The organism is Veillonella sp. 27098_8_77 (genome assembly GCF_041431535.1).
GTDB lineage: Bacteria > Bacillota > Negativicutes > Veillonellales > Veillonellaceae > Veillonella.
Genome location: NZ_JAPVXW010000007.1, coordinates 1 through 113,134, shown reverse-complemented (window position 1 = coordinate 113,134; position 113,134 = coordinate 1). Strand labels below are relative to the sequence as shown.

Annotated in this window: 106 protein-coding genes, 8 tRNA genes, 1 pseudogene and 1 riboswitch; of the genes and pseudogenes, 95 read left to right on the top strand and 20 right to left on the bottom strand. The window is 40.1% G+C overall.

The window, feature by feature from the left end:
• Positions 1-7: 7 nt before the first annotated feature.
• Positions 8-898, bottom strand: coding sequence for a PocR ligand-binding domain-containing protein (locus tag O3617_RS05960; RefSeq protein ID WP_038124001.1), 891 nt, complete (start codon positions 896-898; stop codon positions 8-10).
• Positions 899-1,294: 396 nt separating this feature from the next.
• On the opposite strand from O3617_RS05960, the gene pduB (O3617_RS05955) reads away from it, so the two are divergent.
• The 22 genes from pduB (O3617_RS05955) to O3617_RS05850 all read left to right on the top strand — a co-directional run bounded on the left by pduB (O3617_RS05955) (position 1,295) and on the right by O3617_RS05850 (position 22,559).
• A complete protein-coding gene (gene pduB, locus O3617_RS05955; RefSeq protein ID WP_304412470.1) occupies positions 1,295-2,035 on the top strand; it encodes a propanediol utilization microcompartment protein PduB in 741 nt (246 codons plus the stop codon).
• Positions 2,036-2,056: 21 nt separating this feature from the next.
• Entirely contained in the window at positions 2,057-3,718 is a 1,662-nt protein-coding gene (locus O3617_RS05950) for a propanediol/glycerol family dehydratase large subunit (protein WP_038124006.1), read from the top strand.
• A 9-nt stretch (positions 3,719-3,727) separates the two neighbouring features.
• Entirely contained in the window at positions 3,728-4,426 is a 699-nt protein-coding gene (locus tag O3617_RS05945) for a propanediol/glycerol family dehydratase medium subunit (RefSeq protein WP_156919363.1), read from the top strand.
• 11 nt (positions 4,427-4,437) lie between these two features.
• Positions 4,438-4,959, top strand: coding sequence for a diol dehydratase small subunit (locus O3617_RS05940; protein WP_038124012.1), 522 nt, complete (start codon positions 4,438-4,440; stop codon positions 4,957-4,959).
• 18 nt (positions 4,960-4,977) lie between these two features.
• Complete coding sequence (locus tag O3617_RS05935) at positions 4,978-6,804, top strand: diol dehydratase reactivase subunit alpha (RefSeq protein ID WP_038124014.1); 1,827 nt, start codon at positions 4,978-4,980, stop codon at positions 6,802-6,804.
• A complete protein-coding gene (locus O3617_RS05930) occupies positions 6,801-7,175 on the top strand; it encodes a glycerol dehydratase reactivase beta/small subunit family protein (protein ID WP_051411676.1) in 375 nt (124 codons plus the stop codon). The genes O3617_RS05935 and O3617_RS05930 overlap by 4 nt, the downstream gene beginning before the upstream one ends.
• Positions 7,176-7,202: 27 nt before the next feature.
• Positions 7,203-8,255, top strand: coding sequence for a cob(I)yrinic acid a,c-diamide adenosyltransferase (locus O3617_RS05925; protein ID WP_038124020.1), 1,053 nt, complete (start codon positions 7,203-7,205; stop codon positions 8,253-8,255).
• Positions 8,256-8,268: 13 nt separating this feature from the next.
• Positions 8,269-8,991, top strand: a complete 723-nt coding sequence (locus O3617_RS05920; protein WP_038124023.1) for an MIP/aquaporin family protein — start codon at positions 8,269-8,271, stop codon at positions 8,989-8,991.
• Positions 8,992-9,076: 85 nt separating this feature from the next.
• On the top strand, positions 9,077-9,439 hold the full coding sequence (gene eutS / locus O3617_RS05915; RefSeq protein ID WP_038117203.1) for an ethanolamine utilization microcompartment protein EutS: 363 nt from the start codon (positions 9,077-9,079) through the stop codon (positions 9,437-9,439).
• A gap of 13 nt (positions 9,440-9,452) precedes the next feature.
• Positions 9,453-9,893: a EutP/PduV family microcompartment system protein gene (locus O3617_RS05910; RefSeq protein ID WP_038124027.1), complete on the top strand. Its 441-nt coding sequence runs from the start codon at positions 9,453-9,455 to the stop codon at positions 9,891-9,893.
• An 18-nt stretch (positions 9,894-9,911) separates the two neighbouring features.
• Positions 9,912-10,919 (top strand): nicotinate-nucleotide--dimethylbenzimidazole phosphoribosyltransferase, encoded by a 1,008-nt coding sequence (locus tag O3617_RS05905; protein WP_038124030.1) that lies wholly within the window; start codon positions 9,912-9,914, stop codon positions 10,917-10,919.
• Between the two features lie 45 nt (positions 10,920-10,964).
• Complete coding sequence (gene pduA, locus O3617_RS05900; RefSeq protein WP_005385289.1) at positions 10,965-11,246, top strand: propanediol utilization microcompartment protein PduA; 282 nt, start codon at positions 10,965-10,967, stop codon at positions 11,244-11,246.
• A gap of 2 nt (positions 11,247-11,248) precedes the next feature.
• Positions 11,249-12,100, top strand: a complete 852-nt coding sequence (pduB, locus tag O3617_RS05895; protein ID WP_071991548.1) for a propanediol utilization microcompartment protein PduB — start codon at positions 11,249-11,251, stop codon at positions 12,098-12,100.
• Between the two features lie 113 nt (positions 12,101-12,213).
• Positions 12,214-12,720: a BMC domain-containing protein gene (locus tag O3617_RS05890; RefSeq protein WP_051411677.1), complete on the top strand. Its 507-nt coding sequence runs from the start codon at positions 12,214-12,216 to the stop codon at positions 12,718-12,720.
• Between the two features lie 26 nt (positions 12,721-12,746).
• Positions 12,747-13,022, top strand: coding sequence for a propanediol utilization microcompartment protein PduA (gene pduA / locus O3617_RS05885; RefSeq protein WP_005385294.1), 276 nt, complete (start codon positions 12,747-12,749; stop codon positions 13,020-13,022).
• A gap of 6 nt (positions 13,023-13,028) precedes the next feature.
• On the top strand, positions 13,029-13,649 hold the full coding sequence (gene pduL / locus O3617_RS05880; protein ID WP_371449137.1) for a phosphate propanoyltransferase: 621 nt from the start codon (positions 13,029-13,031) through the stop codon (positions 13,647-13,649).
• A gap of 10 nt (positions 13,650-13,659) precedes the next feature.
• The gene (eutJ, locus tag O3617_RS05875) at positions 13,660-14,499 is read left to right on the top strand and encodes an ethanolamine utilization protein EutJ (protein ID WP_371449136.1); all 840 of its coding nucleotides are present in this window, start codon (positions 13,660-13,662) and stop codon (positions 14,497-14,499) included.
• A gap of 1 nt (position 14,500) precedes the next feature.
• Entirely contained in the window at positions 14,501-14,992 is a 492-nt protein-coding gene (gene pduM, locus O3617_RS05870) for a PduM family microcompartment protein (protein ID WP_371449135.1), read from the top strand.
• Entirely contained in the window at positions 14,979-15,245 is a 267-nt protein-coding gene (locus O3617_RS05865) for a EutN/CcmL family microcompartment protein (RefSeq protein ID WP_024066335.1), read from the top strand. Before pduM ends, O3617_RS05865 begins: the two co-directional genes overlap by 14 nt.
• Positions 15,246-15,373: 128 nt before the next feature.
• Positions 15,374-16,807, top strand: coding sequence for an aldehyde dehydrogenase family protein (locus tag O3617_RS05860; RefSeq protein ID WP_371449134.1), 1,434 nt, complete (start codon positions 15,374-15,376; stop codon positions 16,805-16,807).
• 11 nt (positions 16,808-16,818) lie between these two features.
• Positions 16,819-17,937 (top strand): 1-propanol dehydrogenase PduQ, encoded by a 1,119-nt coding sequence (locus O3617_RS05855; protein WP_371449133.1) that lies wholly within the window; start codon positions 16,819-16,821, stop codon positions 17,935-17,937.
• A gap of 365 nt (positions 17,938-18,302) precedes the next feature.
• On the top strand, positions 18,303-22,559 hold the full coding sequence (locus O3617_RS05850; RefSeq protein ID WP_371449132.1) for an acyl-CoA dehydratase activase-related protein: 4,257 nt from the start codon (positions 18,303-18,305) through the stop codon (positions 22,557-22,559).
• A gap of 124 nt (positions 22,560-22,683) precedes the next feature.
• On the opposite strand, the gene O3617_RS05845 is transcribed toward O3617_RS05850, so the two are convergent.
• The 3 genes from O3617_RS05845 to O3617_RS05835 all read right to left on the bottom strand — a co-directional run bounded on the left by O3617_RS05845 (position 22,684) and on the right by O3617_RS05835 (position 27,153).
• Entirely contained in the window at positions 22,684-23,865 is a 1,182-nt protein-coding gene (locus tag O3617_RS05845; RefSeq protein ID WP_371449131.1) for a multidrug effflux MFS transporter, read from the bottom strand.
• A 212-nt stretch (positions 23,866-24,077) separates the two neighbouring features.
• Complete coding sequence (locus O3617_RS05840; protein ID WP_371449130.1) at positions 24,078-25,715, bottom strand: L-lactate permease; 1,638 nt, start codon at positions 25,713-25,715, stop codon at positions 24,078-24,080.
• 298 nt (positions 25,716-26,013) lie between these two features.
• Complete coding sequence (locus O3617_RS05835; protein WP_371449129.1) at positions 26,014-27,153, bottom strand: Ldh family oxidoreductase; 1,140 nt, start codon at positions 27,151-27,153, stop codon at positions 26,014-26,016.
• 606 nt (positions 27,154-27,759) lie between these two features.
• Here O3617_RS05835 and O3617_RS05830 point away from each other — a divergent pair.
• The 13 genes from O3617_RS05830 to cysK all read left to right on the top strand — a co-directional run bounded on the left by O3617_RS05830 (position 27,760) and on the right by cysK (position 40,271).
• Positions 27,760-29,796, top strand: coding sequence for a molybdopterin-dependent oxidoreductase (locus O3617_RS05830; protein ID WP_371449128.1), 2,037 nt, complete (start codon positions 27,760-27,762; stop codon positions 29,794-29,796).
• Positions 29,797-29,895: 99 nt separating this feature from the next.
• Positions 29,896-31,230 carry a branched-chain amino acid transport system II carrier protein gene (gene brnQ, locus O3617_RS05825; RefSeq protein WP_371449127.1) on the top strand — a complete coding sequence of 445 codons (1,335 nt, stop codon included), beginning with the start codon at positions 29,896-29,898 and terminating at the stop codon, positions 31,228-31,230.
• Positions 31,231-31,416: 186 nt separating this feature from the next.
• Positions 31,417-31,656, top strand: a complete 240-nt coding sequence (locus tag O3617_RS05820; protein ID WP_371449126.1) for a DUF1653 domain-containing protein — start codon at positions 31,417-31,419, stop codon at positions 31,654-31,656.
• Between the two features lie 67 nt (positions 31,657-31,723).
• On the top strand, positions 31,724-32,500 hold the full coding sequence (locus tag O3617_RS05815; protein WP_371449125.1) for an HAD-IIB family hydrolase: 777 nt from the start codon (positions 31,724-31,726) through the stop codon (positions 32,498-32,500).
• Between the two features lie 156 nt (positions 32,501-32,656).
• Positions 32,657-33,295 (top strand): peptidylprolyl isomerase, encoded by a 639-nt coding sequence (locus O3617_RS05810; protein ID WP_371449124.1) that lies wholly within the window; start codon positions 32,657-32,659, stop codon positions 33,293-33,295.
• A 1-nt stretch (position 33,296) separates the two neighbouring features.
• On the top strand, positions 33,297-33,593 hold the full coding sequence (locus O3617_RS05805) for a GIY-YIG nuclease family protein (RefSeq protein ID WP_371449123.1): 297 nt from the start codon (positions 33,297-33,299) through the stop codon (positions 33,591-33,593).
• 76 nt (positions 33,594-33,669) lie between these two features.
• A complete protein-coding gene (locus tag O3617_RS05800) occupies positions 33,670-34,128 on the top strand; it encodes a DUF1934 domain-containing protein (protein ID WP_371449122.1) in 459 nt (152 codons plus the stop codon).
• Complete coding sequence (argS, locus tag O3617_RS05795; protein ID WP_371449121.1) at positions 34,094-35,827, top strand: arginine--tRNA ligase; 1,734 nt, start codon at positions 34,094-34,096, stop codon at positions 35,825-35,827. The genes O3617_RS05800 and argS overlap by 35 nt, the downstream gene beginning before the upstream one ends.
• A gap of 15 nt (positions 35,828-35,842) precedes the next feature.
• Entirely contained in the window at positions 35,843-37,453 is a 1,611-nt protein-coding gene (locus O3617_RS05790) for a CTP synthase (RefSeq protein WP_275249410.1), read from the top strand.
• 9 nt (positions 37,454-37,462) lie between these two features.
• Positions 37,463-37,675 (top strand): hypothetical protein, encoded by a 213-nt coding sequence (locus O3617_RS05785; protein WP_371449120.1) that lies wholly within the window; start codon positions 37,463-37,465, stop codon positions 37,673-37,675.
• A 184-nt stretch (positions 37,676-37,859) separates the two neighbouring features.
• Positions 37,860-38,423 (top strand): alkyl hydroperoxide reductase subunit C, encoded by a 564-nt coding sequence (gene ahpC / locus O3617_RS05780; RefSeq protein WP_005384032.1) that lies wholly within the window; start codon positions 37,860-37,862, stop codon positions 38,421-38,423.
• A gap of 393 nt (positions 38,424-38,816) precedes the next feature.
• A complete protein-coding gene (locus O3617_RS05775) occupies positions 38,817-39,266 on the top strand; it encodes an Rrf2 family transcriptional regulator (RefSeq protein ID WP_371449119.1) in 450 nt (149 codons plus the stop codon).
• 69 nt (positions 39,267-39,335) lie between these two features.
• Entirely contained in the window at positions 39,336-40,271 is a 936-nt protein-coding gene (gene cysK, locus O3617_RS05770; protein WP_371449118.1) for a cysteine synthase A, read from the top strand.
• Positions 40,272-40,431: 160 nt separating this feature from the next.
• Here cysK and O3617_RS05765 read toward each other — a convergent pair whose 3' ends face one another.
• The gene (locus O3617_RS05765; RefSeq protein ID WP_371449117.1) at positions 40,432-43,758 is read right to left on the bottom strand and encodes a subtype B tannase; all 3,327 of its coding nucleotides are present in this window, start codon (positions 43,756-43,758) and stop codon (positions 40,432-40,434) included.
• Positions 43,759-44,243: 485 nt separating this feature from the next.
• On the opposite strand from O3617_RS05765, the gene O3617_RS05760 reads away from it, so the two are divergent.
• Together O3617_RS05760 and O3617_RS05755 are read left to right on the top strand one after the other, a co-directional pair.
• Entirely contained in the window at positions 44,244-44,828 is a 585-nt protein-coding gene (locus O3617_RS05760; RefSeq protein WP_371449116.1) for a hypothetical protein, read from the top strand.
• Positions 44,829-44,836: 8 nt separating this feature from the next.
• Positions 44,837-45,415: a hypothetical protein gene (locus O3617_RS05755; RefSeq protein ID WP_371449115.1), complete on the top strand. Its 579-nt coding sequence runs from the start codon at positions 44,837-44,839 to the stop codon at positions 45,413-45,415.
• Positions 45,416-45,524: 109 nt separating this feature from the next.
• On the opposite strand, the gene O3617_RS05750 is transcribed toward O3617_RS05755, so the two are convergent.
• The 4 genes from O3617_RS05750 to dapF are packed head-to-tail and all read right to left on the bottom strand — an operon-like array spanning position 45,525 to position 50,718.
• A complete protein-coding gene (locus tag O3617_RS05750) occupies positions 45,525-47,504 on the bottom strand; it encodes a fructose-specific PTS transporter subunit EIIC (protein ID WP_371449114.1) in 1,980 nt (659 codons plus the stop codon).
• Positions 47,505-47,544: 40 nt separating this feature from the next.
• Complete coding sequence (gene pfkB, locus O3617_RS05745; protein WP_371449113.1) at positions 47,545-48,453, bottom strand: 1-phosphofructokinase; 909 nt, start codon at positions 48,451-48,453, stop codon at positions 47,545-47,547.
• A gap of 35 nt (positions 48,454-48,488) precedes the next feature.
• Positions 48,489-49,883, bottom strand: a complete 1,395-nt coding sequence (locus O3617_RS05740; RefSeq protein WP_371449112.1) for a Na+/H+ antiporter NhaC family protein — start codon at positions 49,881-49,883, stop codon at positions 48,489-48,491.
• 1 nt (position 49,884) lies between these two features.
• Positions 49,885-50,718 carry a diaminopimelate epimerase gene (gene dapF / locus O3617_RS05735; RefSeq protein ID WP_371449111.1) on the bottom strand — a complete coding sequence of 278 codons (834 nt, stop codon included), beginning with the start codon at positions 50,716-50,718 and terminating at the stop codon, positions 49,885-49,887.
• A gap of 207 nt (positions 50,719-50,925) precedes the next feature.
• Here dapF and ptsP point away from each other — a divergent pair, with 207 nt between their 5' ends.
• Both ptsP and O3617_RS05725 read left to right on the top strand, forming a co-directional pair.
• A complete protein-coding gene (gene ptsP / locus O3617_RS05730) occupies positions 50,926-52,653 on the top strand; it encodes a phosphoenolpyruvate--protein phosphotransferase (protein WP_371449110.1) in 1,728 nt (575 codons plus the stop codon).
• A 114-nt stretch (positions 52,654-52,767) separates the two neighbouring features.
• Positions 52,768-53,028: an HPr family phosphocarrier protein gene (locus O3617_RS05725; RefSeq protein WP_005377050.1), complete on the top strand. Its 261-nt coding sequence runs from the start codon at positions 52,768-52,770 to the stop codon at positions 53,026-53,028.
• A 45-nt stretch (positions 53,029-53,073) separates the two neighbouring features.
• On the opposite strand, the gene O3617_RS05720 is transcribed toward O3617_RS05725, so the two are convergent.
• A complete protein-coding gene (locus O3617_RS05720; protein ID WP_005377006.1) occupies positions 53,074-53,352 on the bottom strand; it encodes a metal-sensing transcriptional repressor in 279 nt (92 codons plus the stop codon).
• A 199-nt stretch (positions 53,353-53,551) separates the two neighbouring features.
• Between O3617_RS05720 and O3617_RS05715 the strand changes: the two genes are divergently transcribed.
• The 10 genes from O3617_RS05715 (at position 53,552) to O3617_RS05670 (ending at position 65,142) form a co-directional block, all read left to right on the top strand.
• Positions 53,552-54,352 carry a transglycosylase domain-containing protein gene (locus tag O3617_RS05715; protein ID WP_371449109.1) on the top strand — a complete coding sequence of 267 codons (801 nt, stop codon included), beginning with the start codon at positions 53,552-53,554 and terminating at the stop codon, positions 54,350-54,352.
• Positions 54,353-54,536: 184 nt separating this feature from the next.
• Positions 54,537-55,748 carry an argininosuccinate synthase gene (locus tag O3617_RS05710; protein WP_009661511.1) on the top strand — a complete coding sequence of 404 codons (1,212 nt, stop codon included), beginning with the start codon at positions 54,537-54,539 and terminating at the stop codon, positions 55,746-55,748.
• On the top strand, positions 55,748-57,175 hold the full coding sequence (argH, locus tag O3617_RS05705; protein WP_371449108.1) for an argininosuccinate lyase: 1,428 nt from the start codon (positions 55,748-55,750) through the stop codon (positions 57,173-57,175). Before O3617_RS05710 ends, argH begins: the two co-directional genes overlap by 1 nt.
• 517 nt (positions 57,176-57,692) lie before the next feature.
• Complete coding sequence (gene potE / locus O3617_RS05700) at positions 57,693-59,024, top strand: putrescine-ornithine antiporter (protein ID WP_371449107.1); 1,332 nt, start codon at positions 57,693-57,695, stop codon at positions 59,022-59,024.
• Between the two features lie 131 nt (positions 59,025-59,155).
• A riboswitch (cobalamin riboswitch) is annotated at positions 59,156-59,343 on the top strand.
• A gap of 158 nt (positions 59,344-59,501) precedes the next feature.
• Complete coding sequence (gene nikB, locus O3617_RS05695) at positions 59,502-60,440, top strand: nickel ABC transporter permease (RefSeq protein ID WP_005384009.1); 939 nt, start codon at positions 59,502-59,504, stop codon at positions 60,438-60,440.
• Positions 60,440-61,261: a nickel transporter permease gene (nikC, locus tag O3617_RS05690; RefSeq protein ID WP_371449106.1), complete on the top strand. Its 822-nt coding sequence runs from the start codon at positions 60,440-60,442 to the stop codon at positions 61,259-61,261. The genes nikB and nikC overlap by 1 nt, the downstream gene beginning before the upstream one ends.
• An 86-nt stretch (positions 61,262-61,347) precedes the next feature.
• Entirely contained in the window at positions 61,348-62,916 is a 1,569-nt protein-coding gene (locus O3617_RS05685) for an ABC transporter substrate-binding protein (RefSeq protein WP_371449105.1), read from the top strand.
• Between the two features lie 12 nt (positions 62,917-62,928).
• Positions 62,929-63,726, top strand: coding sequence for an ABC transporter ATP-binding protein (locus O3617_RS05680; protein WP_005384001.1), 798 nt, complete (start codon positions 62,929-62,931; stop codon positions 63,724-63,726).
• A complete protein-coding gene (locus tag O3617_RS05675) occupies positions 63,719-64,540 on the top strand; it encodes an ABC transporter ATP-binding protein (protein ID WP_005384000.1) in 822 nt (273 codons plus the stop codon). The genes O3617_RS05680 and O3617_RS05675 overlap by 8 nt, the downstream gene beginning before the upstream one ends.
• Before the next feature lie 125 nt (positions 64,541-64,665).
• A complete protein-coding gene (locus tag O3617_RS05670; protein WP_371449104.1) occupies positions 64,666-65,142 on the top strand; it encodes an ABC transporter substrate-binding protein in 477 nt (158 codons plus the stop codon).
• 65 nt (positions 65,143-65,207) lie between these two features.
• Here O3617_RS05670 and O3617_RS05665 read toward each other — a convergent pair whose 3' ends face one another.
• Positions 65,208-66,140, bottom strand: a complete 933-nt coding sequence (locus tag O3617_RS05665; protein ID WP_287510014.1) for a DUF3829 domain-containing protein — start codon at positions 66,138-66,140, stop codon at positions 65,208-65,210.
• A gap of 263 nt (positions 66,141-66,403) precedes the next feature.
• Here O3617_RS05665 and O3617_RS05660 point away from each other — a divergent pair, with 263 nt between their 5' ends.
• From O3617_RS05660 to O3617_RS05625, 8 genes are all read left to right on the top strand, one after another.
• Positions 66,404-67,789 (top strand): Sau3AI family type II restriction endonuclease, encoded by a 1,386-nt coding sequence (locus tag O3617_RS05660; RefSeq protein ID WP_178832492.1) that lies wholly within the window; start codon positions 66,404-66,406, stop codon positions 67,787-67,789.
• A 74-nt stretch (positions 67,790-67,863) separates the two neighbouring features.
• The gene (locus O3617_RS05655) at positions 67,864-68,535 is read left to right on the top strand and encodes a hypothetical protein (protein WP_371449103.1); all 672 of its coding nucleotides are present in this window, start codon (positions 67,864-67,866) and stop codon (positions 68,533-68,535) included.
• Positions 68,536-68,607: 72 nt separating this feature from the next.
• The gene (gene dcm / locus O3617_RS05650) at positions 68,608-69,888 is read left to right on the top strand and encodes a DNA (cytosine-5-)-methyltransferase (RefSeq protein ID WP_371449102.1); all 1,281 of its coding nucleotides are present in this window, start codon (positions 68,608-68,610) and stop codon (positions 69,886-69,888) included.
• Positions 69,889-70,027: 139 nt separating this feature from the next.
• Positions 70,028-70,843, top strand: coding sequence for a sulfurtransferase (locus O3617_RS05645; RefSeq protein ID WP_371449101.1), 816 nt, complete (start codon positions 70,028-70,030; stop codon positions 70,841-70,843).
• A complete protein-coding gene (locus tag O3617_RS05640; RefSeq protein WP_371449100.1) occupies positions 70,840-71,076 on the top strand; it encodes a hypothetical protein in 237 nt (78 codons plus the stop codon). Before O3617_RS05645 ends, O3617_RS05640 begins: the two co-directional genes overlap by 4 nt.
• A gap of 45 nt (positions 71,077-71,121) precedes the next feature.
• Entirely contained in the window at positions 71,122-71,877 is a 756-nt protein-coding gene (locus tag O3617_RS05635; protein WP_316599082.1) for an exodeoxyribonuclease III, read from the top strand.
• 87 nt (positions 71,878-71,964) lie between these two features.
• Positions 71,965-72,654 (top strand): 7-cyano-7-deazaguanine synthase QueC, encoded by a 690-nt coding sequence (gene queC / locus O3617_RS05630; protein WP_371449099.1) that lies wholly within the window; start codon positions 71,965-71,967, stop codon positions 72,652-72,654.
• A 490-nt stretch (positions 72,655-73,144) separates the two neighbouring features.
• The gene (locus O3617_RS05625) at positions 73,145-73,636 is read left to right on the top strand and encodes a QueT transporter family protein (protein WP_371449098.1); all 492 of its coding nucleotides are present in this window, start codon (positions 73,145-73,147) and stop codon (positions 73,634-73,636) included.
• 83 nt (positions 73,637-73,719) lie between these two features.
• On the opposite strand, the gene O3617_RS05620 is transcribed toward O3617_RS05625, so the two are convergent.
• The 4 genes from O3617_RS05620 to ispE form a co-directional block, all read right to left on the bottom strand.
• Positions 73,720-74,976 carry a Glu/Leu/Phe/Val dehydrogenase gene (locus tag O3617_RS05620; RefSeq protein ID WP_371449097.1) on the bottom strand — a complete coding sequence of 419 codons (1,257 nt, stop codon included), beginning with the start codon at positions 74,974-74,976 and terminating at the stop codon, positions 73,720-73,722.
• Positions 74,977-75,199: 223 nt separating this feature from the next.
• Entirely contained in the window at positions 75,200-76,660 is a 1,461-nt protein-coding gene (locus tag O3617_RS05615; protein ID WP_016476474.1) for a sodium:alanine symporter family protein, read from the bottom strand.
• A 155-nt stretch (positions 76,661-76,815) separates the two neighbouring features.
• Positions 76,816-77,514 carry a GntR family transcriptional regulator gene (locus tag O3617_RS05610; RefSeq protein WP_371449096.1) on the bottom strand — a complete coding sequence of 233 codons (699 nt, stop codon included), beginning with the start codon at positions 77,512-77,514 and terminating at the stop codon, positions 76,816-76,818.
• The gene (gene ispE / locus O3617_RS05605; protein WP_371449095.1) at positions 77,514-78,407 is read right to left on the bottom strand and encodes a 4-(cytidine 5'-diphospho)-2-C-methyl-D-erythritol kinase; all 894 of its coding nucleotides are present in this window, start codon (positions 78,405-78,407) and stop codon (positions 77,514-77,516) included. Before ispE ends, O3617_RS05610 begins: the two co-directional genes overlap by 1 nt.
• A 195-nt stretch (positions 78,408-78,602) precedes the next feature.
• Between ispE and O3617_RS05600 the strand changes: the two genes are divergently transcribed.
• From O3617_RS05600 to atpC, 16 genes are all read left to right on the top strand, one after another.
• Positions 78,603-79,523, top strand: coding sequence for a YitT family protein (locus tag O3617_RS05600; protein WP_302064620.1), 921 nt, complete (start codon positions 78,603-78,605; stop codon positions 79,521-79,523).
• Between the two features lie 15 nt (positions 79,524-79,538).
• Positions 79,539-81,185 carry an alpha-D-glucose phosphate-specific phosphoglucomutase gene (locus O3617_RS05595; protein WP_371449094.1) on the top strand — a complete coding sequence of 549 codons (1,647 nt, stop codon included), beginning with the start codon at positions 79,539-79,541 and terminating at the stop codon, positions 81,183-81,185.
• Positions 81,186-81,306: 121 nt separating this feature from the next.
• Positions 81,307-81,582 (top strand): ACT domain-containing protein, encoded by a 276-nt coding sequence (locus O3617_RS05590; RefSeq protein ID WP_302064618.1) that lies wholly within the window; start codon positions 81,307-81,309, stop codon positions 81,580-81,582.
• A 10-nt stretch (positions 81,583-81,592) separates the two neighbouring features.
• Complete coding sequence (locus O3617_RS05585) at positions 81,593-82,951, top strand: PFL family protein (protein WP_316586781.1); 1,359 nt, start codon at positions 81,593-81,595, stop codon at positions 82,949-82,951.
• Positions 82,952-82,997: 46 nt separating this feature from the next.
• Positions 82,998-84,152 carry a glycosyltransferase family 4 protein gene (locus O3617_RS05580; RefSeq protein ID WP_371449093.1) on the top strand — a complete coding sequence of 385 codons (1,155 nt, stop codon included), beginning with the start codon at positions 82,998-83,000 and terminating at the stop codon, positions 84,150-84,152.
• Positions 84,153-84,207: 55 nt separating this feature from the next.
• Positions 84,208-85,350 carry a non-hydrolyzing UDP-N-acetylglucosamine 2-epimerase gene (gene wecB / locus O3617_RS05575; protein WP_371449092.1) on the top strand — a complete coding sequence of 381 codons (1,143 nt, stop codon included), beginning with the start codon at positions 84,208-84,210 and terminating at the stop codon, positions 85,348-85,350.
• A gap of 1 nt (position 85,351) precedes the next feature.
• Positions 85,352-85,546 carry an AtpZ/AtpI family protein gene (locus O3617_RS05570; protein WP_371449091.1) on the top strand — a complete coding sequence of 65 codons (195 nt, stop codon included), beginning with the start codon at positions 85,352-85,354 and terminating at the stop codon, positions 85,544-85,546.
• Between the two features lie 10 nt (positions 85,547-85,556).
• Positions 85,557-85,919, top strand: a complete 363-nt coding sequence (locus tag O3617_RS05565; protein ID WP_371449090.1) for a Tat pathway signal protein — start codon at positions 85,557-85,559, stop codon at positions 85,917-85,919.
• A gap of 228 nt (positions 85,920-86,147) precedes the next feature.
• Positions 86,148-86,822 (top strand): F0F1 ATP synthase subunit A, encoded by a 675-nt coding sequence (atpB, locus tag O3617_RS05560; protein ID WP_119982626.1) that lies wholly within the window; start codon positions 86,148-86,150, stop codon positions 86,820-86,822.
• Positions 86,823-86,841: 19 nt separating this feature from the next.
• On the top strand, positions 86,842-87,069 hold the full coding sequence (atpE, locus tag O3617_RS05555; protein WP_005377043.1) for a F0F1 ATP synthase subunit C: 228 nt from the start codon (positions 86,842-86,844) through the stop codon (positions 87,067-87,069).
• A gap of 18 nt (positions 87,070-87,087) precedes the next feature.
• Positions 87,088-87,585: a F0F1 ATP synthase subunit B gene (atpF, locus tag O3617_RS05550; RefSeq protein ID WP_005381595.1), complete on the top strand. Its 498-nt coding sequence runs from the start codon at positions 87,088-87,090 to the stop codon at positions 87,583-87,585.
• A 4-nt stretch (positions 87,586-87,589) separates the two neighbouring features.
• Positions 87,590-88,147 (top strand): ATP synthase F1 subunit delta, encoded by a 558-nt coding sequence (gene atpH, locus O3617_RS05545; protein ID WP_371449089.1) that lies wholly within the window; start codon positions 87,590-87,592, stop codon positions 88,145-88,147.
• A gap of 10 nt (positions 88,148-88,157) precedes the next feature.
• Complete coding sequence (gene atpA, locus O3617_RS05540; protein WP_371449088.1) at positions 88,158-89,696, top strand: F0F1 ATP synthase subunit alpha; 1,539 nt, start codon at positions 88,158-88,160, stop codon at positions 89,694-89,696.
• 3 nt (positions 89,697-89,699) lie between these two features.
• Entirely contained in the window at positions 89,700-90,554 is an 855-nt protein-coding gene (gene atpG, locus O3617_RS05535) for an ATP synthase F1 subunit gamma (RefSeq protein WP_371449087.1), read from the top strand.
• An 18-nt stretch (positions 90,555-90,572) separates the two neighbouring features.
• On the top strand, positions 90,573-91,997 hold the full coding sequence (gene atpD / locus O3617_RS05530) for a F0F1 ATP synthase subunit beta (protein WP_371449086.1): 1,425 nt from the start codon (positions 90,573-90,575) through the stop codon (positions 91,995-91,997).
• A gap of 3 nt (positions 91,998-92,000) precedes the next feature.
• On the top strand, positions 92,001-92,408 hold the full coding sequence (gene atpC / locus O3617_RS05525; protein WP_371449085.1) for an ATP synthase F1 subunit epsilon: 408 nt from the start codon (positions 92,001-92,003) through the stop codon (positions 92,406-92,408).
• Between the two features lie 121 nt (positions 92,409-92,529).
• Here the strand turns inward: atpC and O3617_RS05520 are convergent, their stop codons facing one another.
• The 4 genes from O3617_RS05520 to O3617_RS05505 form a co-directional block, all read right to left on the bottom strand.
• Positions 92,530-93,381 (bottom strand): hypothetical protein, encoded by an 852-nt coding sequence (locus O3617_RS05520; protein ID WP_371449084.1) that lies wholly within the window; start codon positions 93,379-93,381, stop codon positions 92,530-92,532.
• A 97-nt stretch (positions 93,382-93,478) separates the two neighbouring features.
• A tRNA-Val gene (locus O3617_RS05515) sits at positions 93,479-93,554 on the bottom strand.
• Positions 93,555-93,557: 3 nt separating this feature from the next.
• A tRNA-Glu gene (locus tag O3617_RS05510) sits at positions 93,558-93,632 on the bottom strand.
• 5 nt (positions 93,633-93,637) lie between these two features.
• Positions 93,638-93,713, bottom strand: a tRNA-Asn gene (locus O3617_RS05505).
• Positions 93,714-94,372: 659 nt separating this feature from the next.
• On the opposite strand from O3617_RS05505, the gene O3617_RS05500 reads away from it, so the two are divergent.
• The 4 genes from O3617_RS05500 (at position 94,373) to O3617_RS05485 (ending at position 98,156) form a co-directional block, all read left to right on the top strand.
• Positions 94,373-95,215 carry a fumarate hydratase gene (locus O3617_RS05500; protein WP_105083585.1) on the top strand — a complete coding sequence of 281 codons (843 nt, stop codon included), beginning with the start codon at positions 94,373-94,375 and terminating at the stop codon, positions 95,213-95,215.
• A gap of 19 nt (positions 95,216-95,234) precedes the next feature.
• Complete coding sequence (locus O3617_RS05495) at positions 95,235-95,795, top strand: Fe-S-containing hydro-lyase (protein WP_005385442.1); 561 nt, start codon at positions 95,235-95,237, stop codon at positions 95,793-95,795.
• A gap of 189 nt (positions 95,796-95,984) precedes the next feature.
• Positions 95,985-96,536 carry a TIGR01440 family protein gene (locus O3617_RS05490; protein ID WP_371449083.1) on the top strand — a complete coding sequence of 184 codons (552 nt, stop codon included), beginning with the start codon at positions 95,985-95,987 and terminating at the stop codon, positions 96,534-96,536.
• A 12-nt stretch (positions 96,537-96,548) separates the two neighbouring features.
• Positions 96,549-98,156 carry an LPO_1073/Vpar_1526 family protein gene (locus O3617_RS05485; RefSeq protein ID WP_371449082.1) on the top strand — a complete coding sequence of 536 codons (1,608 nt, stop codon included), beginning with the start codon at positions 96,549-96,551 and terminating at the stop codon, positions 98,154-98,156.
• 117 nt (positions 98,157-98,273) lie between these two features.
• On the opposite strand, the gene O3617_RS05480 is transcribed toward O3617_RS05485, so the two are convergent.
• Entirely contained in the window at positions 98,274-98,999 is a 726-nt protein-coding gene (locus O3617_RS05480; protein WP_371449081.1) for a Crp/Fnr family transcriptional regulator, read from the bottom strand.
• Positions 99,000-99,310: 311 nt separating this feature from the next.
• On the opposite strand from O3617_RS05480, the gene hcp reads away from it, so the two are divergent.
• The 18 genes and pseudogenes from hcp to tuf form a co-directional block, all read left to right on the top strand.
• Positions 99,311-100,876 carry a hydroxylamine reductase gene (hcp, locus tag O3617_RS05475; protein WP_287530409.1) on the top strand — a complete coding sequence of 522 codons (1,566 nt, stop codon included), beginning with the start codon at positions 99,311-99,313 and terminating at the stop codon, positions 100,874-100,876.
• 159 nt (positions 100,877-101,035) lie between these two features.
• Positions 101,036-101,419, top strand: coding sequence for a hypothetical protein (locus tag O3617_RS05470; protein WP_371449080.1), 384 nt, complete (start codon positions 101,036-101,038; stop codon positions 101,417-101,419).
• A gap of 145 nt (positions 101,420-101,564) precedes the next feature.
• Positions 101,565-102,227 (top strand): L-serine ammonia-lyase, iron-sulfur-dependent subunit beta, encoded by a 663-nt coding sequence (gene sdaAB / locus O3617_RS05465; protein WP_323726067.1) that lies wholly within the window; start codon positions 101,565-101,567, stop codon positions 102,225-102,227.
• Between the two features lie 9 nt (positions 102,228-102,236).
• Positions 102,237-103,109: an L-serine ammonia-lyase, iron-sulfur-dependent, subunit alpha gene (gene sdaAA / locus O3617_RS05460; protein WP_371449079.1), complete on the top strand. Its 873-nt coding sequence runs from the start codon at positions 102,237-102,239 to the stop codon at positions 103,107-103,109.
• A gap of 125 nt (positions 103,110-103,234) precedes the next feature.
• Positions 103,235-104,647, top strand: a complete 1,413-nt coding sequence (locus O3617_RS05455; RefSeq protein WP_371449078.1) for a CCA tRNA nucleotidyltransferase — start codon at positions 103,235-103,237, stop codon at positions 104,645-104,647.
• Positions 104,648-104,668: 21 nt separating this feature from the next.
• On the top strand, positions 104,669-106,618 hold the full coding sequence (locus O3617_RS05450) for a penicillin-binding transpeptidase domain-containing protein (RefSeq protein WP_371449077.1): 1,950 nt from the start codon (positions 104,669-104,671) through the stop codon (positions 106,616-106,618).
• A 136-nt stretch (positions 106,619-106,754) separates the two neighbouring features.
• Positions 106,755-107,597 carry a bifunctional 5,10-methylenetetrahydrofolate dehydrogenase/5,10-methenyltetrahydrofolate cyclohydrolase gene (locus O3617_RS05445; RefSeq protein WP_371449076.1) on the top strand — a complete coding sequence of 281 codons (843 nt, stop codon included), beginning with the start codon at positions 106,755-106,757 and terminating at the stop codon, positions 107,595-107,597.
• On the top strand, positions 107,575-107,916 hold the full coding sequence (hypA, locus tag O3617_RS05440; protein ID WP_323726063.1) for a hydrogenase maturation nickel metallochaperone HypA: 342 nt from the start codon (positions 107,575-107,577) through the stop codon (positions 107,914-107,916). The genes O3617_RS05445 and hypA overlap by 23 nt, the downstream gene beginning before the upstream one ends.
• A gap of 7 nt (positions 107,917-107,923) precedes the next feature.
• Positions 107,924-108,574: a hydrogenase nickel incorporation protein HypB gene (hypB, locus tag O3617_RS05435; protein ID WP_371449075.1), complete on the top strand. Its 651-nt coding sequence runs from the start codon at positions 107,924-107,926 to the stop codon at positions 108,572-108,574.
• Positions 108,574-109,911 carry a hypothetical protein gene (locus O3617_RS05430; protein WP_371449074.1) on the top strand — a complete coding sequence of 446 codons (1,338 nt, stop codon included), beginning with the start codon at positions 108,574-108,576 and terminating at the stop codon, positions 109,909-109,911. Before hypB ends, O3617_RS05430 begins: the two co-directional genes overlap by 1 nt.
• Before the next feature lie 26 nt (positions 109,912-109,937).
• Positions 109,938-110,402, top strand: a complete 465-nt coding sequence (gene brxF, locus O3617_RS05425; RefSeq protein WP_371449073.1) for a BREX-3 system P-loop-containing protein BrxF — start codon at positions 109,938-109,940, stop codon at positions 110,400-110,402.
• Positions 110,403-110,484: 82 nt separating this feature from the next.
• Positions 110,485-111,283, top strand: a pseudogene (locus O3617_RS05420) (undecaprenyl-diphosphate phosphatase).
• A 185-nt stretch (positions 111,284-111,468) separates the two neighbouring features.
• A tRNA-Thr gene (locus tag O3617_RS05415) sits at positions 111,469-111,544 on the top strand.
• Between the two features lie 10 nt (positions 111,545-111,554).
• Positions 111,555-111,639 (top strand) — tRNA-Tyr (locus tag O3617_RS05410).
• Between the two features lie 5 nt (positions 111,640-111,644).
• Positions 111,645-111,720: transfer RNA gene (locus O3617_RS05405), tRNA-Met, on the top strand.
• Between the two features lie 30 nt (positions 111,721-111,750).
• Positions 111,751-111,826 (top strand) — tRNA-Thr (locus O3617_RS05400).
• 5 nt (positions 111,827-111,831) lie between these two features.
• Positions 111,832-111,908, top strand: a tRNA-Met gene (locus tag O3617_RS05395).
• Between the two features lie 216 nt (positions 111,909-112,124).
• Positions 112,125-113,134: elongation factor Tu (tuf, locus tag O3617_RS05390; protein ID WP_371449072.1), on the top strand; the 1,010-nt coding region annotated here is incomplete at its 3' end.

Genomic DNA, 113,134 nt, shown 5'->3' with positions numbered 1-113,134 from the left:
TATTTTATTAAACATCAATGGGTTTGGCATATTTTTTTCTGTATGAATGGGGCGTTTCATTGGTAGCCATTTTAAATATTTTGCAGAAATAACTAGTCCGATTATATCCAAGTGTTTTACTTATTTGATTAATCGTTAATTGTGAGTAGGCTAGCAATTTCTTTGCTTCTTGTATGCGTAGTAGTGTTATGTATTGCACTACTGAGAGCCCTGTGTCATCTTTGAAAATTTTAGAGAAGTAGGACTCGCTTAAATGAATATGTTCTGAAATTCTCCTTAGAGATACACGTTTGCTCAGGTTTTTTTCTATGTATAGCATAGCTTTTCGAATCTCTGGACGATTAATAGGTCGTTCAGTTTCTACGAAGTCTGGCAATTGTTCATAAGGCATTTCTTCGGCTATGACATCGTTAAATGGAAAATAATGCTCTACTAAGATCCGCAACACCTTTGTAGCACTGTAAATTTGTTCAGCAGTCAGAGTGGGTAATGCTAGATACAAGGCACGAAGTTTAGTGTCATGGTGCCAGTCTGTTTGGGTCGGTAAAATTGGCTTAATAGTTGTATCTTCTGTTTTTGTTTGTCCTGCCATGATGAAGCCTAAGATGGCACCATCTTTCATAATCGGCACAGAAAAATCTATGAGTCCCATATGACAACGGTATGGGCAGGAAGATAGTTCTTTTGTAGCATCTAGTCCGCCATATAAGTCGCATTGATTACAACGTTTGGCATAGGTTGAATTGCGCCTAACAACTTTGCAAAATGGAGAAAAGTTATACTCCTGAGATAACACTTTTCCACGATTATTTACAAAAATTGCCGCAATTTTTGTTATATTTGTGAAATCACGCATGATTTCGTTAATAAGTTTTGTATCTGTTGTGGTACAAATCATATTGGAGTCTCCAATCACAAATGTGTTAAGAGGTCTAGAATACACACCAATTTAATAGCTCTACTTGCTCTCTATCTAATATGCTGGCTCTAAACCTAAAAAGAGAAAAGTGACATATTAAATAAAATTCATATACATATAATTAGAGGTAATTACTCTTACGTATTCACCTTTATATGTAGGAGTATAACAAAATTTTAGTATTTTGATAATAGAAAAATCATATTTTACAAATATTCATAAAAAAGTTATATTTGAAAGTTTCTATAATAAAGATATAGATATCCATATTATTTCATAAATTTAGAAAGGATTGAGCCCAATGAATAATGAACAATAAAGCATCTCTATAAATTTATGGATATGGGAACTTTAGTCGTTTATATATTTGAGTAAATACTGAAGTTACCTTACGTTACACATAAGGAGGGTATTATGGCGACTACATGTGGATTAACCGAATTTGTGGGTACTAGCAAAACAGGTGATACTATAGGTCTCGTAATTGCTAATGTTGATCAACAAGTATTAGATGCGATGAAATTAAAGAAAAAATATCGTTCCATCGGTATTTTAGGTGCGCGTACTGGTGCAGGTCCACACATTATGGCAGCTGACGAAGCAGTAAAAGCAACAAATACAGAAATCGTTAGCATCGAATTACCACGTGATACTAAAGGTGGCGCAGGCCATGGTTCATTAATCATCTTTGGTGGTGATGATGTATCCGATGTAAAACGAGCTATTGAAGTGGCATTGGCTGAAGTGGAACGCACCTTTGGCGACGTATACGCAAACGATGCTGGTCATATTGAGCTTCAATATACAGCACGTGCTAGCCACGCGGTAAATGCAGCATTTGGCGCTCCTGAAGGTAAAGCCTTTGGCCTTATCGTAGGTGCTCCAGCAGCGATTGGTGTAGTGATGGCCGATGTAGCTGTTAAATCTGCAAACGTTGATGTAATTGGTTATGCATCACCTTCTGCAGGTACAAGTAATTCTAATGAAGTAATTTTACAGATTTCTGGCGATTCTGGGGCTGTGCGACAAGCGGTTATTTCTGCTCGTGAAGTAGGTAAACAATTGCTCGGTACTATGGGTGACGAACCAGTGAACGGAGCCCCTTCCTATATCTAATCTGAAAGGATGGTATGCCCTATGAAATCAAAACGTTTCGAAGTCTTAAGTCAACGTCCTGTTAATCAGGATGGTTATGTAAAGGAATGGGTAGAGGAAGGTTTTATAGCCATGGAATCTCCTCAAGATCCAAAGCCTAGCCTCAAAATCGAAGGCGGTCGCATCGTTGAACTCGATGGTAAACGCCGTGAAGATTTTGATCTTATCGATACATTTATTGCGAACTACGGTATCGTTCTCGATGGTGCTCAACAAGCGATGGCAATGGACTCAAAAGAGATTGCTAATATGATGCTTACACCATCAGTGCCTCGTGAAGAAATCGTTAAGATTTGTAAATCTATTACCCCAGCGAAAATGCTGGAAGTTGTTTCTTGCATGAACGTTGTTGAAATGATGCAATGTATGCAAAAAATGCGTGCTCGTCGTACAATGGCTAACCAAGCCCATGTAACGAACGTAAACGACAACCCAGTACAAATCGCAGCGGATGCTGCAGAAGGTGCGCTTCGTGGGTTCGCAGAAGAAGAAACAACAGTTGCAGTTGCTCGTTATGCACCACTTAATGCGATCAGCTTACTTGTAGGTTCTCAATGTGGTCGACCAGGCGTATTGACTCAATGCTCCTTGGAAGAAGCAACAGAATTGGAACTTGGTATGCGTGGCTTCACAGCTTATGCAGAAACTATTTCTGTATATGGTACAGAAGATGTATTTACTGATGGTGATGATACACCTTGGTCTAAAGGCTTCCTCGCATCTGCTTATGCATCTCGGGGCCTTAAAATGCGCTTTACTTCTGGTACAGGTTCTGAAGTACAAATGGGCCAAGCAGAAGGTAAATCTATGTTGTACCTTGAAATCCGTTGCCTATACATCACAAAAGGCGCTGGCGTACAAGGTATCCAAAATGGTTCTGTAAGCTGTATCGGTATTCCAGCAGCCGTACCTTCTGGTATCCGTGCTGTATTAGCAGAAAACCTTGTAGCAGCTATGCTCGACCTTGAATGTGCATCTAGTAATGACCAAACATTCAGTCACTCCGACTTGCGTAGAACAGCTCGTACATTGATGCAATTTGCACCTGGTACTGACTTCATCTGCTCTGGTTATAGTTCTACACCAAACTATGACAACATGTTCGCTGGTTCCAACTGGGATGCAGAGGACTATGATGACTGGACAGTTATTCAACGCGACCTCAAGGTAAATGGTGGTCTTATTCCTGCTCGCGAAGAAGAAGTCGTAGCAGTACGTAATAAAGCGGCGCGTGCATTACAAGCTTTGTTCAAAGCCTTAGGCTTACCTCCAATTACAGATCAAGAGGTAGAGGCTGCTACCTATGCGAATGGTTCTAAAGATATGCCTCCTCGGGACAAGGTTGCAGATATTAAAGCGGCTCAAGACTTGTTGAATCGCGGTGTTACAGGTGTTGACTTCGTAAAAGGCTTAGCTAAAGAAGGTCATCAAGATGTAGCACAAAGTATTTTGAACTTATTAAAACAAAAAATCTCCGGCGATTACTTACAAACATCGGCCATCTTTGACCGTGATTTCAATGTTATCTCCGCGATTAACAATAGAAATGACTATCAAGGTGTTGGCACAGGGTATCGTGTGGAAGGTGAAGATTGGGAACGTATTAAAGATATTCCAAACGCCATTGATCCACGGGATATATAAGGAGGTGTCATGATGGCTGAAATTAACAGAGATGTATTACGTTCTATTATCCTAGACGTTTTACAAGAAATGGGTGGTGTTCATGAGGCACCACAATTCAAGGCTAGTGTTGGTGAAAGCACAGCACCAAGTGCGGCTCCTAGACATGAAGAACCAACTGGTGATGATAGCTGGCTCCAAACTGGTGGACCTGCACAACCTGGTACAAGTGCTGATGAAGTAGTCATCGCTGTAGGCCCTGCTTTTGGCCGCAGTCAACGACAAACCATCGTTGGTGTACCGCATCAAGAAGTAATTCGCCAATTAGTAGCTGGTATCGAAGAAGAAGGTTTAAAAGCTCGTGTAATCCGTGTATATCGGTCCTCTGACGTAGCGGCTGTAGCTGTTGAAGGTGATTCTATTTCTGGTTCCGGTGTATGTATCGGTATTCAATCTAAAGGTACAACCTTGATTCACCAACGGGATTTACAACCACTTTCTAACTTGGAATTATTCCCTCAGGCACCGCTATTAACAGCTGAAACATACCGCGCTATCGGTAAAAATGCTGCTAAATATGCTAAAGGTGAATCCCCAACACCAGTACCAACCTTGAATGATCAAATGGCTAGACCAAAATATCAAGCATTATCTGCATTGCTTCATATTAAAGAAACTAAGCATGTAGTTAAAGGTAAGCCAGCTGATGAAGTCCGTGTCACTGTATAAGGAGGTTTACTATGGCTAATGAATTAGAAACCTTAATTCGTCAAATCGTTTCCGAATTAGAAGGGGCAAAAAGTAATGTAACACATTCCACTGCCCCATATACAACAGCTACTGTAGATAGAGATGTTACAGTAGAAGATTATCCAATTGCAAAAAAACACCCAGAGTGGATTGATCTTGGACAAGGTCGTGATTTGAGCCATATTACGATGGATAACGTAATGGCAGGACACATCACAATGGATGATTTGAAAATTTCTCCATCCATTTTGAAAGCTCAGGGTCAAATCGCTAAGGCAGGGGGCCGAGATCAAATTGAACTCAATTTCTCACGTGCCGCAGAAATGACTAAAGTCAGCGATAAACGCTTACTTGAGATGTATAATGCACTTCGCCCATATCGTTCTTCTAAACAAGAATTGTTAGATATTGCAAGCGAACTCGATGGCCTAGGGGCTCCAATTTGTGCAAATTTTGTGCGAGAAGCTGCAGAGAATTATGAACGACGTAAAAAACTGAAAGGTGATAATTAATCTATAGGAGATGTCATTATGAAACGAATTGTTGGCATCGATATCGGAAACTCTACAACAGAAGCGGCCTTGGCCGAAATTCATAGCAATGGGGAAGTAAAGTTTTTATCCTCTGCTATTGCTAGTACGACTGGTATTAAGGGAACACGAGAAAATATCATAGGTCTCATGGATGCTCTTAAATCGCTAATCAAGTCTGCTAATCTTACACTGCGAGATATTGACTTAGTTCGCATTAATGAGGCTACACCAGTTATTGGTGATGTGGCTATGGAAACGATTACTGAAACGATTATTACAGAATCGACTATGATTGGTCACAATCCTAAAACACCAGGTGGTTTAGGCCTTGGGGTAGGCTATACGGTTCCTATTGAACAACTTATCGACAAGCCGCAAGGTCAGCCATACATCGTGGTAGCTCCAAAGATTATTGATTTTGAGGTTATAGCAAAGCTTATCAATGCATACTGTCAACGAGGGTATGATATTCGAGCTGCTATCCTTCAAGCCGATGATGGGGTGCTCGTCAACAATCGATTGGATAATAAAATTCCTATCGTAGATGAGGTTGCATATATCGATAAAATTCCAATGGGTATGCTTTCTGCTGTAGAAGTTGTAGAACCGGGACAAGTGGTATCACAATTATCAAATCCTTATGGGATTGCCACTGTATTTGAACTTTCACCAGAGGAAACAAAGAATATTGTACCCATTGCTAGAGCCCTCATCGGGAACCGTTCTGCTGTAGTCATTAAAACACCGGCAGGGGACGTTAAAGAACGGGTAATACCGGCAGGTTCCATCATTGTTATGGGAAATGACAGAACTGTATCCGTTGATATATCTGCAGGGGCGGAAAGAATCATGGAAACCCTTGAATCTGTCCATCCAATTGAGGATATCAGTGGTGAACCAGGGACGAATGTAGGTGGCATGCTTGAAAAGGTTCGCCTTACAATGGCGCAATTGACAAATAAATCACCAAAAGACGTATATATTCAAGATTTACTAGCTGTAGATGTGGCTGTTCCTATTAATGTGAAAGGTGGGCTTGCAGGTGAGTTCTCTATGGAACAGGCTGTAGGCATTGCCTCTATGGTTAAGTCAGATCATTTACAAATGGAAATTATCGCAAAGCAGGTAGAAAAAGAGTTAGGCGTACCTGTTGAAATCGGCGGTGAAGAGGCTGAATCAGCTATTTTAGGCGCTTTGACTACACCAGGGACAGCCAAACCAATGGCTATACTCGATTTAGGAGCGGGTTCTACTGATGCATCTATCATCAACCAAGAAGGGAAAATTAAGGCCATTCATCTTGCAGGGGCAGGAAATATGGTAACCATGTTAATCAACTCCGAACTTGGTTTAGAGGACATGCATATTGCAGAAGCCATCAAACGAGATCCATTGGCTCAAGTGCTTAGTGTATATCATATTCGTCACGAAGATGGAACGGTGCAGTTCTTTAATGAACCACTTTCTGCAGCATTGTTTGGTCGTGTTGTTATTGTCACTCCTGATGGGCTCGTTCCTGTAGAGCGAGATATCCCCTTAGAAACGATTAAGCGCGTCCGTCAAACGGCAAAGAAGCGGGTGTTTGTAACAAATTCTCTCCGTGCCTTGGCATCTGTTAGTCCTACTCATAATGTGCGAGATATACCATTTGTTGTTATCGTTGGTGGTTCTGCATTAGACTTTGAAATTCCTCAACTCGTAACCGATGCACTTTCACAATATGCATTAGTAGCAGGTCGAGGTAATATTCGAGGCGTTGAAGGAGCACGAAATGCGGTAGCAACAGGATTGGTATTATCCTATGCACAGAAGGGAGGCCTATGATGGATCAAAGTATCGTCAGTAAGCCAACCATATTGCTGTATGCTACAGAGCATATCAGTGAGGATGTACTAAAACCCGTTCTATATGGTATTGAAGAGGAAGGTCTACCTGTTGTCATTGAATCCCATTGTGGTACGCATATGGCATTGGCTGATTTAGCATCTCGTAATTCAGCTTTGTCCGTAGGCATAGGCGTTGATGAACAAGCTATTGTATTGACCTATAAAAATATACCAGCGCATCAATTTATCTACCGACTTAGTGATTACAGTCAATATCCAGATAGCTTACGCACCTTAGGTGTCAATGCAGCTCGTCTTGTAAAAGGAAACCCTTTCGTTTCTGATGAACGATTGGAAGTGGCCTTTTAAATATAACTAACTTGAGAGGTGGTGCATATGGCTATTTATACGAAAACCGGTGATGCAGGTACAACGGCCTTATTTGATGGGACACGGGTACCTAAAAATTCACTTCGTGTGGACACATATGGAACCTTTGATGAATTAAATGCACAGGTTAGTGTATGTGAGAAATTGGTCGTCTCACCAGACAATAAGCATGTGCTTCACACATTACAACATCAGCTCTTCCGCTTATGTGCGGAGGTAGCAACGCCTCATGTAGAAAATCTTAGTGAAAGCAGCAATTTGATTTCACAACAAGATATAAGCGAATTGGAACACATGATTGATGACTATACAAAGAGATTGCCGCAGCAACATAGCTTTATATTAAGCGGAAATTATCTATCTGCTGCAGAGCTACATGTGGCGCGCACAATCTGTCGTCGCGGTGAACGGTTGCTTATTAGCTTAGGATCTGTAGAACCAATTCGCGATGAGGTTCGTAAATTTATTAATCGACTATCTGATGCTCTGTATATCATGGCTCGCATGGAAGACTATGTACAATTTGTAGAAACAATTGTAGAACGCGTTTCAGAACGTGTAGCAACTAGTCCTGCGGAAATACTGATAGAAACCAATCAATGCGTAGGTAATATAGAGCATACTACTGAAAATGGCGTTTATGATATGACAACTGGAACAGAGTTAGAGCATATTATGACGAAGCTTTCACAAACAGCAATGGACTACGCTCAGTCCATAGACGTACCTATCGTTGTATCTATAGTAGATGCAAATGGTATATTAATGTATTTCCAACGTATGTCAGATGCATTGCTCATTAGTAACGACATCGCACAGGCAAAAGCGTATACCGCAGTGGCGCTTAAATCAGCAACTCATGAAATACATCCAAGCGCACAGCCTGATGGTGACCTATTTAATATAGAATCCATGGTAAACCGTAAAATCTGCACCTTTGGTGGAGGATATCCAATCATCATGAATGGAAAGATTGTTGGAGGACTTGGCATTAGCGGTGGTACCGTGGCACAGGATATGGACATTGCATCTCACGCATTACAATCTTTGTTAATTTAATGAGGTGAAAACAATGGACGTAACACAAATGTATATTAGTGAATTTGTTGGTACAGCCGTTTTAATTGCATTTGGTAATGGTACAAATGCATCAATTCTGTTAAAGAAAACAATAGTAAGTGCTTTTGGTACTAACTGGTTAAATATTATTTTTGGATGGGCTTTTGCCGTAGCCTTTGGTGTGTATGTTGGGATTACACTTGGTGGTCCCGGCCATTTGAACCCAGCTGTTACCTTTGCCCTTGCTGTGGCGGGTATATTTCCTTGGGATCAAGTGGTTCCAATGTCTATTGCTCAAATTGCTGGTGGTTTTACAGGTGCTGCCATTGCTGCACTATTCTATTATCCACACTTTAAAGTAACCGGTCCTGACGAAGGTAACTGTGTAGGAATTTTTGCAACAGGTCCAGCTATTGATAATAAACCTTTCAATTTGATATCTGAAATTATAGCAACGTTTATGTTTATGTTAGCTATTCTCTGTTTAGGTAAAATGGCTGATGGTTTAGCACCTATGGTCATCGGTATCTTGGTAGCATCTGTTGGTATGTCCTTTGGTGCAACAACAGGATATGCCTTAAATCCAGCGCGCGATTTTGGCCCACGCTTAGCATATTTCTTACTACCGATTCCTAATAAGGGAACTGCGAACTGGCAATATGCATGGGTACCATTTATTGGTCCGTTGATTGGGGCAGGTTTGGCAGTATTATTCTTCCAATTAGTGGCGCCTTAATTATAGCTAGAGTATATAAAACAAGGACGAACTATGGTGTGTCGATATAGTTTAAAGAATACATATTGAATTAGGAGGAAATTATATGGCCTTTCAAGAGGTAATTGATGCAAAACAGCGCATCATACAAGAATTTGTACCCGGAAAGCAGGTTACGATAGCACATGTTATTGCCAATCCTAAGCCTGATTTATTTAGAAAAATGGGGCTAGAGGAAAAAGGGCGCAATGCCATTGGAATTCTTACCATAACACCTGGCGAAGGGACCATTATTGCAGCCGATATTGCGAGTAAATCTGGTGATATCGAAATTGGTTTCATCGATAGATTTTCGGGGGCACTTCTTATAACTGGTGATGTATCTGCTGTTGAATCTGCATTGCGTAGTGTAATTGAAGGATTGCAACGCATATTAGGATTTTTCCCAACAGATTTAACAAGATCCTAATGAAAGGATAATTATGAGCACTGAAAAGAAAGAAAAGCGTATCCTTCTAGTAGGACGTAGCGGTTGTGGAAAGACTACATTAGCAGATACGATTACACATGGCTCGGCTACGTATCATAAGACACAAGCGATAACGCGCGTGGGAAACTTCATCGATACCCCTGGAGAATACATGGAAAATCCTAATTATTATCGAGGCATTATCTTGCACGCCTATGATGCGGATTTAGTGATTTTCATGATTCCTGCAGGTGATGAAACAACCATATTCCCACCAAGTTTTGGGAACTCCTTAAACCGCGAGGTTATAGGTGTTGTATCAAAGGTGGATACGGGTAAAGATATAGAGGCGCCTCGACGCAATCTCAAATTAGCGGGAGCTACTAAGATTTTCGAAATATCAGTTCACGACGAAGAGTCGTTAAAACAATTATGTAACTACATATACGGTTAGTTGAAAGAAGGTTTTTCCATGGACAAAGGTTTTGAAGAACAAGTTAATCAATTTATTTTAAATAAGGCGATCATTCCAAAAAGCTTGGGTCTATGGGAACGATATTTCAAAAAAATGTGTCTTGCTTGGCAGGATATGAAACCTGAGATTCATGCTCAGCATATTATCTTTTCTGCAGATAATGGTATTTCTGTAGATGGTTTAATCGGTTATAACTATGAGATTACCCGTAAACAATCTCAGAATATGATTGATGGTAAAAGTGCAGTTGCTAATTATTGTATTTTTAACCATATTCCTTACGAAGTGGTAGATGTAGGCATTGCTTGCCCCCGAGGTATTGGGGTCAATCGAAAGGTAGCTCAAGGCACGAAGAATATATTAGATGGTGCTGCTATGAGTGATGAAGAATTTGACCTAGCATACCAAGCGGGATATAACCGCGTTGTCTACTATGCAGAATCGGGAATTAATCTATTTTCCTTCGGAGAAATGGGTGTTGGTAACACGACTACGTCAGCAGCTGTCTTAAGTGGTCTTACAAAGCTAGACCCACGGATAACCGTAGGTCCTGGATCCGGTCCTGAGGACGAAGCGTACATGAATCAAAAACGTGAGTTTGTGCGGACTGCACTATCTCATCATAAGGGGCACTTAAATAGTCCAAAAGAAGTAATTAGTCGCGTAGGTGGCTTTGATATAGCCGCTATTACAGGCGCTATGGTAGCTTGTACAGACCTACATATTCCATTTGTAATCGATGGATATATTACAGCAGTTGCAATGGCTTGTGCTACTCAAATGAATGGAGAAGCTCCATTATACGGCATTCCATCTCATTATTCTCGCGAGGTAGGGATGGCCGCAGCATTGGCTTATGCAAATATTCGTCTTGATGAAGTTCCAATCCATGGACAAATGGCATTAGGAGAAGGAACTGGTGCTGTACTAATGGTACAACTACTTAAAACAGCACACTTTGCCTTTATGAATATAGGTACCATGGTGGAACTATTAGAAAAATAAAATTTGTAACCTTTGTTTTATATTTTGTAAAAGGAGAGAAAACAGATGACACAAGAAGCATTAGGTATGGTGGAAACTAAGGGCCTAGTAGGCGCAATTGAAGCAGCTGATGCAATGCTTAAAGCAGCTAATGTAGAATTAGTAGGCAATGAAAAAATTGGTTCTGGTCTTGTTACTGTTATGGTTCGTGGTGATGTAGGTGCTGTAAAAGCGGCTGTAGACGCAGGTGCAGCTGCTGCAGAGCGCGTAGGCATTGTTATCTCTACTCATGTAATTCCAAGACCACATAAAGATGTAGAAGGTATTTTACCAACAAAGGGTGAATAATTATGGCCGATACTAAAAGTATGGTAGATGAGATTTTAAAACGCGTGTTGATGCGTATAGATGATGCTGACTTGGGTGATATTACAACTAATACAGCAAATAACGTGCCTGGTGCATGTGACTCAGCGACTATAAAATTACCTACCGTCTCACAACTACAAACTTCTATGATTACTGAACACGTAGGTAGCACTACAACTGGCGATACAATTGGTCTCGTAATTGCCAATGTAGATAGTCAAGTATTGGAAGCTATGAAGCTCACTAAGTCATATCGATCCATAGGTATCTTGGGTTCACGAACAGGTGCAGGACCACAAATTATGGCTGCTGATGAAGCTGTAAAAGCAACGAATACAGAGATTGTTAGTATTGAGTTCGCTCGTGATATGAAAGGCGGTGCCGGAGCTGGTTCCCTTATCATATTTGGTGGCGATGATGTATCTGATGTAAGGCGTTCTGTGGAGGTCGCATTACGTGAATTAGAACGCACCTTTGGTGAAGTATATATGAATGAAGCTGGTCATGTAGAAATTCAATATACAGCTCGTGCAGGAGAAGCATTAGTTACTGCCTTTGGTACACCAGAGGGTAAAGCTTTTGGATTAATCGTTGGTGCGCCAGCAGCTATCGGTGTAGTTATGGCGGATACAGCAGTTAAGTCAGCTAATGTAGATGTGGTAGGCTATCGTTCACCATCTAGCTCAGCTATGAGTAATGAAGTTATTTTACAAATCAGTGGTGATTCAGGGGCTGTTAAACAGGCTGTAAAAGCAGCGCGTGATGTAGGCCTAGCATTGCTTGAAACTATGGGAAACGTACCTAAGAACACAGGTTGTTCCTATATAATCTAGATATTCAATCTTTTATATTGGTTTAATATAATTGCCACGTTGTAATGAATGATATTTTCATAATATGAATCTTAAAAGCGAATCATCTAGAAAGTTAGTTAATGGGAGGTGTTATGGTGAAAGATTCACTAGGGTTACTAGAAGTAGCAGGCTTACTGGGGGCTATCACCGCATCAGATGCAATGGTTAAAGCTGCAAATGTACGGCTTATAGGCATAGAAAAGGCAAGAGGTCTTGGTTGGATGACCGTAAAGGTTGTTGGTGATGTGGGAGCTGTTGAGGCAGCTGTTCAGACTGGTGTAGCTATTACAAAAGATATGAATCTTTATGTAGCTCATAAAGTAATTCCAAGACCTGCAGAAGGTTTGGTGGAATCCTTTAATGATGACTTTACAGATAAGTTAGATAATGTATCTGATGATACAAAATTAGCTGAGAATTCTGTGGATAATGAATCAGTAAAAACAGACGTTATTACTTCTGTGGAAGAGAAACCTGTATTAGATGAAAAGGTTGTTGAGGTGTTAGACGAAATCGTATCTACAATTGTAGAACCGAAAAGTTCTAAGTCAACAGAGACTAAAAAAACAACACCAAAGAAAAAAACTAAAAAGAAATAAAGTAGTAAAAAATAAAGGAGATTATCATGAATAACGCATTAGGCATGGTAGAAACAAAAGGTTTAGTAGGCGCAATTGAAGCGGCTGACGCAATGGTAAAAGCAGCTAATGTTACATTAGAAGGTACCGAAAAAATTGGTTCCGGTCTTGTAACTGTCATGGTCCGCGGTGATGTAGGTGCTGTAAAAGCGGCTGTTGATGCAGGTTGTGCAGCAGCACAAAAAGTAGGCGAAGTAGTATCTACTCATGTAATTCCACGTCCTCATAGTGATGTAGAATTAATCTTACCTAAGAAAGGATAATAGTTTATGGATCGGGAAAAGATTCGTGCTATCGTACGAGAAGTGATCGAAGCCATGTTCGAATCATCCATTCCCGTAGGTGTAAGCAATAGACATGTTCATCTATGTCAGGAGGACTGGGATATATTATTTCCTAATCAGGCTATTACTAAGAAAAGTGACTTAAAACAAACTGGAGAGTTTGCATCAGAACAAACAGTTACTTTAGTGGGGCCTAAAGGGGTCATTCAAAATGTCCGCGTATTAGGCCCGCTTAGAAAACAGTCACAAGTGGAGGTTTCTTTGACAGATGCTCGTACATTAGGTATAAAACCTCCTATAGTGTTATCTGGTCATTTAGAATCAGCCGTAGAGATTACTCTATGTACTGAAAATGGTGAAATCACGAAACCTATTTGTATCGCTGCAAAACGACATATTCATATGTCGCCTGATGATGCAAAACGGCTTAATGTAAACGATGGCGATAACGTTAATGTTGAGCTTCAAATGCCAGAACGCACCACTGTATTTGGTGATGTTATCGTTCGGGCCGTGCCCGGTTTTGTCCTAGAACTCCATATTGATACAGATGAGGCAAATGCTGCCAATGTACAAGGTACAGTGATGGCGAGAATTGTACAGTAAAGTAGGTGATATGATGAAAGGTTTGAAAAAGGCAAATAATACCTTGCAAGAGTTCTCTGATCTTGTAGAGTCTAAAAAAGTGAGCTCTCATAATCAAAAGAATTTGCGCGTAGGCATTGACCTTGGTACATCATCTATTGTCCTATCCGTAGTAAACGATAAAGGTAAACCTATATATGGTGCCTTTGAATACAATGAGTCCATTCGAGACGGCCTTGTAGTTGACTATGTGGGAGCTGTTACGATTACTCGAGCGTTAAAGGCTAAGGCAGAAGCAGCCTTAGGAACAGAACTTGTATATGCCGCAGCAGCTGTTCCACCTGGAACGATAGGCAAGAATAAAGATGTAGTAGGTCATGTTCTTGAAAGTGCCGGTTTTGAAGTAACTTGCATTCTAGACGAACCTACCGCTGCTGCTAATGTGCTAGGCATTACCGATGGCGCTGTTATCGACGTCGGTGGTGGTACTACGGGCATAAGCATTTTAAAAGATGGCCGAGTTGTATATACCGTAGATGAGCCTACAGGAGGTACCCATATGAATCTTGTTATTAGTGGGGCCTATGGGATTTCAATCCCGGAAGCGGAGGCCTATAAGCGCAATGAAGCTAATAAACGCGATGTATATGCAACCATTCGGCCTGTTGTAGAAAAAATGGCAGCTATTTCTAAGCGTGCGTTACAAGAGGGTGGCTATGAAAAGGGGACTCCCATTGTTGTTGTAGGTGGTGCTTCTAATTTTGAGGAGTTTACAAAAACTTTCAGTCAATATATAGGATTACCCGTAGATAAGCCATTATATCCAGAGTTTGTAACGCCCTTAGGAATTGCCATGGGAAGTGAGAATTAATATGGATGCATTAGTTAAACTGGTGCTAGAACGCCTAGAAAAGCGCATGACATCCACTGCTACGTTTATGGTCACAGAGTGTAATAGCTATGATGAACATATATTGTTGCAGAATCAACTCATTTCTTTTACTGGTATAGATTATGGTCATATACGAGAGTTAATAAGCGATACATTGGTGCCTTGGGTAGTTTGCCTGCACCGTGCATTAGCGTATGACTGTGAGGTGACAATACGCCTAGCAGTTCCTGTAACCTCGTTGATGAATCCATCAGTCATTCTAGATTGGCCTATCAGATTTTTAGATAAATTTGGCCGTCCTATATGTGCCAGTCATCAAGCATGGATTACGGCCTCTTTTGTAAAATCTTGTGAAAGTCATTCTATTATCGTCATATATAGGGGACAACGGTTCACCATGGCTGCTCGTGATGAAATTGAGCGCTTAGGTATCACAATAATTGAAGGGAACGAGAAGTATGCAAGTCGGTAAAGTAGTGGGTAGTATCGTATCTACTCAAAAGCATGAATCTCTAAAGGGAATGAAACTGATGATGGTAGATATTCTCGATGGAGAACAAGAGTTGACGGGGCGCATAGAAATCGCCGTCGATACAGTATGTGCTGGTGAAGGTGAATATGTGCTTCTAACTCGAGGCTCATCGGCACGGCATATTTTCGAAGATGATAAAGGCACCGCAGTAGATTGTGCTATTGTGGGTATTATTGATAGTTTTGAAAAATAATTGTATAGGAAATAGCTGGTGCCAGAGTTAAACCTAGTTATTGTGTCACATCATGAATGTATCTCTGATTGTGTACACCGTAAGTTGAGATGGTCATTGCATCAGCCATGCAACCTATATGGAGGTTCATGATGGAAAATAATATACAGTTGAAAGAAATGATTCGCTCCATGGTTATAGATGTATTAGAGGGGAAAAAGCAAGAAACAGCTTCATCACAACATATCAAACAAGCATCTAGAGGGCAAGTTGAACCAGGTGTATTTGATACAGTTGATGAAGCAATTCAAGCAGCAAAAGTAGCACAAGAACGCTTTGAAGATTGCACTTTGGCAACTCGTGAGAAGGTAATAGCAGATATTCGTGCTGCTATGCGTCCACGAGTACAAGAGTTGGCTTTAAAAACTGTTGAAGAAACAGGTATGGGTCGTGTTGCGGATAAAGTACTGAAATTGAATCTTACTCTAGATAAAACACCTGGAGTAGAAGATCTTGTTACAGAGTGTGAAACTGGTGATAATGGTATGACATTGTATGAATTATCTGCTTACGGTGTTATTGGTGCTATTACCCCAAGTACTAATCCCGCAGAAACTTTAATATGTAATACAATTGGTATGCTAGCAGCAGGGAATGCAGTATTTTTTAGTGTGCATCCTGGTGCTAAGCATCTCAGTCGATTGTTAGTTAGTGAACTTAACCAAATAATTTCTAAATCGATTGGCATTGAAAACCTTATCGTTACACTTAGTGAACCATCTATTGAGTCTGCTCAAGAGATGATGGTACATCCAGATGTAAGCTTATTGGTTGTTACTGGTGGCCCTGGTGTAGTAAAACAAGCACTACAAAGTGGCAAAAAGGTGATTGGTGCAGGTGCTGGTAATCCACCAGCTTTTGTAGATGAAACCGCAGATATAAAAAAGGCAGCTCAAGATATTGTTCTCGGTGCTAGCCTTGATAATAATATTTTATGTATTGCCGAAAAGAGTGTCGTTGCAATGCGTCAAATTGAGCCACAGTTGGTTCAAGAAATGGTGAGAGTAGGCTGTGTACTCGTTGAAAATCAACAAGATATTCAACGTTTGGTAGACTTAACTGTATTACCGAATGGGACACCAAATAAAAAGTTTGTTGGTAAGAATGCTAGCGTTATACTTGATGCGGCACATATCCCATATAATGGTGATCCACGATTGATTATTATACGTACTCCTAAAGACCATCCATTTGCAGTTATTGAAATGTTGATGCCTATTCTCCCTGTTGTGACAGTAGACAGCTTTGATGAAGGCCTCGAAGTATGCTTGATGTTAGAAGCAGGCTTACATCATACGGCAACAATGCATTCCTTAAATATGGAACGCCTTAATCGAATGGCGCGTAAAATGAAAACATCTATTTTTGTTAAAAATGGTCCATCCTATGCGGGCCTTGGATTTAGTGGTGAAGGTACGACAACCTTTACAATCGCTACACCTACTGGGGAATCGACTACATCTGCTCGATGCTTTGCACGACGTCGTAGATGTTGCTTAACGACAGGATTTAATATTCGATAGGTGGTGAGCATGTGGATAAATGGACTTTTCCAACTCAAATTTACGCAGGATCAGATTCGTTGAATCGTCTTACAGAATTTAATAATGAATCCATCCTAATCATATGTGATCCATTTTTAAAAGATTCTCCAAGCCTTACTTATGTAATGGGGTTAATGGATAATAAAAATGAGGTCAGCATTTATACTGATGTTGTACCAGATCCTCCAATCTCGCATGTCGCTAAGGGGATTGAATATATGCAAGGTATTAAACCTTCTATAATTATCGCCATAGGTGGGGGCTCTTGTATTGATATGAGTAAAGGTATAGCCTATTTTGGACGTAAGTTAAAGCATATGAATATTAAATCTTTCATTGCTATTCCTACCACTAGTGGGACTGGCTCAGAGGTTACATCTTTTGCGGTTCTTACGGACAGCGAAACTAAGATAAAATATCCTCTTGTGGACGATGCAGTACTACCTGATGAAGCATTATTAACGCCATTATTTGTAAAAACATCTCCACCAGGTGTTACTGCTTATAGTGGCATGGATGTATTAGTTCATGCACTTGAAGCCTATGTGGCAACGGCAGCAAATAACTTTACCGATGCTTTAGCTCAACAGGCAATTGAACTTGTATTTGAATACTTACCAAAATGTCATAAAACAACAGCTACAGATCAAGACCGCATGTCTATGCACGAAGCATCATGCCTTGCAGGACTTTCTTTTAACAAGGCCGGCGTAGGTATTGTTCATGCTATGGCTCATCAGTTGGGAGGACAGTTCCATGTGCCTCATGGTCTTGCTAATAGCATGCTTTTACCTTATGTAATTGCTTTTAACTGCTCCCATAACCTTGAAGTAGCGAAAAAGTATGCACATTTATCTGCTAAATTGGGCTTTGCACCGTATGAATCTTCAGAAGAAAAGAAATTAGGTGCTTTGTTAGAAGCGATTATTAAATTGCAACGCACTTTAGAGTGTCCAATGACACTTACTGATTTCGGCATAGATAAGGCCACAGCTGAGGGAAAATTAAATCTAATGGCCGATAGAGCATTAGAGGATATGTGTTATCGATTTAATCCATATCCAGCTAATCGAAATGATTTAATTAAGTTATATAGAAATGTTTTATAAAACACAATATAAGACTAGTATTAATGGATACTTAAAAAGAGGCTTTAATAGTTATTAAGGTCTCTTTTTTGTAAGTTTTACGCAGTTAATGTATCTTTGCACACAAAACTTTTCACGTGGGAGTGGTATAATAAAAAATACACGACATACAGATTTAAATATATTTTATTAGGAATAGTCATGTTCCATATACCACATTGGAATATGGCAAAACCTAGAATTAATCTCTGTTTGTTGTATAATATATTTAATATTTAATTTTTTAGATGTGAAGTTAAAAGCTTTATTATTTAACTTTTACTTAAATGTATGAAGAAAAATGGTGCGAGCGTGCCAATTCTTCATTTTTTTCAAGAGAGGTATATATGCAAAAATCCTTACGTATGGGGATCGATGTTGGCTCTACAACGGTCAAGGTCGTTTTGTTGGACGAACAAGATAATTATTTGTATAAAAAATATATCCGACATTACGCCAATATTCTGGATACTGTTCATACATTGCTACAAGAGGCTCAAGTGGGCTATGAAGATGCAAAAGTACATGTAGCAATTACAGGTTCTGGCGGTATGGCGATGGCTGATAAGGTGCGTATACCTTTTGTGCAGGAAGTAATTGCTGAAACAAAGGCGATAAAAGCATTGTACCCACAAACTGATGTTATTATCGAACTTGGTGGTGAAGATGCTAAGGTTACGTACCTAGGTCGTACTGCAGAACATCGCATGAATGGTTCTTGTGCCGGTGGTACAGGTGCTTTCATAGATCAAATGGCAACATTATTACAAACTGATGCATCCGGCCTTAATCAATTGGCGATGAATGCGGATACTATTTATCCAATTGCCGCTCGTTGTGGCGTATTTGCGAAAACAGACGTTCAAGCATTGCTAAACCAAGGCGCATCTCATGAAAATATTGCAAAGTCCGTATTCCAAGCTATCGTTAACCAAACGATTGCAGGCCTTGCATGTGGTCATAAAATCGAAGGGAATGTAGCCTTCCTTGGTGGTCCATTAACATTCTTATCCGAATTACGTCAATGCTTCTGTGACACCTTAGAACTCGATGAAGCACATCGTATCATCCCTGAAAATGGTGAGTTGTTTATTGCCCTAGGCGCAGCTCTCATGAATGATGAATGCCGTGATATTACAGTAGGTGAATTGACGAAGGAAATCGGTGCGCTTATTGGTGTACCAATGGAAGCAACCGATCGTGTTGATCCGCTATTTAGAAATGAAGCGGAATTAGAAGAATTCCGTGCACGTCATGCTAAGGCGGTAACACCGAAAGGTGATATTAAAGATGCTGAAGGTCCATGCTACCTCGGTATTGATGCGGGCTCCACGACGTTGAAAGTCGTGTTGATCAATAGCAAGAATGAAATCATCTTCTCTCACTATGGCCCAAATCATGGTAAACCATTAGAAAAATCCCAAGAACTCATTGAGAAAATCTATAGCTTATTGCCAAAAGGGGCTTACATCGCTCATTCCGGTGTAACCGGTTATGGCGAAGCGTTTTTGAAACGCGCGCTTGGTATCGATATTGGGGAAGTAGAAACAATTGCCCATTATCGCGCTGCTCAATTCTTCTGCCCTGACGTATCCTTTATCTTGGATATTGGCGGTCAAGATATGAAGTGCACAAAGGTACGCGATGGCTATATCGAAGACATCGTATTGAATGAAGCCTGCTCCTCTGGTTGTGGTTCTTTCATCGATACATTTGCTACATCCTTGCGTTTGCCGATTGAGCAATTTGCTAAGGAAGGTTTGTTGGCACCTATGCCAATCGACTTGGGTTCCCGTTGTACCGTATTTATGAACTCCAAGGTAAAACAAGCGCAAAAAGAAGGTGCTACTGTACCGGATATTGCCGCTGGCCTTGCGTACTCTGTTATTAAAAATGCATTGTACAAGGTACTTAAGGTAAAAGACCCTAAGGAGTTAGGTGACCACATCGTCGTACAAGGCGGTACATTCTATAATGAAGCGGTGCTTCGTGCCTTTGAAAAATTGATGGGCGTCGAAGTCATTCGCCCTGATGTATCCGGCTTGATGGGTGCATATGGTATGGCGTTGCTCGCTTCTGAAGCGGCAGAAGAGTTACAAAATCAACATAGTACATTGCTTGATAGTGATGGCTTGAAATCCTTACAAGTATCTACATCCATGCGCAATTGTGGATTGTGCTCCAATAATTGCATGCTTACCATCAATGCATTCTCTGACGGTCGTACCTATGTAACAGGCAATCGTTGCGACCGTGGTGCAGGTGATATGATTCAAGAGAAACATAAGCCTGTTCCCAATATGGTAGACGTAAAATTGCGTCGTTATTTTGATTACTATCTCAAGAAAAATATTTCTGAGTTTGAAGGTAAATTGCGTATCGGTATTCCTCGCGTCCTCAATATGTACGAAGATTTTCCATTCTGGTTTACATTCTTCAATCAATTGGGCTGCGAAGTGGTATTGTCAGATTATACGACGAAGGATCAATATAATAAGGCGATTGATACCATTCCTTCTGATACCGCATGTTATCCTGCTAAGGCCGTTCATGGCCATATCCGCGACCTTTCACAAGCACAGGTCGATTTAATCTGGTATCCATGTATTCAACATGGTCCGAAGGAATTTAGCCGCGACAATAACTATCATTGCCCTATGGTTATTTCCTATCCAGAATTGATTCGCAATAATATGCAAGATGTGATGGGAAAAACACCGTTTTATGCACCATTCTTACCATTAGCAGATAAGAAATCTTTGGTGCCTGCTTTGGTGAAAGCCTTAAAAGACTTGCCATTCTCTAAATCTGAAATTTCTAATGCCGTTGAGACCGCTTGGGTTGAACAAGAAAAATGTAAGGCTGACTATCGCGAGATGACAAAGAAAACTGTATCTCGTCTCGTAGCCGAACAAGTGCCTACCATCGTATTGGCCGGTCGTCCATACCACTTAGATTCCGGTATTAATCATGGTATTCCTGAGCTCATTACGTCTCTTGGTATGGCGGTTCTTACCGAAGATGGTGTAGCGCCATTAGGTAAGGATATTAAACATCTTCGCGTTGTAGACCAATGGTCTTACCATAGTCGTCTATATCATGCAGCTGAATTTGTAAGTCGTACAGAAGGATTCCAAATTGTTGAGTTGAACTCCTTCGGTTGTGGCCTTGATTCTATTGTGGCAGATCAAGTAAAAGATATCTTATCTGCAAAGCATAAAATCCATACATTGCTCAAAATCGATGAAGGTACGAACTTAGGTGCTGTTACGATTCGCTTGCGTTCTTTGCAATCCGTAATGGAACGGAGTATGCGTAAACATCACAATCCAGAAGCTCCTGTAGAGACTGTGGTTGATGACACACCAGCCTATGATTATGAACGCGTTGTCTTTACCGAAGAAATGCGTAAGACATACAAGATTTTGGTGCCTCAAATGTCACCTCTTCATTTCCAATTATTGGAACCGGTGCTTAAGTCTGAAGGTTATGACTTTGATATGTTACCTGCTCCAACTCGTGAAGATGTAGAAATCGGTCTAAAGTATATCAATAATGATGCATGTTATCCTGCTATCATCGTTGTAGGCCAATTGATGAGCGCCTTATTGTCCGGTAAATATGATATTAATAAAACGGCTGTTATCATCTCTCAAACCGGTGGTGGTTGTCGTGCTACCAACTATATTGGCTATTTGCGTAAAGCCCTCATCGATGCAGATATGAAACAAGTTCCAATCTTGTCACTTAATGCGAGTGATATGGAACGTCAACCAGGATTTAAGTTGACTAAATCCTTCTTACATCGCATGATTCAAGCCGTAGTATACGGAGATGCGTTGATGCAATGTGTATTGGCTACGCGCCCTTATGAAATTAATCCAGGATCTGCAGATGCATTGTGCGATTATTGGGTTAAAAAATTACGGGAACGTATTACAAAAGCTAATATATTCCAATATAGTAAATATATTAAGAACATCATTGAAGATTTTGACAATTTACCAGTCGATAAATCCAAGCCGAAACCTCGTGTTGGCGTAGTAGGTGAAATCTACGTTAAATTCCATCCAAGTGCGAACAACCACATCAATGAACTTATAGAAAAAGAAGGCGGTGAGGTTGTAACCTCTGGTCTACTAGACTTCTTCTTGTACTGTGCTATGGATAGTACATATCGTGCTAAACACTTAGATGGCACCTGGCTTTCTGGATTCTTTGGTTCCTTGGCTCGAGAAGCGTTAGAATTATACCGCTTGCCATATGCAAAAGCCGTTGCGGCATCTAAGCATTTTGATCCATTGCAACGGATGACGAAGGTTGCAAAAGAAGCGGCTCATTATATTGACCTTGGTAACCAATGCGGTGAAGGTTGGTTCCTTACAGGCGATATGATTGATCTTATCGAAAAAGGTGCAAAACAAGTAGTTTGCTTGCAACCATTTGGCTGCTTACCTAACCACGTTAGTGGTAAAGGCATGGTAAAAACATTATCTGAGGCATATCCTGATGTGCGTATTGCAGCTATCGATTATGACCCAGGTTCCAGTGCGGTAAACCAAGCAAACCGATTGAAGTTGTTGTTAGCAACAATGTTTGAATGATAATGTAATCGTCAATTATATAATCACCATATATAGAAAAAAGCGTCCCTGATATATATCCCTTTTACTGGTTGTCCAGTAAAAGGAGTGCATATCACTAGGGACGCTTTCTTTATGAAATTAATTAATCTTCTTTAATCATGGTATAGAAGCATACTAATGCTAATACAGCACATACAACCATAACAATCCCCATAGGAATGCCAGTATGACTTCCACCAATACCAACCAATGGCGATACGAACCCAGCTGAAAACATGCCTGCGAATCCTAAAATAGCAGAGGCGCTACCTGCTTGGTGTCCATATTTCGCCATTGCCATAGAGAAACCTGTTGATCCAAATACAGATACGGTACAAACTGTAAAGAACAGAATGAGACTAGTTACAATAAAGGACCAATTAAAATACATCGCACAAAGGAATAGGATAGAGCCAATCGTTAATTGCAATAGACTGGTATGTAAAATGGTTTTAATTTTTACAACATTACTTACTTTGGCACTGATTACGCTAGCGAGGATAATACCGCAACTATTAATACCGAACATATAACTAAACTCTTGGGCAGATAAATTGAATATATTTTGATATACAAAGGATGAACCTGAAATATAGGCAAAGAAACTACCAAAGGCGAATAGCTGAACTAGAGTCTGGCCTAAGAAAGAACCATCTTTTAGTAGAGCACCGTAGTTTTTGAATGCTGTTGCTATACCACCGGAAATACGCTTTTCTGGTGGTAGGCTTTCAGTAAAAAAGAAAGAGCCCATAAGCAACACGGCAGAGAAAACGGCGAGGACAATAAAAATAAAGCGCCATGTAGAAAATAATAAAAGCTGACCACCTATAAGTGGTGCAATAACAGGAGCTAATCCGTTGACGAGCATGAGTAGAGACATGAGTCGCATTAATTCCTTGCCAGATGCAAAATCTCGGGAGATGGCCTTAGCAATAACAACGCCGATAGAACCTGTTAAGCCTTGTAAAAATCGTGCAACTAGTAAAATCTCAATATTGGGCGCAATAGCACAGAGTATACTGGCGATTACACAGAGGATATTGCCAATGATAAGTGGTTTTTTTCGCCCAAATGAGTCACTAAGAGGACCGCCAATTAATTGGCCAATAGCGATACCAAAAGTCATAATACCAATTGTCATCTGAATGAGGGACGCATTTGTATTAAGTTCATGAGGCATGATTGGTAATGCTGGTAAATATAAATCAGTACCTAGTGGTGTGATAGCCGTAAGAAGCCCCAGAAATACGACAATGAATAAAGAAATTTTCTTTGTAGACTCCATAAAATCTCCTATATTAAAAAGGGAAAAATAAAAGCCTGCGAATCGCACTTCGCAGACTGCATTTGATTTTATCTATTTAACAAGGTGTATTGTAACATGATTATTGAGAAAAAGCTATAGATTTATGTATGAGTAACAGGGATATTGCTTATTAGCATTTGAAAATAAAAAGAACAGCTCACGAATGAGCTGTTCTTTTATGTTACCAATTCTTAGAAGAACATGTGGTGAATTTCATGGATGAAATGTTGACCGAAGAAGGAGATACAACCATGCATGATGATGAAGATGATGAAGTATTTGAACGCGCTGTTCATGATAACACTTGCTTCGATTTCATGTTCTAAGTTGTGAGCTTCTTCCGCATTGATTTCTTTGTGGTTTTCTAAGTATGCTTTCAAAGCAGGACCTACGGCACCAATAGAAATTGCGATGGATTGAGGGGACAACATTTTGCCGATACCAGCTGCACCGGAGTTGACAGCTGCTAACCAGAAGCCAAGATCTTCATAACCAACAGGGTTTAAGCCTTGAGCTGCTGCGATTTGAAGTGGTCCAAACAATACGTTGGAGTTTGTACCGGAACCTGTTAAGAACGCACCCAATGCACCTACGATAGGAGCGAATAGAGGATACAAGGAACCTGTACCTGCAACCATTGCTTTCGCGATGTCTGCAGTCATACCGGAGTATGTCATCAATTTAGCAGTCATAACAACTGTGATGATTGTAAGGTATGTGAACTTCAAGTTTTTAACTGTGGAACCCAATGTACCGAAGATTTCACCAGCTTTTGCTTTTTGGATGAAACCACCAACGATACCAGCGATGAAAATCATGATACCAGGTGTTGCAATCCATACGAATGTGTAAGGTTTTGCACCAGGACCTTGGTAAATAGGTACAGATGTTTTAATGGATGCAAGAGGACCATTAATTGCAGGGAATAATTTAGAAGTTAATAACAATAATACGAAGATTAAAATGAATGGCATTGCCGCAATAAGACCTTCGCCACCAGATACTTTAGGAACTTCGCCAGTTTGTTTAACTGCGTATTGAGGATCATTAGGAGGCATAATTTTTGCACAAGCGATGATCACTGCCATGATTACGATGGATGCAGAAATTACGGATAATTCAGGACCCATTACGGCATTGATTATAGTTTCAGGAATAGCCAATGCTAAACCGGAAAGCAATGTTACAAGGAATACGCCTTTTAACGCTTTGATACCGCCACCGATAATCATAACTACGAAGAAAGGAGCGATAAGGTTAAGTAAGAATAATTGTACGGAAATGAATGTACCTAAATGGCTAGGATCAAGGCTAGTTAAGGAAGCCAATGTAGTTGTTGGGATACCAATGGAGCCGAATGTTGTTGGTACGGAGTTTGCAACGAGACATGCGATGATAGATTTTAGTGGGTCGAAACCTACGGCAACCATCATAGCTGCAGGAATTGCAACGGCTGTACCAAAGCCAGCCATACCTTCCATGAAAGCACCGAAGCCCCATGCAAGTAATAATGCAAGTACACGAGTATCAGATGTTACAGAGGAAAGCATGGTTTTAATAGTTTCCATAGCTTTCGTATGTACTACCAAGTTGTAAACGAAGATAGCCGCTGTAATAACTAATAGGATAGGCCAAATTGCCAATGCGGCACCTTCAAGGGCACCAGTGACCATAATAAATGGGTCGGATTGGAATGCTGTAATAGCGATGATGAAAGAACCAATTGCAGCAACACTTGTTGCTTGCCATGCAGGTAATTTCAAGATGGATAACGCTACGATCAACCAAATGATTGGAGCTAGCGCTAATAGAACGGTGAAAGCACTCATTTCTAAATATCATCCTTTCAAGAAAAATAAAAATATATGCTTAACAGGACGATGTAGCAATAATCAATTTAATTGATAAGTAAATCGCTATTATATTAAGTTGTAAAAGTTCAGTAATAATAAAAGATTACAATAAAATAACAGATATACTTATCAGAAAAAGTGATATATCTCTTAAAATTTTTTAACCTCATAGCCTATGAGGTTAAAAAAATATAAGAGAGGGGACATAAACAGTGTTTATGTCCCCCTCTGTACTAACTACATGTCCGTGTTAGGGCCAACACTAATTTAGATATTAGTAGTTACCTTTGAACATTGTAGCAGGAGCTTCTGGTACATAATCGCCGAAGTAGGATTTGAAGTCTAAACCTAATTCATTGCAAAGATCTTGAACTTCAAGCATTGTACCGTTAAGTACAGGGATGCCTTCAGCTTTAACTCTAGAAACAGATTCATGTTCTTTTTCGCCATGAGTATAGATGCGGTCTTGACCTTGAGCTTTAGGAGCTTCACGTAATTCTTGTAAGAATTGAGAGAAGTGTTTTTTGATTTCAGCTGGGTCACCGAAGAATTCAGGGTTGATAGCCATGAAGCCGTGGCAGATATTGGATTTGCCGCCAACCATACATTTATTGGAAGTACCACCTTGGGAAAGGATGGAGGAGAACAATTCAGCAATCATGCCGTTACCATAACCTTTGTGACCGCCAAGAACTTCTGTAGCACCACCTAAAGGAAGGATACCGCCGCCTTCATGACGGGAAATGTTACCCAATACTTCAGCTGCGTCAGTGGAAGGAACGCCGTCTTTGTTAACAGCCCAGCCATCTGGAGTAGCTTTGCCCATTTTGTTGTACATTTCAAGTTTACCACGAGTTACTACTGTAGTGGAGCAATCGAAGAAGAAGTCAACAGGATCAGCTGGTACAGTCCAAGCGATAGGGTTGGAACCAAGCATAGCTTTACGAGCATATACAGGAACCATGATTGCTTCGGAGTTTGTACAAGAGAAACCGATTAAGCCTTGGTCGGATGCCATTTTAGCATAGTAACCAGCGATACCATAGTGGTTGGAGTTGCGTACGGATACGATACCAACACCGGATTTTTTAGCTTTTTCGATAGCCATTTCCATAGCTTTGTGACCCAATAATTGGCCCATGCCGTCATGACCGTCGATAACTGCGGAGATTGGAGTTTCTTTTACGATTTCAGGTTTTGCATCGATTTTAATCAAGCCGTTGGAGATACCTTTGTGGTAACGTACCATACGTTGCATACCATGACTTTGGATACCGAATAAGTCGGAAGTCAAAAGTACGTCTTGAATGATGTCAGCTTCTTTTTCGGAAAAACCGAATTTTTGGAAAGCGTCCATGCAAAGTTTGTGAAGTGTTTCATAAGGGAAAAGTACAGTGTTTTTAGCTTCTGCCATTGTTAAAACCTCTTTTCAGAAAATATGACCTGATATAGTTGACTCCACTCCGGTATATCAATGAATGTGATATGATGTCCGGTGAGTTCTATATCCTCTCAAATGACAATGTCAGTATAGCACACAAAGTTGAGTTATTGAATAGTTTTACATAACTTAATGCATTACATAATTTGCATAACTTACGTGAAATTTATCACACAGGTTAACAAAAAGTACTGAAATAATCGATAATACCTTGAAATTACAAATTATGACTTTTGGTAATAGATACATTCCTGAACGTAAAAAATGGTACTTTTATGCGTTGCTCATCTGTTTGTATTGTAGGGGAGAAACTATAAATAAATACTGAAAAGTATCGATATTTATTATGTATCTACATGGTGTACATTAATAAAAGTTATAACGTCACATACTTATTTTGATAAGTAGTTTTGCTATATGCATTGATATACAATGTATTCATTGATACAAAGTTTGAAAAATATCGATATTTGTTAATTTTATTACAGATATAGTGGTATATGTATGATACTATAAATATACATATACATATACATATAAAATTACTGCTATAAATACGATGATAAGCGAGGTGCTTATATGAAAGAATATAAGAGCGTATGTCCTTATGACTGCCCAGATGCTTGTGGGCTTATACTTACAGTAGATGACAATAAAGTAATAAAGGTTCGTGGTAATAGAGAACACGCTTTCACACGAGGTACACTATGTCCTAAGATGGCTCATTATGAGCGCATTATTCATTCCCCAAAACGTTTGACGACACCATTACGTCGAATTGGTAAAAAAGGTATTGGTCCAGATCAATTTACATCCATTTCATGGGACGAGGCCTTAGAACGAATTGTAGAAAACTTTAAACATACTATTGATACCTATGGTAGTGAAAGTATTCTTCGTTATTCCTATGCGGGGACTATGGGGGCTGTAAATAGCCCTGCAGCGGATTATTTCTTCCGTTGTATTGGTGCTACTAGTCAAGATAGAGGGATTTGTTCTCCTGCAAAACAGGCAGCGTTTAAGTCCGTCTATGGAGATACAATTGCCATAAAACCACAAGAAGCACAATATAGTGATTTGATCATATTATGGAGTCTTAATGCGACGGCCACAGATGTACATATATTACACGATGTGAATGTAGCAAAACGAAACGGCGCTTCTGTATGGGTTATAGACACCCATAAAACATATACCTATGATCAAGGAACACATCATGTGTATGTAAAACCTGGTTCTGATGGTGCGTTGGCTCTTGGGATGATGCATATCATACATCGGGATGGTCTTGAGGATATTGCATTTATTCAAGCATATGTGCAAGGTTATGATGAGCTAGTACGAGATGTATTGCCTAAATTTACCCCAGAATATGTTTCCTCTATATGTGGTGTACCGGTTGAAATCATAGAAGAATTAGCTCATGCTTATGCAAAAGCAAAGGCTCCATTTATTCGTCTTGGTAGTGGTGTATCCCGCTATGGCAATGGTGCAATGAGTTGCCGGTGTATCAATGCACTCCCGGCTGTGGTAGGTGCATGGCAATATTCAGGTGGTGGCTTATTATCTAGTTCTAGTAGTAGCCAATATTTTAATAAATCATTTATGCAACAACCTAATACACCAACGCCGTCTAAACGGATGATGCCGATGATATTATTAGGGGATTTGTTGACAAATCCTAAAGCACTTCTAGAGCATGGATTAGAGGATACTAGTGGCGGAGTGCCCGTTCACAGTCTATATATCTTTTCATCAAATCCGGCTATAACGGCACCAAATCAAAATTTCGTTAGACAAGGTCTTATGAGAGATGATTTATTTACCGTTGTGCATGAACGCTTCTTTACAGATACATGTGCATATGCAGATATTATCTTACCAGCCACGAGCTCTGCTGAATCCGATGATATCTTTAATTCTTATGGACACTATACAATTGCGGCTAGTTACCAAGCTATTCCTCCGGTTGGTGAATCGAAATCTAATTGGCGAGTTATTTCTGAACTTGCTCAGCGTATGGGCTTAAATGATCCTTTCTTTGCCATGACAGAACGAGAACTAATTGAGCATATGGTTCGCAATTCGACTAAACTTTCACAAGACGAACAAGATGCCATTTTACGTGGCGACTTGGTTGAAGTAGCATTGCCAGACAATTATAAGATGGATTTTAAAACGCCGTCAGGCAAAATCGAAATCTTAAATCCTCGAGAATCGATTCCGTTGATTACCTATACAGAACCCTATGGCGATGATGAACCATTCTGGTTGATTATTGGTAATGATATACGCATATTAGATTCTAGTTTTTGTGAATTGGAATTTGATGACCCTGAATTGATGAAATTACGTATGCATCCAGATGATGCTGCGTTATATAACATTAATAATAGTGATGCTGTAGAGATTTATAATAATCGAGGGGCTGTTCGTATTAAAGTATATCTAGATGATACGGTACAACGAGGTACACTTGTGACCCTTGGCGTATGGTGGCAATCTCAGTCCAGTGACGCTAAGGTTGGAATTAATGCTATAACTGCATCTAGACCGACTGATGAAGCATGGGGAAGTACATTCTACGACGTACAAGTTAATCTTCGTAAGATGTAATGAAAGTTCGATATAATTCGTTTTTATTGTTGAACCGGAGTACCATATCATATATAATGTTATCTAATATGATAGTGTAGTATGAAGGGAGATAACCTTATGGATGGAAAAGAAAATCTATCACTGCGCGCCTATTTAGCCATAGGCATGATGTTATTCGCCCTATTCTTTGGTGCGGGAAATCTTATTTTTCCGGCCGCATTAGGTCAACACGCAGGGTCTAATGTAGGATGGGCATTGGCTGGTTTTGTATTAACCGGCGTAGGTTTACCATTACTTGGTGTTATGGCCATGGGCTATTCTGGATGTAAAGACGTTGAGGAATTAGCGAGTCGTGTACATCCAATATATGGACTTATTTATACAGTGGCACTATATTTGAGCATTGGTCCTATGTTCGCAACACCAAGAACCGGTACTGTAGCCTATGAAATTGCAATTAAGCCATTTATGCAGGGCATAACCATGGATATGCAACCGTTATTTCTTGCTATATTCTTTGGCATTTCCTTGTGGCTATCGATTAGTCCTCAAAAGCTTGTCAATCGTATAGGTAATATATTGACACCTGCTTTATTACTCGTCATTTTATTGCTTATTGTTAAATCTTTTATTACGCCTATTGGGCCTTATACAGTACCACAAGAAAATTATGCAACAATTGGTGCAGCGATACGACAAGGCTTCCTTGATGGATATAATACGATGGATGCATTGGCTTCTGTGGTATTTGCTATTCTCGTAATCGATTTTGTACGTCTTACCGGTGCTACATCTCGGGACGTCATTACGAAAACCGTGATGGAGGTAGGCGCTATTGCGGTTGCATTACTCGGTATTGTGTATATATTCATTGCGAACATCGGCGCTACAAGCGTAGAACGATTTGGCTTGTTTGATACCGGCGCACCTGTCTTAACAGCAAGTGCTGAATTCCTCTTTGGTGGAGTTGGTCAAATTATTTTGGCAATCATTGTTCTATTAGCTTGCTTGAGCACGAGCATTGGTCTTATTACTTCTTGTAGTGCTTATTTTAATAAGTTATATAGTAAAATTAGCTATAAGTTGTACGTAGTTATTTTCTCTGTAGCAGCCTTTATATTAGGACTTTTCGGATTGAAAACAATTATTAGTGCCGCTATTCCGGTACTAATGTTACTCTATCCGTTAACCATCGTAATTGTACTGTTGGCATTGGGAAATAATTTGTTTGGTGGACGCCGTTGCGTATACTGCTGGACCATTGGCCTAACAATGATTTCTGCCTTGATGAGTGGTTTAGAAACAGCTGGTTGGGCACCTGATGCTATTGAAAGTTTATTCACTCAATACATTCCATTCCAAGGTGTCGGCATGGGCTGGTTGAGCTTCGCTATTCTCGGCTTTATCATAGGTCTTATCCATAAGGGTTTGGCTTCAGATACAACTAAATAAATTTATACTATTACTCGCATTCTCTTTTTCTACTTTATTGGTCAGTTCTTCTTAGAAGAATTACAGTGGAAGAAAAGGGGGATGCGAGTCTTTTATTTATAGTAATAAAATCTTTTTTCAAATAGCCTTTCCTAGTATAATATTTAATAAGAAATGAAAGATCGTTTTTAATAAGTAGAGGTAGTTATGAACGAAATCGTAAAAGGTGGTTTGTATCGTCATTTCAAGGGTATGTATTATTACGTATTAGATGTGGCTACACATTCTGAAACGGGTGAAAAATTGGTGGTATATCAAAAACTATATGATGAACGTGATTTGTATGTGCGTCCCTTAGACATGTTTTGTAGTGATGTGGATCGAGCTAAATATCCTGATGTGAAACAGCAAAAGCGCTTTCAGTTAATGAGTGGACGAGATGAATAGTATTCGATGGAGCTAATAATAGTTTGTATATGAGCTTATATAGCGGCAGATAGATAGGAGAGGACTTGTGGAACGAAAATTTTTCTTTTTTGATATCGATAATACATTGGCCGTGTGGCCTGAAGGAAAAATACCAGATAGTGCTCAATATTGTATAGATGAGTTGCAACGTCGTGGACATCTAGTTTCAATTGCAACGGGGAGGATACAAGTCGATGCCATGCGTTTTGCAGAGCAAGCTAGAATTACGAATGTAGTTGCTGATGGTGGCCATAGTATAACCATAGATGGAAAATTGGTATCTATGATTGGCATGAATCGAGATATGTGTATTCAATATTTAGAATATTTAGAATCGAAACATATTCCATGGGCCGTAACAGACCGCAATAAATTGGGGCGCATTACACCATATAAAGAAATACTAGAATGGCACCCTGATTGGGATGTTTTTAAAACTGTGGTAGATCCAGAATTCGACTTTCACAGTGTAGAAGATTTCTATAAAATCTATGTATTTTTCAAGGATGGCGAAGAAGAGGAAAAAGATATTGAGCATATGACGCACAAGCTTATTCGGTATGGAGATGGTTGCGTCTTATATGAACCGATGGAAAAAGCATTGGGCGTTCGCAATATGATCGGACATTTCGACATGAAGCCAAATCAAGTTGTCGTTTTTGGTGATGGCTATAATGATTTGTCCATGTTTAGACCGGAATGGTTAAATATTGCCATGGGAAATGCTCGTCCGGAACTTAAATTAGAGGCCGATTATGTTACAACTGACTGTGATAAAGATGGCATTTATAATGCGTGCAAACACTTTGGTTGGATTGATTGAGGGCTAATATAAGCTTTTTTTGATTGGAAAATTTATAGAATTTTAAAGAAATTCATAGTGAAAACATGATATACTAATAAAGAGCCGCTCACGGGTTGAGCGGTTTTTCTATGTATATATAATTTGGGGAAATACTATATTTTGTGAGGGATTATCATGAATGTTAAAAGAATATTAGGCTGTGCTCTGTTGGGGGGCATGATGGTAGTAACTGCAGCGTGTGGCAATAATAGTGCAGATAAAACACTTACACCGGTTGCGCAAGCTGAAACTGTTAATAAGATGCCTAATTTTACAAATGCACCGATTGCTGATGAATATGCGATTTTTGATACAAATTATGGGCAAATTAAAATTCGCCTCTATGGTTCTAAAGCGCCGATTACCGTTAAAAACTTTGATTACCTTGTTAAAAAAGGCTTTTATAATGGCGTTACGTTCCATCGTGTTATCGATGGATTTATGATTCAAGGTGGCGACCCAACAGGCACAGGTGCAGGTGGTCCTGGTTATGAAATTCCAGATGAATTTTCTAATGACCTTCATTTCAATAAAATGGGTGTTCTTGCGATGGCAAATCGTGGACCGAACACAGGTGGTTCTCAGTTTTTTATTACCTTGGGACCTACCCCTCATCTCGATAATAAACACACCATCTTTGGCGTAGTCGTACAAGGAATGGATGTGGTTGAAAAAATTGGTAAGGTAAAAACGGATAAAAATGATAAGCCTGTTGATCCTGTGACCATTAATTCCATAACTATTGAACCGATTAAGGATGATGCTAGTAAATAAGATGGATCATGAACAATTTTTCACGTATATTGTGCGATGTGCTGATGAAAGCTTGTATTGCGGGTGGACAACGGATTTAAAAAAACGGATGGATGCTCATAATGGCGTTATTAAAGGTGGAGCTAAGTACACAAAATGTCGTAGACCGGTGTATTTGGTGTATCATGAAAGCTTTCAAAGTAAACAAGAGGCACAATCGCGAGAATATGCTATTAAACATCTCAATAGAGCGCAAAAATTGCTCCTTATTGCATCAGGTGAGAACGGTGAAATAGAACGTATAAATCTATTGAAATAGGATGTACAAAACATTCAAAACGACCCTTGTTTGTGCTATAATATATTGATATGTTATGACCATGGAGGAGAAAAACATGAAACGGGTTCTAGTATCCGTAAAAAGTGTACAACGAGACATAGATGGGCAGGATACTGTGGTGGAATTAATTTCTCCAGGTACTTCGCATGAAAAGAACGGAGTCCAATATATTCGCTATGAAGAATCGAGCGTAACAGGTCTTGAAGGGGTTAAGACGACCATCAAGATTTATGAAGATTCCATTGTTCTTTTGCGTACTGGTGCTGTCAATATGCGGCATCAATACATTCGCGGTGAGAAACGCCAGTCCACATATGAAACGCCATTAGGCGATCTTCACATGGCCGTAAAAACACATGAATTAACAGTAGACTTTCACAATGGAACGGGTCGTGTTCATTTAGGATATGATATTTCCATAGAAGGTGAATGGCAATTTTATAATCAGTTAGATATAGACGTGCGGGAGGATACAGAGCATGGACATGAAGGAAATCCTGAAATCGGGGATTGAACAGGCATTACAAGAAACGATTAATAGTGGTGGTTTGCCAGCTGGGGAATATCCAGAAATCGTTCTAGAAGTGCCACCTCAAAAGGAATTCGGCGATTTTTCTACGAACATTGCCATGCAATCCGCACGTGTGGCTCGTCAAAACCCTCGGGCTATTGCAGAGGCATTAATCAGTCATATGGATTTTGATTGGCTTGAACGTGCTGAAGTAGCTGGCGCTGGTTTTATCAACTTCTTCTTAAAATCCGATATGGTGTATGATACGTTGAAAGCTATCTTGAATGCTGGTAATCAATATGGTGTGCAACCATTGCGTGCTCGCGATACAATTCAAGTAGAATACGTAAGTGCGAACCCAACAGGCCCTTTGCACGTAGGTCATGGTCGTGGCGCTGCTTATGGTAGTGCACTTGTAAACTTGTTGCGTGCAGCAGGTTACAATGTACAATCTGAGTACTATATTAATGATGCGGGTAACCAAATCGACAATATGGCGATTTCCATCGAGTACCGTTTCCAAGAGTTACAAGGTGCTACATTGGTATTCCCACCTAAACGCAATGAAGATGGTTCCATGCCAGAATTCGATGTTCCAGAAGGGGCTCTTGTGTTCCCTGAAAACGGTTATCGTGGTCCTGATATTATCGAAACAGCGAAAGCAATTGCGGAACGCGAAGGCTTTGATACATTAAATGATATGAACGAAGCTGATCGTGTAGCTTTGTTCAAAGAAGAGGGCTTGAAAGAAAAATTAGCTCGTTTAGAAGAAACATTACGCAATTTCCGCGTTACCTTTGATAATTGGTTCTCTGAACGTACCGTTCATGAAACAGAAGAAATTCACCACTCCGTAGAGGCTTTGAAAGCTCTTGGCAAGGTGTATGAAAAGAATGGCGCTTTGTGGTTAAAATCCACAGATTATGGCGATGATAAAGACCGCGTTGTCATCCGTGACAATGGTGTGCCTACATATTTGGCAGCAGATATTGCATACCATCGCAATAAATATGATCGTGGCTTTAAAGAAATGATCGACATTTGGGGCGCTGACCATCATGGTTATGTATGCCGTGTAAAAGCGGCTATGGCGGCTTTTGGTTACGACCCAGATAAATTAACTGTATTGTTATTACAAATGGTAGCGTTATTCCGTGATGGCAAACTCGTTAAATTGTCTAAACGTAGTGGCGATAGCGTTACATTAGATGAATTGATTGAAGAGGTTGGTGTAGATGCATCTCGTTACTTCTTCTTGATGCGTTCTCTAGACAGTCAACTTGATTTTGATATCAACTTGGCAAAATCTCGTAGCAATGATAACCCAGTGTATTATATTCAATATGCTCATGCGCGTATTCACAGCATTTATAACCAAGTGCGTGAAGCGGGCATTGCATTTGGTGATTATAGTGAAACTGATTTCACAACACTTACAAGTGAAATGGAATTAGAATTAATTAAGAAATTAGCTGAATATCCAGAAGAGGTTGTTCAATCTGCTGAACATCGTGCACCTCATCGTATTGCTCGTTACTTATACGATTTGGCAAGCATGTTCCACTCCTTCTATCGTCAAGGTCGTATCATTGGCGTAGATCCAGCGTTGCAACAAGCTCGTCTTGGGTTAATCACAGCGATTGCCCTCGTACTTCGTCAAGGCTTGGGTATTTTAGGTATTTCCGCTCCGGAAAAAATGTAATAGGTGGGAGGCATCATGGCAACTAAGTATATTTTCGTAACAGGCGGCGTAGTTTCTTCCTTGGGAAAAGGGATTACAGCTGCATCTTTGGGCCGATTATTGAAAAACCGTGGTTTTAATGTAACCATTCAAAAATTTGACCCATATATCAATATTGATCCTGGTACAATGAGTCCTTACCAACATGGCGAAGTATTTGTAACCGATGATGGTGCTGAAACAGACTTGGACTTGGGCCACTATGAACGCTTTATTGATATTAATCTTAGTAAACGTTCCAATATTACTGCTGGTAAGGTGTATTGGTCTGTTATCAATAAGGAACGTAAGGGTGACTATTTAGGTAGCACTGTTCAAGTTATTCCTCATGTGACAAATGAAATTAAACAAAACGTATACCGCGTAGGTAAAGAAGATAATGCCGATGTAGTTATCACTGAAATCGGTGGTACTGTTGGCGATATTGAAAGCTTGCCATTCATGGAAGCAATTCGCCAAGTTAAAAAAGATGTAGGTCGTAACGATGTATTGTATATTCACGTTACATTGGTACCGTACATCAATGCAGCCGGTGAATTAAAAACAAAACCTACCCAACATAGCGTAAAAGAATTGCGCGGTATTGGTATTCAACCAGACATCTTGGTATGCCGCAGTGAAAAACACATTTCCGACGAAATGAAGGAAAAATTGGCATTGTTCTGTGACGTAGAGCCAGCCGCTGTAATTGAAAACCAAACTTGTGACTCCATCTATGAAGTACCATTGATGATGCAAGATCAAGGCCTTGATGATATTGTTATCAAGAAATTGGGCCTTGAAGAACGCCCTTGCGATATGACTGCATGGAAAGAAATGGTTCATAAAATCTTGAACCCTAGCAAAGACATTACTGTAGCTATCGTAGGTAAATATGTAGCGTTGCACGATGCGTATCTTTCCGTGGCAGAAGCATTGAGCCATGCTGGTATCGAAACTGATACTAAGGTAAACATTCGTTGGATTGATTCCGAAGAACTCGATGATATTTCTGTAGATCCTAAAGAAGTATTCGAAGGCATTGATGGTATCGTTGTTCCTGGTGGCTTTGGTTCCCGTGGCGTAGAAGGTAAAATCCGTACAATCAATTATGTTCGTGAGAACAAGGTTCCATTCCTCGGCTTATGCCTTGGTATGCAATCTGCTGTAATGGAATTTGCTCGTAACGTATGTGGCATGGAAGGTGCTACATCTAGCGAATTTGATGAAGATGCAAAATACAAGGTTATCGACTTGATGAGTGATCAAGTCGATGTAGATAAAAAAGGTGGTACAATGCGCCTTGGTATCTACCCATGTAAATTGGAAGCGGGTACAAAAGCTCGTGAAGTATATGGTGAAGACCTTGTATACGAACGTCATCGTCATCGTTATGAATTCAACAATGAATACCGTCAACAATTGAGTGATGCAGGCCTTGTTATTTCTGGTACATCTCCAGATGGTCGTCTTGTTGAAAGTATCGAAGTTAAGGACCATCCATTCTTCGTTGCTACACAAGCACATCCAGAATTGAAATCTCGTCCAAATAATGCGCATCCATTATTCCGCGGATTTGTAGACGCAATTTTAGAACTAAAAAAATAGAGAACAGAAATGGGATCCATTTTATCTATTATCGGTATCTTTATATTAGCTGCTCTCAAGCTAGAACAGTTTGTATATGGTAAATCTGGTAAAGAACAATCTACGACGGGGCATATAGCACGACGAGGTATTGCTAATCTAGCAGGTTTAATTGCTTTTGATTATGCTATAAGCAGTAAGACTGTTGTAGTAAAGAAAAAGAAGAAAGATGCTCAGAAATGAGCATCTTTCTTCTTTTTTATCTACATCGAAAAATCTTGGAAAAATATATCGATAAATTTAAAAATAACGCTTGCTATTTTAAATGATTAGTGTTATTATATAGACAAAGATAGATATAGATTTGATGTAGGTACATCAATAGAACATATATTAATCGTTATTTAGAAATATAAAGGAGGACACAATGTCTATTATTGGTAAGAAACTCCCTGAATTTACACTTGATGCTTTCAAGAAACCTGAATTAGTAAAAGTAAGCACCGCTGACGTTTTAGGTAAATGGTCTGTATTCGTATTCTATCCAGCAGATTTTACATTTGTATGCCCTACTGAATTAGAAGACGTACAAGAATCTTATGCAGAATTAAAAGAATTGGGTTGCGAAGTTTACTCCGTATCCACTGATTCTGAATATGTTCATAAAGCATGGTCTGATGCTTCTCCAAGCATTAATAAAATCGAATACTACATGTTGGCTGATAAGAAACACGAATTAGCTGATTTCTTCGATGTATTCGATCCTGAATCTGCTATGGCATACCGCGGTACATTCGTAGTTGACCCAGAAGGCATTATCCGAACAGCGGAAATTCACGATATGGGTATCGGTCGTTCCGCAGAAGAACTTGTTCGTAAAGTACAAGCGGCTCAATTCGTAGCTAAACATGGCGACCAAGTGTGCCCTGCACGTTGGAAACCAGGTAAAGATACATTAACACCAGGTCTTGACCTAGTAGGTAAAATCTAAGATTACTAGATAGACCAACAACCTCCTCAAATGACAATACTTGGGCACGGATCGTATCTCCAACGATACCGGTAAGCCCCATTACATGGTGAAACACTCTCCAATTCACCAATGTAAACCTCATATAACAAACTACAAACTATACGCAAAAAGACCAGTCTTCGGACTGGTCTTTTTGTCGTAGTATGTCGTAGTATATCCATTTAGTATAGGTAAATACTGTTATTTGTAAAACCTTTTAACAAAGTAGGAAATAAACCCTTGCATTTTTACAGTTAGTATTCTATAATAAAATTAATTCCTAGCGATGTACAAGGTTTTATGTATTCGCATAGGAGGTATATAAAATGTTTGTTCAAGGGGCGCTAGCTTTTAAAAAGAAAGGCAATATACATGAGAATTTCTACAAAAGGAAGATATGCATTGATGGTTCTCATCGATCTAGCTGAGCAAGGTCAGGGAAAACCAGTGTCATTACGTTCTGTTGCAGAACGACAAGGCATATCTGAGAAATATTTAGAAGGTATTGTGGCTCGATTAGGAGCGGCCAGTTTAGTTGATAGCATTCGTGGTAAATACGGCGGCTATCGTTTATCTAAAAAACCTAATGAATATACAATCATTGAAATTTTGATGGCTACAGAAGAATCGATGGCTATTATTTCATCTCTAGATGAAGGTGTTTCCGCGGATGATGTTATTAATGAGCGTACTGTTGGGTTCTGGGCTGGGCTACAAAATTACATTCACGATTATCTAGAAAGTGTGACCTTACAAGATGTTATCGATGGTACATACGCAAAACTAGATACAAAATATGATAATTGGGATGGCTCTATTTAAGAGGCACATAATTATATATTACATACCATTTATAGTATCCATAATATCCGAATATAAGGAGTGTTGATTATGTCTAAAATCGCAAAATCTTTTGTTGAATTAATTGGTAAAACACCATTGTTGGCAGCTACTCGTTTTGGTGAAAGCGTAGGTGCTGATGCTAATATTTTAGCTAAACTTGAATACTTTAACCCAGGTGGTTCCGTAAAGGATCGTATCGCAGCTGCTATCATTCAAGCTGCTGTTGCATCTGGTGAATTACAACCAGGTGGTACTATTGTAGAAGCTACATCTGGTAATACAGGTATTGGTTTATCCGCTGTAGGCGCTGCGCTTGGTTATAAGGTTGTTATCGTAATGCCTGAAACAATGTCCATCGAACGCCGTAAATTGATGCTTGGCTATGGTGCACAACTCGTATTAACTGATGGTGCACTTGGTATGAAAGGCGCGATTGCAAAAGCAAAAGAAATCGTAACAGCTACTGCTGGTGCTGTAGAAGCAGGCCAGTTCGTAAACCAAGCTAATCCTGCAATTCACTATAAAACTACAGGCCCTGAAATCTGGGGTGACACAGATGGTGCTGTAGATATTTTCGTAGCTGGTGTTGGTACAGGTGGTACATTAACTGGTACAGGTCGTTTCTTGAAAGAACAAAATCCTGATGTTAAGGTTGTAGCTGTAGAACCTAAAGACTCTGCTGTATTATCTAACGGTAAACCAGGCCCACATAAAATCCAAGGTCTTGGTGCAGGTTTTATTCCTGAAACATTGGATACTAAAATCTATGATGAAGTTATCCAAGTTGCAAACGAAGATGCTTTCACAACAGCACAAGACTTCGGTCATACACAAGGTATCTTGGTAGGTATTTCCTCCGGTGCTGCATTGTGGGCCGCTGCAGAATTGGCAAAACGTCCTGAAAATAAAGGTAAGAATATTGTAGTTATCCTTCCAGATACAGGCGAACGTTACTTGTCTACTGCATTATTCCCTGAAGATTAATAATATTTCAATATAATACTAGTAATAAAGGCGTCCTGCTTGTTTAGTACGCCTTTGTTGTCGATATAAGATAAAATAACAAACAAGGCTGTAATAGCATCATGGATAGATGCTATTACAGCCTTGTTACGTTATGGAATAAGTTTATAATCGAGATAGATTATCTACCGTTTTTTACAATAGAATCCATCCAGTTGAATAAATCTTGCAAATCGTAATCGCCAGCGTGATCCACAGCAAATGGTGTAGCCATGTCTACACTATATCCAAGATTTTGTGCACGAGTGCCCACGATTAATGGGATAGCAACGGATGTATTGCTGTCTGCTGTACCGTAGCGAATTCGATAATATTTAGCATTTGTTGCACTCGGAGAACCAAGATAGTTCATAGGGTTCATCATAGTAACGATTTTAGCGTTTTCTACATATACATCATTATTAGGCGTTGTATCATGTAGTGCTGCTGTAATCGTGAAGTGATTAGTTTCGCTAGTGCTTGTACCGAATAGGCTATTTTCACCAGAATCATTAGATCTAGAGTCGAATGCACCTGGTGCTTTAGAGCGACTAGTAAAGCTATTATAAGCGTCCCAATCAATATCTTTCACCATACCTGTATTCTTATCTAATACAAGGAAGGAATAGCGAGATAAATCAGTACCATTAGATTTAGCTTTATTAGCTGCATCGATAATGAAAGATTTTACATATTGCTTGAATGTGCCATTACCTTTCTTATCGAGTTTTAAAATGACGCCCGTTCTATCGCGTAATTGTAAGTTATTTACATAGTCAGGGAAGTGGCTCTTAAGTAAATCAGAATATGCCACATCATCACTCGTTAGGTTTACACGTTGTACACTGCGTTGGATTGGAGCTGGCGCACCACCTACATTAGCTTGAGGTAATTCGCCTTGTCCCATAGTTACTTTGTTAAATGATGTGATGCCGTTATAGCTCCATTCGTAAGCCATATCTGCAGCATCTAGATTTGTAATCGGTGCATAAGCAGAGGACGCATATACATCAGTAGATGCTGTAGCAGCGCCAAGGGCTTGTAGATATGGTTGGTAATCAGATGTATTACCTGTTGCACCTTGTAATAAGGAAACGGCACCGCCTGCGCTAGTACCATTCGTAATAATACGTTTTGCGTTACCTGGCATAGTCGCATCATTAGCGTGCAAATAAGCTGTAGCCGCTTGTAAGTCTACAATGACTGCAGGTGCTTTGCCGATGAAGTTACCATCAGATGCTTTATTTGTACGGCCTCGTGTAGCAGGGGATGCAACAACATAACCTCTAGATAATGCATAGAGAGCACTATTTGGTTTATTATTTTCTACCTTTGGTGCCATAGGTTGGCTTGGCATATAACCGCCAACATTATTTGGCATAAAGATTGGTGCTGTTTGTGTATTATAACCATTTACAGTGCCATTATTGAAATACTCTTCAGGTATGTAAATGTTCATGTACTGCTGATCAATATCGATAGGATTTGATACATATGGGATATATTCAAATGCGCGATATTTAATCTCTTTATTATCCACCGTACCCGTCATTGACTCGTAATTATTGATGTCAAAGGTGAGGGTAATCTTTGCAGATGTATCAGCTTGTAATGGTGGATCAATTGGCTGTGAAAGTATATTCTTTTCACCCGTTGTAGTAGAACCTTTTGTAGATGCCTGGTTGCGCTCATTAATATAGGATTCAGGTAATTTAGGCTCTTGGGTTTGCTTCGCTTCAGCTTCTGCTCGAGCTTTTGCTTCGGCCTGAGCCTTAGCCTCCGCCTCGGCTTTAGCCTTTGCTTCTTGTTCTGCTTTAGCTTGTTCTGCTGCAATACGCTCTTGTTCAGCCTTAATAGCTGCTTGGCGCTGAGCCTCAGCTTCCGCTTGAGCCTTAGCTTTTGCTTCTTGCTCTGCTTTAGCTTGTTCCGCTGCAATACGCTCTTGTTCAGCTTTAATAGCTGCTTGGCGTTGAGCTTCAGCAGCTGCTTCTGCTCGAGCTTTTGCTTCTGCTTCCGCTTGGGCTTTTGCAGCAGCGTCAGAAGCTGCCTTTGCTGCGGCTGCATCTAGACGAGCTCTTTCTGCATCTGCTTCAGCTTGTTCAGCAGCGATACGTTCTTGTTCCGCTTTAATAGCAGCTTGACGTTGGGCTTCGGCTTGCTGAGCAGCGATACGTTCTTGTTCTGCTTTAATAGCAGCTTGACGTTGGGCTTCGGCTTGCTGAGCCGCGATGCGTTCTTGTTCTGCTTTAATAGCGGCTTGGCGTTGAGCCTCGGCCTGTTGAGCCGCGATACGTTCTTGTTCTGCTTTAATAGCCGCTTGACGTTGGGCTTCGGCTTGCTGAGCAGCGATACGTTCTTGTTCTGCTTTAATAGCAGCTTGACGTTGGGCTTCGGCTTGCTGAGCCGCGATGCGTTCTTGTTCTGCTTTAATAGCGGCTTGGCGTTGTGCCTCAGCTTGCTGAGCAGCGATGCGTTCTTGTTCCGCTTTGATAGCAGCCTGGCGTTGAGCCTCGGCTTGCTGAGCAGCGATGCGTTCTTGTTCCGCTTTGATAGCAGCTTGACGTTGAGCCTCAGCTTGTTGAGCTGCAATACGCTCTTGTTCCGCTTTGATAGCAGCTTGACGTTGAGCTGCTTGTTGCTGAGCTAATAACTCAGCTTGGCGCTGTGCCTCTTGTTGTTGAGCCAATAATGCAGCTTGACGTTGAGCTTCTGCAGCTCGTTCTGCTGCCATTTGGCGCACTGCTTGCGCTTGTTCATTGCTTTGTTGTTGCATAGCTTCTTGTTGTGCAGCTTGTTCTTCCGCTAATTTAGCTAGACGTTCGCGTTCAGCACGTTGTAGATCGCGAATGGTTAATGTCCGTTTTGCTACAACTGCTTTAGTCGTTGTCGTGTTGGCAACTACCATTGGCGTTGTAGATTGCTCTTGTACAACAATAGGTGTGCGTTGTACTTGGGTTGTTTGTGTTTGTTGCTTTCCATCTACTTGCTTTTGTACGGTAACAGGCTCAGTTTTGCGTTGTACATTGATTAAACTATGCATAGCCAATGTCGGCTCCATCATAGTATTCGTTTGTTTGTTAACAACGTATTGTGGTTGTGAAACGGCTCTATATTGTTCCTCTAAAGCTTTAGCCGTATCTGGAACTGGTACTGGGCGCACACGAGGGACCATAGGCGTTACTTTTGGAGCTGATTGTACTGTATCACCTTGTTGTATTTGTACATTTTGTGCAACTGCTGGTTGAGGAGTAATCACTGTTGGCTGTGTAGTTGGTGCCGTAGGTTGAGTATCCATTGGTCGTACGACTGGAGTCGCTACATTATTAATAGTTTCTGTCGTTGATTCAGAAGTAGTCTTACATCCTACTAAATCATTCATGTTAAGGACCGGAGCTGCGTGAGCAACGCCACCCAATGCTGCTGCTGCAAAAAACGCAGCAGTCACTTGACGTTTCTTAGATGATTTCATGAATTATTCTCCGAACTAGATTTCAAATAATAATTTATAATTTTAAAAATTATTTATATTTATATAGTTTATCATAAATATGGTTAATTGTACAATTTCCCAAAATATAGGTTATATCAAGTGAAAATGGTATTACAGGAAATTAGAAATTTAGAATTAAATTTAAAATTATATGTTATAGAGGCATAATAGTTGATTAGAGAACAGAAGAGAAACTAAATCATCTAAATGTTGAGAAGATAAAGTATATCAAGTAATTTGTAATAAGGTTAAGACTGGTTATGTAGTTATTTCTAAATTTGTAAAAATAGCGGTAAGAAAAAAACTGTAGCAGAAGGTAATACTACTATAATAATTGATGGTAATACAGGTATTAATGCTGACAATTTGAAGTCGAGAGAATATTAGACTTATGTATACATTTCTTAATAAAATATGGTATGCTTTGGGTAATTTATCCGAGTTTTGTTTTTTTAGGAGAGAACATGTTTAGAAAATTCCTATTAGCATGTATAGTGATGGCTACTTTTACCATGCAAATTCAAGCTATTTCAATTAATGAATTAAATAGTTCACCGCAATTTAAAAATGTGTATCAAAAATCGTATCCCTATGAAGGAGGTTCTATACAAAATAAGCTGGTAAGTTATTTAAATACATATTCTGTAGAGTCTCTAGAATACGCAGCACCGTACTATAAATTAAAAGGTACTTTTTATGTTGTTTATGAAACTCCTCGAAGTACATCTATTACAGAATATGAATTAACTGCTTCGTACGATACGAATTACTCATTAGGGTCCTTAATACAAGCTATGAATCTTGTAAAACCATCAGCATCTATGTACGCCGTGATTAAGGCTGCACAGGATAAATCAGGGATACAAGTCGAGTTACAAGAGGTGAAACGATATAATGTAGACGGTACAGAGGTTATTAGTAAAGTTCCTTTAGAACATCAATTACGTCCATTAGATCGTGGTCGGTTTGATGAAGACTTATTTGCTGTAGCAGACGCTATGTTTACTGTAGCGTATCAGCAGCATTTTGACGACATTGTAGTGAAATGAGGTGCCTTATGAAACGTTTTTTATTTCTTATGGTACTAGTATGCGTTTTGTGTGCTTCTTTTAACACCGTGAAGGCTGTGTCCAATTCTGAGTTGCAAGATACTAGTCGTTTTGCCCGGATTCTATCTAAAGGTGATACAGGTGGTGGAGATGGTAAATATATTGAATTAAGCACTATTCGAGATAACTCTACAAATGCGCATACAAAAAATATAGAGGCTAAGATATATGTTGTGTTGCCTTCATCTGATTTAATTAGGGAATACATGGTTCGTTATGACTATGACTTAAACCTTTCCTTTGCTAATATGGTAGCCAAGGCACCACAGCTAAAAACAAGGATGCCAGATTTTTCTTTAAATGAAATATGGAATATAAAAATGATGGAATCTGGTATTGTAGGGACGGTACTAAATCAACAGGATTACACTCTTAATGGTGAAAGTAAACCAACACAACCAGCTCTTAAAGGCTATGAGAATGTTACATTCTTAACGCCTACGGACTTTGATTTTGAAAGCTATCATGTTGCTAATCGCATATTTAAAATGGTATATGGTACATTTTATGATGATGTAGTTAGATAATCTATAAATACAAACACCCTATGTCAGTATTGTGACATAGGGTGTTTTGCATACATTAGTTATTAGTCAGTTATTTATAATTATTAAACTAATTAGTCTAATGATGATATTATTTTTTGAGTTTTGGTTTTACAATAGCCAAGATAATACAAGCCACAACGGAACCGATTGCAATGGATGCAAGGTAAAGAAGTGGGTTACCGATTGTTGGCACTACGAAGATACCACCATGAGGTGCACGCAATGTACATTCAAAGAACATGGATAATGCACCAGCTGTACCAGCACCGATGATGCAAGAAGGCAATACTCGGATAGGGTCAGCTGCAGCAAATGGGATAGCGCCTTCAGTGATGAAGGAAAGCCCCATGATGTAATTTGTAATACCAGATTTACGTTCTGCTTCTGTGAAGCGACTAGGGAAGAATGTTGTACAAAGGGCAATCGCCAATGGAGGAACCATACCACCAGCCATAACAGCGGCCATGATGCCATATTCACCAGTTGCAAGAGCACCTGTGCCGATAACATAGGCTGCTTTGTTTACAGGACCACCCATATCAACAGACATCATAGCACCGAATACAAGGCCTAATAATACGCGACTAGTAGTACCCATTGTTTGCAAGGAATTCATAAGCCATTCGTTCAAGGCGGATACTGGTGGATTGATGATAAATGTAATAGCAATGCCGATGAACAATACACCTAGTACAGGGTAGAAGAGTACTGGTTTTGTACCTTCTAATGCTTGAGGTAATCCAGATACGAGTTTCTTAACTAAAAGTACTAAGTAACCTGCTGCAAAGCCTGCAATCAAGGCGCCGAGGAAACCGGAGCCACCTTGGTTTGCCAACAACCCACCAACGAAACCAGCTACAAGACCTGGACGGTCTGCAATACTCATAGCGATATAGCCAGCTAGAACTGGTAACATAAATCCGAAGGAAGCACCGCCGATTTTCATTAGGAATGCGGATAATGGTGTACCAGAACCAAAGTTTTTAGCATTAGCTGGATCAAATGTGTCAAAAAGGAATGCGAGAGCGATTAGGATACCGCCGCCGATAACGAATGGCAACATGTGAGATACGCCATTCATCAAATGCTTGTAGATTTGACGACCCAAACTATCCGCCGCATCAATGGAAGAGGCAGCACTGTCTTTATCCGATTGAGACGCATGGTATACCGGTGCTGTACCAGACATAGCTTCACGCAATAATTCTTCTGCTTTATTAATGCCGTTTGCCACTTTCGTTTGAATCATAGGTTTGCCATCAAAACGAGCCATTTCAACTTGGCGGTCAGAAGCGACGATGATGCATTTAGCATGCTCTATTTCTTCGGCTGTAAGTGCATCCTTAATGCCAGAGGCACCATTTTTTTCTACCTTTAAAGAGATGCCCATTTCCTTAGCTTTACGTTCTAAGGATTCGGCAGCCATGTATGTATGAGCAATGCCGGTAGGACAGCCTGTAACAGCTAATACTTCGTAATGTGGATTATCTACAGATACCTTAGGAACCACTATTTCCATAGCCTCTGTAGCTTTTGCTTCGACAGCATCGGTAATGCTTGGTGCTTTTTCAGCTTCCGTCTTGATATAGCCTTCTACAGATGGATCAAAGTTGCCTTCTTCTTTGGCAGTGATAAGTTCTAAGAAACGGTCAACTGTAGCAGCTTGGATGAGAGCGTTTTTGAAGTCCGGATCAATTACCATAGTTGCTAATTTGCTCAATACCTCTACATGAGTGTCTGCAGCGCATTCTGGGGCTGCAATCATGAAGAATAGGCGAGATGGTTGTCCATCGAGGGCCTCGAAATCAACACCGTTAGGAACGACCATAGCAGCAAGGCCAGCCTCTTTTACGCCTATTGATTTAGCATGTGGTGTGGCGATACCGTCGCCAAGGCCAGTAGAACCAGATTCTTCGCGGGCAAAGACAGCTTCTAAGTATTCTGCCTTGTCAGATAGGTTGCCGCCTTTATCCATTAAATCACCTAGAGTGTAAATGGCATCCGCTTTGTTAGTTGGTGATGCATTTAGCAGGATTGATTGGGGCTTTAATAAATCAGTAATCTTCATGTGTGTACTCCTTACTGTACATATATAATGAATAATAAAATTAACGAATGGTGTTAAGCAAGGCGAGGACATCGTCCTTAGTGGCTAGATTCTCCGAAAAGGCCGAAGCAGAGCCTGTAGCAATGCCCCAATAGAGGGCTTGTTGTAAATCTTGGGTATTGAGGTATCCTGTCATAAAACCGGCCACCATAGAGTCGCCGGCACCTACGGAGTTGATAAGAGTCCCTTTAGGTGCAGGACTTGTATAGACTGTACCATCAGCTGACACCAAGATAGCACCATCGCCAGCCATAGAGATGAGCACATGTTGTGCACCTTGGGATTGTAATTCCTTAGCGGCAGCCACTAAATCGTCCTTTGTAGATAATGTACGTCCGAAAATTTCGCTTAATTCGTGATTATTTGGTTTGATTAAAAATGGTTTGTATGGCAATACACGGGTTAATAAATCTTTAGTTGCGTCTACGACGATACGAATATGTTTATGGGCTAAGCGCTCCATAATGATTTCGTACATATCGCTTGGAAGGCTAGACGGAATACTGCCTGCCAAGATTAATGTATCTTGATCTGTTAATGCATCGAGTTGGGCATATAAGGCGAGCAGCTCATCGTCTGCGATGATAGGACCACGACCGTTGATTTCCGTTTCTTCATCGGATGCTTTTACCTTAACGTTAATGCGGGTCAAACCTTCTTTGAGGCGGATGAAATTTTCACGGACACCAAATTCATTGAGCTGACGCACGATTTCGTCACCTGTAAAACCAGCGATAAACCCAAGTGCCGTCGTATCCATACCTAGGTTATTGAGTACGATTGACACATTGATGCCCTTGCCGCCACCCAGTACATATTCTTGTTCAGTACGATTGATAGTGCCAGGGTTTAAGTGGTCTAAGCGAACGATATAATCCAATGCTGGATTGAAAGTAATCGTATAAATCATAAGTTTTCCTCTATGTTTCGTAAAAATAGAATGTATTAATGGATTCGTTGTTCCTTGCATCGCAAGCGATACCAGTAGATGAGTGGTACTAAGTATAAGAAGAACGCAAAGGGTACGTAACCGGCAGGCGAGACATCCATCATAATGACCGGCACGAGAGCCGCAATATTCCAGGGCTGTAAGGCTGCAATAAGAATGCCGCTATTTTCAAAGTCTAGCATAACATCTTCGTCATGAATGCGTTCCTTTGCATAGGTGGTACGCATAATCGAATGTGTCATGATTACCGCAATTGCTTGACTACAACCAAGAGCACCTGTAATAAATGCAATTAGTACATTCGACGCAAAGAGTTTGGCACGTCCTGATACATGTTGTAATAGGCTGCGAATATCATTCCAAAAACCAACGCCTTCGAGCATGCCGGAAATGGAACAAGCCATGAATATAGATAGGGTTGGTATCCACATCGTTTGTAGCCCCCCGCCATGGATAATATCCGATAGCGGATTATAATCCGGAAGATGGAACCCCAATACGGTAAATTGCAACATATCCATTACTGTATAATTTTGATGGATAACTGCGAGGATGGCTGCCGCCAGTGCACTAATACCAATAGGCCAGCGTATAGATAGCTTTGTTGGTAATAAACCAATAACGATAAGAACTGGTATCCATAATGTCCAATGGATATTGAAAACGAAATGAATCGTATCTGGTAGATAACTGTTAGTGTAGTCTAGTGGAAACCATAGGGATAAGAGTAGATACAATATACAGCTGATGATGAGAGCAGGTATGCTATCTTTCAACATAATCGGTATATTACTATTTACTTTTGTATGCGTTAGAGCCGCTACGAGAGAGGCGCTAGAGGATAGAGGTGAGTTTCTATCTCCTAAATAAGCGCCTGCCATAATGGCACCTGCTACAATATCAATAGGTAGATTACCGGCTTTGGCAATTGTAATTAGTACAATACCGATAGTGCCCACTGTTCCTAGCGATGTACCTAGTAACATACTCACGCAGGATGTAATTAAAAATGCGCAGATTATGAAAAGATTTGGATTGATTAATTCGATACCAGACGCAATAATCATGGGAATAATCCCTGATGCTTGCCACATGGCTATGAGCCAGCCGATGAGCAAAAAGATTTGCATAACCACGATTGAGGTTTTGGCACTCGTCCAGGACATGCGGAGTAAGTCTTTTGGATTATATCCTTGTCGATACAGAGCATAAGCGAAGCACAACCATACGAGGATTAATGCGTAGCCGATGGGGACACTAAACATGACAGAGGCCAGAATAATGATGATAGAAACGATTAATGATATCAATAGTCCTATATTATTTGGCATCATGGTACGCCCTTGTTTGTATTTTAGGTATGCCTGTAATAGTAATTGTAACCACTTCATATTATTCGATAGGAAGTTCTGTTTCAAATACTTCCTCAGCAGGGCCTGTCATAAGAACCGTGCCATCCTCCAAATAACTGATGTGTAATGTGCCAAGATATAATTCTACATCGACCTCGCGTCCTGTAAGACCTTTTTCATGGGACATAACAGCAGATGCGCAGGAACCTGTACCACAAGCAAGCGTGGCGCCAGCACCGCGTTCCCAAGTGCGGACCTTAATATGGTGGTCGTTTACGACCTCGATATAGTTCACATTTGTATTGGATGGGAATGCATCGTGTTTTTCAAGAATTGGACCTTGTGTTGTAACAGGTGCTTTCGTGATGTCATCCACAAAAACTTCTGTATGAGGTACACCGAGAAGAACGGAACTTACCGTTACTGTTTCGCCATTTACATCGAGGTCTACATCGATGACCTTATCCATGGTTACATTCATAGGAATGTCTTTACTGTTAAAGAAAGGTTTGCCCATGTCTACTGTCACTTGTGTAACAATGCCATTTTCGATGGTCAATGTTGGTTTCATAACGCCTGCTAATGTTTCGATGGTGAAAGTATCTTTTGTAATTTCACCGTGTTCATAGGCATATTTGGCAAAGCAACGAATGCCATTGCCACACATTTCTGCTTCGCTGCCGTCTGAGTTGATGATGCGCATGCGTACATCACATGTATTAGATGGTACAACGATTACAAGACCATCAGCACCGATGCCTGTGCGTCGATCGCAGAGGCGAATCGCAAGATCTGTATAATCTTTATTAGCTCCATGGGAATCAGCAAAGAGAATAAAATCATTGCCGAGACCATGCATTTTTGTTAATTTCATACATACTCCTATTCGTAGTCGCACTCGATTACATGCGACAATTCCCTACAATAGAGTAGACTTTCACTATGATACGCGTGAAAGTCTACGATTAACTATATATAATATAACATTATAACACAGAATAGGGTCTCTCTTTATTGTTCAATGTAAAAATGTTAAAATATAATGTAATGTAGTTTATCGGATATAGAAAGAGGAACACACATGCGAATTCAAGGGATTTCTGGATCTCGAGGCGTTGCTGTTGGCAATGTGTACAAATATATACAAGAAGAAATCGTAATACCTGATTATGAGGTAGCTGATGACCAAGTAGAGGCTGAAATTGGAAAATTTGCTAGTGCTATGGCCGCTACCCTTAAACAATTAGATACGATTCGTCAAAAAGCATTGGTTGATATGGGGGCTGATGAGGCTGCTATTTTTGAAGCTCATATGCAAATCGCACAAGATCCATCCTTGTCTGATGGCATTAAGTCCCTTGTAGAAAATTCAAAGATGAACGTCGTAGCTGCTACGGCGCAAACGATAGAAACCTTTGCGGCTATTTTCATCGGTATGGACGATCCATATATGCGTGAACGTGGTGCGGATATTAAAGATATCGGCGATCGTTTGATGCGTAACATGCTTGGCATGAACCCTCGCGGTTTATCTCATATTTCCGGTGAGGTTATCATCGTGGCTCACGATTTGGCTCCATCTGATACGGCTTCACTAGATAAAAATGTCGTAAAAGGTATTGTAACAGCTGCTGGTGGTCCTACATCTCATGCGGCTATTATGGCGCGCACCTTAGAAATTCCTGCCGTTATGGGTGTCGGTGATATTGAAAGCTTTACTGACGATGTGCGTGCTGTTGTACTTGGCACTGATGGTGAAGTCATTACAGAACCATCCGATGAAGAATGGGACCGTTATACAAAAGAAGCAGCAGATTTCCAAGACGAATTGAAACGCTTGAAGGACTCTGCCAATTTAGAAGCCGTTACAAAGGACGGACATCATGTTGATTTATTCGGTAATATTGGTAAATCTAAAGATGCGGACCATGCGTTGACCATGGGCGCTCAAGGTATCGGCTTATATCGCACCGAATTCCTTTACATGGAAAACGATGAACTGCCTACAGAAGATGTACAGTTTGAACAATATAAACAAGTAGCAGAGAGTATGAAGGGCCAACCTGTCATCATTCGTACCATGGATATCGGTGGTGACAAGGAATTAAAATGTCTAGATTTACCAGAAGAAATGAATCCATTCCTCGGGTATCGCGCCATTCGTATCTCCTTGAATCGACCTGATATTTTTAAGGTTCAATTACGTGCACTCCTTCGGGCCAGTGCATTTGGGGATATTCACATCATGTATCCTATGATTGCATCCGTAGAAGAGGTTAAAGCGGCAAATGCTATGCTCGACGAATGCAAGGAAGAATTAATGGCTGAAGGGATAGCTTTCAATACAGATATCAAAGTAGGTATTATGATTGAGGTGCCAGCGGCAGCCGTTATTTCTCCGATTTTGGCTAAATATGTAGATTTCTTTAGTATCGGTACGAATGACCTTTGCCAATATACATTGGCCGTAGACCGTATGAATGAGGCCATCGGCAATTTATATCAACCATTGCATCCAGCTGTATTGCGCCTCATCAAACACGTAATTGATGCGAGTCACGAACAAGGTAAATTTACCGGTATGTGTGGTGAGTTAGCGGGTGATCCAGTTGCAACTATGATTTTATTGGGCTTAGGACTTGATGAATTCTCTATGACTGCATCATCCATTCCATTGATTAAAAATATTTTACGCTCTGTTACAAAAGCAGAATGTGAAGCATTTGCTCAAAAAGCATTGACTATGAATACAGCTGAAGAAATCACAGCCTATGCAAAATCATTGCTTGCTGAAAGAGGTTTGGCATAGACCATAGCTTTCATAAAAACAAACTTGAATTTGATAGGGGTAAACTGATACAATACCTATATTAATAGCAAAGATATTAGGCGTTTTTGTGCGCTCCGTAGAAAGAGGTAACTCATGAAAGAAGTAACAGTAGAAATCACAAACGAATCTGGTTTACATGCTCGTCCAGCGACTGCATTTACACAATTGGCTGCAAAATTTGCGTCCAAATTGACTATCGCAGCAAATGGTAAAACAGCAGATGCTAAATCCATTTTGACTGTATTAACATTGGGTGCAACAAAAGGCACATCCGTAGTCTTAACTGCTGATGGTGCTGATGAAGATGATGCATTAGCAGCACTTAGCGAGTTCTTAACAACGAACCACGACTAATACGCAAAAGAGGCAATACCCTAATCATTAGGATATTGCCTCTTTTTATTTTCCCATATTGGCAAAGCGCTCTACAGCAACTGTAAAGTCATTGATTGTTTTATCTACATCACCATGTTGTATACCATCGCGTACACAATGGTTGATATGTCCTTCGAGGACCACTTGGCCAACCTTATGCAACGCGGATTTGGCTGCATTGATTTGGGCTAGTACATCTTCACAAGGAATGTCTTCTTCAATCATTCGATCAATAGCTTGCACTTGACCTAAAATTTTACGTAATCGACGATGTAGATTGTCTGAATCCATACACTGTTTCATAATACTCCTCCAATTTGGGCATGCTTCATCATCTTATCTATTATACGACAATATGGTTAACAAATACAATATGTAGAGGTATGCTAAAAATAGATAACTTATGATACAATACAATCAACATATAATTGTATTGTGGGAATGTTATTTGGGAAAGTTTGTATACTTAGAAGTCTGCTAGAAGGCAGGCATAGGTGAATCTATGTTTATATTTCGAATAGTGCGCCGATTAGTTCTTATCATTTGTATATTGCTAGGGGCTATATATGTATATGATACATATCAAAGCTATCAAGGAACAAATCGCGTTAGTAAGGCTCATACAACTGTAGAACAGACAATTGAAGAAAATGAAGATACATTAAGTCGGTGGGAACGCTTGCATCGTATTTTTACCTTCCGAGAAAAGGTTGAAGCCGCGCTTCATCAACGTGTGCCAAAAGATAAATGGGTGAAATCGGAAAGCATTCCAGACAATGCGAAACGTGCTCTTGTGGCTATTGAAGATAAGCGCTATTACAAACACGGTGCCATCGATGTGCTCGGTGTAACGCGTGCCTTTTATGTTAATAGTGTAGCAGGAGAAACAGTTGAGGGCGGTAGTACAATTACCCAACAATTGGTAAAAAATCTATTTTTATCATCTAAACGGACGATGACGCGTAAAGCGGAGGAAGCCATCCTTGCGGTAGAGATGGAGCATTACTATACAAAAGATGAGATTTTAACCATGTATTTGAACACGGTTTATTATGGACATAACTATTATGGTATAAAAGAAGCGTCCGAAGGGTACTTTGGTACCAGCCCTAGTCGATTGACCTTAGGCCAATGTGCAATGCTAGCGGCTTTACCAAATGCACCAACCTATTTGGACCCCTATGAAAATTACAAGGGTGCAAAAGCGCGTCAAAAATTAGTTCTTGTTCAAATGGTAGATCAAGGTATGATATCTCAAGCTGAGGCAGATTATGCATATAAGCAAGAACTTGGTATAGAATAAGATATATTATTCGTAAACGAAATATATTATATAATTGAATAAAATTTCTACTTGCATTTATAAATATGCAGTGATATACTAACACCTGTAGTCGATAAGACATGAAGAATTCATAATGAATTCGTAGTATAATAATAAATGGTATGAATCATACCTAGTATAATTTAGTTTATGAGGTGTTATCATGGGTAAAGCAAATAAAGTAGTACTCGCATATTCTGGTGGTTTAGACACATCCGTTATCATTCCTTGGTTAAAAGAAAATTATGGCGCTGAAGTTATCGCTGTATGCGTAGACCTTGGCCAACCTGAGGATTATGATGCAGTTGAGAAAAAAGCAATCAAATCCGGCGCATCTAAAGCATATATCGTTGATGCTAAAGAAGATTTCGTGAAAGATTATGTATGGCCAACTGTAAAAGCTGGTGCTGTTTATGAAGGTAAATATTTATTAGGTACATCCTTTGCTAGACCTTTGATTGGCAAAATTCTTGTAGATATCGCTAAAAAAGAAGGTGCTGATGCCATCGCTCACGGTGCAACTGGTAAAGGTAATGACCAAGTTCGTTTCGAATTGGCTATTAAAGCGTTGGCACCTAATATGAAAATCATCGCTCCTTGGAGAGAATGGGATTTGAAATCTAGAACAGATTGCATGGAATATGCTGCTAAGCATGATATTCCAGTTGTGGCAACTAAATCTCATCCATATTCCATGGACCAAAATGTATGGCATTTATCCCATGAAGGTGGGGATCTTGAAAATCCAGCAAATGCTCCTAAAGATGATGTATATTTAGTAACACATACACCTGAACAAGCTCCTGATGAAGCTGGTTATGTAACTGTAACTTTCAAAGAAGGCGTACCTGTAGCCGTTGATGGTCAAGAAGGCACTCCTCTTCAATTATTGGAAAAACTCAACGAAATCGGCGCACACTATGGTGTAGGCGTTGTAGATATCGTTGAAAATAGATTGGTTGGTATGAAATCTCGTGGCGTTTATGAAAACCCAGGTGGATCTATTATCATGTATGCTCATAGAGAACTTGAATACCTTTGCCTCGACAGAGCAACATACCACTACAAAGAACTTATTGCTAACAAATACGCTGAACTCGTATATGATGGCATGTGGTTTGCACCATTGATGAACGCGCTACAAGCATTCGTTGATGAAACTCAAAAAACTGTAACTGGTGATGTAAAACTTAAATTGTACAAAGGCAATATTATCTCCGCTGGTGCAACTTCACCATATTCCTTGTACAGTGAAGATTTCGTAACATTCGAAGAAGACGATGTATACAACCAAGCTGATGCAGCAGGTTTCATCAACTTGTTCGGATTACCTCTCAAAATTAATGCTTTAATGAAAGAAAAGGCAGGTAAATAATGGCTAAATTGTGGGGCGGGCGTTTCACAAAAGGCACAGATAAAGCGGTAGAGGATTTTACGTCCTCTATCGCTTTTGATGCGCGGATGTACGCCGAAGATATTGCAGGCAGTAAAGCACATGCTACAATGCTGGCAAAACAAAATATTATCTCCGACGCAGATCGGGACGCTATTGTTGAGGGCTTAACAAAGATAAAAGGCCAAATTGATAAGGGTGAGTTCCCATTCTCCGTGGCTCTTGAAGATATTCATATGAATATTGAAAAACGCCTAACAGATGATATTGGTGAAGCAGGTGGTCGCTTACATACAGGCCGTAGCCGTAATGACCAATGCGCAGTTGATTTACACATGTACGTGCGTAAAGCCGTAGTAGAAATGGGCGAGCTCATTGTCGATATGCAAAAGGCACTCATTGAAACGGCTGAAAAATACAGCGATGTTATCATGCCTGGCTATACGCATTTACAACGGGCACAACCTGTATTGTTCGGTCATCATATGATGGCATACTTCTCTATGCTAGAACGCGACTTTGACCGTTTGTTGATGGTCTTCAAACACGCAGACATTATGCCACTTGGTGCAGGGGCTTTAGCAGGTTCTACGTACGGTATTGATCAAACATATACGCAAGAATTATTGGGTTTCTCCCGTATTTACGAAAATAGTATGGATGCCGTATCTGACCGTGACTATGTGGTTGAATTCTTATCCTTTGCATCTCTTGTGATGATGCATTTGAGTCGTCTTAGCGAAGAACTCATTTTGTGGTCCTCTAATGAATTCAATTTTATTGAACTTGATGATGCGCATTGCACAGGCTCTAGCATCATGCCACAAAAGAAAAATCCTGATGTATGTGAACTCGTTCGTGGTAAAACAGGCCGTACTTATGGCCATTTGTTAGGGCTTTTGACCACATTGAAAGGCTTGCCACTTACTTATAATAAGGATATGCAAGAGGATAAAGAGGGCATCTTTGATGCTATCGACACGGTACACTTTGCATTGTCCATTAATGCGGCGATGATTCGCGGTATGAAGGTCAATGGGACTCATATGAAAGCTGTCCTCGATGACGATTTCTCGAATGCTACCGATATGGCAGACTACCTTGCGAAAAAAGGTGTGCCGTTCCGTGAGGCTCATGAAATTGTAGGCAATGCTGTGCATCATTGTATCGAAAAAGGTTGTGTATTACTTGATTTATCCGTTGAGGATTTCAAAGCAATCTCTCCACATTTTGATGCGGACATTCTAGATGCTATTTCCATTGAAGCTTGTGTAGCAGGTCGTAACAACTATTCTGGTACGGCTCCAGAATGTGTGGAAAGACAACGTAATAATGGTAAGCAAATTATTGCTAACGAAGAAGCACAAATCGATAGCTGGAAATCTATCGTAAACTCTGTACAAGAGTAATGCGTATCTGTTAGGATCTTAAATGATTTCTTAGATTATAAAATTGGCTTCACCTGTGGGTGAGGCCAATTTTTGTATATGGACCACCTAGTTTTAAATCTTAATTGGTGTATGGTGAAATTAGCACAATCTTATTTATTTTGTGTCTTTTTGAAGTGGACGTGTAATAAACAATGGTCTTGTAGCAAGATACTATAACTTGAATAGATAGTGATTTTTCATATATTTGATTGATTAAACTGAAAGAAAATGATACTCTTACATTCTTTATACCGTTTCTAATCAAAAATAATATATAATTACTATATTTTTATTCAATTCGTGTAATATGCGGTGTCCACTAATAAAGTACTTTTCATTTACCACCTATGGTGTTATTATTAATTCGAAAAACAAATAAAAACGGTACTTTCACATTCCCGCCCATTACAGCAGGAACTGAACGTACTTAGCGGTTTTAATATATTACGTGAATTATGGACGAGAAAAAATTCACCTTACGAAAGGGGATTGATACATGAAAACCACCGCTAAAAAAATGTCTGTATTCCAGCTAACCACAATGGTAGCAGCCAATATGCTAGGAGCTGGGATCATTATGTTACCAACCAATTTGGCTCAAGTTGGTACTATTTCAGTGTTATCTTGGCTCGTGACAGCTGTGGGTGCGCTTTTACTAGCGTATATTTTTGCTCAAGCGGGTATGTTCTCCCAAATTAAAGGAGGCATGGGCGGTTATGCAGAACATCGCTTCGGTAAGACTGGACATTTTATGGCGAGCTATGCTTACAGCATATCTCTCATCATTGCTAATATAGCGATTGCAGTTTCCGCAGTTGGCTATGGCTCAGAATTCTTTGGTGTTGATCTAAATGCAACGCAAACAAGTCAAGTAACAATCGTCTTGTTATGGTTTGCAGCGATTTTGAACTTTAGAGGAAATCGCTTTACCGGTCAGCTCAGCAATATTACTATTTGGGGCTGTATTGTACCAGTGTTATTGATTGGTACGATTGGCTGGTTCTGGTTTAGCCCAGATACGTATTTGGCGGCATGGAATCCAAACGACTTGCCGTTCTTTGAAGCAATTAAACAATCCATTGCTTTAACATTGTGGGGCTTCCTAGGATTTGAATCTGCAGCAGCAAATGCAGATGCTGTAGAAAATCCAAAGAAAAACGTGCCAATTGCAACATTTGCAGGTACATTAGCAGTGGCGGTGATTTACATCTTGTCCACTAATGTTATGGCCGGTATCGTGCCTAACACAGAATTATTAAATTCCAATGCACCATTTGGTCTCACATTTGCATACATGTTCAATGACACAATTGCAAATGTCATCATGGCGCTCATGATCATCTCTTGCTGTGGTGCATTACTTTGCTGGCAATTTACATTGTCTCGAGTATTCAAGAATGCAGCAGAAGCAGGTTATTTTCCTAAGGTGTTTGCTCGTGTAAATAGCAAAGATGCACCTGTGCGTGGTGTATTTATCTTATTAGCTATTGAAACAATTCTTACATTGTTCACAGCTAATGATTCCCTTCGTGATCAATTTGAAACATTGGTAAACCTTGCGGTTGTAACTAATGTAGTGCCTTATATCCTCTGCATTATTGCAGTACCGACTATGATGCACATGTCTGGCTTAGAAAAACGTCGCATTGAGCGATTCTATTTTGTCGCTGCCGCAGGTGTTCTATACTGTGCATACGCAGTGTATGCATGTGGCGTCGATGCTATGCTCGGCAGTGCTGTTGCAGTGACTATTGGGATTTGCATTTACATGATACGCAAAGGTTGGTTAGCGTATCGGGCACAACGGTTTCAACAAAGTATTGATTAATTGAATATTCTCTCGTCTTATAGAGGCTGTTACTTCGGTAATGGCCTCTTTTGGTTATATGTATGGCAAAACAATACACTAGGGGGTATATGTATTGTTAGAAAATTATAAATATAGTATATTTATAATTGATAAAAGTGAATAAACTGAGTGTCGGTTTTACCGAGCGTAAAAGAGGAAAATGGGTGTAAATCCTATACTATGAAAATAGCTGTTATGAGGAGCAATATTTCGTATTAGGGTCACTGGGAAACTGGGAAGGCTGAAATATTGTGATGAATCAAAAGTCAGAAAGCCTGCTCAATCTTGAGGAACATTGTGCTAGAACACGGTGTTTTAATTTAGGTTAGTCAGGCAGGCTAATCTTTTTTTATGGTTATTTCATAGATCTTATTACACAGCATCATATTACATGTTTTCTTTCTATGTTTATTCACTATTAGGTGTTTTTATTTAAAAAGGGTATAGGAGGTGCCTATGGGCAAACGCTTTGCCAAGCAATTAGGACAATTTATTGTTACCTTGTTTGGCATCACATTTTTGACATTTTGTCTCACCTATTTAGCTCCAGGGGACCCAGTTACGATGCTACTGGAAACGGCGGATACTATCGTGTCTCAAGAAATGATTGATGAAACTCGAGCACAATTAGGCTTGGATAAGCCGTTTATCGTACAGTATGCAAACTGGGTAGTCAATGCAGCACAAGGTGACTTAGGAATGAGTTACTCTGCTAAAAAACCTGTAGTAGATCGCATGTTAGAAGCATTACCTGGTACGCTTGCATTGTCAGGAACCGCATTGGTATTTACGATTATCTATGCATTACCGGCAGGTATACTGAGTGCGTATAATCGGAATAAATGGATAGACTATGTACTGAGAAGCCTTTCTTTTATAGGCGTATCTATGCCGTCATTCTGGTTAGGCCTTGTATTAATTTACATTTTTGGCTTAAAGCTCGGCTTGGTTCCAATCGCTTCATCTCGTGTAACAGCGACAGGCGTTATTTTGCCAGCCGTTACATTGGCCGTTGTCGTTGGATCTAAATACATGCGTCAAGTTCGACTCGTTATCCTTGAAGAGATGCAAAAGGATTACGTTATCGGTGCCCGTGCCCGTGGCGTGAGCGAAATGAAGATTTTATTCGGTCACATTTTGCCTAATGCCGTATTGCCATTGATCACTATTTTAGGTGTTCTTATTGGTTGGTTATTAGGTGGTGTAGCGGTAGTTGAAATGGTATTCTCCTGGCCTGGCCTCGGGAATATGGCCATTTACGCCATCACTATGCGTGACTATCCATTGATTGAAGGTTTTGTGTTATGGGTTGCTATTGCATACATGTGTATCAATGCTTTAGTTGATGCATCCTATGTTCTATTGGACCCTAGATTGAAAAGGGAGAGAGCATAATGAAAGAATTTATTCAGAAACATAAATTGTTCTCTTTCTACACTGCATTGATGCTCGTTATCGTATTCATTGCTATCTTTGCACCATGGCTTGCTCCGGGCGATGCTTTCACATCGGATATGTCCAAGGCATTACAAGCACCTAGTACTCAACATTGGTTTGGTACCGACAAATTGGGCCGTGACGTATTGTCTCGTATCATTTATGGTACTCAATTATCTTTGTTCATGGGTGTATCCATCGTAGTGATTATGGTGAGCATTGGTACAGTCATCGGTGCCGTAGCAGGTTACTTTGGTGGCAAGGTTGAAATGGTTCTTATGCGCTTGGCGGATATCATGTTATCTTTCCCAGGGGTAGTGCTCGCCATTGCCATCGCCGGTATCTTAGGTGGTAGTATTGTAAATACCATCTTAGCATTATCGGTTGTAGGGTGGGCTAAATATGCGCGACTTGTTCGTTCTATGACGTTGAAAGTACGCGGTGAAGAATATGTAACGGCTGCTGTTATGATGGGGGCCTCTACATGGACGATTTTACGTCGTCATATTATTCCTAATATTTTGCCACTCGTTGTAACCACAGGGGCTCTTGATATTGGGGCTATTATGATTGAAGTTGCCGGTTTATCATTCCTTGGTTTTGGTGCGCAACCACCAACACCTGAATGGGGTCTTATGCTTAATGAAGGTCGTCAATACTTGCAAACGAGCCCATGGCTCATGGCGTTCCCTGGTTTGTCGATTTTAATCGTAGTATCCATATTCAATCTTTGGTCTGATTCTCTACGCGATGTAGTGGATCCTAAGAACCAAGGTTAATCTTAGTATTTGGAATCTTTATTAGGCCTTTGCGGCATAATAATGATATATAAGCTTTGTATATTGTGTTAATAAGGAGATTTTAAATGAAAAAATCTTGGAAAAAGGCTCTTTTAGCAGGTCTTAGCATTGTAATGATGGGTTCCTTCATCGCTGGCTGTGGCTCCGATAACAACGGCTCTGCAAATAAAGACGTATTGAAAGTAGGCGTAACTAACTTCGCTTCTACTTTAGAACCTACTGAAAACTTCTTCGCTTGGGTTGTAATGCGCTATGGTGTAGGCGAAACATTGGCTAAATTTGATGAACAAATGAAACCTCAACCATGGATTGCATCCAAATGGGAAGTATCCCCAGACCATAAAACATGGACTTTCACAATCAACGATAAGGTAAAGTTCTCCAATGGTAAAAAAGTTGATGCTGCAGCTGTAAAAGCATCTATCGAACGGGCTTTTGAAAAATCCAATCGTGCAAAAACATTCTTCGAATATGATTCCATCGAAGCAAATGGCCAACAATTGGTAATTCATACGAAGAAAGAATATCCTAATATGCCTGGGCTTTTAGCGGATCCATTGTTCCTTATCGTCGATGTACAATCTGAAAAAGACGGACGCAACTTTGCGAAAGAAGGCCCTATCGGTACAGGCCCATACGTAGTTAAATCTTTCACTAAAGAACGCGCTGAAATGGCTGCTAACGAAAACTATTGGGATGGTGCAGTACCATTCAAAACTGTAGAAATTCCTTCCATCGACGATCCTAATACGCGTGCTATGAGCTTACAATCTGGCGACGTAGATATGGCTGTTAACATCGGTGCTGGTGAAATCGGCTTATTCCAAAATAACGATAAGTTCAAGGTTGATGAAATTGCATCCCTTCGCGTAGTATTGGCTCGTATTAACCAAAAAGGTGTTCTTGGTGATGACAAAGTTCGTGCAGCTGTTATTTCCGCAACAGATCGTAAAAACTATGCCGATGTATTGCTAAAAGGCACATTCATTCCTGGTTCCGCTCCAATTCCACCATCCATGGACTATGGCTTCAAAGATTTGAAAGATCCTAATGCATATAATGTGGATCGTGCTAAACAATTGTTAGCAGAAGATGGCTGGAAAGATACTGATGGGGACGGCATCCTTGATAAAGATGGTAAACCGTTAACATTCAACTTCGTTGTATATAACTCTCGTGCAGAATTACCACTTTATGCCGAAGCTGTTCAAGCAGACCTTAAAAAAGTGGGTATCGACATGAAAATCAAAACAGTTGACTATAACTTGATTGATAAAATGGGTCAAGATGGCGACTATGATATGCTTATCTCCAATATCGTAACTGCTAATACAGGTGACCCAATCTGGTTCTTGTCTAACTATTGGCATACTAATATCGATGGTTCCAACCCACAAAATGGTTCTGGTTACTCTAATCCTCAAGTTGACCAATTGTTAGATGCTGCTGAAACTGAATTTGATCCTGCAAAACGTCGTGACTATGCAATTCAAATTCAACAATTATTGATGAATGATGGCGCTGCATTGTTCTTAGGTTACCCTAAAACTAATATCGTTACTGGTTCTTACTTGAAAGGTGCTGTCATGTACCCAAGTGACTACTACTGGATTACTAATAAAATTACAAAATAATAAGGAGCTATAATGGCAGAAAACATACTAACTGTAGAGAACCTTAACATCGCGTACCAAGGTGTGCCTGCTGTTATGGATGTAAACTTTACCTTGGAACGCGGTAAGGTATTGACCATTGTAGGGGAATCTGGATCCGGTAAAACTACCGTGATCCGGGCCCTTATGGGTTTGTTGCCTGCAGGTGGTGAGGTCACAGATGGTACAATGATCTTTAATGGTCAAGACCTTCGCACCCTATCTAAGTCAGAATGGAGATCCATACGTGGCAAAGACATGGCCATGATTTTCCAAGATAGCGGTAGTGCACTCGATCCGATTGTACGCATTGGTAAACAATTTAGAGAACTATTCAAAGCTCACATTGAAATCTCCAATGACGAATGTGATCGTCGTGCTATTGAATTATTAGAGTCTGTTGCGTTACCTAATTGCGCAGATATCCTTCGCCGCTATCCACATGAGCTGTCTGGCGGTCAACGCCAACGTGTTGGTATTGCCATGGCATTAGCATTAGACCCAGCATTACTCATCGGTGATGAACCAACATCTGCTCTAGACGTGACAACACAATCTCAAGTTGTTATGCAAATGATGGAATTATCTAAAGTGCATAATTCCGCTATCGTTATGGTAACCCATAACCTTGGTGTGGCGGCGTATATGTCCGATTACATCATCGTTATGAAAAAGGGCCGTGTTGTAGATGCAGGTACGCCACAAGAAATCTTAGAAAACCCATCTAATGAATACACAAAACAACTAAAAGATGCGGTACCAACATTGGAAGGAGGTCGTTACATTGACTAACTACGCAGTAGAAATTAAAAATGTATATAAACGATTCCCACTTCCTACTGGTGGCGAACTTGAGGCATGTAAAAATATCAATATCACCCTTGAAAAAGGGGAATCTCTTGGTATTGTAGGTGAATCCGGCTCTGGTAAAACAACATTGGTTCGTATGATTATGAAAATGTTGCCTATTACAGAAGGTGAAATCTATGTCGATGGTGTTGAAATTCAACATATGAATGCAGAACAAACAAAGGAATACCGTAAAAAAATTCAAATGGTATTCCAAGATCCATCTGCTGCATTTAACCCACGCATGAAGGTTAAGGATATTATCCTTGAACCACTATATAATTTTGGGCTTCTTGAAAAGGGAAAAGAAGAACAAATCGCTGGTGATTATCTTGAAATGGTAGATTTACCGCGCGAGTTCATGCATCGATTCCCTCATGAGATGTCTGGTGGTCAACGTCAACGTGTAGCTATCGCACGAGCTATCGTTTTGGAACCTGAAATCCTCGTATTCGATGAGGCAACGAGTGCCCTTGATGTATCTGTGCAAGATTCTATTGCCTATCTACTCGCTAGATTGCAAAAGAAACGGAATTTAACATATTTGTTTATCGCTCATGATATTGCTTTCATTCGTACTATGTGCCATAAGGTTGTAGTCATGTATAAAGGGGCTATCGTTGAAGAACTAGATGCGTTCCATCTAGCAGATGCAAAACATCCATATACAAAGGTGTTATTGAGTTCTATTTTTGAAATTGGTAAACCACATAATCCATTATCGATGGATACCGTTACTAATGATACAAATATATAATCTTATTGGTGAAAGCCTTCGCGTATGCGAAGGCTTTTATCTTTTCTATTTGCTAAATATATATTAGATGATTGAGAACTTTCGATAAATAGGATATGATAAAGATATTTTACGAGTAGGCGCCATTGCCGCCTAGCCTTGATTATGGATTTAAACAATTAAAGGATACCAATCCATATGATCCTAATAAGGCTAAAACTTTATTAGCTAAGTCTAGTTGGACAGATACCAATGGGGATGGCCTTGTAGATAAAAATGGTCAAAATCTCTCGCTAGTTTTATATACTTATACATCAAGACCTGAATTGACGCTATATGCAGAGGCAATGCAGGCGGATTATAAGAAAATTGGTATTGACGTACAGATTAAAATTGTCGATTATACGATGATTGATGAACTTATAGCACTGGCAGGTTTTACGCTAGATGCTACAATCGCACGCAATGCTATCATCAATGCCCAACAAATTTTGCTCGATGAAAATGCTACCATATTCCTTGGCTATCCTAAGATTAATATGATTGGTAAAAGCTATCTAAAGGGTATTCACACATCACCTAGTGAATACTATGTAATCACGAAAGATTTGAAAAAAGAATAAGTAGTATTGATTTAGACACAATAAAAGGACCAGCTATAAGGCTGGTCCTTTGTGTTGTTCAATTATTATTTTTTGCTGTCTACTGCATCGAGGTCATTCATATCCACCTCGTTAGCACGGCCAATCATGCGATTATATTTTACATATAATTGCGTATATGCTTCGCCATAGGAGGAGTTGATAATGATGTAATTTCTTGCTTCTGCAATAAATTCTTTTACAGCATCTTGATATTGTTTAACCGCAGCTTGCGTTTCTGGTTTTGTACCAGGTTGCAAGTCATTCAAGCGTTTTGTAATTTCTTGTAGATTGGTTTCGACCTTTTGTGTATCTGTATTACCATCAGGATCGATAATATCTATGGTTTGAGATAATAGTATATTTAATTCAATGAAATTAACTGCATTGACTCTGTTTTCATCAGCGAATTCTTTCATGCGTTCTGTATATAATTCGTTATTACGATTTTCAAGTGCTAAATCGTATGCATTATAGGCCGCATTGAATTGATCCGCTAATGGTACATATTGGCTAGCTAAGTTATCACTACCTACAAAATTATCTTTTTCAAAAGTTCTATCTGTGTAGTAGTTTTGAAGTTGGTCAGCTACAGGAATTAATTGCGATAAGATGGTAAGTAATTCATCCGTCGCCTTATTTACATCCTCATATGGTGTGGAACTTTCTTCTTTAGCTGCTTCAAGCTGAGTTTTTAATTTCTTATAGTCAGGTAATGTTACAGACGTATTATGTGTATGATTGCGCAATTCTTCAAGGGTTGGTTGTATTTGATAGGTATAGGCAACACTATTCAAATTAAATGTATCAGCTGCCTCAATATAAGGTCGTAAGGCATTGATCTTATCCTCAATTGTAGAGCGATATAATATTGTAGTTGCTTTATTGGATAGGAAGTGATAAGCGCAATAAATGCCTCCACCAATAACAGCAATCCCTAGAATTACGGCTAAGATTAATTTAATATAACCCTTTTTCAATTGCCAATACTCCTTGTAAAACGCGTTTGTGAAAAAATATCTATACTTTATATTCTATACAGTTGATATCAGTATTATTATAGCATAGATTAAAGGGGCAAAAAAGATACATATAACTGATAATTATTAAATAAATATTAAATATTATAAAGCATTAATAGCTATTTGAGTAAGTAATATATTTATTGATATGCAATGCAGTGTATGTTTATTTCATATTTATAAGTTGGTATAATTAAATTAACAAATGGGAGGTGATTGGAATGGATTTTGAACGTCGCTATGATTCTATTGAAGAAGTTTTAGATGTAGCAAAGTCTGCAGAAGGTAAGCTTGTAAAGGAGTATGATGTAACTAATCGACTTGAGACGAAGAAAAATAAGGGAGGCATAGGTCAAATCATTGAAGAAGGCTTATTTCATATGGCTCCCAATAGTCGTGCAGAAGCTGATTTTGCTAACCTAGATCTTGAATTAAAGGTTACTGGCATCAAAACAAATGCAAAGCAGACATCCTTCTCAGCAAAGGAAAGATTGGTTCTCAATATTATTGATTATATGGAAGAGTATAAGCGTACTTTTGAAGAATCATCGTTGTGGCATAAGAATAAAAAAATCTTGCTTATGTTTTATAAATGGATTGATGGTGTGAATAAAGGTGAATTTCCTATTCTTAAATCCGTTATCCATCAATTTTCTGAATCGGATTTAGCTATTGTTAAGCAAGATTGGCAAATTATTATAGATAAAATCAAAGCGGGTAAGGCTCATGAAATTTCTGAGGGGGATACCATGTATCTTGCTGCTTGTACAAAAGGTGCTAATGCAAAGAGCATGCGAAAGCAACCCTTTTCTGATATCCCTGCAAAACAGAGAGCCTATTCGTTAAAGAACTCATATATGACTGCTTATGTAAGACGAATTCTTATGAATGAAGACGTAATCTCAGTTTTCAAACCAGAAGAATTAAAGTCTAAATCAGTTGATGAATTATTACATGAAAGATTTGCACCTTATATTGGGCGTACATTATATGAATTAAAGCATCACATTAACTTTGCAGAAAACAAGAATAAAGCGATGTATGCAAATCTGGTCAGTGATCTACTTGGTATAAAAGGCACTAGTCTTGATGATACTGAGGAATTTGCTAAGGCAAATATCAAATTTAAGACTATCCGTTTAGAACCAAATGGTGTTCCGCGTGAACATATGTCATTTGAACAAATTGACTTTGATAGATGGCTCAATGCATCTTGGGAAGAATCCCAAGTATATGAAACATTTGAAAATACAAAATTCTTATTTGTTGTATTTCAATTTACTGAGACTGAACGAGAGAACCCTAACAGAGTACCTTATTTGAAAGGCATTAAGTTGTGGAATATGCCGGAGCAAATTATTGAGACTGAATTAAAAGATTTATGGCAAACGGTGCATGACATATTAGCAGTTGGTGTTGAATTAACACAAACGCCAAGAGGTGTGAAAAATAATTTGCCAGGAGCTAAGTTTAATGGTGTTTGCCATATTAGACCAAAAGCTGCCAATGCTGCTGATAAAGTTCAATTACCAGATGGACAAATGATTACAAAACAGACATATTGGTTAAATAGAGAGTATATTGCAGAAATAGTGAGAGAGTTATAATTTATGGATTATAGTGAGAGAACTAAATATAATTTTGAAGATGATTTGTTGGGAGAGCAGGCGGTAAATAAGTTTTGGTTGATTTTCTCTATGAAAAATTCAAAGAAAAAGGATATATTATTGATTTTGAAGTCTCTAGAGAGTTAAATAAGCAGCATGCAGGTAGTGATACTGTTCTTACTCTTAAGAGTGGAAAGAAAATTGTTGTAGATGAAAAGGCCGCTATCCATTATGCAAAAACTAATTTAAAGGAAAAAGCTATGCCCACATTCGCCTTTGAAGTGTCTTATATGTATAATGGGCAATTAAAAGAGGGGTGGCTGACTAATCCAAAATATAATGCAACGCAGCGATATTTATTATGTTGGTTATGGGTACAAGCTGGGACCAATAAAAGCCGCTTAAAGTATCACGACATTGTACAAATAGAAGCTATGTTTTTTGAAAAGACCGACATTCAAGAATACATTATAAATATAGTCACTGCTGATACAGATATCGTAAAGTTTCATACTGTAGCTTCTAATAAGAGAGTAAGTTTAGAAGAAAAAATCTTGCAAAAAGCACTTGATAAAATTGATGAACCTGTAGGGAAAGAGACATATCCTAAGTGGTATTTAACTGGTAGGAATATATTATCTGAGCAACCTTTAAATATAATACTTTATAGGAATCAATTAGAAGATTTAGCTACATCGCATTGGTTGGTAACGAGAAAAGAACTTATAAATTTAGATAAGAAATAGAAATTTGATCTTGATCTCTTCTCTAGAATCTGATATAATATGTTCGAAGTATTTTATTGATAAGGGGTTATAATGAAGATATTTTCTATGTTTGATGGTGTAGGTGGGTTTATAGTAGGCCTTGAGAACTCAAGTAAAGAGGTCTTTCAAACACTATATTCTAATCAGTATGAACCATCGAGAAAGATACAAGATGCTTACGAAGTAGGTTTATATAGATTCCCTAATATGGAACATATCGGGACCGATGTTGCACTCATTCCAAATGAGAAGTTTGAAGAGATGAAGCAAAATGGCGTTGATATGATTGTAGGTGGATTCCCGTGCCAAGATTATTCTGTAGCAAGAAGTAAAAAGAACGAACTCGGTATTGAAGGTAAAAAAGGGGTCCTTTTTTGGGAGATAATTCGTGCTACCGAGGTTATTAAACCAAAATATTTAGTTCTCGAAAATGTAGATAGACTACTAAAGGCTCCATCTAGTCAACGAGGAAGAGATTTTGCAGTTATGTTAGCCGCGTTTAATGAACTAGGTTATTCTGTTGAATGGCGTGTTATTAATGCTGCTGATTATGGACGTGCGCAACGACGTCGTCGTGTTTTCTTCTTTGTATTTAGAAATGACACAAAATGGGGTGAACGCTTACATACAACATATGAAGCAAAATTCTCTAAAGATACAACTATAGAAGAACGATTAGCACAGTATCAGAAATATATTTTTAAAGATGGTTTATTTGGTCGTCAGTTCCCAGTAGAAGGAACAGCTGTAAAAAAACGAGTACATGCGAATCAGTTAGTGGGCGATATTGCCGAGGTTTCCGAAACTTTCAATGATGGTAAATTTTGGAATTCTGGATTGATGACTAATGGATATTACTATACTATTGAAACCAATCCAATTGTTGAGCCACCGATTACAATGGGGAAAATCGTAGTTCCAGAAGAAACAGTTGATGCTAAGTATTATATTACTGGAGACAAACTTGAAAAGTTCAAATATCTCAGGGGGCCTAAAAAGTTAATACGTACCTCAGCAGATGGTCATGAATATACCTATGCAGAGGGGGGCATGAGTGAATATGATTCCTTAGATTTGCCAGGCCGAACAATGCTTACATCGGAAGGTAGTGTCAATCGCTCAACTCATTTATTAAAAATCAATGGAAATTATCGCTTGATTACACCTATTGAAGCAGAGCGTTTACAAGATTTTCCGGATGATTGGACAAAATTCAAACTCAATGCAAAGGGTGAGGTTGAAGAAGTGTCAGATCGGATGAGAATGTTCTTTATGGGTAATGCTTTGGTAACAGGTATCGTAAAGCGCATTGGTGATGAGTTACAAAAATAGATAAGATATAATATTAAAGAGGCTTTTATAGCCTCTTTTTTGTATAATAACCGTTGCTGATTGTATTCTATACTCCCCTCGTATATAATGGTATTAACAGATTTGTATTTTTCGATATAATCACATGAAAGGAGTCATTATGTCTAATTTCATTACTCCTAACGAACTATTACCTATCATGGATGAGGTTATCATCCTCGATGTAAGAGGGTTTCAAGATTATAAACGAGGTCATATTAAAGGCGCTTTTCCCGTCGATATAGATAAGGATTTGACCGGCCCTATCGGTGAACATGGGGGACGTCATCCGTTGCCGGATATGGAGCAATTGGCGAAAACCTTCGAGACATTTGGTATTAATGAAAATTCTAAGGTCGTTGTCTATGATTCTTGGATTTTCTTGGCTGGTCGTCTTTGGTGGACCTTGCGCTACATGGGCCTTAAAGATGTACGCGTTTTATCTGGCGGTATTGAACGATGGGTAAAAGAAGGTCATTTATTGACTAAGGATCCTACGCCTTTGCCTACAGAACCAACGACATTTAACTATACATTACAAACGGATATGACCATGAGTCGTAATGAGGTATTGGAGGCGAGTAAGTCCGGTTCTCATGTTATCGTCGATGCTCGTGCACCAGAACGTTATGATGGTTCGGTGGTCGATGTTATGGATGGCATGACAGGACATATTCCGGGGGCTGTTAACCATTTTTATGAAAGTGGCTATACTTCGGAAGGTCCTCGATCTATTAAGGACTTAGAAAATGAGTTTTACAATGAAATCTATCAACAAAAACCTGTTGTGACCTATTGTGGATCTGGTGTTACCGCATGTAATGCTCTACTTGTTATGAGCGAAGCAGGTCTTAACTCTGCATTATATGTAGGCAGCTCCAGTGACTGGGTAACCTATGATGAATTCCCAATTCAAACGGGGGTTGAAACATTATGAGAACGTTGAATCACATTTTATCGGTCGTTGCATTTGCTTATTTATGCTATCATTTGTATACCTACGGCCCTGGTCTATTCAATGTAACGGTGATGATTATCTTTTTGTTATCCGTTGTGGCGAATTACTTTAGATATCGTAAGGAAAACGAAATGAAAGCCAATGAAGTATCGCGACAAGCACGAGCTCAGGCTAAGCATGATCGTAAACATAAACATGCTCGTGAAAGCTAGCTTTCACAAATAATATTGTATATAAATGCCTTATAAGGAGTATCAATGAAATTAATATCTTGGAATGTAAATGGATTGCGTGCAGCCGTAACAAAAGGCTTTATCGATTCCTTTAACGAATTAGATGCAGATATTTTCTGCTTGCAAGAAACAAAATTGCAACCTCATCAAATTGAACTAGAATTACCTGGTTATGAACAGTTTTGGAATAGCGCCGTTAAAAAAGGCTATAGCGGCACTGCCGTATTTACACGCATTAAACCGATTGCGGTGACAAATGGTATTGGCATTGAAGAACATGACCAAGAGGGCCGTGTTATTACTGCTGAGTATGATAATTTTTATCTCGTTTGCTGTTACACGCCGAACAGCCAACGTGAATTAGCGCGTTTAGATTATCGCATGACTTGGGAAGATGCGTTCCGTGCATACCTATTAGAATTGGATAAAAAGAAACCGGTTATTCTCTGTGGTGACCTCAATGTGGCCCACAATGAAATTGATTTGAAAAATCCTAAAACAAACCGTAAGAACGCAGGCTTCTCTGACGAAGAACGGGCTAAGATGACAGAATTGTTGGAATCTGGTTTTACCGATACATTCCGTTACTTGTATCCTGATGCGGTTGATGAATATAGCTGGTGGTCCTACATGGGCAAGGCTCGCGATAGAAACGTGGGATGGAGAATTGACTACTTTATTACATCTAAACGCTTAGATGACAAGATTAAAGAGGCCAAAATTCATCAACACATCTTTGGCAGTGATCATTGTCCAGTGGAACTCGATATTGAATTATAATATGTGATATGGTGAAAGCTTAGCTCCATATATCTATATTAACGAACAAAGCCTCATCTTCGGATGAGGCTTTCATAAGGAGGAACGATGGCACAAAAGCAAAAAGCCGTTGTATTATTTAGCGGCGGCGTAGATAGCACAACATGTTTGGCGCTCGCCATTGAGCGATTTGGTAAAGAAAACGTAGTGCCCTTATCCATACAATACGGCCAAAAACATAGCAAGGAATTAGAGGCTGCGGCCAACGTATTAGCATACTATGGCATAGAAGGAAAAACGATTGATGTAACAAAATTGTTTGCATTCAGTAACTCATCCCTATTGAAGCAGTCTACAGAGGACGTCCCTACCGGTTCCTACAAGGAACAACAAGATGAACATGGGAAAGGTCCTGTTAGTACCTATGTACCATTTAGAAATGGACTATTCCTATCTGCTGCGACGTCCTTAGCACTATCCCTCGATTGTGGCTATATCTACTATGGCGCCCATGCCGATGATGCGGCCGGTAATGCATACCCAGACTGCACAGAAACATTCTACACATCCATGGGTAATGCCATCTTTGAAGGTTCCGGTAAAGAATGCTCCCTTGAAGCACCATTCATCAAATGTAACAAAGCCGAGGTAGTCCGCGAAGGCCTTCGCCTAGGCGTGCCATACGAACTCACCTGGTCTTGCTACGAAGGCGGCGACCGCCCATGTGGCCATTGCGGCACCTGCATCGACCGCCAAGAAGCCTTTCGCGCAAACGGTGTAGAAGACCCAGCAAATTAGATGTTCGCCGTTTGGTGGGCGGATGTTAGCATAATGTAAAGAATGCAATTGAGCATAAACCGTTATGCTAAAGAATTGACCACTTCTACAAAGCGACTTTAGTAGGTCAAGGCTTTCTTCCGAAACCCCGTTTATTAGTTGCTTGCAGTTTGGCGAGCATATGTTAGCATAACGTAAAGAATGCAATAGAGCATATACCGTTATACTGTAGAGTTGATTGCTTTCGCAGAGCGACTTTAGTAGGTCAAGGCCCTCGGCCGAAGACCGTTAAGCTAGCTGGAGCGGGTGCGAAAGCAATCAATTCTATCACCACAATAACACCTAGCCGTAACAAATGATTTATGTTATGATAAGTATCGAGCCAAACGGCGAACAACTACATAAGACAGTTTGAAACCATCCTGTCTCTAAACAAAACTACGGAAAACATAAGCACATTCGAGCATGGTAGTTTTGCCATGCTCTTTTTTATTGAAAAGGAGGTGAGTGCATGATTTCTACACGAAAATTAACAATTTCTGCTATGGTAGTAGCATTGTATATTGTTCTTATTTATCTAACCCAAGGTATTTCCTTCAGTGCCTACCAAATTCGTATAGCTACATCTTTATATGCACTTGCTTATGCCTTTCCGTTCTTAATCATTCCTATGGGCATAGGTAACCTCATTTCTAATTTCTTGTTCGGTGGCCTTGGCATCCTCGATATGGTAGGGGGCTTTGGTGTCGGTATTTCGACGACTGGTATCATCGTATTGATGCGACGTGCTGGACTTAGCGCGTGGTGGGCAATGCTGCCAATCATCTTAGTACCTGCATTATGCGTACCATTGTGGCTTAGCCCACTCGTAGGTGTTCCGTACTGGGCGTTGGTGATCAATTTATTGATTGGTCAAACAATTCCAGGCATCGTAGGTGCTACATTGGTGAAAGCTCTCGCATCGCGTCGCACAGTAGCCGCTTTGATGAACGCCATTAAATAACTACATAGCATGTAATATAAAAGGACTGACTTTCACAATGGAAAGCCAGTCCTTTTGCTATATGAAATTGTTAGAGAATAACCTTAGCAATTGTAGCCGCGAAGTGTCGTTTCGATGACAAGTCGTTCGAGAGCTACCATGTATGCAGCTAGGCGAGGGGCGACATTGTATTTTTGTTGCATTTGCCATACTGCTTCAAAGCTGTTTTGCATATTTCTAGTGAGGCGTTCATTTACTTCTTCGAGAGACCAGTAGAAGCCTGCTTTGTTTTGTACCCATTCATAGTAGGATACAACTACACCGCCACCATTAGCGAGTACGTCAGGAATGATATCGATACCTTTTTCAAAGAAGTATTTGTCCGCATCATTTGTAGTTGGACCATTAGCACCTTCTAAGATAATCTTAGCGCGTACATTTTCCATGTTGTCTTTGTTAAGTTGATTTTCAAGGGCTGCTAGATAGAGGATGTCTACATCTTGTGCTAACAATTCTTGACCTGTAATGGTAGTCATGCCTGGCTCGGAGTAACCAACTAAGGAACGACCGTGAGAATTAGCGTATTCATAAGCTTTTTCAACATCGAGACCATTTGGATTGTATAGATTAACAGCTACGTCGCCGATAGCTACAACCTTAGCACCTGCTTCTGCAATGAGGCGAGCACCTACGGAGCCGACATTACCAAAACCTTGAACGGCGACAGTCATATTTTTAATATCTAAGCCTTTTTTAGCAAAATAGCATTGCAATGCGATAAGGCAACCGCGGCCGGTAGCTTCATTACGACCTAGGGAACCGCCCACTTCGATAGGTTTGCCTGTAACGATACCTGGGCTCCATTCGCCTTTTAATGTGCTATATTCGTCAACAATCCAGCTCATGATTTGTGCATTCGTATTTACATCTGGCGCAGGAACATCCGTATTAACGCCGATGATAGGCGCAATGCGACGTACAAAGTTACGTGTTAACCGTTCTAATTCGCGAGGGTTCAATGTTTTAGGATCAACCTTAATACCGCCTTTACCACCACCATAAGGGATATTAGCGATAGCATTTTTTATAGTCATCCAAGCCGCTAATGCACGAACTTCGTTTTCATCGGAATCTGGATGGAAACGTAGACCGCCCTTGGCACTACCACGCAATGTGGAGTGTTGGCAACGATAGCCTTCATATACGCGAACTTCGCCATTATCTAGTTGGAGTGGAACGGATACCTTTAGTTCCCGTTCTGGATGGCGTAGTACTTCATAATCATTTCTAGTATAGCCAAGTTTTTCGGCCGCTACATCGAGGGTGTTTAACATGTTTTCATAGGGATTATAGTTTTGCATATAAAAGTCCTCCTGATAATTCAGAATCAATGGATCGTTTAAATGTCTTGCTATTTATTGTATTCGACATGGTCGTATAAATACCCTACATACAATGTTAACTATATTCTATAGTTGGATAGTGGTTAAAATAGGTAGATATGCTTTGAAACTAGTTAGATAGGCTTTCACAAAAAATAGGGCCCTTATTCCGAAGAATAAAGACCCTAAGTGTCGGTATATATTATTTTTCGATTGTATCTTCTACAGGTGTAGCAGGTACAGAGGAGTCCGTAGTTTGACCTTCGCCCCACCATACAATACCAAATGTATGATTAAGAACAGAACGGTTAAATACAGGCGTATCGATACCAGCTTTACGTTGTTTGATGTAATCATCAAGCGCAAGACCTGCGGTACGTCCCATACGAACGATGGAGCTAATGTTTGTTAACACTAAGAACGCCATGAATAAGTCGGCTAAGTTCCATACAAGATCAAGGGATGCGATAGAACCGATGAATGTCATAAGGACTACGCCGATACGGAATAAATGGAGACAATATTTTTTGTCTGTTAAGTGGCTGATGTTGATTTCACCATAGTAGTAGTTACCGATAAGGGAACTGAAGGAGAACATTACGATGAATACAGCCACAGCAGTAGGTGCCCAGGAACCGAGCTCTTGAGCTAGGTTGTGTTGAACAAGTGCTACACCAGTAAGACCTGTTGTGCTATAGTCTCCAACCATGAGAACGATGAAAGCAGATGCTGTACAGATAATGAATGTATCAAGGAATACACCGAATGCTTGCACAAGACCTTGTTCTACTGGGTGATTAACAGCGGCTGTTGCAGCTGCATTTGGTACAGAACCTTCACCGGCTTCGTTGGAGAATAGGCCACGTTTAATACCGTTCATTACAGTAGCGCCTAATAGGCCGCCACCGGCTGCAGATGGTTCAAATGCAGATGTAACGATTGTATAGATTACATGAGGGAATTGGCTGATATTGGAGATGACTACGAATAAGGCAGTCGCAATGTAAAGAACCGCCATGATTGGAACGATAATTTCAGATGCTTTTGCAACACGGCTAATACCACCAAAGATGATAAGACCTACAAGTACAGCTACAACAACACCGGTATAGGCTACATCAAAATTAAAAATTTGAAGGGATGCGGCTAATGTGTTGGCTTGTACAGAGTTGTAAATCCAGCCATAGGTAATGCTGATTAAAATAGCGAATAAAACAGCTAGGAATTTGTTGTTAAGACCATAGCGGATATAGTAGGCAGGACCGCCGTAGAAACCGCCTTTGGCAACTGGTTCCTTGTAAATTTGAGCGAGTGTACTTTCAATAAAGCCAGTAGCAGCACCGATAAGGGCGATAACCCACATCCAGAACACGGCACCAGGACCACCGAGTACAACGGCAATAGCGATACCAGCGATGTTACCAACACCTACGCGAGATGCTGTACTAACGCAGAATGCTTGGAATGAGGATACATGGTTCTTTTCTGTTTTAGAACCTGCGCCAGAAGCGACAAGGCGAACCATTTCCTTAAACATGCGGATTTGGACGGCGCCAGTGGTCATCGTAAAGAATAGACCAGCACCGATGAGAATAAAGATGATCAAGTAGTTCCACAGGTAGGTATTGACCGTGGAGACTGCATCATTGAGTAGAGCTTCCATAAAACTCACCTTTCTTTAATAACACTATATAATTTGTATCTATTGTACCAAAAAATGAAATATTCTTCTATAGAATATAACAAACACGCATACATAAATGCAATTTATATCTATGTATGCGTGTAACAGGTATCCAATTATGTGATTATTATGTGTTATATATTTTCTGTACTAAAGGATTTGGCATCCTCCATGCCTTGTAATAAGGTTTGTTCAGAATGTTCCATATGGACGCGTGCTAATTTGCGCGCTTGTACTGCATTATGGGATGCGATGGCTTCAACCAAGAGGCGATGTTCTTCCCATGTTTTGCGTAAACGACCTGGTTGGTTCATGGAAAAACTGCGGAAGCGGTATGTTTGTTCCCGCAAGTTGTGAACGATGTCTGCTAAGCGCTCATTACGGGAAGCCTTGTAGAGAACTTCATGAAATGCTACGTCTGCAGCTACTACACTATCCATGTCTTTATTTTCCATGTAATCGCCGATTTCTACTAGCATGCGCTCTAGAGACTCAATTTCATCGCTAGTAATGCGCTCTGCTGCAAGGCCAGCGGCCAATTCCTCAAGGGCGGAACGAATTTCAAATACTTGGGTAATATCCTTTAACGAAATATTTGCCACATAGGTGCCACGGCGCGGAACCATAACGACAAATCCTTCTAGTTCAAGTTTGCGAATCGCCTCGCGAATAGGCGTACGACTCACACCGAGTTCTTCGGCAAGAGGAATTTCCATGAGGCGCTCGCCTGGCTTAAGAGTGCCATCTTGAATGGCTTGACGCAATGTTTCACTTACTACTTCACTCAATGGTTTGTAGGCATCTAGGCGTATAGGTTGCAATCGTTTTGTCATTATACTTCCTCCTGTGTGCAGGTTTTGGTAATTAGTGAAAGCCAATTATGCCCTGCTTTTTTGATTTCTTCTTGTAAGGACAATGCTTGAGCCGGTTTTTCTAATAAAACAACCATTGTGGGACCACTACCGGTCATGATGGTTGGATACCCACGGCTCGTAAAGAATTCTTTACATGTAATCAGTTCTTCGTGCTCAGGGAATAATAATTCTTCAAATGTATTGGCGCTGCTTGTGAAAGCCCCATACATATCATTTTGTTCCAAATGATGTAATACATTGCTAATCGTGTCAGATGTTGCATTGGATTGATCTTTGTAACGGCCGTAAGCGACTGCCGTAGATACAGAGATTTCAGGCTTTACCAATAATAACCAATGTGGTTCAGGGGATGGGTGATAGACGAGTTCTTCGCCGCGGCCTGTACCACGAGCTGTACCGCCCTTTAATAGGAATGGCACATCGGATCCTAATTTGGCACCGAGTGTCATCAACTCATCCATGGTGAGGCGCAAATCCCAAAATTTGTTGAGACCTAGTAACATAGCGGCCGCATCTGCGCTGCCACCACCGAGTCCTGCCGCTGCAGGTACGCGTTTCATGAGGTGAATAGCGGCGCCTGCCTTACATCCTGTATACTTTTGTACTTCGCGCAATGCCTTTAATGCTAAATTGCGTTCATCATAGGGAATGAGATCTTGAATGTATTGTGGTAACTCTGGTGCTACACCGGAGAATACAACGGAGTGATGTTTGGCAAAGTAGATGGAGTCCGCTAAACGAATAGACTGGAATATACTGTCGATATTGTGATATCCGTCATCGCGTTTACCAGTAATAGCAAGGCCGATATTGATTTTACTATGACCTAATTGTTCGATGCTTTTTGACATAAAATCCTCGATGCGATATATGATTTGTACAAATTTCTATACCATTCGTACATGAGATTAAAAATGATTGAAAATAAACATTAAGTAGTTTATGATGAAACTGTATATGTATGTAAATATATAGTGATAATGCTATATATTCAATTAATTAATTATAGAATATTTATAGTGAAATGGCAATTTAGGGAGGCCTATATGTGGTCTAAATATAAAGATGATATATACCAATGTATAATCGTTGCCATTGGCTGTGCTATTTTTGGCGCTGGCATCGACGCGTTTGTGTTACCGCACAAATTGGTGAGTACCGGAATTAGTGGTATTGGTCTTATACTCTATTACCTCACAGGACTTTCTGTTGGTACATGGAATGTGATTTTAAACATTCCTATATTTTGGGCGGCTTGGCATTGGCTAGGCAAGCGCGTTGTAGTCAATACCTTGTACGGTACCGTCATGTTGTCCTGGATGGTAGATGCCTTTGACTTCTTGCAATACAATATGGTCATTTCTGATCCATTGTTGAGTTCTATGATGGCTGGTATTACGACGGGGGTAGGCCTCGGTATGGTATATCGCGTTGGCGGTAATACGGGTGGCCTTGATCCGATAGCATTGATTGTCCGAAAATACTATGGACTTCAAATGGGGTCCATTAATAGTGTCATCAATGCCGCTATCTTAGCAGCTGCTGTATTTGTGGTTGGCTTAGAGGCTGTAGCGGTTACACTCGTATCGTTGTATGTATATACGATTATTACCAATAAGGTTGTTATCGGTTTTAATCAACGAAAGGTAGCTTTCATCATTACCTATCGAACCTATGAGGTCTGTGATGCGGTCATTAGTAAGGTTGGCCGCGGTGCGACGATTATCAATGGTATCGGTGCTTATACGAGAACGCCGAAACAGATTGTAATGGTAGCTGTTAATTTGCTACAAGTCAATAAATTAAAAGAAGTTATAGAAGAAGTGGATAATGAGGCTTTCATTCTCATTACAGATGCACAAGAGGTTATCGGCAAAGGATTTACTACACCTGTTGTACCGACGCCGATAGAAAATCTCGTCAAAGAATGTAAGGATAATGCTCATTATGTAGAACACAAAGATTAGAATAAGGAGGCTAGCATGGCTCATGCATTAGCAGGAAAACCTGTTCAAGAACAAGATATTATAGATGTACAGACCATTGTAGATGCGTATTTTGACAATGTTCCAGATATGACAAATTCTACACAATTGGTTTCATTCGGTACATCTGGCCATCGTGGTACCTCCGTAGATGGTACATTTACAGACCTTCATGTGGCGGCTATTACACAAGCCATTTGTGATGGTCGTAAACAATTTGGCGCTACTGGTCCTATATTCGTAGGCCAAGATACTCATGCATTATCTCAGCCAGCGCTTGTGACAGTTCTCGAGGTGCTAGCTGGCAATGGTGTTACAGCTATGGTAGATTGTGACATGGATTTTGTGCCAACTCCGTCTGTATCACGGGCGATTATTCGATATAACGAAACTCACGATGATAAAGCGGATGGCATCATTATTACGCCGTCTCATAACCCGCCTAACAATGGTGGCATTAAATATAATACGATTATCGGTGGTCCTGCGGATACAGTGGTAACGAAATGGATTGAAATTCGCGCCAATGAGTATTTGACTACCTATTGTGAAAGCGAGAACTTTAAGCGCATTAGCGTTGATAATATTGAACCTACCGCACAAGTACCATATGACTATAAAGGCTTATATGTAGAAGAATTGGGCGATGTTATTAATATGGATGCCATTAAGGCCGCTGGTCCTAAGGTTCTAGTGGATACATTAGGTGGTAGCGGTGCCAGTTACTGGAATGCTATTAAGAATCGATATGGTCTTGATTTAACCATCATTCATGATGACTATGACCCCACATTTAGCTTTATGACCTATGACCATGATGGGAAAGTTCGGATGGACTGTTCATCCCCTCATGTTATGGCTTCGGTTATTAATCGAATCGGGGATTTTGATTTAGCTGTCGGTAATGACCCTGATTATGATCGCTATGGCATCGTAGTATCCAGTGGACTTATATCGGCTAATACATTTTTAATGTTAGCAGCTCGCTATTTATTTACTACGCGTGGCTGGAAAAATAAGGGCGTTGGTAAGACTGTCGTATGTACTACGATGATTGATAAATGGGCTACTAGTGCAGATGTTCCTGTATATGAAGTGCCTGTAGGATTTAAATATTTTTCTCAGCTTTTATTTGATGGTGAAATTGGCATAGGCGGTGAAGAAAGTGCGGGTGCGTCCTTCTTAAAAAAGGATGGCACCGTATGGACTACCGATAAAGATGGCATGATTATGGCTTTATTAAGTATGGAAATTATGGCTGTTATGGGAAAATCTGCACTAAAAATGGCTGACGAATCTGTTGAGGAGTTTGGCAATCCAAGATTTGGCCGTATTGATGCACCGTGCAAAAAAGAGCAAAAACAAATCCTAAAACAAATGAGTGCTGAATTAATTACGGCCACTACTGTTGATGGAGAGCTCATCACAAATATTCGTACCACGTCGCTGTATAATGATATGCCTATCGATGGTGTACGTGTAGAAACCGATAAGGGGTGGTTCGTAGCACGCCCATCTGGTACAGAGGATTTATACAAGATTTATGGTGAAAGTTACAAAGGCGATTTAGGTTTAGTGGCGCTACTCACGGCTGGTGAAGAAATCGTCAATGCCGCATTAAATGGCACCATAGAGAATGAATGAGTATTCTCATAAAGTTTTCACGCTCTTAATATGATATATGTGATATAATATATTAATATAGTTTATAGAATGAATGAATTTTCATTTACATAGTTTGTAGTGAGTCAGAAAAGGTGATTATATGAAATTAGTGGTTACCGTAGTGGGTGTCGACCGTGTAGGTATCATTGCTGGTGTCAGCAGTATTTTGGCAGACCATAAAGTAAATATCTTATCTATTAACCAAACAATTTTAGAAGGTTTGTTTAATATGATTATGATGTGTGAAACTGAAACTAACGACGTAAAGGATTTAACATCCATTCAAGATGCTTTATCCGAACTAGGTAAAACATTAGGCGTAGAAATTCGTGCGCAACATGCTGATATTTTCCTTAGCATGCACCGTGTAGGATAAGGAGGCGCACATGTTATCTATTGACAATATTCTTGAAACGAATCAGATGATACATGATAACAAGCTCGATGTACGGACTATTACAATGGGCATTAGCTTGTTAGAATGTGCATCTAGCTCTGGTAAAGAACTCTGCGATCGCATTTATGACCGTATTACCAAAGAAGCTGAACATTTGGTTAAGACCGGTGAGGACATTGAGCGTGAATTTGGTGTGCCTATCATCAATAAGCGTATCTCTGTAACACCGATTTCCTTGGTAGCAGGTGGCAGTGATTTAACATCTTACGTGCCAATTGCAGAAGCTCTTGATCGTGCTGCAAAGACTGTTGGTGTTAACTTTATCGGCGGCTTTTCTGCACTCGTTACAAAAGGTGCCACTAAGGCTGACCGTATTCTCATCGATTCTATTCCTGAAGCGTTAGCTACAACAGATATCGTTTGTAGTTCTGTTGGTGTTGGTTCTACGAAAACAGGTATCAACATGGACGCCGTACGTGAAATGGGTATTATCGTTAAAAAGACAGCTGACCTTACTAAAGATAATGATGCACTTGGTTGTGCTAAACTTGTTATTTTTTGTAATCCTGTAGAAGATAATCCATTTATGGCGGGTGCTTTCTTCGGTGTAACCGAAGGTGATAGCGCTATTTCCGTAGGTGTATCTGGCCCAGGCGTTGTAAAACATGCACTTGAAGCAGTTCGTGGGGAACCATTTGACGTTGTAGCAGAAACGATTAAACGTACTGCATTTAAAATTACACGCGTTGGTCAATTGGTAGCGCAAGAGGCTTCCCGTCGCCTTGGTAAACCATTTGGCATCATCGATTTGTCCCTGGCACCAACGCCAGCAGTAGGTGACTCCGTAGCTCATGTGCTTGAAGAAATGGGCTTATCCTCCTGTGGGTGCCATGGTACTACGGCTGCATTGGCATTATTAAATGATGCGGTGAAAAAAGGTGGCCTTATGGCATCCTCTCATGTAGGTGGTTTAAGTGGTGCATTCATCCCAGTTTCTGAAGATGCAGGTATGATTGACGCCGTATCTTGTGGCAGTCTATCCCTTGATAAACTAGAAGCTATGACTTGTGTATGTTCCGTAGGTCTCGATATGATTGCTATTCCTGGCGACACAACAGCAGATACGATTTCTGCCATCATCGCTGACGAATCTGCTATCGGCATGATTAATAATAAAACAACAGCTGTACGCGTTATTCCAGTTCCTGGTAAAACCGTTGGCGAAGTTGTTGAGTTTGGCGGCCTTCTTGGCTATGCTCCTATTATTGAAGTAAGCCCATACAGTGCAGCTGAGTTTATTGCTCGTGGTGGTCGTATACCTGCACCTATTCGCAGCTTAACAAACTAAGTTGAAGCCTCGAATCTATTGAATTCGAGTTGTTGGAGGTGTACTTATGAGTGAGTATGTGCCTGATTATGTGTGGGCCTTTGTGTTGGCTCTCATCATAACTTTTGCACTAACCCCCTTGGTTAAGCGGTTTGCCGTTGCCGTAGGGGCCATTGATAAACCTGATGCTCGTAAAGTGCATCATGGCGCTATTCCACGCCTTGGTGGATTGGCAATTTTCCTTGGTTATATGGGGTCTGTGCTATTTAATAATAGTATTCCTCATGATCATAAATTATTCGGGTTCGTATTAGGTACTGTAATTTTAGTACTTGTTGGTATTTGGGACGATATACGACAAATCGAACCGAAAACAAAATTGATGGGGCAAATTATTGCTGCCGCAATTTTAGTAGCTTACGATATAAGGGTGGATTTTATTAATCTTCCTTGGGGTGGCGTAGTTTATTTGAAGTATTGGGCCATTCCGTTGACTATATTCTGGATTGTAGGATTTACAAACATTGTGAATCTCATCGATGGGCTTGATGGCTTGGCAGCGGGTATTTCCTTTATCGCTTGTATTGCCGTATGTGCGATGACATTACAATTAGGTCAAATCGACTTGGCCTGTATTGCATTAGCACTTGCAGGTGCTACGGTAGGTTTCTTGCGGTACAATTTTAATCCTGCTAAGATATTCATGGGTGATACCGGGTCCATGCTGCTCGGTTACACATTGGCTGCTATATCTGTTATGGGTGCTGTTAAAACGGCGGCTACAATTGCTCTCGTTGTACCAGCAATTGTACTTGGTTTACCTATTCTAGATACCTTGTTTGCTATTGTGCGCCGTAAGATTAGTGGACGGCCTATCTTTAAGCCGGATAAAGGTCATGTACATCATCGCTTGTTGGCACAAGGATTATCCCAGAAACAAGCGGTATTGATGATGTATGCTGTTACAGCTCTTTTTGGAGGTGTTTCAGTTATCGTTGCAGAGGTTAATGCTTGGATTGGCTGTATTCTAGTCTTGGCTATCTTCCTATGCAGTATCTATGTGGCTCGCCGTCTAGGTGTTATTACACACAGTGATGCGGCGGGGCATCCATTACCAGGCCCTACAATTGAACGTAGTGATTTAGATGAAACTATTTCATTTGATCGTAAAGAATTGGCAAAAGCATTAGAGCATTCAGACGATAGCTCTAAAAAAGAGTAACCAATGTAGGGGCGCGTTGCGCCCCTTTTTTATACACTCTGTGGAGGATGAGTAAATGCTAAAAGTAATGACTATCTTTGGTACAAGACCAGAGGCGATTAAAATGGCTCCGCTTGTAAAAGCTTTAGAAGCAGCACCAGATATGGAGCCGATTGTAACTGTTACGGCTCAACATCGGGATATGCTCGACCAAGTGTTACGTTTGTTTGACATTACACCTGATTATGATTTGAATATCATGAGCCAAGGCCAAACATTGTATGATGTAACAAATCGTGCATTGATGGGGTTAAAGTCCGTGTTGGAAGAAGCGAAACCTGATGTGGTACTCGTTCATGGTGACACGACAACGACCTTTGCTGGTGCGTTGGCTTCATTTTATCAAGAAATTCCTGTAGGTCATGTAGAAGCAGGCCTTCGTACAGGTGATATTTACTCTCCATTCCCAGAAGAGATGAACCGCAAATTAACAGGCTCTTTGGCAACCTATCATTTTGCGCCAACTGCTAGCTCTGAGGCGAATTTAAAACGAGAAAATATAAATATCGACCATTTATATGTAACAGGTAATACGGTAATTGATGCACTAGATACGACGGTAAAAGATAATTATGTCTTTGATGATGTCGCAATTAATGCGCTTGATCCAAATAAACGGACTGTTCTTGTTACCACACATCGTCGTGAAAATCTTGGAGAACCGATGCGCCATGTATACCAAGCCATTCGTGATTTATTGAATGATTTTGACGATATTCAAGTGGTATTCCCTGTACATAAAAATCCTAAGGTTCGTCAAGTGGTTCAAGAGGAATTAGGTGATGTTGACCGTGTTACACTCATCGATCCTCTTGATTATGAGCCATTTGCAAACTTGATGGCTAAGTCTTACTTAATTCTTACAGATTCTGGTGGGATTCAAGAGGAGGCGCCAGCTCTTGGAAAACCAGTTCTCGTATTGCGCGATACGACTGAGCGACCAGAGGCGGTTGATGCCGGTACAGTACGCCTTGTAGGAACCGATAAAGAGGCTGTATATACAGCGGCTTATGAGCTCTTGCATGATGAAGCAGCATATAAAAAGATGTCGAATTCTGTTAATCCATATGGTGATGGCAAAGCATCTCTACGTATCTTACAAGCTCTGCGTCACGAGTTCTTAGGTGATACTAATCGCCCTAATCGATTTGGTAAATAATATGGACAAGGATATGGTGAAAGCTCTGGCGATGGCCACATCGGCAGGGCTGACCCTTCTATTTTGTATCGCTGGATTTATCTGGATTGGGTATAAACTGGATACGTGGATGGATACCATGCCGCTATGCATGGTTATTCTTGGTTTAATAGGTGCCGTTACAGGCTTTTATATGTTATATAAACAGGTTAAATAGTGAGGTGTTTATGAATCAATATATTAAATTCATACGTCATGTACTATGGGCCTGTTTTTTTGTTACCTTTTTAGGCCTACTTGTCCAATATATTGTGGGTTGGAATCAGTACGTGCTCGGTTGGTTATGGGGCATGTTGATCATGATGGTTTATTTAGTACTGTTGGGTCTACATAATAAAGGGCTAGCATATGGTGATCCACACCAAGCTGTGGCTAAGGCTCGACGTCAAATGATGTGGCGATTGGCACTAATTGGCGCCTTCGTAGTTATAGGATTGCAAATACCCGGTGTACGAGCTGAAAGTTTATTGATTTCAGTTGTACTTATACAACCTGTATTGTATATCGTGTTTTGGCGATTAAGTAAATAATAAAATTTATTGCATTGGACGATAGGATTAAATCGTATAAAATAAGGAATAATTACATTTCTATCATAAATTTTAAATGCCTGAAATGCATTTTTAGTATGTAAATAGCGAATTGTTTACTCCAGAAGTGTTGATTATATACCTATAAAGAGGTATGATAATACATAGATATATATTATATGGATATATATAAAATTTATATTGCTACGTGAGAAAGGGGTTGAGTCTGTGGAACTGCATGCGGGTCACCATCAAGTAGTACAGTGGCTAGGTTTATCGTTTAACATCGATACCTTAATTGCTACGTGGATTACGATGGCGATCGTCATCATCATTTCCGTGCTTGCTACGCGAAATCGAGCATTAGTGCCTTCGGGTGTTCAAAATGTAGTGGAAACTATATTGGAAGCCTTGGAAGGTCAATTATCGCCAACGCTTGGTAAACACTGGCCGATGGTGAGTTCATTGTTATTCACATTCTTCTTATTTATCTTTATTGGTAATGAGCTTGGTTTATTACCAACGCTACATGCTGTTACATCGCCTACGGCGGATATTAATACAACAGCAGCACTCGCATTGTGCAGTAGTTTTATAGTTTGGGGAATGGGGATTAAAGTTAAGGGCTTATCTTATTTTAATCATTTCTTACAGCCTTATAAGGCTATGCTAGTTCTAAACATATTTGAAGAAATAGCAAAACCTATCACATTAGCTTTCCGTCTATTTGGTAATATTGTAGCTGGCGAAATTTTATTGGAAATCCTTTATAATTTGCCTTGGTTCGTACCTGTACCATGGGTTTGGATTGCTTTTAGTTTATTTATTGGTATCATTCAAGCTTTTATTTTTACAGTTCTAACAGCCAACTATTTAGGCATGGCGTTAAGTGAAGAACATTAATTTTAATGGAGGATTTATTATGGAAGTTCAAGGTTTATTCGCATTAGCTGCGGCAATCGCAGTAGGTTGTGGTGCTATCGCGGCAGGTATTGGTGACGGCATGGTAGCTAGTAAAGTTATTGAAGGTATTACACGTCAACCTGAATTGCGCGGTCAATTAATGTCCACAATGTTCGTAGCTATCGGCTTAATCGAAGCTATGCCTATCATCGGCGTAGTAGTTGCTTTCATTTTATTGTTCAGATAATAGCGAGGAGGAACGACCTTGGTAGATTTAACGCTAGGGACAATTCTTGCTCAGATGCTAAACTTTTTTATATTAGTTTGGATTTTGGCCCGTTTTGCATACAAACCATTGGTTTCCATGATGCAAGAGCGTAAAGAACGCATTGCTAAAGATTTAGCAGATGCTCAAGCTGCTCGAAATGAAGCGGAACAATTCAAAGCTGACTACGCTGCGCAAATAGCGAATGCACGTCAAGAGGCTCAACAAATCGTTGAAAAGGCAGTGCAACAAGCAGAAGCGACTACACGTGAACAATTGGCAGCAGCTCGTGAACAAATCGAACGTGAAAAAGAACGAGCTCGTCAAGATATCGTAAACGAACGTGATCGTGCTATGAATAATTTGCGCAATGAAGTTATTTCCTTATCTGTTGCAATGGCGACTAAGGTTGTGGCAAAAGATATGGACAGCGAAACTAATACAAAATTAATTGAAGACGCTATTGCGAAACTTGATAGTAAAACGATAGGGTTGTGATATTATGAGCACAGAAATTGTAGCAGATAAATACAGTTCAGCTATGTTAGAGCTAGCTCAAGAACAAGGTAATTTAGTAACTACAGAAGAAAATCTTTTATATGTGGCCTCTGTTCTTAATGAACAACCAGAATTGGTAGGGTTTATTAATAATCCTATAGTGGAAGCAGATGCAAAGATTTCTCTACTTGGAAAGGTCTTTGGTGCTGCTGTAGAAAAGACAGTACTTCATTTCATGTATGTCATGGTTAAACGTGGCAGATATCGGTATTTGCAAGATACAATTAGAGCTTTCATAAAAAAATCTCGCGAAGCACGCGGCATTTTGGAAGCTGTTGTAACTGTAGCAGAACCATTAACTGATACATTGCGTGATGATGTACAAGCTAAATTACAAGCGATGACCGGCAAGGATGTTATTATATCGGTGCGTCAAGACCCTAGAATCATGGGTGGTATTATCATTCAAATCGGTGATAAACGCATTGATGGATCGATTGCACGTCGCTTAGACGAATTGAAAAAAACGTTAGTACGAACTGACTCTATTAGATTGGGGTGAATGGGTATATATGAAAATGAAGCCTGAAGAAATCACTGCTATAATCAAACAGCAGATTCAGGACTATGATGTTGACCTTAATGTCGATGACGTGGGTACTGTCCTCGACGTAGGGGATGGCATCGCCCATATTTATGGTCTTGAAAGAGCCATGGCCGGTGAATTGTTAGAATTACCACACGGCGTATATGGCTTGGTTTTGAACTTAGAATTAGACAATGTTGGTGCCGTACTACTTGGTGACGACTTCTTGATTAAAGAAGGCGATGAAGTACGCCGTACCGGCAAAATCATGGACGTACCAGTAGGGGATGCCCTTATTGGTCGCGTAGTTAATCCGTTGGGTCAACCTATCGATGGCAAGGGTGCTATTCAAGCGACAGAACGTCGTCCTGTAGAACATCCAGCACCTGGTATTGCGGATCGTCAATCTGTAAACGAACCTTTGCAAACCGGTTTGAAAGCTATCGATGCGATGGTACCAATTGGTCGTGGTCAACGTGAGCTTATCATTGGTGACCGTGGTACAGGTAAAACTGCAATTGCTCTTGATACAATTATCAACCAAAAAGGTAAAGATGTAATTTGTATCTATGTAGCGATTGGTCAAAAAGAATCTACCGTAGCTCGTGTAGTACAAAAATTAGAAGAAACAGGCGCGTTGGATTACACAATCGTCGTTTCTGCGAGTGCTTCCACAGGCGCTCCACTTCAATACATTGCTCCATATGCAGGTGTTGCAATGGGCGAATACTTCATGTACAAAGGAAAACATGTACTCTGCGTATATGATGATTTAACAAAACAAGCGGCTGCATACCGCGCTATGTCTCTATTATTACGCCGTCCACCAGGGCGTGAAGCGTATCCAGGGGACGTATTCTACTTACATAGCCGTCTATTGGAACGGGCTGCTAAACTTTCACCAGAACTTGGTGGCGGCTCTATTACAGCGTTGCCAATCATTGAAACGCAAGCTGGTGACGTATCTGCTTATATCCCAACAAACGTAATTTCCATTACTGATGGTCAAATTTTCTTGGGCACAGATATGTTCTACTCCGGTATTCGTCCTGCTGTTGACGTAGGTTTGTCCGTATCTCGTGTAGGTGGTAGTGCGCAAACTAAAGCGATGAAACAAGTGGCTGGTCAATTGCGTTTGGACCTTGCCCAATATCGTGAATTAGCAGCATTTGCTCAGTTCGGTTCTGATCTTGATGCAGCTACAAAAGCACAATTAGACCGTGGTGAACGATTGACTGAAATGTTGAAACAAGGTCAATATGAGCCAATGAGTGTAGCCGAAATGGTTATTAACCTATATGCTGGTACTAAGGGATACTTAGCTAGCATTCAAGTAGCTGATGTATTGGCTTTTGAAGCGGAATTGTTACGCTTTGTTCGTGCAAATTATCCTGAAATTATCAGCAATATTGAAAGCACAAATAAACTTGATGAAGCCACAGAAAACTTGTTGAAACAAGCTATTCCTGAATGTGTAGAAGCCTTTGGTGCTACACATACATTAGTTTCCCGTAAGGAGGCGTAATGTATGGCTAGTGCACAAGATTTGCGAAAGCGTATAAAGAGTGTTACCAATACGCAACAAATAACAAAAGCGATGAAGATGGTAGCTTCTGCTCGTCTTCGTAGGGCTCAAGCAAAAGCTGATGCAACGCGGCCATACGCAGAAAAAATAGGGCAAATCTTGCGTCATATCTCCACTAGTGATTTACGAGATTATGTAAGTCCTCTACTTGAAAGTAGACCTGTAAAACGCACTTGTTATATCGTTATCGGTGCTGATAAGGGCCTTGCAGGGGCGTATTCGTCTAATGTATTAAAATTGGCAGTAGAACAAATTGGTCATAAAACACCTGATGAATATTGCCTTATTACAGCTGGGCGTAAACCAAAGGATAGTTTAAAATCTCGTAACTATCATATCGATCAATCGTACAGTGGTTTTTCCGATAAACCGAGTTACGAACATGCGCGACGTATTATGGATCATGCACTTTCATTATATGAACGTCATGAAGTTGATGAAGTTATCATGATTTATACGCGCTTTGTAAATTCTATGACGCAAATTGCACAGGCAGAGTGCATTCTACCGTTAGAGCAACCAGATGATGAAGTAAAGGGTGAAGAGTATGAATTTATGCCAGACCCTGCAGCTGTTCTGGATGCATTATTACCAAAATATTTAGAAATTACTGTATATAATGGATTATTACAAGCAGCGGCTAGTGAATTAGGTGCTCGTATGACAGCTATGACATCCGCCACAGATAATGCAGGGGAACTCATCAGTTCCTTGGGGCTTGAATATAATAAATTACGTCAATCCAGTATTACTAATGAAATTTCTGAAATTGTTGGCGGTGCCAATGCCTTGCAATAGATAAGGAGAGACCTCTTAATGAGTAATAATATTGGGAAAGTGGTGCAGGTCATCGGCCCAGTTGTAGACGTGCGTTTTGAAGCTGGTCACTTACCAGCTATCTATAATGCCATCCACATCTACCATGACCATAAAGCGCACGATAGACAAAAAATTGTAGTAGAAGTTATGCAACATTTGGGCGACGATACGGTTCGCTGTGTTGCTATGAGCTCTACTGATGGTATGACCCGCGGTATGGAAGCAGAAGATATGGGTACTGCAATTTCCGTACCAGTTGGTGAAGGCGTATTGGGTCGTATTTTTAATGTGTTGGGTGAAACCGTAGATCATGATCCAGCTCCTGTAGTAGCTGATGAAATGTGGCCTATTCATCGCCCAGCGCCTAAATTTGATGACCTTTCACCAGAAACACAAATCCTTGAAACCGGTATCAAGGTCGTAGACTTGATTGCACCATACGTAAAAGGTGGTAAAATCGGTTTGTTCGGCGGTGCCGGTGTAGGTAAAACAGTATTGATTATGGAATTGATTCACAATGTTGCTACAGAACATGGTGGGTATTCTGTATTCTCTGGCGTAGGTGAACGTACTCGTGAAGGTAATGACCTTTGGAACGAAATGAAGGAATCCGGCGTTATTAACAAGACAGCCTTGGTATATGGTCAAATGAATGAACCGCCTGGAGCTCGTATGCGCGTTGGCTTGACAGGTCTTACAATGGCTGAATATTTCCGTGATGTTAAGAAACAAGACGTGCTCTTGTTTATCGATAACATCTTCCGTTTTATTCAAGCTGGTTCCGAAGTATCTGCCCTTTTAGGCCGTATGCCATCTGCCGTAGGTTATCAACCTACATTGGCAAATGACGTAGGTGCATTGCAAGAACGTATCACATCTACAAAAGAAGGTTCCATTACGTCTGTACAAGCCGTATACGTACCTGCCGATGACTTGACTGACCCTGCACCAGCAGCAACCTTTGCTCACTTGGATGCAACAACAGTATTGTCCCGTTCCATCGCGGAACTTGGTATTTATCCTGCCGTAGATCCACTTGACTCTACAAGCCGTATTTTGGACCCTCATGTACTTGGGGATGAACATTATAACGTGGCTCGTGGCGTTCAAGAAGTGTTGCAAAAATATCGCGACTTACAAGATATCATCGCAATTCTAGGTATGGAAGAATTATCTGATGAAGATAAATTAACTGTATCTCGAGCTCGTAAAATTCAACGTTTCTTGAGTCAACCATTCTTCGTAGCAGAAGTATTTACCGGTTCTCCTGGTAAATATGTACCATTACAAGAAACATTGCGTGGCTTTAAAGAAATCCTTGATGGTAAACATGATGATTTACCAGAAGGCGCATTCTACATGGTTGGTACCATTGATGAAGCCGTTGCAAAAGCAAAGGAAATGCAAGAGAAGGGGGAATAATCCATGGCGGAACCTATGACCCTAACGATAATAACACCTGATGCGATTGTATATGATGATAAGGCTGACTTTTTCGTAGGCCGTGCTATCGATGGCGAATTTGGTGTATTGCCTAATCATGCACCTATGATTATTGCCCTCGATATGGCTCCATTACGTGTCGATAATCCTGATGGACAACGGCATACATTTGCGGTTTTCGGAGGCTTTGTTGAAATTGAACACAATAAGGTGAGCATTGTAACACCTAATTGTGAAAGCCCAGAAGCCATCGATATCGATCGTGCAACACGAGCAAAGGAACGCGCTGAAGGCCGTTTGTCTAACCCTACACCTGATATAGATGTAGAGCGTGCTGAACTTGCTTTGGCTCGTGCGTTACTTCGTTTGAAGGTAACACAACGTATATAGTTATAAATTGATATAGCTATAATAAATGAGGAGTACTACTATAGTACTCCTCATTTGCATATGTGCGTAAAAAGGGTGTCATCCCATAGGTGACACCCTTTTGTTGTATATGTGGTTCAGATTATAATACGCTAACACCCTTTAAAGAGTAAGCTGTATTTTTTGGTTGTTCTACTTGGAATTCATAGTCCGGAACAACAGGCATTTCCGCATTGATACCAGGAGCTTGGTAACGATCACGGTCAGTTGGAACACGTTTGTATGGTAATTGTTCCAGTAAATCTTTGATGACCTTATTCCAAACAGATTTGTGTGTAGGCATTGTCAAGGTATCATCGATTTGATTGAAACCACTACGGATTGTGTGAACAACACCTTCATTAGTATCATAGAAATAAATCATAGCGGATATTTTCGCTTGAATATGAATATCGTCGCTATCATCATGATAATATTGGCTAAGATAGGACGTTGGAAGTTGTACATATATATCTTGCATTGGTACAGGCATGATTACGATTTCAGAATGTTGCGTTGCTGCTACTTCTGCTAAATCTACGGCTGTAATTTGTGCTAGAGGTGTATTTGTGCTTACCACTGTGGTGTCGTAATATGGATAGCGTAAAACATTTGCTACTGAATCGGATAAATATTTACCAAATGCCGCTGTATTTTCATTGCGTAATGTTGTTGGCACTACTAATGTCACCTTGCGGGAAGGAAAATTATCTAAATGACCATCATAATTAGCTTTGCCCACAGTGGAAGGTGTATTAGACGTGGTTGACGTAATTTGAATCGGCGACGTTTTTATGGTGCCAGGATCTGGAATGATCTTTACTGGCGCAATAGGAATAGAACGGGCTTTTGTGGTTTGAGCATCTACACTTGCTGCATTAGCGATTGTGAAAGTAGAAACAAATGCTAAGGCGAGGCAAAAACTGATGCGCATGGTTGCTTCTCTTAAGTTCATGTTCGACTCTCCTTGATATAAATATATTCAAAACTATATCTAACAGTATACCATAGTTGCAATAAAAAAGAAGCAAGCCTCAGCTTGCTTCTTACTGTGGTGGACGATGACAGGATCGAACTGCCGACATCCTGCTTGTAAGGCAGGCGCTCTCCCAGCTGAGCTAATCGTCCATGTGGTGACCCGTCCGGGAATCGAACCCGGGATACCGCCGTGAAAGGGCGGTGTCTTAACCGCTTGACCAACGGGCCAATATTGGCTCCCCGAGTAGGACTCGAACCTACGACCGATCGGTTAACAGCCGATTGCTCTACCAACTGAGCTATCGAGGAATAATATAGTGATTATTATAAAGGAACATATCGATAATAGCAAGAGGAAATGTTATAAAAAGTTAAAAATCTTTAGCATATGCTATAACTAAAATACATAATAAACGTAATAAGAGCAATAATAAAATAAATTGATAAGATAGTCATAAAAATCGATAATTATATATATTATCTATAAATGCAGTAAACAAGCACATTTATGAGTACTAATATGTATAATACATACAGTGATTTAGTAAATAAATTGTATTGAAGAAAATCGTTATACACACGCATAATTAAAATCTTTATACATAAAAATGATAGATAATCTCATTAAAAAATAAATTATATCACAAGCTTTGTAACTATAATGGTTGGAAACGAACCATATGCAATAGTCGCATGTGATATTTGTTACAGATACAAAGCGTTTTATAAGTATTTTATTGTGTTTCATAGGGTTATGAAAGTGCATAAAATTGGTATAATTAATCAATGAAAATTATTATCAAATCGATAAATTTCATTGAGAAAACTGTATAGGTAAAGCGTTGAAAGGCATTGTGTAGTGTGCTAGTATGGAGTCATAGAGTTAATCTTAGCTTAACACTTTGAGAAAAAATATATCTCATCGTATTAGAGTTAATATCTAATTATTTTCCTGAGGAGGGATTATCTTGCGCGAGATTCAAGTATCTGAAATCACAAAAACAGTCCGTCAAATGTGTATGGACGCAGCTTACCACTTGCCAAAAGACATTTATGAAGGCTTGAAAAAAGGCCGTGAAACAGAAGAGTCTCCAGTTGGTTGTATCGTACTCGATCAAATCATCAAAAATGCAGAAATTGCTGATGCTGAAGATCGTCCATACTGCCAAGATACTGGTATGACATTGGTATTCGTAGAAGTAGGTCAAGACGTACATTTCGTTGGTGGCGATCTTAAAGAAGCTATCAATGAAGGTGTTGCTCAAGGTTATGTAGAAGGTTACCTTCGTAAATCCGTTGTAGCAGAACCTTTGTTCAACCGTAAAAACACTCAAAACAATACACCTGCAATCATCTACATCGACATCGTTCCTGGCGATAAAGTAGAAATCAACGTAGAACTTAAAGGTTTCGGTTCTGAAAATAAATCTGATGTAGCTATGTTGGTACCTGCAGATGGCGTTGAAGGCGTTAAAAATGCAGTTCTTGAAATCGTAAAACATGCTGGCCCTAACCCATGCCCTCCAATCGTACTTGGCGTAGGTATCGGTGGTACTATGGACCAAGCTGCTGTTATGTCCAAAAAAGCATTGCTTCGTGACATTAGCACACCTCACAAAGATCCAGAATATGCAAAATTGGAAGAAGAAATCTTGGAAATGGTTAATAAAACTGGTATCGGACCTCAATTGGGCGGTACTACAACTTGCCTAGGTGTAAACATCGAATGGGGTGCAACTCATATCGCTGGTCTTCCTGTTGCAGTAACTATTATGTGTCATGCTGCTCGTCATAAACACGTAGTACTTTAATCGATAGGAGGAAATTACAATGGCTGAAACAATTCGCATTAATACTGAAGAATATAATGAAGAATTTTCCCGTAAATTAAAAGTTGGTGATAGCGTTCTTATTACTGGCAAAATTTACTCCGCTCGTGATGCTGCTCATAAAGTTATGACAGAAGCTTTAGCACGCGGTGAAAAATTACCAATCGATTGGACAAACAAATTCGTTTACTACTTAGGACCTACACCTGCAAAACCTGGTGACCCAATTGGTTCTGCTGGTCCTACAACTTCCGGTCGTATGGATGCTTACACACCAACAATGCTTGATCAAGGTATCAAAGGCATGATTGGTAAAGGTTCCCGTAAACCAGCAGTAGTTGAATCCATGAAGAAAAATGGTTGCACATACTTCGCAGCAGTTGGTGGCGCTGCAGCATTGATTGCAAAATCCATCAAAAAATACGAAGTACTTGCTTATGGTGAACTTGGTCCAGAAGCTTTGGCTGAATTAACAGTTGAAGATTTCCCTTGCATCGTAGTTGGCGATACTGAAGGTAACAACTTCTACGAACAAGGCCAAAAACCTTACAGAAAAATCTAGTATCACCAGTGAGTGATTGAAAGAGGCTTGCTTTAGCAAGCCTCTTTTTTGTATTTCAAACTAGTAACATATACAATAGAATAATTTATCATAAGAATTTCACTCATATGCCCTATAGTTTGGTCTATAAAAGACATATAATTTATGATAATATATTTATAGATTTGAATATTAAAAAGGGGCGATATCATGCATTCTATTGAAACAATTAGACAAGAAGTACATACTGCTATGGAAGAACTCTTAACAGCAGCCAAGGTACATGAAGGACAGCTATTTGTAGTGGGATGTTCTACAAGTGAGATTTGTGGTAAAAAGATTGGCACTGATTCTCATGAGGATGTAGCAGCTGTTGTATTTGATGAGATTTATAAAGCCGTTAGCGAACGAGGTTTATATCTTGCTGTACAATGTTGTGAACATATAAATAGAGCCCTTGTAATGGAACGTGAGGTTATGACTTGGGAAGAGGAATGCAATGTGGTTCCTCAATTGCATGCTGGTGGCGCTATGGCTATGACAGCGTATAACCGCTTTAAGGATCCTGTTATTGTTGAATTTATACAAGCAGATGCGGGAATTGATATTGGTGATACTTTCATTGGTATGCATATGAAACACGTAACGGTTCCTGTACGATTAAGCTTAAAAGAAATTGGGGAAGCTCATGTGACAGCTTGTCGTGTTCGCCCTAAAAGCATCGGCGGTATCCGTGCAGTATATAATGACGCATTGTTGTAAGAGGAGAATGTAATGTCAGCGTTTATCCCATATGTTGTATTGGCCGTTGTCGTACTTGGTTTTTTCGTAGTATGTTATGCGGTATTTAATAAAAGTGAAAGTAACAGTGAAGCTCATTCTGTAAAATCAAATCTTTCAAAAAAATCACGTTCAGGGCGTTTGTATGAACAAGAGAAGGTACATATAACACCACGAGAAACACATGATGGTGTTGATGTATACGAGGCTCATGTTGATGAACGAATGCCTGTTAGTAAGGATGCTATTCAATTACATAATCCTGTAGAACAACATGATCTTGAGAATTCTGTTACTGCAGAACCTATTGTTACAGAAACTACTTTTACAGAACCTATTGTTGCGGAACCTATTGATGCCGCGACTGATATAGAGAAAACAATGGATATTCCTACTGTTGAATCTTCTACAGAGGATACTATTGCATTAGGCGAGTCTCCTGATGTAATGGACGAAACACGATGCTTTGATGCTGATGCAACGCAGATGTTTGGCAGTGAAAATAGTGAAGTAGTAAATATACAAGGTCCATCTGCATTAGAAGAAACGCGCATGTTTAATGCCGATGAAATTAATCAACATTTATCTAATGTAGATGAGGATGAACCAGAAGTAATTGGTCCGTGGGCGCAGGCTGCACAAGAGGATAAACGCGTAGTTCTTGCTGTTGAGCCATTTGCTCATGCTTTTGGTGTCGTACACGGTGATGCGATGCAATTTGTGGCAGACATTACACGGGATGCGCTTTCAATATTAGGCATTACAAAACTTAGCGAAGTGAAATTGTTATTGCAAAATATTGTAATTCAAGAGGCTTTGCTAGCTATGCAAAAGGCTTATGCTGGAACGCCTACGACGTGGATGAAAACGGCTGCACTCGAAGCCTTTTCCGATGTGGTGCAATCGCCTAAGTCGAGTACACCATACTTGGTAGCTTTTGATGCATTGCGCGTTTTGCCACATCTTACGTTAGGTCATTTCCAAGTTATGGCGCTAACATTATTATTACAATATTCTAGAAATTCAAATAACTATGGTCGTATTCACTTTCAACATTATGTTGAAAAATATATTGAACCATTTATTTCGGACTTGCCTCATGACACATCTTTTTACCGTCAGCTAGACTATTTACGTTGTACGCAACAAGAACGTGAACCTGTCACATTGACACAGTTATTGAGTAATTCTTATCCATTTGTATTCAACTATCGTGGCTTTACAAAGGAAGAGTTATTCCGTGCTACTGATGGTCGCGGTGTAGATCCGCGGTTCGTGGTTCGCAGTTTGAACTCTAACTTATACAAATTGGCCGTTGTTGATGAATCGTTGGCTCCGCGTTTCTTTAGAGAAGCACGCATTTCTGATGCAATGGTACAACGTGACCTCATGGCATTGATGAAGAGCAAACCTACTGCATTTAGAGGTGAAGAAGCGCACCAAATCATGGATGATATTAGCCCAGTTCTATCGGATTTGGCCAGTGTTTATGATTCGAGTCCAATGTGCACGATTTCTCTTACATTATTGGGCCTATATTTAGGTCGTGCTCATGTGAAAGCAACCATTGGCGAAGAATTTGACTTATCTCATTGGTTCTAATTTCATACATATATACAATAAACCGCCTAGGCATTGCCTTGGCGGTTTTGTGTTATGTAAAGTTGCATTTAGGATTATAGAAACCTAGAAACCGACGTTTTGTCCATAATGCTGTATTTAATTGTTAAATCCAAATTCTACAATTTGTTGCGGATCTAATAATGTAACGTGGCGGCCGTTAATTTCGATGATTCCCTCATCGCGTAATCTACCGAGTTCACGACTCAATGCAGTACGAGAAACGTTGAGCGCTTCTGCCATTTGTTCGCGATTATGAGGCAACACCAATTTTTCGCTGTGCTGCATCGTATAGATATCTGTGAGATATGCGTAAATTTTTTCACGCATACCCTTTAATGTTAAATAATGAACTTTTTTTGTTAGAAGTAATGCTTTTTCTGATAAGTCCTCTAAAAGATTGGACAGAATTTTCGTTTGACATTGATGGCAATCCGGTAATGTTTCGATAAATGTTTCGAGAGGAATAAACATAATCTTTGACGGTTTGATTGCTTTGACAGTAGCTGGCCAAAGAGGGCGTTTACTAAATAATAAGGCCTCCCCAAACATGGAGGATGTCTCTAGATTAGCCATGATTACACGCTGACCTAGTACATTTTCGCGCGTAAGAAGAGCGCTGCCTTCCAAGATAATGCCAATCCCTTCCATAGGATCTCCTGAAATAGCGATAAAGTCGTTTTTTTTGTAATTCTTTATAATTACTTTTGCATTATGTAAGTAGCTCGTTAATTCTGGTATACCTAATGTATTGAATAGGGGGCAAGCTGTTAAGATTGGTAAGTATTGTTTGATAATATCATCGGATAGAACTTGTTTAATCATGTGTGTCTCCTAATATAGTATATAGCCATTTTAGCCCGAATTATACATCGTATGGTGTGATGCTTTTTATAGGTGATTTATGATGACTATTGTAAAATAATTATATATGCTCTTGTGAGCAACCTGTTCCAAAAGAAGAGTCAGGAAATTTTTGCAAAAGTTTTTTTATTGTTGCTCAAGCTACAGAAATTGTATCACCTTTACGGTATACTTTCAATGTAATCAATCAGAACCTGATATTAATCAGTGTATCGTATAAGGTTTATAACAATTAGCTTGAATGCGAGAAAGTCTCGCAAAGGAGGATTTAAATGAGCATGTTCTGTTATCAATGCGAACAATCTGCAGCTCCAGGCGGCTGTACTGTACAAGGTGTATGTGGTAAAACTGCACCAGTTGCTAATTTACAAGACGAATTAACTGCTGCTTTAGTTGGTTTAGCACGCGCTTTAGACGTAAAAGGCCAAACTAAAGAAGGCGTTGACTATTTAATGCGTGGTTTGTTCATGTGCGTAACAAACGTAAACTTCTCTGAAGACCGCGTTCAAGAATTCATCGATGAAGTAAATGCATATCATGCAAAAATCGATAGTGCAGCTCAAAACTTCGATTGGGAACAATTGTGGAAAGGTGAAGAAGATATCGTATCCCTTCGTTCCACATTATTGTTAGGTATGCGTGGTATGGCTGCGTATGCATGGCATGCTGCTCGCCTTGGTTTCCATGATGCTGATGTTGATGCATGGTTCATCAAAGGTCTTGTAGAATTCGCTAAAGACCACAGCGCTGAAGAATGGTTGAACTTGTTGATGGAATTCGGTCAAATCAACTTGAAATGCATGGCTGTTCTTGATAAAGCAAATACTGAAACATACGGTACTCCAGTACCAACTACAGTACCTTTGACTGTAGAACCAGGTCCTTTCATCGTTGTAACTGGTCATGACCTTCACGACTTGAATCAATTGTTGGAACAAACTGATGGTAAAGGTGTAAACATCTATACTCATGGTGAAATGTTACCTTGCCACGCTTACCCTGAATTGAAAAAACATCCTCAATTGAAAGGTAACTTCGGTACTGCATGGCAAAACCAACAAAAAGAATTCGTTGACGTTCCTGGCGCATTCTTATTCACTACAAACTGTATCATGCCACCAAAAGAAAACTACAAAGCTAATATCTTCACTACAGATATGGTAGGTTTCGACGGCTGTGCACACGTAGAAGAAAAAGCTGACGGCACTAAAGACTTCTCAGCTGTTATCGAACGTGCTATTGAATTGGGCGGCTACAAAGAAGCTCAAGAATTCACTGGTATCAACGGTGGTCACGAAGTAACTACTGGTTTCGGTCATGGCACAGTATTGGGTATTGCTGATAAAGTAATCGACGCTGTTAAAGCTGGCGCAATCAAACACTTCTTCTTAGTTGGTGGTTGCGACGGTGCTAAAGTAGGCCGTAACTACTACACAGAATTCGTAAAACAAACTCCAGATGATACTGTAGTATTGACATTGGCTTGTGGTAAATTCCGCTTCAACGACCTTAACATCGGCGAAATCGGTGGCATTCCTCGTATCCTTGATATGGGTCAATGTAACGATGCTTACTCCGCTATTCAAGTAGCAGTAGCTTTGGCTGGTGCCTTTGAATGTGACGTAAACGACTTGCCATTAACATTGGTATTGTCCTGGTACGAACAAAAAGCGGTATGTATCTTGTTAACATTGTTGGCATTGGGTATTCGCAATATTTACATCGGACCTTCCTTGCCTAAATTCTTCTCCAGCAATGTATTGAACATTTTGGTAGAAAAATTCAACTTGCATCCAATTACAACTCCAGAAGCTGATATGAAAGCTATCTTGGGCTAATCGGATTAAAACCTGATAACAGCGGCCCTAATCCCCTCTCTCTTATATGATTCGGGCTGTTGCTATATAAATTAGGCTATGCCATCTTCGGATGGTATAGCCTTTTTTGTCGTAATTATATACAATTGTATTAATAGATAATAGAGAGGATGAGTAGTCATGTTTCAGAACCCTTGGCAGTTTTGTGTAGCGATTGTCCTTATAATCTGGGGCACCTATTACATTGCATATCGATTTTGGTGTCGTCGTAAAGGGATTCCTGTAGAGATTTTGTCAATTAAACCTAGGGTTATTAAAGAACTTCCTAACTTTACGGTCATTTATGGATATGATGTTATATATTTATTGAATGGATTAGAATATACAGCTAAGAGCCTAGAGTTTTATGTTACTGTATTGGTTCCCGGACCGATGATCCCTTATAGTACAACAGGTAAATTGTTACATAACGGAAAGGTGAGTCTTGATAAAGTCAAAACAAATACGACATATGGTCTTGTACTGTGGGTATTTGCTATTATTTTTTTAGCTGAGTTATATTAATAGTTAATTAATAGAATAGAGGTATGTTTGCCAACAGTGGACAAACATACCTCTATTGTGCATATAGACAAGCCTCGATATTGATTGCTATACTATAGATAAGAATTAGATTATATCTTTATTTATATATGCATAGAGGTTCATTATGAACAGTATTTTTGATATTATCGGCCCTGTTATGATTGGCCCATCTAGTTCGCATACCGCTGGTGCGGCACGGCTCGGCAAGATGGCTCGTTGTATATTTGGGAATACGCCGAAGAGGGTTGAAATGACCTTGTATGGGTCATTTGCAAAAACATATAAAGGGCATGGTACAGATCGTGCCTTATTGGGTGGTTTACTAGGATTCAAAGAGGATGATAAACGCATCCGTAATGCGAAGGAACTCGCAGGTGAAGCGGGTTTAGACTATACTTTCATCGAATCACCCCTCGATATAGGTCATCCGAATGTGGTTAAGTTTGATTTGTACGGTGACCATAATCGTCATATGTCCGTCGTAGGTCGTTCCATTGGTGGTGGTCAAATCATGGTTACCGAGGTTGATGGCAATGATATGTCTATTACGGGCGATGAATTTACCCTTGTTGTATTCCATGAGGATAGACCCGGTGCGATTTCTCTCATTAGTCAGGCCTTGAGTGAATCGGATATCAACATTGCGTCCATGCGCGTGTTTAGAAAGGGTAAATACAAGGACGCGGTTATGGTAATTACTACAGATTCCGTTGTAAACCCTATTACAGTACAATTTATGCGTGAATGCCCAGGCATCCAAGATGTGATGACCTTTGAGGCCCTATAGGAGGATATGATGAGTTACGAATATGAAACGATAGCTGATATTATCCGCCTTAGCGAAGAGAATAATATATCCTTTGGTGATGTGGTATTGCGCAGTGAGCTAGAACAGTATGATCGTAGTGAAAAGGAAATCGATAAAGAAATTAAGCATCGATTAAGTATTTTTGAGTCCTCTATTCACGATGGTTTGCGTCATTTACAACGGACCCAGTCAAATATGTCTGGTGGTGATGCGGCTCGTTTAATGGAACGGAAACCATTATTCATGAGTGAAACTGCTTATAAGGCGATGTCTTATGCTATTGCGGTCAACGAAGCTAATGCGAAAATGTTCAGAATTGTAGCTTGCCCAACGGCCGGTTCTTGTGGCGTTATGCCTGGTGCCATTCAGGCCGTGGCTGAGCAATATAAACTGGACAGAGATGTCTTAGTGAAAGGATTCCTCGCCGCATCAGGCGTAGGGAATGTGGTTGCTAATCGCGCTTGTGTAGCCGGTGCAGTCGGTGGTTGTCAAGCCGAGATTGGTACGGCTGCATGTATGGCGGCAGCTGCCATTGTAGAAATGATGGACGGTACTGCTCGTCAGGTCGGGCATGCCGTATCATTGTGTATGAAAAATTTACTAGGCCTTGCTTGTGATCCTGTAGCAGGTTTAGTTGAGGTGCCGTGTGTGAAACGAAATGGCGTATATGCTGTTCATGCCATTACGGCCGCTGAACTCGCACTGGCTGGTATTGAAAGTCAAATACCTACCGATGAGGTGATTGAGGCGATGAATAATATTGGTCGTGCTATGCCAGCAGCGCTTCGTGAAACAAGTGATGGTGGCTTAGCTGTTACACAAACAGGTCTTGCCATAGCGGATAAGGTTCGCTCATTGTAGTTATAGACATACAGAAGGTTCACATATATAGGCTCATATATACATGGTGCTTACTATATGTGAGCCTTTTTTCATAACCCTATTTGTAGTACAATAAAAAGATAAATAGAAGGGAGGGTAGATGTATGGAACAAGCTATACGTTTGCTGACAATTTTAGAAGAAGCGGGCTTTGAGGCTTTCATCATTGGTGGCGCTGTGCGAGATATGCTCATGCATGTAAAGCCACATGATTTTGATATCGTTACATCTGCCCGACCAGAACAGGTTATCTCTGTACTAGATGCAGCCGACATTGAAACCACTGGTATTATAGGTAAATCCTTCGGTGTGGTAGTGGTTATTGTAGATGGTAAGCATTATGAAGTAGCGACGTATCGCAAGGAACGATATGGTGCAGATAGCCATCGCCCTGAAGAAATTATCTATGCAGATACACTCGAAGAAGATGTAAAACGCCGCGATTTCACCGTTAATGGTATGGCGATGAATCGAAATAAAGAGGTTATCGATCTAGTCGGTGGGCGCCGAGATATTAAGCATAAGGTCCTTCGCACCATCGGGAATCCAGAGGAACGCTTTCAAGAGGATGCATTGCGACTATTTAGAGCGTGCCGATTCATTGCAAAGCTCGATTTTCTTCCAGATAAAGCCTTATTAGATGCCATGCCAAAAGCATTTCATCGCGTATCTGGGCTTTCACTAGAACGGGTACGTAATGAATTAGACCGCTTATTATTGGCACCGGCAGTGGCGAAAGGGCTAGATGTACTCGTCCAATCGCGTTTGGCAGAATGTTCGTGCCGCGTCGTTGATAATGGGGAAATTAAAGAGGTTCCTATATTGCCAGAGCTATACCACCTAGTGGGATTGCCTCAAGAAAAGGCATTTCACGAATTTGATGGATGGTACCATACACTGGCGGTTGTCGCAGAAACGGAGCCTGATTTAATACTTCGTTGGGGCGCTCTATTACATGATGTGGCAAAGGGGATGCCTACCATTAGGCAAGTTATCAATGGACGCTATACCGATCGGGGCCATGATAATCTAGGCGCTCAAATGGCCTATAATCTATTGATTCGCCTTGGTTATAATAAGAAATTTGCTAGTCGCGTTTCGTGGATTGTTAAAAATCACATGCGCTTTCATTTCTTCGTGCAAAATGAAGAGGCAGATGAGAAAAAATGGATGCGCAAGGAAATTCGAAGTGGCGAGTTTAGAGATAGTCAAAGTATGCGGGAAGCATGGTTGCAATTGGCGAAGGTTTGTGCGGCCGACGTCCTTGGTTGTGGTAAGCCATATTCCGTTACTGATGGTACATTGGCGTTCGGGGAATGCATGGCTGATTTAAGCCTAGAAATGCCTGTGCATACAAAAGATTTGAACTATGACAACCGCGTTCTAGAAGCCTGTGGCGATAATGTGGCGAAAGGGTTACAATATTTGATGCAACAGGTGCAAAATGGTGTCGTTAACAATACACCGGATGATTTATATGAAGCGCTTATCCATAAGTTGCAGAGGTCATCGAAGTAATATATTGAGTGGGAGACCATAATGAATATTTCAGGGAATGATAATAAGCGAATTGAATATACGGTACGCGTATTACTGTGTATTGCTGTCGTATTAGTGGGGCGCTTATTCTTTTTACAAATAATAGATAAGTCTGATTTGCAGGCGAAGAACTTGAGCCAAGTGCAAGTGGATAGAAAATTACAATCTCCGCGCGGTACGATTTATGACCGCAATGGAAGACCATTGGCTATGAGTGTGGTTACAAAATCCCTATATGCGGATCCTAAGATGATTAAGCAATCGCCTAGTGAAGTTGCTGAACTTATTGCGCCATATGTGACGATGTCAAAAGAGGACATTGTGAAATCATTACAAGAGGATACTGCGTTCGTATGGATTGACCGTATGATGGAACCAGAAAAGTCGAAAGCGATAGCCCAATTGATTGAGGATAAAAATTTAGAAGGTCTTAATTTTGTAGAAGAGTCTAAACGATATTATCCTAATGGTAATTTGGCCGCACAAGTGCTCGGCTTTGTCGGTACCGATGATAAAGGCCTTGATGGTCTTGAAATGGTGCTAGATGATGAATTGAAGGGCGGTATCCAAAAGGAACTAGTTGCAACAGATAGAAAGGGGAATGCTATCTTTGGCTCCGTACTATCTAAATATTTACCTGATAAGGGTAAGAGTGTGACACTAACGATTGATGCAAGTATTCAATTTATAGCAGAACGTGCTCTCGATAAAGCCATGGAAGATACAGGCGCTAAACATGCTAGCGTTATTGTTATGGATCCTAAAACGGGTGAAATCTTGGCGATGGCGAACCGCCCAACCTATGACCCAAATCATTATAGTCAAGGTTCAGAGGAAGATTTTAAGAATATTGCAGTAACAAATTTGTATGAACCAGGTTCTACATTTAAGCCGATTATTGCATCTGCTGCATTGGCATCAGGTAAATGGAAACTAGACCAAGTGTATAACGACAAAGGTTCCTTTGCGGCCAATGGACATGTTATGCAAAACTGGAATGGTGAAGGTTATGGTCCTGTTCGATTGATCGATATTTTGAAGTTCTCCATCAATACAGGTATGGCAGAAATTGGTACCACTACAGGCGCGGATATATTATCTAAATATGTTCGTAACTATGGATTTGGTTCTAAAACAGGTATTGAATTGCCTGGTGAAGGTGATGGTATCTTATATAATCCTGATGATATGAGTAAGCTTGATGTAGCAACCATGTCCATCGGTCAAGGTATTGCGGTAACACCATTGCAAATGGTCCGTGCTTTTGGCGCTATAGCTAATGGTGGTAGCATGATGAAACCACATATTGTTAAATCTTACAGCAATATAAAAGGTGAGGTAACTAGTACTACTGACCCTGAAGTTGTGGGGCAACCAATACCAGAAGAAACGGCTAAAACGATTGCGGATATTCTTGAAAAAGAAGTCTCTGAAGGTGGCGGTACTAAAGCGATGGTTGAAGGCTATCACTTTGGAGGCAAAACAGGGACTGCTGAAAAGTTAGACACCAAAAATGGCGGCTATTTAGCAGGACGTTATATCGCATCCTTTATAGGCTTTGGTCCGGTAGAAGATCCTAAATTTGTTGTTCTTGTTGCCATCGATGATTCTAAAAAAGGTTCTATCTATGGTAGTCAAATTGCGGCCCCAGTATTTAAGAATATCGTGTCTCAATTAGTGCGGTATTACCAAATGTCACCTTCTGTAAAGGATGGTGCTATTGTAACGGCTGCGCCATCTGCAAAACTTCCTGCAGTAAAACCTAACAGTGATGGCACCGTTGTATTGCCTGATTTTAGAGGCTATACATTTGGGGAAGTACGCGATTGGTTACATACGGCGGGGCTATATTTTAAACCAGATGGTACAGGCAAGGCTATTTCTCAAGAACAATTACCGGGGTCTGTAGTCTCTCCTGGTACACCGATTGTTGTTCAATTTAGCCATTAGTATTCATCTTGGTAACTGCAACTATAGACAAAACGTTATATAATAGAATAAGAGAAAACGAAAGGTGCCTCTAGAGGCACCTTTTTACATGAACTTATATGAGGTTTATCCTCGTGATAATGAAATGGAGATACATATGATTGAATTACGCGGTAAGGCTGTAGCAGATGCACATAAAGCGATTTTACAAGAGAAAATGGCCGGTCTAGAACCAGGTATAATTACGATGGCTGTATTGCTTGTTGGCGATGATCATGGCGCTAATATGTATGCGGACTTTATGGAGAAAACAGCAAAGAACTTTGGCTATGGTTTTGTGCGTACACAATTACCAAGTACAGCTACACATGAAGAAGTGTATACTGCATTGATGGCTTTAAATAATGATGATGCGGTTCATGGTATATTGCCACTCATGCCTATGCCTAAACAAATTGATACAGAACAATTGATCGATGCATTGGATTCAACGAAGGATATAGATGGACTTACCACCTATAACATTGGTCTTGTAACGGCCGGTAAGGGTGGTTTTGCACCATGCACTGCGAAGGCTTGTTTAGCAATTCTAGATCATTATGACATTCCTTTAGAAGGTAAACACGTAGTTGTTGTTGGCCGTAGCCAAGTCATCGGCAAACCGGTGGCATTGATGGCTCTTGAACGCCATGCTACGGTTTCTATTTGTCATTCGCGGACAGCTGATTTGGCGTACCATGTACAACAGGCTGATATTGTAATCGCTGCTGCAGGCCGAGCTCATATGATTACAGCTGATATGGTGAAAGCTGGCGCTGTTGTTATTGATGTGGGTATTAATGAATTAGATGGGAAAACAGTAGGCGATGTCGACTATGAGGCAGTGAGTCATGTTGCTTCCGCCATGACACCTGTACCAGGCGGCGTTGGATCTGTTACGACTACGATGATGCTAGAAGCAGTTTATGAGGCGTATTATGCACGAAATGTCAATCGCTGAGGGAATCTTGGATATCGCGTTAGAGACGATGAAGAACAATGATGCGTCGGTTATTCATTCCGTACAACTTGACCTAGGATTGATGAGTGGTGTAGAACCAGATGCATTACTATTCTGCTGGGATGCCCTTACAAAGGGAACGCCTGCTGAAAAATCAAAAATTGATATTCATACCATTCCCATTAAGGGGCAATGTTTAGATTGTGATACAATTTTTGATGTACAAGACTATAAATTTATCTGTCCTCATTGTGAGAGTCATTTTGTAAATACCATAGGTGGCCGTGAATTACAGGTAACATCTATAGATATAGATTGAGGTTTATATGCAAGTAGAAGTAAAAACAAATGTGTTAGCGAAAAATGATGCTATTGCATCATCATTGCAACAAGTATTTAAGGAAAAACATATATTTGTCTTTAATCTAATGGGGTCTCCTGGCGCTGGTAAGACATCTCTATTGGAAGCGACCTTAAAAGACTTGGTAACAGATTATAAATTGGCCGTAATTGAAGGTGATTTATTTACATCTAAGGATGCAGAACGTATTCATGCCCTAGGTGTGCCTGTCATACAAATTAATACGGTAGGAGGCTGCCATTTAGATGCTAATATGATTCAAGACGCTATAACCGATTTAGACCTTGATGAGCTGGATATGATTATTATCGAGAATGTAGGAAATCTGGTGTGCCCAGCTGAATTTGATATTGGTGAAGCTATGAAGATTACCGTGCTATCTGTTACAGAGGGCGAAGATAAACCTTTAAAATATCCTCTTATCTTTAAGGAATCGAAGGCTATACTCCTCAATAAAATTGACTTGTTACCGTATGTGCCGTTCGATAAAGAAAAAGCGATTAAGGATATTCGTAATTTAAATCCTCAAGGTCATATATTCGAAATTAGTTGTACTGCTAAAGATGGATTGGCGCCTTGGTTGACATGGATTAGAGAACAAATGGAGAAGCGTTAATGAAACATATGTTATGTCGTGCTGCATTAACGATGGCCGTGTTAAGTGCGTTAGGGACTACACCGGTATGGGCCATTGATGCAGATACAACTGTACCAGAAGTTAAGAATGCTGTAGCTGTGGTAAAAGTACCTACAGATGATAGTACAGCTAAAACGGGATGGCTTGCTGAGCAATTAGCGGTAACTGCTTTTGGAGATTCTTTGCAATATTGGCAAGCGGCCAGTGAAAATGATGGTGTTATGCCACAAGATTCCAAAAATAATTTAGCCGATATAGGACGCTCCTATACAGCTAATAATTTACCAGCTCTTGGCGATGAAGACGATTATAGTTTGACCCGAAAATCCGATGGTGATGAAGCCACTAGCATGGTTCCTGTATATCGTGTAGGCGATGTGTATGTGCCTAGTCCATCTGCCCAAGGAACTGTGAAGGGTGTATTCACAACATATCATGAAAAAGATATGGATATAACCGTATATACGGGACCAGATAAATCTCGTTTGGTAGACAATCAATTGCGTGGTCAAGGTGCTACCTATTTATTCCCTGTTGGTACCATTACCAATTTGCATACTACAGAAAAAGGCTTAGTTACAATTCGGGATATCGGTGTAGGCAGTTCCCGTATGGAAATGATTTTCTCCTATGGCAGCCCTAATGCGATGTGGCGCAATCAGTCAGATGAATCATATATCTTTTTGTATGAAGGCCATTCCGAAAAGTTATGGTCTGAAAAAAAGGATTTTACTTCTTCCGTAGCGAATACAAATAATAATAGCCAATCTCCAGATACCATTCAAAATGGGAAATCGTATATTGCTTTCACCATTAAAAACAATACGATTGAGGCTGTTGATATTTTAGATGGTCAAGTGTGGTCGCGCTTTGGTTTGCCTAAGGCACCTATGTACAATTTCCGTGCAGGCCATTTGTCTGATGATGATTTTGTACTACGCGGCTTGCGTCTAAATCAGCGTTTTGTAAATGATGCGGATGGCGAATGGCGTACACAAGGAATGCTATTTGGCTCCACATTCATAGGCTATAATGAATATGGTGTAAGTGTAGATGACAAATCGCTTATCAATCGCGTTTTGTTGAATGTATATACACCAACACGCCGTGGTATTGCCATGGGTGATACTAAATATTTGTTGCTCTTTGTATACGGTATGCCGACGCGTATTGTAGAATCTACAACTAGTTCGGGAACGGCTACGGTATATGAATATAAAAATCCAAAATCGAACAACTCCTATTTGCAGTTCGCCTTGGATGATAAAAATCAATATATCAAATCAGTGATGTTGTCTGACAGACCTGTTAAGTAGGTCATCTTACGTGAGGAGGCAAGGATATGGTTACTGTACAAGATGTGAAAGAACGGTGGGAACAAATTCAAAATAATGATGAGCGCATTCTGTTCGTCGTTGGTGGTCCTGGTTCTGGTAAAAGCTTATTGATTCGTGAATTAGCAGAGCAAAAAGGTTGGAAGTATTTAGAAGCAAAACAACTGATTGAAGAAGAATTTTTGTTAGTGCCTCGTGATGAAAGACCAAAACTTGCTGAAGAAGTAATTCGTCGTGCTTTGAGCCGCAGTGACACAGAAGTGGTTCTTATAGATGGTATCAATGTGCTATTTGCACCAATTTTGAATTTAAATCCTCTTGAACTATTAAAAACTATTAGTAAAACATATCCGATTGTTGTTGGTTGGCGTGGTCATCTTGAAGGTGATCAATTATACTTGGAACACAATAATGATCCAAAACATGCGGTGGTAACAATTACTAAACCAGAGCGTGTTATAGTTATTGATTAATAGAGTTATATTGATTAATTGATGAGGGCACATTATATATTGCCATGAGTTATGACCACATGTATAAAGGTAGGTGGATATCATGGATCAATATGTAATAGCCCTCATTTTAGGTATTATAGAAGGTATAACTGAGTGTATTCCTGTATCTAGTACGGGGCCATATGATTATTATTGGCCATATGCTAAATTTTGAAGGCGCTTATGCTGACGTATTTGAAGTATTTATTCAAATAGGTGCTATACTTGCAATTTACACACATTATAGACGCACGTTTAATGGATTCTTAAAACGGAAAAATTGGATTAAAACACGTGGTGTTTCGTTACTTCACATTGGTGCAGGTATGTTGCCGGTATTGGTAGCAGGATATCTGTTGCAGTATGTTATAAAAGGCTATTTATTTGGACCGATTCCCGTTATATTTGGTCTCATTATAGGCGCCATATTTATGATATACGCAGAAAAAAGGAATGTGGATAAGCGCCTGGTAGACTCAGTAAATAATTTGACCATATATCAATGCTTTCAAATAGGGTTATATCAAATGCTCTGTTTGTGGCCTGGATTTTCCAGGTCTGGTGCAACGATTGCAGGGGGCATGTTGATAGGCTGTACTCGTAGGGCAGCGGCTGATTTTTCATTTATTATGGCCGTACCTGTTATGATTATCGTCTGTATATATGACTTAGCACGTGTCATTCATTTATTAGATGTGAATGATATGATTATGTTTGCCATTGGAACACTCGTATCATATATAGTAGGGTATATAACTGTGAAAGCCTTCTTATGGTATTTGAATCGATCTTCTTTATCTTCCTTTGGTTACTATCGGATTATCGTAGCAATTCTAGCTATTATTTACTTGTATCGATAATTAGCTATGAGGAAACAATGAAGTTTAAAAAAATTCAAAAAAATACTTGCGTCAGAAAAACTTTCATGATATATTGATATAGCACTAAGGGTGACCGCAGAGAACGGACAAAACTCTTCAAAAAGTTTAAAAAAGTTCTTGACACTTAGTGTGGCGGATGATAAAATACATCTTGTCGTAATGATGCTGGCGTAGCTCAATAGGTAGAGCAGCTGACTTGTAATCAGCAGGTTGTGGGTTCAATTCCTATCGCCAGCTCCATTTTATTTATGGAGGGATTCCCGAGCGGCCAAAGGGAGCAGACTGTAAATCTGCCGTCTTCGACTTCGAAGGTTCGAATCCTTCTCCCTCCACCATTTATAGCGGGGTGGAGCAGTTGGTAGCTCGTCGGGCTCATAACCCGAAGGTCGCAGGTTCAAGTCCTGTCCCCGCAACCATAATTTCACAGTGAAGTGAACGTTCATTGTGCTGGTGTAGCTCAGTCGGCAGAGCGTATCCTTGGTAAGGATAAGGTCACCGGTTCAATCCCGGTCACTAGCTCCATACATGGCGGCATAGCTCAGTTGGCTAGAGCAATCGGTTCATACCCGGTGTGTCCGCGGTTCAAATCCGTGTGCCGCCACCATTAAACCTCACATTGGTGAGGATTTTTTTATATCTAATACAAATATATAAGATTGAATATTACATCTCATTAAGGGGATGTAATTTTTTATTTATTGGCCTACATAGATTATGGTATAATAATCTGTAGGAATGTATATTCTGTTGATTAAATTAGGTTCTTATATTATAGTAAGACTATATAGTATTTGTTTTTGTGAAGGAGGATATAATCCTAATGGCAAAAGAAAAATTTGAACGTACGAAACCTCATGTTAATATCGGTACAATCGGTCACGTTGACCATGGTAAAACTACTTTGACTGCTGCAATTACAAAAGTATTGGCTGAAAAAGGCCAAGCTGACTTCCAAGATTACAGCATGATCGACAAAGCTCCAGAAGAACGTGAACGCGGTATCACAATCAACACTGCACACGTTGAATATGAAACAGCTAACCGTCACTATGCACACGTTGACTGCCCAGGCCATGCTGACTATGTTAAAAACATGATCACTGGTGCAGCTCAAATGGACGGCGCTATCTTGGTAGTATCCGCAGCTGACGGCCCTATGCCTCAAACTCGCGAACACATCTTGTTAGCTCGCCAAGTTGGCGTTCCTGCAATCGTAGTATTCTTGAACAAAGCTGATATGGTTGACGACGAAGAATTGATCGAATTGGTTGAAATGGAAGTTCGTGAACTTCTTTCTTCCTATGAATTCCCTGGCGACGAAGTACCTATCATCGTAGGTTCCGCATTGAAAGCTTTGGAAGGCGACGCTCAATACGTAGCTAAAATCGACGAATTGATGGAAGCTGTAGACTCCTACATCCCAACACCAGTTCGTGATACTGATAAACCTTTCTTGATGCCAGTAGAAGACGTTTTCACAATCACTGGTCGCGGTACAGTAGCAACTGGCCGTGTTGAACGTGGTCAAGTAAACGTTGGTGATACAGTAGAAGTTGTAGGCTTGAAAGAAAAAGCTGAACAATACGTTGTAACTGGTCTTGAAATGTTCCGCAAAACTTTGGACTCTGCAGTAGCAGGCGACAATGTTGGTGCATTGCTTCGTGGTGTTGACCGTAAAGACATCGAACGTGGTCAAGTATTGGCTAAACCAGGTTCCATCAACCCACACACAAAATTCAAAGCAGAAGTATACGTATTGACTAAAGAAGAAGGTGGCCGTCATACTCCATTCTTCTCCAACTACCGTCCACAATTCTACTTCCGTACAAC

Excerpts from the sequence above, each read along its gene's own strand:
- O3617_RS05480 (WP_371449081.1), bottom strand. The coding sequence starts at position 98,999 with ATGATTAAACAAGTTCTATCCGATGATATTATCAAACAATACTTACCA.
- O3617_RS05750 (WP_371449114.1), bottom strand. The coding sequence starts at position 47,504 with ATGAAGATTACTGATTTATTAAAGCCCCAATCAATCCTGCTAAATGCA.
- O3617_RS05445 (WP_371449076.1), top strand. The coding sequence starts at position 106,755 with ATGATTGAATTACGCGGTAAGGCTGTAGCAGATGCACATAAAGCGATT.
- O3617_RS05935 (WP_038124014.1), top strand. The coding sequence starts at position 4,978 with ATGAAACGAATTGTTGGCATCGATATCGGAAACTCTACAACAGAAGCG.
- O3617_RS05940 (WP_038124012.1), top strand. The coding sequence starts at position 4,438 with ATGGCTAATGAATTAGAAACCTTAATTCGTCAAATCGTTTCCGAATTA.
- O3617_RS05805 (WP_371449123.1), top strand. The coding sequence starts at position 33,297 with ATGGATCATGAACAATTTTTCACGTATATTGTGCGATGTGCTGATGAA.
- O3617_RS05455 (WP_371449078.1), top strand. The coding sequence starts at position 103,235 with ATGGAACAAGCTATACGTTTGCTGACAATTTTAGAAGAAGCGGGCTTT.
- O3617_RS05835 (WP_371449129.1), bottom strand. The coding sequence starts at position 27,153 with ATGGCAGAAGCTAAAAACACTGTACTTTTCCCTTATGAAACACTTCAC.
- O3617_RS05740 (WP_371449112.1), bottom strand. The coding sequence starts at position 49,883 with ATGAAGTGGTTACAATTACTATTACAGGCATACCTAAAATACAAACAA.
- O3617_RS05625 (WP_371449098.1), top strand. The coding sequence starts at position 73,145 with ATGATTTCTACACGAAAATTAACAATTTCTGCTATGGTAGTAGCATTG.
- O3617_RS05865 (WP_024066335.1), top strand. The coding sequence starts at position 14,979 with ATGCAAGTCGGTAAAGTAGTGGGTAGTATCGTATCTACTCAAAAGCAT.
- O3617_RS05820 (WP_371449126.1), top strand. The coding sequence starts at position 31,417 with ATGAACGAAATCGTAAAAGGTGGTTTGTATCGTCATTTCAAGGGTATG.
- O3617_RS05490 (WP_371449083.1), top strand. The coding sequence starts at position 95,985 with ATGCATTCTATTGAAACAATTAGACAAGAAGTACATACTGCTATGGAA.
- argS (WP_371449121.1), top strand. The coding sequence starts at position 34,094 with ATGGACATGAAGGAAATCCTGAAATCGGGGATTGAACAGGCATTACAA.
- O3617_RS05565 (WP_371449090.1), top strand. The coding sequence starts at position 85,557 with ATGAATCAATATATTAAATTCATACGTCATGTACTATGGGCCTGTTTT.
- O3617_RS05720 (WP_005377006.1), bottom strand. The coding sequence starts at position 53,352 with ATGAAACAGTGTATGGATTCAGACAATCTACATCGTCGATTACGTAAA.
- queC (WP_371449099.1), top strand. The coding sequence starts at position 71,965 with ATGGCACAAAAGCAAAAAGCCGTTGTATTATTTAGCGGCGGCGTAGAT.
- sdaAB (WP_323726067.1), top strand. The coding sequence starts at position 101,565 with ATGAACAGTATTTTTGATATTATCGGCCCTGTTATGATTGGCCCATCT.
- O3617_RS05585 (WP_316586781.1), top strand. The coding sequence starts at position 81,593 with ATGTTATCTATTGACAATATTCTTGAAACGAATCAGATGATACATGAT.
- pfkB (WP_371449113.1), bottom strand. The coding sequence starts at position 48,453 with ATGATTTATACGATTACTTTCAATCCAGCATTGGATTATATCGTTCGC.
- O3617_RS05810 (WP_371449124.1), top strand. The coding sequence starts at position 32,657 with ATGAATGTTAAAAGAATATTAGGCTGTGCTCTGTTGGGGGGCATGATG.
- O3617_RS05760 (WP_371449116.1), top strand. The coding sequence starts at position 44,244 with ATGTTTAGAAAATTCCTATTAGCATGTATAGTGATGGCTACTTTTACC.
- O3617_RS05930 (WP_051411676.1), top strand. The coding sequence starts at position 6,801 with ATGATGGATCAAAGTATCGTCAGTAAGCCAACCATATTGCTGTATGCT.
- O3617_RS05715 (WP_371449109.1), top strand. The coding sequence starts at position 53,552 with ATGTTTATATTTCGAATAGTGCGCCGATTAGTTCTTATCATTTGTATA.
- eutS (WP_038117203.1), top strand. The coding sequence starts at position 9,077 with ATGGCCTTTCAAGAGGTAATTGATGCAAAACAGCGCATCATACAAGAA.
- O3617_RS05595 (WP_371449094.1), top strand. The coding sequence starts at position 79,539 with ATGGCTCATGCATTAGCAGGAAAACCTGTTCAAGAACAAGATATTATA.
- O3617_RS05845 (WP_371449131.1), bottom strand. The coding sequence starts at position 23,865 with ATGGAGTCTACAAAGAAAATTTCTTTATTCATTGTCGTATTTCTGGGG.
- potE (WP_371449107.1), top strand. The coding sequence starts at position 57,693 with ATGAAAACCACCGCTAAAAAAATGTCTGTATTCCAGCTAACCACAATG.
- O3617_RS05660 (WP_178832492.1), top strand. The coding sequence starts at position 66,404 with ATGGATTTTGAACGTCGCTATGATTCTATTGAAGAAGTTTTAGATGTA.
- atpA (WP_371449088.1), top strand. The coding sequence starts at position 88,158 with ATGAAAATGAAGCCTGAAGAAATCACTGCTATAATCAAACAGCAGATT.
- atpC (WP_371449085.1), top strand. The coding sequence starts at position 92,001 with ATGGCGGAACCTATGACCCTAACGATAATAACACCTGATGCGATTGTA.
- O3617_RS05615 (WP_016476474.1), bottom strand. The coding sequence starts at position 76,660 with ATGGAAGCTCTACTCAATGATGCAGTCTCCACGGTCAATACCTACCTG.
- O3617_RS05620 (WP_371449097.1), bottom strand. The coding sequence starts at position 74,976 with ATGCAAAACTATAATCCCTATGAAAACATGTTAAACACCCTCGATGTA.
- O3617_RS05925 (WP_038124020.1), top strand. The coding sequence starts at position 7,203 with ATGGCTATTTATACGAAAACCGGTGATGCAGGTACAACGGCCTTATTT.
- O3617_RS05450 (WP_371449077.1), top strand. The coding sequence starts at position 104,669 with ATGAATATTTCAGGGAATGATAATAAGCGAATTGAATATACGGTACGC.
- O3617_RS05430 (WP_371449074.1), top strand. The coding sequence starts at position 108,574 with ATGAAACATATGTTATGTCGTGCTGCATTAACGATGGCCGTGTTAAGT.
- cysK (WP_371449118.1), top strand. The coding sequence starts at position 39,336 with ATGTCTAAAATCGCAAAATCTTTTGTTGAATTAATTGGTAAAACACCA.
- sdaAA (WP_371449079.1), top strand. The coding sequence starts at position 102,237 with ATGAGTTACGAATATGAAACGATAGCTGATATTATCCGCCTTAGCGAA.
- O3617_RS05765 (WP_371449117.1), bottom strand. The coding sequence starts at position 43,758 with ATGAAATCATCTAAGAAACGTCAAGTGACTGCTGCGTTTTTTGCAGCA.
- O3617_RS05685 (WP_371449105.1), top strand. The coding sequence starts at position 61,348 with ATGAAAAAATCTTGGAAAAAGGCTCTTTTAGCAGGTCTTAGCATTGTA.
- O3617_RS05640 (WP_371449100.1), top strand. The coding sequence starts at position 70,840 with ATGAGAACGTTGAATCACATTTTATCGGTCGTTGCATTTGCTTATTTA.
- O3617_RS05785 (WP_371449120.1), top strand. The coding sequence starts at position 37,463 with ATGGGATCCATTTTATCTATTATCGGTATCTTTATATTAGCTGCTCTC.
- hypB (WP_371449075.1), top strand. The coding sequence starts at position 107,924 with ATGCAAGTAGAAGTAAAAACAAATGTGTTAGCGAAAAATGATGCTATT.
- atpE (WP_005377043.1), top strand. The coding sequence starts at position 86,842 with ATGGAAGTTCAAGGTTTATTCGCATTAGCTGCGGCAATCGCAGTAGGT.
- O3617_RS05790 (WP_275249410.1), top strand. The coding sequence starts at position 35,843 with ATGGCAACTAAGTATATTTTCGTAACAGGCGGCGTAGTTTCTTCCTTG.
- O3617_RS05840 (WP_371449130.1), bottom strand. The coding sequence starts at position 25,715 with ATGAGTGCTTTCACCGTTCTATTAGCGCTAGCTCCAATCATTTGGTTG.
- O3617_RS05470 (WP_371449080.1), top strand. The coding sequence starts at position 101,036 with ATGTTTCAGAACCCTTGGCAGTTTTGTGTAGCGATTGTCCTTATAATC.
- eutJ (WP_371449136.1), top strand. The coding sequence starts at position 13,660 with ATGATGAAAGGTTTGAAAAAGGCAAATAATACCTTGCAAGAGTTCTCT.
- O3617_RS05920 (WP_038124023.1), top strand. The coding sequence starts at position 8,269 with ATGGACGTAACACAAATGTATATTAGTGAATTTGTTGGTACAGCCGTT.
- O3617_RS05830 (WP_371449128.1), top strand. The coding sequence starts at position 27,760 with ATGAAAGAATATAAGAGCGTATGTCCTTATGACTGCCCAGATGCTTGT.
- pduM (WP_371449135.1), top strand. The coding sequence starts at position 14,501 with ATGGATGCATTAGTTAAACTGGTGCTAGAACGCCTAGAAAAGCGCATG.
- O3617_RS05495 (WP_005385442.1), top strand. The coding sequence starts at position 95,235 with ATGGCTGAAACAATTCGCATTAATACTGAAGAATATAATGAAGAATTT.
- hcp (WP_287530409.1), top strand. The coding sequence starts at position 99,311 with ATGAGCATGTTCTGTTATCAATGCGAACAATCTGCAGCTCCAGGCGGC.
- brnQ (WP_371449127.1), top strand. The coding sequence starts at position 29,896 with ATGGATGGAAAAGAAAATCTATCACTGCGCGCCTATTTAGCCATAGGC.
- O3617_RS05680 (WP_005384001.1), top strand. The coding sequence starts at position 62,929 with ATGGCAGAAAACATACTAACTGTAGAGAACCTTAACATCGCGTACCAA.
- O3617_RS05580 (WP_371449093.1), top strand. The coding sequence starts at position 82,998 with ATGAGTGAGTATGTGCCTGATTATGTGTGGGCCTTTGTGTTGGCTCTC.
- pduL (WP_371449137.1), top strand. The coding sequence starts at position 13,029 with ATGGATCGGGAAAAGATTCGTGCTATCGTACGAGAAGTGATCGAAGCC.
- nikB (WP_005384009.1), top strand. The coding sequence starts at position 59,502 with ATGGGCAAACGCTTTGCCAAGCAATTAGGACAATTTATTGTTACCTTG.
- O3617_RS05775 (WP_371449119.1), top strand. The coding sequence starts at position 38,817 with ATGAGAATTTCTACAAAAGGAAGATATGCATTGATGGTTCTCATCGAT.
- hypA (WP_323726063.1), top strand. The coding sequence starts at position 107,575 with ATGCACGAAATGTCAATCGCTGAGGGAATCTTGGATATCGCGTTAGAG.
- atpD (WP_371449086.1), top strand. The coding sequence starts at position 90,573 with ATGAGTAATAATATTGGGAAAGTGGTGCAGGTCATCGGCCCAGTTGTA.
- brxF (WP_371449073.1), top strand. The coding sequence starts at position 109,938 with ATGGTTACTGTACAAGATGTGAAAGAACGGTGGGAACAAATTCAAAAT.
- O3617_RS05610 (WP_371449096.1), bottom strand. The coding sequence starts at position 77,514 with ATGACAAAACGATTGCAACCTATACGCCTAGATGCCTACAAACCATTG.
- O3617_RS05645 (WP_371449101.1), top strand. The coding sequence starts at position 70,028 with ATGTCTAATTTCATTACTCCTAACGAACTATTACCTATCATGGATGAG.
- O3617_RS05635 (WP_316599082.1), top strand. The coding sequence starts at position 71,122 with ATGAAATTAATATCTTGGAATGTAAATGGATTGCGTGCAGCCGTAACA.
- ispE (WP_371449095.1), bottom strand. The coding sequence starts at position 78,407 with ATGTCAAAAAGCATCGAACAATTAGGTCATAGTAAAATCAATATCGGC.
- O3617_RS05945 (WP_156919363.1), top strand. The coding sequence starts at position 3,728 with ATGATGGCTGAAATTAACAGAGATGTATTACGTTCTATTATCCTAGAC.
- wecB (WP_371449092.1), top strand. The coding sequence starts at position 84,208 with ATGCTAAAAGTAATGACTATCTTTGGTACAAGACCAGAGGCGATTAAA.
- dapF (WP_371449111.1), bottom strand. The coding sequence starts at position 50,718 with ATGAAATTAACAAAAATGCATGGTCTCGGCAATGATTTTATTCTCTTT.
- O3617_RS05800 (WP_371449122.1), top strand. The coding sequence starts at position 33,670 with ATGAAACGGGTTCTAGTATCCGTAAAAAGTGTACAACGAGACATAGAT.
- nikC (WP_371449106.1), top strand. The coding sequence starts at position 60,440 with ATGAAAGAATTTATTCAGAAACATAAATTGTTCTCTTTCTACACTGCA.
- ptsP (WP_371449110.1), top strand. The coding sequence starts at position 50,926 with ATGCGAATTCAAGGGATTTCTGGATCTCGAGGCGTTGCTGTTGGCAAT.
- O3617_RS05485 (WP_371449082.1), top strand. The coding sequence starts at position 96,549 with ATGTCAGCGTTTATCCCATATGTTGTATTGGCCGTTGTCGTACTTGGT.
- O3617_RS05960 (WP_038124001.1), bottom strand. The coding sequence starts at position 898 with ATGATTTGTACCACAACAGATACAAAACTTATTAACGAAATCATGCGT.
- pduA (WP_005385294.1), top strand. The coding sequence starts at position 12,747 with ATGAATAACGCATTAGGCATGGTAGAAACAAAAGGTTTAGTAGGCGCA.
- O3617_RS05905 (WP_038124030.1), top strand. The coding sequence starts at position 9,912 with ATGGACAAAGGTTTTGAAGAACAAGTTAATCAATTTATTTTAAATAAG.
- O3617_RS05890 (WP_051411677.1), top strand. The coding sequence starts at position 12,214 with ATGGTGAAAGATTCACTAGGGTTACTAGAAGTAGCAGGCTTACTGGGG.
- pduA (WP_005385289.1), top strand. The coding sequence starts at position 10,965 with ATGACACAAGAAGCATTAGGTATGGTGGAAACTAAGGGCCTAGTAGGC.
- dcm (WP_371449102.1), top strand. The coding sequence starts at position 68,608 with ATGAAGATATTTTCTATGTTTGATGGTGTAGGTGGGTTTATAGTAGGC.
- O3617_RS05910 (WP_038124027.1), top strand. The coding sequence starts at position 9,453 with ATGAGCACTGAAAAGAAAGAAAAGCGTATCCTTCTAGTAGGACGTAGC.
- O3617_RS05860 (WP_371449134.1), top strand. The coding sequence starts at position 15,374 with ATGATGGAAAATAATATACAGTTGAAAGAAATGATTCGCTCCATGGTT.
- argH (WP_371449108.1), top strand. The coding sequence starts at position 55,748 with ATGGCTAAATTGTGGGGCGGGCGTTTCACAAAAGGCACAGATAAAGCG.
- O3617_RS05710 (WP_009661511.1), top strand. The coding sequence starts at position 54,537 with ATGGGTAAAGCAAATAAAGTAGTACTCGCATATTCTGGTGGTTTAGAC.
- O3617_RS05755 (WP_371449115.1), top strand. The coding sequence starts at position 44,837 with ATGAAACGTTTTTTATTTCTTATGGTACTAGTATGCGTTTTGTGTGCT.
- O3617_RS05725 (WP_005377050.1), top strand. The coding sequence starts at position 52,768 with ATGAAAGAAGTAACAGTAGAAATCACAAACGAATCTGGTTTACATGCT.
- atpH (WP_371449089.1), top strand. The coding sequence starts at position 87,590 with ATGAGCACAGAAATTGTAGCAGATAAATACAGTTCAGCTATGTTAGAG.
- ahpC (WP_005384032.1), top strand. The coding sequence starts at position 37,860 with ATGTCTATTATTGGTAAGAAACTCCCTGAATTTACACTTGATGCTTTC.
- O3617_RS05850 (WP_371449132.1), top strand. The coding sequence starts at position 18,303 with ATGCAAAAATCCTTACGTATGGGGATCGATGTTGGCTCTACAACGGTC.
- O3617_RS05950 (WP_038124006.1), top strand. The coding sequence starts at position 2,057 with ATGAAATCAAAACGTTTCGAAGTCTTAAGTCAACGTCCTGTTAATCAG.
- O3617_RS05570 (WP_371449091.1), top strand. The coding sequence starts at position 85,352 with ATGGACAAGGATATGGTGAAAGCTCTGGCGATGGCCACATCGGCAGGG.
- pduB (WP_071991548.1), top strand. The coding sequence starts at position 11,249 with ATGGCCGATACTAAAAGTATGGTAGATGAGATTTTAAAACGCGTGTTG.
- atpG (WP_371449087.1), top strand. The coding sequence starts at position 89,700 with ATGGCTAGTGCACAAGATTTGCGAAAGCGTATAAAGAGTGTTACCAAT.
- O3617_RS05520 (WP_371449084.1), bottom strand. The coding sequence starts at position 93,381 with ATGAACTTAAGAGAAGCAACCATGCGCATCAGTTTTTGCCTCGCCTTA.
- O3617_RS05590 (WP_302064618.1), top strand. The coding sequence starts at position 81,307 with ATGAAATTAGTGGTTACCGTAGTGGGTGTCGACCGTGTAGGTATCATT.
- O3617_RS05600 (WP_302064620.1), top strand. The coding sequence starts at position 78,603 with ATGTGGTCTAAATATAAAGATGATATATACCAATGTATAATCGTTGCC.